The organism is Streptomyces sp. NPDC099050 (genome assembly GCF_044759865.1).
GTDB lineage: Bacteria > Actinomycetota > Actinomycetes > Streptomycetales > Streptomycetaceae > Streptomyces.
Genome location: NZ_JBIWAE010000007.1, coordinates 181,178 through 295,382, shown reverse-complemented (window position 1 = coordinate 295,382; position 114,205 = coordinate 181,178). Strand labels below are relative to the sequence as shown.

Genomic DNA, 114,205 nt, shown 5'->3' with positions numbered 1-114,205 from the left:
CCCTCGGCCTCCTGGGCGCGCTGTTCGGCGACCCGGCCCAGGTCCATCGTCTGGCGACGGGTCTGCTCGGCCTCCGCGGAGGTGGTGGAGCGCAGCCGCTCCGCGTGCTCGGTGGCCTCCTGGGCCTGCGCGGAGGCGGCGGTCAGCAGCCGCTCGGCCTCCTTGCGGGCGCGCAGCAGCGTCGATTCGGCTTCGGCGCGGGCGGATTCGTTCTCCGAGGCGAGCCGGCGGCTGGCCTCCGAGGCGACCCGGGCGGCTTCGGCGCGGGCGGTGTTCAGGGTCTGTTCGGCCTCGACGCGGGACTCGTCCATGAGCCGGCGGGCCTGGGCCTCGGTGCGGGCGCGCAACTGCTCGGCCCAAGCCACGTTCTCGTTGACGTGGGCTTCCACCGTCTGGCGGCGCTCGCTCAGCTCCTGGTCCAGGCGCTGGCGGCGGTTGACGGCCTCGGCGTGCAGCTCGGCCTGGAGCCGCGCCTGGTGCTCGGCGTGCTCCTGGAGGATGCGCTGGGTCTGCGCCCGTACGTCGCGCAGTTCGCGCTCGGCGTCGGAACGCATCTGGTCGGCCTGGATCTGGGCATTGCGGAGCAGCTGCTCCGCCTGGTACCCCATGTCCGCGCCGTCGTAGGCGGGGCGGGACGCCAGGTTGCGGCGTACCTCGTGGAGCTTGGCGCGCAGCACCTCGACCTGGTACCCCAGGTCATCGGCGTGCTGGACGGCCTTCCCGCGTTCCTTCTTCAGCCGCTCCATCTCGGCTTCGAAGCGCGAGAGATGGTCGGCCTCGGCCTGATGGCTCTCCTGGCTTTCGTAGCCCCGCACAGCGCGGTCCCATCCGTCCCCTGGTCGCAAGCCCGATCCCAAACGAGCGCCGTCCGCCCGCTGAACGACGCCCCCGGGGAATGGTGTCAGATCCCGGGTCGGGCGATACAGGCCCCGACCCCGTCCCCGCACCGAACCCCGGCCGAGCCAAAGCCACTCTACCGGCCGGGGAAACGGGACATCAGTGCTCGGGGCCGCTCGTGACCAGTTCGGTGAGGACGCCGTGGCAGTCCTTGGGGTGCAGGAAGGTGATCGAGGAGCCCATCGAGCCGGTGCGGGGCTGGTCGTAGAGGACGCGGACGCCCTTGCCGCGGATGGCCTCCGAGTCGCCCTGGACGTCCTCGGTGCCGAAGGCGATGTGGTGGACGCCCTCGCCGTTCTTGGCCAGCCACTTGCCGACCGCGGAATCCTCGCGGGTGGGCTCCAGGAGCTGGATGTACGAGGCTCCGCCGTCGGAGGTCTCGTTGATCTTGAGCATGGCCTCGCGGACGCCCTGCTCCTCATTGACCTCGGAGTGGAACACCTCGAAGCCGTACGTGGCACGGTAGAACTCAACCGTCTTGTCCAGGTCGAAGCAGGCGATCCCGATGTGGTCGATTCTTGTCAGCATGGACACAGTGCAGCGCCAGCGGAGCGGTTACGCAACGTGCGCGCGATCACACTGACGTGCCGGTGACGGCACGGGTACCGCTCAGTACATTCGGGTAAACCCTCGTTCACTCCTCATCTTCAAGGGGCTGTGCTCCATGTCCGGAACGAACAACACCACGTCAGTGATCGTCGCCGGGGCCCGCACGCCCATGGGGCGACTGCTCGGCTCGCTGAAGTCCTTCTCGGGTGCCGACCTCGGCGGCTTCGCCATCAAGTCCGCTCTGGAACGGGCCGGTATCACCGGCGACCAGGTCCAGTACGTGATCATGGGCCAGGTGCTGCAGGCCGGAGCGGGCCAGATCCCCGCCCGCCAGGCCGCCGTCAAGGGCGGGATCCCGATGAACGTGCCCGCGCTCACCATCAACAAGGTGTGCCTGTCGGGCCTCGACGCCATCGCCCTGGCCGACCAGCTCATCCGCGCCGGGGAGTTCGACATCGTGGTCGCGGGCGGTCAGGAGTCCATGACCAACGCCCCGCACCTGCTGCCGAAGTCCCGCGAGGGCTTCAAGTACGGCGCCATCGAAATGCTCGACGCGATGGCCTACGACGGTCTCACCGACGCCTTCGAGAACATCCCGATGGGCCTGTCCACCGAGACGCACAACACCCGTCTGGGCATCGAGCGAGCCCCCCAGGACGCCTTCGCGGCCACCTCCCACCAGCGCGCCGCCGCCGCGCAGAAGAACGGCATCTTCGAGGCCGAGATCGCCCCGGTCAAGATCCCGCAGCGCAAGGGCGAGCCGGTGGTGTTCTCGCAGGACGAGGGCATCCGGGCCGAGACCACGGTCGAATCCCTCGGCAAGCTGCGTCCCGCCTTCGCCAAGGACGGCACCATCACGGCCGGCACCTCCTCGCAGATCTCCGACGGCGCCGCCGCCGTGGTCGTGATGAGCAAGGCCAAGGCCGAGGAGCTGGGCCTGGAGTGGCTCGCCGAGATCGGCGCCCACGGCAATGTGGCGGGCCCGGACAACTCGCTCCAGTCGCAGCCCTCCAACGCGATCCTGCACGCCCTGAAGAAGGAGGGCCTCGGCGTCGAGGACCTCGACCTCATCGAGATCAACGAGGCCTTCGCGGCGGTCGCCGTGCAGTCGATGAAGGACCTCGGAGTGACCCCGGAAAAGGTGAACGTCAACGGCGGCGCCATCGCCCTGGGTCACCCGATCGGCATGTCCGGCGCCCGTGTGGTGCTGCACCTGGCGCTGGAGCTCAAGCGCCGCGGCGGCGGGATCGGCGCGGCCGCCCTGTGCGGTGGCGGCGGCCAGGGCGACGCCCTGATCGTCCGCGTCCCGTAGGGGGACGGGCGGCCGGCGGGCCGCCCGCACCCTTGCCCGTATTCCGTACGAGACCCGCGAGAATGAAGGAGCGCAGCACGTATGACGGCGGTGGACGTCCCCCAGCTGGTGGCCCAGGCCCGTGAGGGCAGGCCGCGAGCGGTCGCCCGGCTGATCTCGCTGGTCGAGGGGGCGTCCCCGCAGCTGCGCGAGGTGATGGCGGCGCTGGCGCCGCTCACCGGCACCGCGTACGTGGTGGGCCTCACCGGCTCCCCGGGCGTAGGCAAGTCCACGACCACTTCGGCGCTGGTCTCCGCGTACCGGCAGGCCGGCAAGCGGGTCGGCGTCCTGGCCGTCGACCCGTCCTCGCCGTTCAGCGGGGGCGCGCTGCTGGGCGACCGGGTGCGGATGTCGGACCACGCCTCCGACCCGGGGGTCTACATCCGCTCCATGGCCACCCGCGGCCACCTGGGCGGACTCGCCTGGGCCGCCCCGCAAGCGATCCGGGTGCTGGACGCGGCCGGCTGCGAGGTGATCCTGGTCGAGACCGTCGGGGTCGGGCAGTCGGAGGTGGAGATCGCTGCGCAGGCGGACACCTCGGTGGTGCTGCTGGCCCCCGGGATGGGCGACGGGATCCAGGCCGCGAAGGCCGGCATCCTGGAGATCGGCGACGTCTACGTGGTGAACAAGGCCGACCGGGACGGCGCGGACGCCACCGCCCGGGAGCTGAACCACATGCTGAGCCTGGGGGAGTCCCGGGGCAAGGGCGACTGGCGGCCGCCGATCGTGAAGACGGTCGCGGCGCGCGGTACGGGCATCGACGAGCTGGTCGAGGCGCTGGAGAAGCACCGGGCGTGGATGGACGAGCGCGGGGTGCTGGCGCAGCGGCGTACGGCACGGGCCGCGCGCGAGGTGGAGACCATCGCGATCACCGCGCTGCGGGCCCGGCTGGCCGACGTGCACGGCGACGCCCGCCTGGACGCGCTGGCCGGGCGGGTGGCGGCGGGCGAGCTGGATCCGTACGCGGCCTCGGACGCGCTGCTGGCGACGCTGACGGAAGCGGCGGATCCGGCGGAACCGGCGCAATAGGCGGATCCGGTGGAACCGGTGGAACCGGCGGAACCGGATGCGGAGCCCGCGGGCCGGTCATAGACTGGCGAACGCCCGGAATGCCCCAACGCAGGGAGGTTTCATGGCGAAGCGCGGCAACAAGAAGCGAGCCCGCAAGAAGAAGAAGGCCAACCACGGAAAGCGTCCCAACGCCTGACCGTGAGCACAGACCACACACGGAAGCCGCACCCGGTCCACGGGGTGCGGCTTCCGTGCGCGGGGGCCCGGGCGGGCCCTAGCCGTTGCCGTTGTTGTCGTTCTCGTTCTCGTTGGTGTCGTTGTCCGAGTGGGAGACGGTGGCCTTGCCGGACGTGGGGTCCACGTGGACGTTCGTCGTGGTGCCCCCGGACTTGACCTCCACGTCCCAGTAGGTCTTGTTGTTGTCGTCATCGTCGTCCCACTGCACCGACCAGACCTGACCGGGATGGGCCGCGACCGCGGCCTTCATGGCCTGCTGCGCGGTGACCTTCGCGGCGACCAGGGCGGCGTCCTCGTCCCCGTCGTCGTCGTTCTGGTCCGCGTTCTCGACGGTGACCGCTCCCGTGGCCGCGGTGACGAGCAGCTCCGCGTCGCTGCCGTCCTTGCCGATCACGTTCACATGCCAGACCGAGCCGTCCTTGTCGAGGGACTCGATGACTCCGGGGTGGCTCTTGAGGGCCGCCGCGGCGGCCCCCTCGGCATCGGCCGCGCCGCGCAGGGGCGCGGAGACGCTGCCGGCGGCCGCTTCGGCCGTGGCCGCGGCGGCGACCGCCACCGGCCCGGTGACCAGCAGGACCGCGGCGGCCGCGGCCGACGAGACGTACAGGGTGCGCTTCATGGCGTGACCTCCTCAGGCCGGCCATGGCGCTTACGGTTGCTCGGCGGCGGCCGGCGAGCGAGCGTTACCGCCCATTGTCCGGCCTGCGGCCGAGGTCCGCCGCTCGGGGGCTCAGGCCTTGCCGCGGCCCGCGCGCAGGTGCTCGGCTACGGGGTTCAGCGCGGCGCGCAGCGCGGCGAGGGCCTCCGGGGGGAGCAGGTCGATGAAGTGCCGGCGGACGGACGCCACGTGGTGCGGGGCGACCTTGCGCATCGTCTCCATGCCCTCGGGCGTGAGTACGGCGTAGAGGCCGCGGCGGTCGGACTCGCAGTTCACGCGGCGGACCAGGTTCGCCGCTTCCATGCGGGTGATCTGGTGGGAGAGCCGGCTCTTGGACTGCAGCGTCGACGTCGCGAGATCGCTCATCCGCATCCGGTGTTCCTCGGATTCGGAGAGGTTCACGAGGATCTCGTAGTCGTTGTTGGTGAGCCCGAACGGCTGGAGGTCCTTTTCCAGCTGGTGCGACAGCAGTCTGCTGACGTCCAGGTGGGTGCGCCAGGCGCACTGCTCGGCGTCGGTCAGCCAGCGGGTGGCCGTCTCGGTCTCGGTGGTCTCCATGAAAGAACTCTACCTAAGAAGTTGAATTACGTACAAAAATACGGCGAGGTGAGAGGTTTCCTACAGTCACAGCGTCACAGCGTCTCGGCGTCACAGCGGCACTGCCGCACTGCGTCACAGCCCGAAGCGCCTCTGGAGATCACCCAGCTGCCCCGGCATCCGCGGTGCGCCGCTCTGACCCACCGGACCCTGTCCGGGCACGCCCTGCGCGTGGCCCGTGGCCGCTCCGGGACCCACCGCCCCGATCGCCTGCTCCGGCATCAGCATCTCCGATGACTGGAGCAGTACCGTACCCGCGCCCACGAACTCGAACTGGTGCTCCTCGCCGGAGGAACCCCCGATGCCCGTCAGCGAGCGCAGGCCGCCGATCACGCCCGACATGTACCCGTGGTCGTAGTGGTGGCAAGGGGAGGGGCAGTCGGCCCATCCCACCAGCGCCTGCGGGTCCACGCGCAGCGGCGGCTCCATGAACACCACCGGACCGCTGGAGGCGGCCACGAACTTCCCGGTCCCGATCAGGGTGAGGAAGCCCGGGACGATCGACTGCTTCAGCGCAAGCGAGGGCTGGTAGGCGAGCAGATTGCCCGACCGGATGGTCAGGTTGCCGTTGTCCAGGTCGTACGAGTTCACGTCGAAGGCCCGGTCGGCCAGCAGCATCTTGCCCTGGCCCTCGGCCACCACCCAGTCGCTCGCGTGCAGCGGCGAATGGAAGCTGGTGCGCAGCAGCCGGTCGAACCGGCCGTGGCCGATGCCGTTGAACTCGATGCGCCCGTAGTAGGCGATCATCTTGCCCTTCTGCAGGAACCACTGGCTCCCTTTGAGCTCCACGCAGAAGGTGTAGGCGTTGACGTTGTCGTCGGACGGCAGGGTGTACGGGTCGAAGACGGTCGGGCCGCCGGGTCCGCCGGTCACGGGACCAAAGTTCACCGGATCTCTCCCAGGATGCCCCGGGCTTCAGCCCGGGGAGGAATGGGCCCTTGGGGCGGAGCCGCGTAGCGGCGGAGTTCGTTGCACATCTGCTCTGACCTGCACTCTCTTTCGTTGTCAGTGGGGGCGGTTAGGTTGGGGGCATGCCGACTGCAGCGATGGAGGATGGGGATTCCGGGCATGCCCGGTACACCTTCCGGCTTCGCGTGTCGTCTACCGCGCTTGCCCGTCTTGAGGCGGAGTGGGCGCGGTGCCGGTGGGTGTGGAACGAGTGCGTGGCGATGTCCCGAAAGGTCCACGCCCACAACAAGACGGCCGGCGAGAAGGTGACGTGTGGTCCGGCGCAGCTCGACAGGCTGCTGACCGGGGCACGATGCTCGATGGCGTGGCTGCGTGAGGGCAGCAGCGTTGCGCAGCAGCAGATCATCCGCGGCTTCGCCACGTCCCGGGCGAAGGCGCTCAAGGACGTCAAGGCCGGGCTGCCGATGCGGCAGCGCGCCGGGTTGCCGAAGTACAAGAAGAAGCACGTGACGGACCCGACGCTCAACTACACGCAGCGTGGTTTTCGGTTGAAGGACGGGCGTCTCTGCCTCGCCGGTGGCGTCGCGGTGACTGTGGTGTGGTCGCGGGACCTGCCCGGGCCGCCGTCGTCGGTGCGTGTGTACCGCGACGGCCTCGGGCACTGGTACGCAAGCTTCGTCGTTGCCACGACCACTGAGCCACTGCCCACCACCGGCTCGGTGATCGGTATCGACTGGGGGGTGAGGGAGATCGCGACCACCACGTCCGACGACCACGACCTGCCCCACGCCGAACATGGCCAGAAAGCAGCCGGCCGCCTCGCGCGCTACCAGCGCATGATGGCCCGCCGCCGCGCACCCAGGGGCAAGGCCCAGTCGAAGGGCTACCGTCAGGTGCGGCGGCAGGCCGCGATGGTGCACAAGAAGATCGCCCGGCAGCGTCAGGACACCGCCCGCAAGTGGGCGAAGAAGGTGGTCCACGACCATGATGCGCTCGCCGTCGAGGACTTCAAGGCGAAGTTTCTCGCCCAGTCCACCATGGCCCGCACAGCGGCGGACGCCGCGATCGGCGGCATGAAGACGGCCGTGATCGAGATGGGCCGCAAGCACGGCCGTGCCGTGCACCTTGTCCACCCCGCGCACACCACCATGGACTGCGCGCAGTGCGGAGCGAGAACCAAGCACGCACTACCCCTCTCGGAACGAACCTACTCGTGCACCGCGTGCGGAGCCGTGTCCCCCAGGGACAAGAACTCCGCACACGTGATGCTCGTCCGGGCCGGTCTCAACCCGGCTGGTGCCGATCGTGTAAGAGCTGACGGACCGCAGGTCCACAGCCGACGTGAGCCAGGAATCCCCTCCCCTTAGGGAGGAGAGGATTCAAAGCTTCTCCTCGGAGGCCTGTACGTACACCGCGCCCTGACCGGACAGCTCCAGCTGGAACGCCTCGCCCGAGCCGCGTCCGACCATGTCCCGCCAGCCCAGCGCCGTGGACAGCTTGTTGCGGACCTCGCCGTGGTGGGCGACGTAGGCCTGCGGGTCCACGTGGATCGGGCGGTTCGGGGTGATCGGCAGCTCGATGACCCCGCCGTGGGCCATCACGGCCACGGAGCCGTGGCCCTTGAGGGTGGTGGTGAACAGGCCCTGGCCGGTGACCTGTCCGCGCACCATGCCCATGACCCCGCCCTGCGCGCCCATGAACATCGTGCCCTGCTGGAGGGTGCCGTCGAAGGCGAGCAGCCGGTCGGCCTCCACGTAGAGGGTCTCGCCGGTGAGGCTGATGACCTGGATGTGGTGGCCGCCGTGGCCGAACATCACGGTGCCGCTGCCCTCGACCTCCATCAGCGGGGTCTGCTCGTTCGCCACGCGGCGCCCGATCATGCCCATCACGCCGCCCTGGCCGCCGGTCAGGCTCGGGGTGAAGGAGACCTCGCCGCGGTACGCGAGCATCGCGCCGCGCTGGCTGTACATCTTCTGCCCCGGTACGACCTGGGCCTCGACCATCTTCGAGTTGATCTCGCGGAACGGCATCAGACGTCGCCCCCGATGGTGTTGCGCTCGCTGGGCTGCACGTACACCAGGCCCTCGCCCTCGAAGCGGATCTGGAACGCCTCGCCCGAGCCCTCGCCGATCAGCGTGCGGAAGGTCACGCCGGACTGGAAGGATTGCTGGAGGTTCCCGGTGTGCGCGATGTACGCGCCCGGGTCGACGGAGAGCGGGTACTGGGAGCTGACGCGCAGCACCACCGCCGGGCCGTCGGAGGTGATCGCCGCCTGTCCGTTGCCCTCGACGGTGGTGGTGAACAGGCCGTTGCCCGTGCTCGCGCCCCGCAGGCCGGTGAAGGTGGTGCCGGTGCGCAGGCCCGCATCGGTGCACAGCAGGTTGCTGGACTCGACGTACAGCTTCTCGCCGCGCAGATTGACCAGATTGATCTCACTCGCCCGGTCGGCGAAGAAGCAGGTGCCGTGACCCTGCACTTCCATCACGGTCATCTGCTCGCCGGTGAGCCGCCGGGTCACCATTCCGCGGAGGCCTTCGCCGCCGCCGGACATCTTCTTGAAGGCCATCTGGCCGTCGTACGCGACCATGGCGCCGTTCTTCGCTTTCACGGCGTCCCCGGTCAGGTCGACGGCGAGCACCTTGCTGCCTTGGAGTCGGAACTGAGCCACGGGAAGACGTTATCCGCAGCGAGCGGCACCGAACAGGGCCCGTTGGCCGATATGTGTCACGGTTCGGCACGGTCCGCCCCGGTCCGCGGGGACCACGGGCCCCGCGCCAAGATCGCCCGGGGCGGCTGAGACACTGGGACCGACCCCCGGCATCCACCCCGAAGGTTCCACGTGGACATCAAGACCGCTTCCGCCCTGCACAGGCTGCGCCTCATCTCCGTACCGGAGGCGCTCTCGTTCCCGGCGCTGCTGCTCTTCGGCTCGGTGCTGAGCCGGATCTCGGACATCGACTACCTGATGATGCCGCTCGGCGTCATCCACGGGATCCTGTTCGTCATCTACGGCGTCTTCCTGCTGGACGTCTGGTTCAAGGCGAAGTGGCCCCTGAAGAAGGTCGCGCTGTTCTTCCTGCTGTCGCTGGTCCCCTTCGGCGGGCTCTACGGCGACCGCCTGCTCAAGCGCGACGAGACGGCCGGCGTGCTCGCCGCCCGTGCCCGCGAGGCGGCCCGCGCATGATGATCGCGTTCTCGGTGACCCCGCTGGGCGTCGGCGAAGAGGTCGGCGAGTACGTGGCGGACGCCGTCCGCGTCGTCCGCGCTTCGGGCCTGCCGAACCACACCGACGCCATGTTCACCACCATCGAAGGTGAGTGGGACGAGGTGATGGACGTGGTCAAGCGCGCGGTGGCCGCCGTGGAGGCGCGTGCCCCGCGGGTCTCCTTCATCCTCAAGGCCGACATCCGCCCCGGCGTCACGGACGGCATGACGTCCAAGATGGAAACGGTGGAACGCCACCTCGCCGGGGGCTGAGCCACCCGCGAGTCCGCCCCCGGTCCTCCGGGGCCGCCCGGGGCGGGGGGCCTCCCGTAGAGCAGACTTCGCAGGCATGACCGCCTCCATGATCAAGCACGCCGTCCCGTACTACTCCCAGTGGGAGTCCGCCGCGCTGGTGCCCGAGTTCGTCGCGGGCGCCGACGCGGCCCGGGACCCGCTGTGGGCCGGGTCCGGGGCCGACTCCCCCGAGGAGTACGCCTTCTGGGCGCCCCGCATGTGCGGAGTGGCCTGTCTGCGGATGGTGCTGGGCCGGCTGGGGCTCCCCGTACCGCCCTCGGTGGAGCTCGTGAAGGAACTCTGCGGGGCCGGGGCTTACGTGCGGGACGGGGACGCCGTGCAGGGGCTGATCTATCAGCCGTTCGCCGAGTACGTGAACGCCCGCTGGGGCCTGGACGCCCGCTCGGAGCCCCGGCTGGATCACGGGAGCATCCGGGACGCGCTCGCCGGGGGCGGGGTGGCGATGCTGTCGGTGCATTGGTCGATCCGTTCCCCGGCCGCCGCGCCGGGGCCCAGGGGCGGCCACCTGGTGCTCGCCGTCGGGGCCACCGAGGACGCCGTCCTGGTGCACAATCCCTCCGGCTTCCCCGACGGTTCGCAAGCGTACGCGCCCGTCCCCTGGGCCGACCTGGACCTCTTCTACGCCGGCCGCGGCATCCTGCTCGGCGGCCGGGCCGGCTGAGGGGCGCGGCCGGGGCGCCGGCGCCCGCGCTTCCCGCCGCGGTGACCCGTTCGGCCCAGTCCGCCAGGGCACGGAACGGAACCGCCCGGTCGGGTGCATCCCGTTCGACAGCCTGAGGTATCTCCCCTTTCGTTGGGATACGTACCCCGGTTTCGAGCGCTGGAGGAAACCGTGCGGCAGGAAGCCTTCGACTACGAGACCCACAGCAGGCTGGCCGGCCCTCGCGAGGAGCCGGATCCCGCCGTCGCCTACCGCGTGAGGTACCGCTCCCTGCTCGCGCGCGAGGACCTCCGGACCCGAATACGGGCCGTCGCGCTCATGACCCTCGCCCCCGTCGCCGCCACCGGGCTGCTGCTCTACCTGCTCTGGCCCACGCACCGGACCGTCCGGGAGGGCGGCGAGGGCTGGCTCGTGCGGCTCGACACCGTGATGCTCGGCTCCGTCGCCCTGATCATGCTCTTCATGGTGGTCAACGTGGTCTCCATCGCCCACGCCACGATGGTCGCCCGGGACCCCGTCCCGGTCCCCGCCGAGCCCGGCACCCGCGTCGCCTTCCTCACCACCTACGTCCCCGGCAAGGAACCGCTCTCCATGGCGGCCGCCACCCTGCGCGGGGCCGTGGCCGTCCGCCACGACGGACCGCTCGACGTCTGGCTCCTCGACGAGGGCGACGACCCCGGGGCCAGGGAACTGTGCGCGGCGCTCGGCGTGCGCCACTTCACCCGCAAGGGCGTCCCCGAGTGGAACACGGCCAAGGGGGCGCACCGGGCGAAGACCAAGCACGGCAACTACAACTCCTGGCTGGCCCGGCACGGCGGGGACTACGACTACTTCGCCTCCGTGGACACCGACCACGTGCCGCTCCCGCAGTACCTGGAGCGGATGCTCGGCTTCTTCCGCGACCCCGACATCGCCTTCGTCGTCGGCCCGCAGGTCTACGGCAACTACACCGCCTCGGTCACCAAGGCCGCCGAGTCCCAGCAGTACCTCTTCCACGCGCTGATCCAGCGCGCGGGCAACCGCTACGGCGCCCCCATGTTCGTCGGCACCAACAACGCCGTCCGGATCAGCGCGCTGCGCCAGATCGGCGGGCTCTACGACTCCCTCACCGAGGACATGGCCACCGGCTTCGAGCTGCACCGCAGCCGCAACCCCGCGACCGGCCGGTTCTGGCGCTCCGTCTACACCCCCGACGTGCTCGCCGTGGGGGAGGGGCCGAGCACCTGGACCGACTTCTTCACGCAGCAGCTGCGCTGGTCGAGAGGGACGTACGAGACCCTCCTGCGGCAGTACTGGCGCGGCTGCTTCCGGATGCCCCCGGGCCGCTGGCTCAACTACACCCTGATGCTCGTCTACTACCCGATGACCGCCGTCAACTGGCTCCTCGGCGTCCTCAGCTGCGTGCTGTTCCTGTGGTTCGGCGCCTCCGGCACCCAGGTCTCCTCCGAGGTCTGGCTGATGCTCTACACCGACGCCGCCGCCCTCCAGATCGGCCTGTACCTGTGGAACCGCCGCCACAACGTCTCGCCCCACGAGCCGGAGGGCTCCGGCGGGCTCGCCGGCATGGCGATGTCGGCCGTCTGCGCGCCGGTCTACCTGATGTCGCTCGGCTCGGCGGTGCTGCGCACCCGGGGCGGTTTCATCGTCACCCCCAAGGGCGGCACCGCCAGCCCCGACCGGCCCGCGACCTTCCGCGTCCACCTCTTCTGGGCCGCCGTCCTCCTCGTCTCCCTCGCGGCCTCCGTGCGCTACGAGCACACCCACGCGGCCATGCGGATCTGGGCGGTGCTCGCCCTGGCCGTCACCCTCGCCCCGCCGGCCGTATGGGCCGTGACGGAGCTGCGCGCCCGGACGGCCCGGGCCGCGCCCGGCGCGGGCCCCGAACCGGGCGAGGAGCCGGAGCAGGCGTTCGCGACCACCGCGGGAGGGAACTGAGCCATGGACTACCGGCCTTCGAAGCAGTTCAAGAAGACGGCCCTGGGTGCCTCGGCCGCCGCCCTGCTGCTCGCGCTCAACGCGCCCGCCGCGCTCTCCTTCGCCGGGGACCGCTACCACTCGTACAAGATCGGCCAGGCCGGCTACCGCGCGCAGTACGGCTCGTGGGGGCTGACCGCCCTCCCCGAGGAGTACCGGATCAACGCCATGCACGCGGCGCTGCTGCGCACCGGCAAGGTGCTGCTGATCGCCGGCTCCGGCAACGACCAGCGCAACTTCGACAAGGGCAGCTTCTCCACCGTCCTGTGGGACCCCGAGGACGACAGCTTCAAGAGGATCCCGACCCCGGAGGACTTCTTCTGCTCGGGCCACAGCCAACTGCCCGACGGACAGCTGCTGGTGGCCGGCGGAACCGCGCGCTACGAGGTGCTCGGCGGGAAGGTCACCCGGGCCGGCGGCGGCATGCGGGTCAAGAACGAGAGCCCCGACAAGGCGGTCACTCTGCCGAAGGGCACCGTCTTCCGCTCCCCCTCCGGCGTCGAGTACGTGTCGAAGTTCGCCGTCACCGTCCCCAGGGCCACCCGGCGCTTCGAGATCGCCTACGGGAGCGGCGGGCGGATGATGCCGTGGAAGACCGAGGTGGTCGCGGCGGAGGCGCGCGTCTTCGTGGAGGCGGTCCGGGAGGGCGCCGCGGGACTGACGACCCAGGCCGCCCAGTACGCGGTCGCCGGGCTCACCGGCAAGGACGCGGCCGACGTCTACGGGCTCGCGGAGCGGCTCAGCGCCGGCAAGCAGGACTTCCAGGGCATCAAGTCCGCCTACGAGTTCGACCCGGTGGCGGAGAAGTACGTACCGGTCGACCCGATGAGGGACGCCCGCTGGTACCCGACCCTGGTGGGCCTCCAGGACGGCCGGGTCCTCGCCGTGTCCGGGCTCAACGACGTGGGCGACGTGGTCCCCGGCGACAACGAGTACTACGACCCGAAGACGAAGAAGTGGTCCGAGGGCCCCTTCCGCTACTTCCCCACCTACCCCGCGCTCTTCCTCACCCAGGGCGGCAAACTGCTCTACACCGGCTCCAACGCGGGCTACGGGCCCAAGGACAAGGGGCGCGAGCCGGGCGTGTGGGACCTGGCGACGAACCAGTACCGCAAGGTCGGCGGACTGGCCGACCCCGACCAGCTGGAGACCTCCTCGTCCGTCCTGCTCCCCCCGGCCCAGGACCAGAAGGTGATGGTGCTCGGCGGCGGCGGAGTCGGCGAATCCCGGCTGTCCACGGCCCGGACCGCGGTCGTGGACCTCAAGGCGGAGGTGCCGGTCTTCCGGTCGACGGCCCGGCTGCCGCAGGGGGTGCGCTACCTCAGCAGCGTGCTGCTGCCCGACGACTCCCTCTTCACCACGGGCGGCTCCGCCGACTACCGGGGCCGGGGCGCCAGCGACATCCGCAAGGCCCAGTTCTACTACCCGCGCACGGACACCTTCGTGGCCGCAGCGTCCCCGAAGGTCGGGCGCAACTACCACTCCGAGGCGCTGCTGCTGCCCGACGGCCGGGTGGCGACCTTCGGCTCCGACCCGCTCTTCGCGGACAAGGACAACACCAGGCTGGGCCGGTTCGAACACCGGCTGGAGGTCTACAGCCCGCCGTACCTGTACCGGGACCCGGCGCTGCGGCCGGTCCTGGGGGAGGGGCCCGAGGAGGTCGGTCCCGGCGGCCGCGCCACCTTCCGGGCACCGAAGGCGGAACGGATCCAGCGGGCCCGGCTGATGCGGCCGAGCGCGGTCACGCACACCACCGACGTGGAGCAGCGCTCGATCGAGCTCGGGCTGGAGAAGACGGCGGACACGGTGACGGTGGCCGTGCCGGCCGACCCGACGCTGGTGCCGCCCGGCTGGTACATGCTGTTCGTGACGGACGCGACCGGGACCCCGTCGGTGGCGAAGTGGATCCGGGTGCGGCCGGCTCCGGAGCCGCCGGCGCCGAAGCCGCCGGAGACGCCGCCGCCACCGGCGTCGCTGGACGGGTGGCTGAGCTAGACCGTCCCTCCCGGATCTCTGCCGATCGGGCCGGGGCCGGCGCCGGCCTCAGTCGGTGGCGCGGCGGGCCAGGCCCAGGGCGTAGTCCGGCCACCACGTCCCGGCCGGGGGGCCGCCGCGGCAGGTGCCGTCCGATTCGCCGGGGCGCTTGACCCAGAGGTACGCGTCCACGAGCGGATCACCCGTACCGTCGGTCGGGGGCGTGCCCAGCGCCCGGCCGGGCGGGTTGCACCAGGCCTGATCGCGGTCGCCCCGGAGCGGGCCGTCGCCGTTGCGGCTGGTGTCGATGACGAAGTGCTTGCCCTTGGTGGCCTTGGAGAGGGCCGCGCCGTACTCCCGGCCGGCCGCGCTGGGCTGGAAGTTGGAGACGTTGAGGGCGAAGCCGTCGGCGCGGTCGAGTCCGGCCTTGTAGAGGGGATCGACCAGCTTCCTCGGGTCCGGGATCCAGGCCGGGTTGCCGGCGTCCAGGTAGACCTTGGTGTTCTTGTTGCGCTTGAGCCGGTCGACGGCCTCGGAGAGCAGCCGCAGCCGCTCGTCGCGGTGGCCGCCCCGGGTGCAGCCGTCCACGAGGTGCGGGATCGCGTCCGGCTCCAGGACCACCAGGGCCTTGGTGTCGGCGATGTTGTCGGCGAAGGCGCCGATCCAGCTCCGGTACGCGGCGGCGTCCCGGGCGCCGCCCGCCGAGTGCTGCCCGCAGTCCCGGTACGGGATGTTGTACGCGACGAGGACCAGGGTGCGGCCCGCTGCGCGGGCGCTCGCCCCGGCCCTGCGGATCTCCGGGCCGGGGTCGCCGGCCGGGCCCCACAGGGCCATCGGCCGGTCGGCGATGCGGCGCAGCACTTGGGCGTCGCTGTTGCGGCCCTGCGCCTCCCAGGCGGCGACCTGGCGGGCGGCGTCGCTCCGCGGGTCCACCCAGAACGGGGAGCCGTCGACGAGGCCTACCCCTGCCGGGCGGTGGGGCGGGGCGGATTCCGGCTGGGCGGTGGGGGTGGCGGAGCATCCCGCTGTGACCGCTGTCGCGGCCAGGGCCAGGGCTGCTGCGAGGAGGGTGGCGGGGCGGCTGCGGGGGGCTGGCATCCGGCTTCCTCGGGGCGAAGGGGCGAAGGGGCGGCGGCGGGCGGTGCGCGGTGGGCGCGGCCGGGGACTCGGCTGAGGGCCGGGCCATCGTGGCATGCGGGCAGGTGGGGAGGGGTGCGACAGCGCCGCGTGCGTACGGGTGCAGCTGCGGGGAGCCGGGGGGCTTGGTCCCCTACCCGCCCTTCCACCGTTCCCCGGCGCTGCCCGGACCCCGCCAGGCCCCGGGCCCCGCCAGGCCCCGGGCTGCGCCCGAGCCCCGGGGCTCCGCCCCGGACCCCGCGCCTCAAGCGCCGGCGGGGCTGGGTTTGCCTCCGGCGCCGGACCCCCGCGCCTCAAACGCCGGCGGGCTGGATTTGCCTCCGCCCCGGACCCCGCGCCTCAAGTGCCGGCGGGGCTGGGTTTGCCTCCGGCGCCGGCCTCCGCGCCTCAAGCGCCGGCGGAGCCGCCCGTCAGGGCGATCGCCAAGGGGGTGCGTTCGTACAGGATTTGGTGGCCGTGGCGGGAGGGGAGGAGGAGGCCGGCCTGGTGGAGGGTCTTCAGGTGTGCGGAGACCGTGGAGGGGGCCAGGGACAGGCGGTGGGCCAGGGCGGTGGTCGAGGCCGGCTCGGTGAGGGCGCACAGGACGTCCGCGCGGGCGCGGCCCAGGAGCCGGGCCAGGGCCTGGGGGGCCGGGCCCGCGGGGGCCGTCCACAGGGCGCCGATGCCGCGGGCCGGGTACACCAGGGTCGGCTGCCACGGCGGGTCGTAGCCGCCCACCACCTCCGGCCAGACGAAGGCGCTCGGCATGAGGAGCAGCCCCTGGCCGTCGAGGGAGCGGTCGTGGTGGCCCGGGCGGGCGATGGTGAGGGTGTTCCCCGACCAGCGCAGATCCGGGTGGAGCCCGTCGAAGAGGGCCTCCAGCCCGCCCGCGGCCAGCCGCCGGGAGTGGAACAGGACGTCCGCCTCCAGCAGGGCGCGCAGCCGGGGCCAGTGCGGGGCGACCAGCGCCCGCCAGGCCTGCTCGTAGAGGTCGGCCAGCTCCTGGACCGCCCGCTGCGGATCGGCGAGCATCCGCTGCCCGGCCGCGCTCTCCAGGGCGCCCGGGGTGCAGACCAGGGAGCGCCGCAGGTCCTCCCGGGCCGCCTGCGGATCGGCGGCCCGGACCCGCGCGAGTTCCTCCTCGAAGGTGACCGACGGGCCCGTCGGCGGCGGGCTGAGAAAGTCCGGATTGTGCCCCGTGCGCGGCATCAGCAGCCACAGCGGCCGCAGGTCCAGCCCGGCGGCCGCCGTCCGGATCCCGCGGAGCCAGGGCAGGTGGTAGGCGTGGCGGCGCTGGTCCAGGAGGACCCGTACCGCCTCCTGGGTCTCCCAGCGGGGCGAGATCGAGAACCGGCAGCGCAGCAGGTCGGCGGGGCCGAAGCGGAAGTGGAAGGGCACGGGTCCCTCCGGGGGCGGGACGGGCGGGTGGGTGAGCGGAGGGGCTGCGTGCCGGCGGGGTGAGGCGGCGGGGTGTGGCGGCCGGCGGGCTGCCGGGCCGCCGGGCCGGAGGCGGGTGATTCGGGTGGGGGCGAATCTCTGGTGCACCCAGCCTAGGCGCCGCCAGGGTGCACCGTATGACCACAGCAGACCCGTCGGCGTCCCCCGCGACCACCGGTCCGGGTCCGGGTCCGGGTTCAGGTCCGGGCCCTGGCTCCGGTCCCGGACCCGGTTCAGGTCCCGGACCCGGTTCAGGTCCCGGACCCGGTTCAGGTCCCGGACCCGGTTCAGGTCCCGGACCCGGTTCAGGACCCGGTCCCGGACCCACCCCCGGCCAGGGCTCCGCGCAGCCCCCCGCCGGATACCGGGCCGTGTTCCGGGTCGGGGAGTTCCGGCCGGTCTTCGCGGCGCACCTGCTGTCCGTGCTCGGCGTCGTCATCGCCGAGATCTCCCTCACCGTCCTCGTCTACCGGGCCACCGGCTCCCCCCTGATGAGCGCGCTCACCTTCGCCCTCGGCTTCCTGCCCTACGCCCTCGGCGGCACGCTCCTCGCGCCGCTCGCCGACCGGCTCCCCGCCCGCCGGGTGCTCGTCGGCTGCGACCTCGTCTGCGCGGCCTGCGCGGCGGCCATGGCCGCGCCCGGCACCCCGGTCGCGCTGCTCCTCGTACTGCGCTGCGCGATGGCCTTCGTCGCGCCGCTGTTCCAGGGCACCCGCAGCGCCTCCCTCGCCGACGTCCTCGGCGCCGGAGACGCGTACGTACTGGGCCGCTCGCTGCTGCGCATGGTGGCCCAGAGCGCGCAGCTCATCGGCTTCGGGCTCGGCGGGCTGCTGCTCACCGTGCTGGCCCCGCGCGGGGCCATCCTCCTCACCGCCGCCGGTTTCCTCGGCTCCGCGGCCCTGCTGCGCCTGGGCACCCGGGCCCGCCCGGCCCGGTCCGCGGGCGCCGGTGCGCGGGTCTCCCCGATCGCGGGACTGCGCGCCGTCCTGGGCCACCGCCGGCTGCGGGCCCTCACCCTGCTGTCCTGGCTGCCGCCGCTCTTCGTGGTCGTGCCCGAGGCCCTGCTGACCCCGTACGCCACCGGCCTCGGCATCTCCACCGCCGGGCTGGGGCTGCTGATGTGCGCGATGCCCGCCGGCGCCATCGCCGGGGAGGTGTGGGCGGGTTCGGCGCTCACCGCCCGAACGCGTTCGCGGATCACGGCCCCGCTCGCGGCGCTCTCGCTGCTGCCCCTGCTCGCCTACGCCGTCCGGCCCGGCCTCCCGCTCCTGCTGGGCACGCTCGTCCTGGCCGGACTGGCCCACGCGTACACGCTGGGGCTCGACCAGTGGTACGTCGAGGCCGTGCCCGAGGAGCTGCGCGGCCGGGCGATGACCCTGCTCAGCACCGGTCTGATGACCCTTCAGGGCGTCGGCATGGCGCTCGCCGGGGTCGCGGCGGAGTTCCTGCCCGTGCACGTGGTCGTCGCCTCGGCCGCGGTACTGGGGACCGGGGTCGTCCTGCTGCTGCTCGCCGAGGTGCGCCGGACGGACGGGCCGAGGCGTGAGACGGATCCCGCCGCCAAATGACCGCCCGGTAGGGTCTGGTGCGTGCCCAAGCCGCTCAGCCTTCCCTTCGACCCCATCGCCCGCGCCGACGAACTCTGGCAGCAACGCTGGGGTCCCGTGCCCTCGATGGCCGCGATCACCTCGATCATGAGGGCGCACCAGATCCTGCTCGGCGAGGTCGACGCGGTCGTCAAGCCGTACGGCCTGACCTTCGCGCGCTACGAGGCGCTCGTGCTGCTGACCTTCTCCAAAGCCGGGGAACTGCCGATGTCGAAGATCGGCGAGCGGCTGATGGTGCACCCGACGTCGGTGACGAACACCGTGGACCGGCTGGTGAAGTCCGGCCTCGTCGCCCGCCGCCCGAACCCGAACGACGGGCGCGGCACGCTCGCGTCGATCACGGACAAGGGCCGCGAGGTGGTCGAGGCGGCCACGAAGGCGCTGATGGAGGTCGACTTCGGGCTGGGCGCCTACGACGCCGAGGAGTGCGGGGAGATCTTCGCGCTCCTGCGCCCGCTCCGGGTGGCCGCGGCCGACTTCGAGGAGAACTAGACCGCCCACCCCGCACGCCCCTGACGCGGGCGGCGCCCGGTGACCTGATCGAGATCCGCGCCCGGAGTCCGGCGCCGTCGGCGCGCCCTGGTCCCGGCCCCTGCTGCGGCACCCGGAGCCGGACGTTCCGCCGACCGCCCGACCCGGCCCGCGTCAAGATCGTGCGAACCGGACGGCTAGGCTCGACGGCATGAAACGAAGCGTGCTGACCCGCTACCGCGTCATGGCCTACGTGACCGCGGTCATGCTCCTGATCCTCTGTGCCTGCATGGTGGCGAAGTACGGCTTCGACACCGGCGCCGACCTGACCTTCGCGGTCTCGCAGACGCACGGTGTGCTGTTCATGATCTACCTGGTGTTCGCCTTCGATCTGGGCTCCAAGGCCAAGTGGCCGTTCGGCAAGCTCCTGTGGGTCCTGGTCTCCGGCACCATCCCGCTCGCCGCGTTCTTCGTCGAGCGCAGGATCCGCGCCGAGGTCGAGCCCCTCGTCGTCGGCGATCCGGCCACCGCCCGCGCCTGACCTCAGGGCCCCCGGCGATCCGCCCGGGGTGATCCACCTGGAGTGATCCACCCACCCCCGGGGCGACTCCCCGGGGGTTGCCCATCGACATTTACTAGGACGTCCTAGTAAATTCAGAGGCATGGACGCTGACGCCATTGAGGAAGGCCGCCGTCGCTGGCAGGCCCGGTACGACAAGGCCCGCAAGCGCGAGGCCGATTTCACCACGCTCTCCGGCGACCCCGTCGATCCCGTCTACGGACCCCGGCCCGGCGACTCGTACGAGGGCTTCGAGCGCATCGGCTGGCCCGGGGAGTACCCGTACACCCGTGGCCTGCACGCCACCGGATACCGGGGGCGGACCTGGACCATCCGGCAGTTCGCCGGCTTCGGCAACGCCGAGCAGACCAACGAGCGCTACAAGATGATCCTGGCCGCCGGCGGCGGCGGGCTCTCCGTCGCCTTCGACATGCCCACCCTGATGGGGCGCGACTCCGACGACCCCCGCGCGCTCGGCGAGGTCGGCCACTGCGGGGTGGCCATCGACTCCGCCGCCGACATGGAGATCCTCTTCAAGGACATCCCGCTCGGCGACGTGACCACCTCCATGACGATCAGCGGGCCCGCCGTTCCCGCCTTCTGCATGTACCTGGTGGCCGCCGAGCGGCAGGGCGTCGACCCGGCCGTCCTGAACGGGACGCTCCAGACCGACATCTTCAAGGAGTACATCGCCCAGAAGGAGTGGCTCTTCGAACCCGAGCCGCACCTGCGCCTCATCGGCGACCTCATGGAGTACTGCGCGAACGGCATCCCCGCCTACAAGCCGCTCTCCGTTTCCGGCTACCACATCCGCGAGGCCGGGGCCACGGCCGCGCAGGAGCTCGCCTACACCCTCGCCGACGGGTTCGGGTACGTGGAGCTGGGCCTCTCGCGCGGGCTGGACGTGGACCACTTCGCGTCCGGGCTCTCCTTCTTCTTCGACGCGCACCTCGACTTCTTCGAGGAGATCGCCAAGTTCCGCGCCGCCCGCCGCATCTGGGCCCGCTGGATGAAGGAGGTGTACGGGGCGAAGTCCGAGAAGACGATGTGGCTGCGCTTCCACACCCAGACGGCCGGGGTCTCCCTCACCGCCCAGCAGCCCTACAACAACGTCGTGCGCACCGCCGTGGAGGCCCTCGCGGCCGTCCTCGGCGGTACGAACTCCCTCCACACCAACGCCCTCGACGAGACGCTCGCGCTGCCGAGCGAGCAGGCCGCCGAGATCGCCCTGCGCACGCAGCAGGTGCTGATGGAGGAGACGGGCGTGGCCAACGTGGCCGACCCGCTGGGCGGCTCCTGGTTCGTCGAGCAGCTCACCGACCGCATCGAGGCCGACGCCGAGAAGATCTTCGAGCAGATCAAGGAGCGCGGGCTGCGCGCCCACCCGAACGGGCAGCACCCGATCGGGCCGATCACCTCGGGCATCCTGCGGGGCATCGAGGACGGCTGGTTCACCGGGGAGATCGCCGAGTCGGCCTTCCAGTACCAGCGTTCGGTCGAGAAGGGCGACAAGCGCGTCGTGGGCGTCAACGTCCACCACGGCTCGGTCACCGGGGACCTGGAGATCCTGCGGGTCAGCCACGAGGTGGAGAAGGTGCAGGTCCGCGAGCTCGCGGAGCGCAAGGCCGGCCGGGACGACGCCAAGGTGACGGCGGCGCTGGACGCCATGCTGGCCGCCGCCCGCGACGGGTCGAACATGATCCCGGCGATGCTCGACGCGGTGCGCGCCGAGGCCACGATGGGCGAGATCTGCAACCTGCTGCGGGACGAGTGGGGCACGTACACGGAGCCTCCAGGCTTCTGACGGCCCGTCGGCCCGTCGCCCGTGACGCGGAGGGACACGCCCTAAGGTGGCGGCCATGACCGGCCGCCACCTTCCCGTCCCCGTGCCCGGGGTGACCGCCCGCGTGCTCATGCAGACCAACTGCGGGCCGTACGCGTACATCGCCGCCGATTTCGAGCCGCCCGGCCCGGGCGGGCTGACGGAGGTCCTGAACGCCGTGCCGGCCGAGCGCCGGCTGCCCGAGGTGTACGCCGCCTGCGTGCGGGCGGGCATCGTCCGCGGCCTCGACGGGGTGGCGGCCTCGGTGCTGCTCACCGACGCCCACTTCCACGACGTGGACTCCTCGGAGTACGGCTACCGGCTCGCCGGGCTCGAAGCCGGGCGGGCCGCCCTGGTGGCCTGCGGGCTGCTGCCGCCGGAGGAGGCCGACAGCCTGCGCTGGGCCGACTGGCCGGGACGGCCGAGGCCCTGGCCGGGCCACAACCCGCGCTCGGAGGCGCTGATCGCCTCGGCGCCGGCCTGGTGCGAGGACTTCACGCCCCTGTCGGACGGCGGCCGGCCGGCGGTGGTCACACCGCCGGAGCGGGGCCGGAAGGGTCGACGGCGGAGCCCCGGAGGCCGTACATGAGCAGCGCCGTGAAGGTGGCCACCCACAGCTCGTCCACCGGCTCGGAGCTCACCAGCGCCCGGTGCACCACCGTGCCCGCGATCACGTCGAAGATCAGGTCCGTGGTGTGGGAGGTGAGGGACTCGTCCTCCTCGTAGGGGAGTTCGCCCCGGGCCTGCGCGCGTTCGCGCCCCAGTACGACGAGACGTTTCTGCCGGTCCACGATCGCCGACCGGATCCGGTCCCTCAGGGCCTCGTCCCGGGTGGACTCGGCGACGACCGCCATCAGCGCGGTACGGGCCTCCGGGCGCCGCAGCAGCGCCGCGAACTGGAGCACCACGTACTCGATGTCGCCCTCGAGCGAGCCCCGGTCGGGGAGTTCGAGGGAGTCGAAGAGCTCCGCGACGGCGTCCACGACCAGTTCGTTCTTGCCCGACCAGCGCCGGTAGAGGGTGGTCTTCGCGACCCCGGCCCGCGCCGAGACGTCCCCCATCGTCAGCTTCGACCAGCCCAGCTCCACCAGCGCGTCCCGGGTCGCGGCGAGGATCGCGGCGTCCGCCGTGGCGCTGCGCGGGCGTCCCGTGCGGCCGGGCGGGCAGGAGGTGTCCGAGCTGGGGTTGCGCATGGCCGAGACCATACCCGCCGGTAGCAGAACGGATCGGCCCCCCGGGCGTGTGGTTCAGATCACGGCCCGCGGACGGGCGCGGCGAGTTACGCTACGACTCGTAGCGTAAGAGCGACAACCACGCGAAGAGCTACCGGCGCCAGGTGGGGACCCGGCGCCACAGCAGTAGGGAACGGCACGGCACGTACCGCGATCGGTTCGTTTCGGCCGATCTTTTTCGTCGGCGCGCGCACTCGGGGGAGGATGTACGCATGCAGCCCAGAAACATGTCCATGAGCGGCGTCGTCGACCTCGCCGCGGTGAAGGCGGCCGGTGAGGCCAAGGCCAAGGCCGAACAGGCCCGCGCCGAGGCGGCCCGGAAGGCCGCTCAGGGCGGTGCGCCCGCGCCCGCCGGGGCCGTCCCGCCGTCCGCGCTCGTCTTCGACACCGACGAGACCCGCTTCGAGAGCCACGTCGTCCCGCTCTCGGGCGAGGTTCCGGTCATCCTCGACTTCCGCGCCGAGGGCTTCGAGCAGGGCCGGGAGCTGAGCCTGCTGCTGGAGCGGCTCACCATCGAGGCGAACGGCCGCCTCGCGCTGGCCGCGCTCGACGTCGCGGCCAACCAGAACCTGATCCGCGAGTTCCGCATCCAGGCCCTCCCGGCCGTCTTCGCCGTGGTCGCGGGCCAGGCGATGCCGCTGTTCCAGGACTTCGTGTCCGAGGGCGAGGTCCGCGGGGTCCTGGCCCAGCTGGTCCAGATCGCCGAGGAGCGCTTCGGGGTCATCGGCGTAGAGGTGGACCCCGGCGCCGAGGGCGCCGCCGCCCCGGGGGCGGGCGCGGAGGAGGCCGAGGACCCGGCCGGTCCGTACGACGCGCTGCTCGACGAGGCGATCGAGGCGCTGGACGCCGACGACCTGGACGGGGCGGTGCGCGCCTACAAGAACGTACTGGCGGCCGATCCGTCCAACAGTGACGCCAAGCTGGGCCTCGCCCAGGCCGAGCTGTTCGTCCGGGTCAAGGACATGAACCCGCAGGCGGTGCGTGCCGCGGCGGCCGAGAACCCGAAGGACCCGGCGGCGCAGATCGCCGCGGCCGACCTGGATCTGGCCGGCGGTCACGTCGCGGACGCCTTCGGGCGGCTGGTCGACACCGTGAAGGTGACGTTCGGTGAGGACCGGGACGCGGTGCGCGTGCGGCTGCTGGAGATGTTCGAAGTGGTCGGTTCGGACGACCCGCTCGTGACCTCGGCCCGTACCGCGCTCGCCAGGGTGCTGTTCTAGACCGGCACAGGACCGACACAGCACCGGCACACGCCGGTGATTTGTTGACACGGAGATAAACAGCGGCCGCGCTTTGCCAAAACTTGGTAATCGCGGCCGCTGTTACTCGCAGTAAATCGAACCCCGTGAACTATCCGGTGCGTTCACTTTTCCCCCCTTCTGTCGTGGCCCTTGGTGACACCCTGTGTTGCGGCCCGACAGGGGCAGGACTCCCTCAGGTTATCTGGCCGTTACCCGCCAGTAACGAACCCCCTTGTGCCCCGCTCGTGAATGGACCACGATCGGCGACGCCCGGTCCTTCCCGCAGAGCCGCTCACCCGGAGCGCGGTGGAGGGTCCCCACCGGGCCGGCCTGTGGCAGTGGCATCGGCCGTGGGACAGGGGGGTCTCCGTCACACGGTGGAGCCTGTCCCCCCAGGTTGCGCGAACGCGTGGCCAAGTGGTTGTCGCTCGGGGGTGAACGCCGGTGTACGGACGCGGTATTGCCGCGGCTCGGCCGCTCGCGCTCCTTCCCGAGGACGTAGCACTTCTCCCATCCCAGGACGGGCACCGCCCGGACCGGAGATGTACGTCCGAGAAGGAGGAACGAACATGATTTCCCAGATTCGTGGCGGGACCAGATGGAAGCGCTTCGCGCTCGTCATGGTGCCGAGCATCGCCGCCACCGCGGCGGTCGGTGTGGGCCTGGCGCAGGGTGCCCTCGCGGCGTCCTTCAGCGTCTCGGGCCAGGACTTCAAGGTCAGTGCCGACTCGCTCGTCGGTACCGACATGATCCAGTACGGCAGCGTGGCCCAGGGCGCGACCCTGGATTCGGACAAGAAGTCCTACCACCCGGTGATCATCTCTGGCTTCAAGGAAGCCAAGATCACCAACATGTGCCAGTCGCTGGTGACGAAGACCCCGCTCGGCAACATCACCATGCAGCTGAGGACGGGTCACAAGGGCTCGCCCGCCGTCGCGAAGAACATCTATCTCGACGTCGCCGAGCTCGACGCGGACGCCGTCCTGGGCGACCTCGACATCGGTGTCGCGGCTGGTGACGGCTCGCACGCCACCAAGCCGAAGGAGGGCACGCTGGCGGACGGCGCCCTGTTCTCGCAGCGTGCCAAGACGGCCACGCTGACGAAGGTGCGCCAGAAGGCGTGGGCGACGACGGCGGGTACCTTCACGCTGCCCGACCTCAACCTGCGTCTGTACGGCGGCGACAAGCCGTGCTACCCGGACGAGAAGTAGTCCGTCCGGATTCCTGACCGGGCGGGCCGGGGGCGACGGTCACCGTCGCCGCCGGCCCGTCCGGGCTCCACATCGTTCTCCGTACCACCCGTTTTCAGGGAGCTGTTGTCCATGAACCCCCAGGCCCCGGTTTACGTGCGCGCCGAAGACGACGCCTGGCTCACGGTGGCGTACTACCACTTCCACGCCTGGAGCGGTGGCCGCCCCTTCTGGGCCGGTCTGGTCACCCTCCTCGGTGGACTTCCGATCGGCTACATCCCGTACGCGGACGTCCGCCTCGGCAACGTCACCTTCGCGATGGCGACGACGGCCGGCGCCGGCTCACTGATCATCGGCGTCCTGCTGGTCACCCTGGGCCTTGCGCTCTGGTTCCAGCAGGGCATCCGGATCTTCGCCGGAGTGGCCGCGATCCTGCTGGCGCTGGTGTCCCTGCCGGTGTCGAACCTCGGTGGCTTCGGCGTCGGGTTCATCCTCGCGCTGGTCGGCGGCGGCCTCGCGCTGGCCTGGGTGCCAGGCGGGCCGGCCGAGACCGTGCAGGCACAGGCCGTGCAGGCACAGGCCGTGGACCTCGGCAAGGACGCGGGGGGTTCGCTGCCGCAGGAGACGCAGCAGACGGTCCCCCAGGTTTTCCCGGGACAGCACGGGACGGAAACGACGGCATACGCGAGCGAGACGACTGCCCACGCCGATGGCGGGAGGAACAGTGCGGGGTGACGAAACGCAACGGGGCGAGGCTCCGGGTGCGGAGTCCCGTGAAAGGAAGGGCCCGCGCCACGCGGCGCCCAGGAAGTCGCTGCTGACCAAGATCCAGATACCCGTCGGCAAGACGATGGCGCTGGCCGCCATGCCGACCGCGGTGTTCGTGGGCATGAGCATGGCGCCGAAGCTGGCCGTGGCCGACGACAAGGAGATCCCCTTCGCGCCCGGACCGTGCGTGACGCGGTCCGACGAGCCCGCGGAATCGGCCTCCCCGTCGGCGAAGACGCCTTCCAAGACTCCTTCGAAGACTCCACGGACGACGCCCGCACCGGGCAAGTCGCCCACCGCGGTGCCTTCGCCGGGCGCCAGCCCCTCGGCCACCAAGCCGGTGGCGAGAACCGCGGAGAAGCCCGCCGAGAAGCCGGGCCTCATGCCGGTGGCGGGCTCCGCGGCCCAGCCGGCGAACCCGCTGGACCCGCTCGGCGTCGGCGACGCCGTCAAGGGGCTGGTCGACGCGCTCGGCAGGCCGCTCACGGGCACCCCGGCCGCGCCGGCCCCGTCCGCGACCGAGACCGCCGCGCCCAAGACGGCCGCACCCGCGCCGGACCCGGCCGCGGACGCGATCCGCGACGCCGCCAAGCAGGCCGGCGTCACCGTCTCGGAGCTCTCCGAGGAGGTCAAGGGCACCAAGGCCACCCCGAAGGACGAGACGGGCAGGACGGCCAAGCCGAAGCCGAAGCCGGAGCCGGAAACGGCGACGGAGGGCCCGAAGGACAAGGGCAAGGGCAAGAACGGGAAGGAACCCTTCCCCTGCCCGACCTACGACGCCGAGGCCCTGGCCGCGGCCGAACTGGAGCAGGGCATCCCGCTGCTCCCGGACGAGCCCTGGTACCTGGACAGCTCGCTGCTGACCCTCTACGGCCTCGACTACGAGGGCATCGTCGAGGTGAAGACGGCGAGCGGCAAGATCAAGACCGTCCTGAAGTTCACCGCGAACTCCCTGGACATCAAGGACCTCTACCAGACGGTCGGCACCGGCAAGAACGTCGCCCACCTGAAGTCCCGTCCCGGGTCCACCTCGAAGATCCGCGGGGCCAAGGTGACCATGTACACCGAGAGCCTCAAGGGCAACCTCTTCGGTCTGATCCCGATCGAGTTCACCCCGAAGAGCCCGCCGCCCCTGAACGTCCCCTTCGCGTTCTTCACGAACGTGAAGGTCGTCCAGGCCGGCCAGTTCGGCGGCACCCTGACCGTCCCGGGCCTCAAGAACTACATCGGCCCGGCGGAGTAGACCCGGCGGAGCAGACCCCGCGGAGTAGACCCGGCGGAGCAGACCCGCAAGTGGAGCAGACCCGTACGTACGGCCTCGCGCGGCCGGACGCACCGAGGGCGGCACCCCGGATCCTCATCGGATCGGGGTGCCGCCCTCGGTCTCTGTGCGGCAGAGTTCGAGCACGGTACGGCGGTGCGAGATCAGTCGCGGGCGCCGCTGCCCAGGTGGTGGACCCGGACCATGTTGGTGGTGCCGGGGACGCCGGGGGGCGAGCCGGCGGTGATGATCATGGTGTCGCCCTTGTTGTACCGCTTGAGCTTGAGCATCTCCACGTCCACCAGGTCGACCATGGAGTCGGTGTTGTCCACGTGCGGGACGACGTAGGACTCGACGCCCCAGCTCAGCGTGAGCTGGTTGCGGGTGCCCTCGTCCGTGGTGAAGGCCAGGATCGGCTGGTTCGCGCGGTAGCGCGACAGGCGGCGGGCGGTGTCACCGGAGTGGGTGAAGGCGACCAGGGCCTTGCCGTCCAGGAAGTCCGCGATCTCGCAGGCCGCGCGGGCGACGGAGCCGCCCTGGGTGCGGGGCTTCTTGCCCGGGACCAGCGGCTGCAGGCCCTTGGACAGGAGCTCCTCCTCGGCCGCCTCGACGATCTTCGACATCGTCTTGACGGTCTCGATCGGGTAGGCGCCGACCGAGGACTCGGCGGACAGCATGACCGCGTCCGCGCCGTCGAGGATCGCGTTGGCGACGTCGGAGGCCTCCGCGCGCGTCGGGCGCGAGTTGGTGATCATCGACTCCATCATCTGGGTCGCGACGATCACCGGCTTGGCGTTGCGGCGGCACATCTCCACGAGGCGCTTCTGCACCATCGGGACCTTCTCGAGCGGGTACTCGACGGCCAGGTCGCCACGGGCGACCATGACCGCGTCGAAGGCCGCGACGACGCCCTCCATGTTGGCGACGGCCTGCGGCTTCTCGACCTTGGCGATGACGGGGACCCGGCGGCCCTCCTCGTCCATGACCTTGTGGACGTCCTTGACGTCCTCGGCGTCACGCACGAAGGAGAGGGCGACCATGTCGCAGCCCATCCGCAGGGCGAAGCGGAGGTCGTCGACGTCCTTCTCCGACAGGGCGGGGACGTTGACGGCGGCACCCGGCAGGTTGATGCCCTTGTGGTCCGAGATGACACCGCCCTCGATGACGATGGTCTTGACCCGGGGGCCCTCGACCCCGGTCACCCGGAGCTCGACGTTGCCGTCGTTGATCAGGACCTGGTCGCCCTTGGAGACGTCGCCCGGCAGACCCTTGTAGGTCGTGCCGCAGATCGACTTGTCACCCGGGACGTCTTCGGTGGTGATGGTGAACTCGTCACCGCGGACGAGCTCGACGGGACCCTCGGCGAAGGTCTCCAGGCGGATCTTCGGGCCCTGGAGGTCGGCGAGGACGCCGACGGCGCGCCCGGTGTCCTCGGAGACCTTCCGGACGCGGTCGTACCGCTCCTGGTGTTCTGCCTGGGAGCCGTGGCTGAAGTTGAATCGGGCCACGTTCATACCGGCCTCTACGAGAGCTTTCAGCTGCTCGTAAGAGTCGACGGCGGGGCCCAGCGTGCAGACGATTTTGGAACGGCGCATGGAGCGGATCCTATCGGTTTGTTTCGTAGCGGAATATTCCACCTGGCGGAAAGTCCAAAGTGACTACCGGGTAACCAGCGCGTACGTCTGGCTGGCGATCTCCAGTTCCTCGTCCGTCGGGACCACGGCCACGGCCACCCGCGCGTACTCCGCGGACACCAGGCGCGGCTCGGGGGACCGTACCGAGTTCGCTTCCAGGTCGAGCGCCAGGCCCAGTTCGGCCAGACCGGCCAGGGCCATCTCCCGGATTTCGGAGGAGTTCTCGCCCACGCCCGCCGTGAAGGCGACCGCGTCCACCCGTCCGAGTACCGCCGAGTAGGCGCCGATGTACTTCTTCAGACGGTGGATGTACGAGGCCAGCGCGAGGCGCGCGGAGGCGTCGCCCTCCGCCGCCCGCCGCTGCACCTCGCGCATGTCGTTGTCGCCGCACAGACCCAGCAGACCGCTCTTCTTGTTGAGCAGCGAGTCGATCTCGTCGACGGACATGCCCCCGACCCGCGCCAGGTGGAAGACGACCGCGGGGTCCAGATCGCCCGAACGGGTGCCCATGACCAGGCCCTCCAGCGGGGTCAGCCCCATGGAGGTCTCCACGCAGACCCCGCCGTGCACGGCCGAGGCCGAGGCGCCGTTGCCCAGGTGGAGCACGATCACGTTCACGTCCTCCTCGGCCTTGCCGAGGAGCCGCGCGGTGGCGCGGGCGACGTAGGCGTGCGAGGTGCCGTGGAACCCGTACCGCCGGATGGAGTACTTGTCGGCCGTCGCGGTGTCGATCGCGTACCGCGCCACGTGCTCCGGCATGGTCGAGTGGAAGGCCGTGTCGAAGACGGCTACCTGCGGCAGGTCGGGGCGCAGCTCGCGCGCCACCTCGATGCCGGTCACGTTCGCCGGGTTGTGCAGCGGGGCGAGCGGGATCAGGGCGCGGATCTCGGCCAGGACGGCGTCGTCGATCAGCGTCGGGTGCGTGAACTTGGTCCCGCCGTGCACCACCCGGTGGCCCACGGCGGCCAGCTCGGGCGAGTCCAGACCCAGCCCGTCGGCGGCGAGCTCCGCCGAGACGGCCCGCAGCGCGGCCGCGTGGTCCGGGATCGGGCCGGTCCGCACGCGCTTGCCGCCCGCGGCACCGGGGCCGGTCAGCGGCTCGTGCGTGAGCCTGGAGGTCTCCTCGCCGATGCGCTCCACCAGGCCGACCGCCAGGCGGGAGGAGTCCGCCATGTCGAGCAGCTGGTACTTGACCGACGAGGAGCCGGAGTTCAGGACGAGTACGCGCGATGCGGTCACGATGGGGGTCTTTCCTTCGGGATGGGGAACTCGGCGGGGGGCGGGGCGGGGTCAGCCGGCCGCGGGCCGGGACTGCGCCTGGATCGCGGTGATGGCCACGGTGGTGACGATGTCCTGCACCAGGGCGCCGCGGGAGAGGTCGTTCACGGGCTTGCGCAGACCCTGCAGGACCGGGCCGACCGCCACGGCGCCGGCCGAGCGCTGCACGGCCTTGTACGTGTTGTTGCCGGTGTTCAGGTCGGGGAAGATCAGCACCGTCGCGCGGCCGGCCACCTCGGACTCGGGCAGCTTGGTCGCGGCGACCGAGGGCTCCACGGCGGCGTCGTACTGGATCGGACCCTCGATCAGCAGGTCGGGACGCTGCTCGCGGACGATCTCGGTGGCCTTGCGGACCTTGTCCACGTCCGCGCCCGAGCCGGAGGTGCCGGTCGAGTACGAGAGCATCGCGATCCGCGGCTCCAGGCCGAACGCGGCGGCGGTGGTGGCCGACTGGACGGCGATGTCGGCGAGCTGCTCGGCGTTGGGGTCCGGGTTCACGGCGCAGTCGCCGTACGCGAGGACCCTGTCGGCCAGGCACATGAAGAAGACCGAGGAGACGATGGACGCGTCGGGCTTGGTCTTGATGATCTCGAAGGCCGGGCGGATGGTGGCGGCGGTGGAGTGCACCGAGCCGGAGACCATGCCGTCGGCGAGGCCCTCCTGGACCATCAGGGTGCCGAAGTAGTTGACGTCGGTGACCACGTCGTGGGCCAGCTCGACCGTCATGCCCTTGTGGGCGCGGGCCTTGGCGTAGTACTCGGCGAACCGTTCCCGCAGCGGGGAGGTCGCCGGGTCGATGAGCTGGGCGGCCGAGATGTCGATGCCCAGGTCGGCGGCCTTCTTCAGGATCGCCTGCTCCTCGCCCAGCAGGGTGAGGTCGCAGACCCCGCGGCGCAGCACCACGTCCGCGGCGCGCAGCACGCGCTCCTCGGTGCCCTCGGGGAGGACCACGCGGCGGCGCTCGGCACGGGCCTGCTCCAGGAGCTGGTTCTCGAACATCATCGGCGTGACCCGCTCCGAGCGGGCCACCGAGAGCACCTCGCGCAGCTCGGCGGTGTCCACGTGGCGTTCGAACAGGCCGAGCGCGGTTTCCAGCTTGCGCGGGGTCGCGGAGTTCAGCCGGCTCTGCAGCGAGAAGAGTTCGGCGGCCGTCGGGAAGCTGTTGCCCGCCACCGATACGACCGGGGTGCCCGGAGCCAGCTTGGAGGCCAGCGTCAGGATGTCCTTGCCCGGGCGCTCGTTCAGCGTCAGCAGCACGCCGGCGATCGGCGGGGTGCCGGAGGTGTGCGCGGCGAGCGCGCCGATGACCAGGTCGGAGCGGTCCCCGGGGGTGACGACCAGGCAGCCGGGGGTCAGGGCGTTGAGGAAGTTGGGCAGCATGGCCCCGCCGAAGACGAAGTCCAGGGCGTCGCGGGCCAGTCCGGCCTCGTCGCCGAGGAGCACCTCGCCGCCGAGCGCCCGGGTGATCTGGGCGACCGTCGGGGCGGACAGGTGCTTGTCGTCCGGCAGGACGTAGCAGGGCACGGGGAGCCGGGCGGCGAGGCGCTCGGCTATCACCTCGCGGTCCTCGGCGGCCACCCGGTTGACGACCATCGCGCCCACGTGACAGCCCAGGGCCTCGTACGCGCGGTAGGCGTTGCGGGTCTCGGCGCGCACGGCCTCGGCCGGGTGCTTGGTGCCGCCCACGACGGGGATGACCAGGGCGCCCAGCTCGTTGGCGAGGCGGGCGTTGAGCGCCAGCTCGTCGGGGAGGTTGGTGTCGGCGTAGTCGGTGCCGAGGACCAGCATGACCTCGTAGTCGCGCGCCACCTTGTGGTAGCGGCCGACGAGCTGGGAGACCAGTTCGTCGGTGCCCTTCTCGGCCAGGAGGGCGGAGGCCTCGTGGTACTCCATGCCGTAGGCCGTCGAGGCGTCCTGCTCGATCCGGTACCGGCCCTTGAGCAGGTCGAAGAGCCGGTCGGGCCCGTCGTGCAGCAGGGGGCGGTACACGCCCACCCGGCCAGTCTGGCGGGTCAGGAGCTCCATGATGCCCAGCTCGACGACCTGGCGGCCGTCCCCCCGCTCGATACCCGTCACGTACACGCTGCGCGTCACGCGTGCTCTCCGTCCCAATTCGAGTCGGTTGTCCCAGTTAATATGGGCTTGACCTCTTGACAATACCCCTGCGATTCCGTAGGTCGCCCGCCGGAAGAAGGACCTGCCCGAGGGGGCCGAAAGGCCCTGCCGGCGCCCCGCGGGCGGAGTGCCACGGAGCGCGCTCCACCCGGGGCCCGTGGAACAATCGGACAGGCTTCATCAATACGCCCTTCATATGTACGACTGTGCGCCCGCACGCGAACAGTCATGTACGACCAGGAGCAGGAGACACAGCACGATGCGTATCGGAGTTCTCACCGCAGGCGGCGACTGCCCGGGCCTGAACGCTGTCATCCGGTCGGTCGTACACCGTGCCGTGGTCGGGCACGGGGACGAGGTCATCGGCTTCGAGGACGGCTTCAAGGGCCTGCTCGACGGCAATTACCGCCCCCTCGACATCAACGCGGTCAGCGGCATCCTCGCCCGCGGCGGCACGATCCTCGGATCGGCCCGCATGGAGCGCGCACGCCTCCACGAAGCGGCCGAGAACGCCGTCGAACTGGCCAAGCGCTACGGCATCGACGCCCTGATCCCGATCGGCGGCGAGGGCACCCTGACCGCCGCCCGGATGCTGTCGGACGCCGGCATGCCGGTCGTCGGCGTGCCCAAGACCATCGACAACGACATCTCCTCCACCGACCGCACCTTCGGCTTCGACACCGCCGTCATGGTCGCAACGGAGGCCATCGACCGCCTCAAGACCACCGCCGAGTCGCACCAGCGCGTCATGGTCGTCGAGGTCATGGGCCGGCACGCGGGCTGGATCGCCCTGGAGTCCGGCATGGCCGGCGGCGCCCACGGCATCTGCCTGCCGGAGCGCCCCTTCGAGGTGGACGCCCTGGTCAAGATGGTGGAGGAACGGTTCGCCCGCGGCAAGAAGTTCGCCGTCATCTGCGTGGCCGAAGGCGCGCACCCCGGCGAGGGCTCCATGCCGTACGAGAAGGGCGCGATCGACCAGTACGGCCACGAGCGCTTCGCCGGCATCGGCAACCGCCTCGCCGTCGAGCTGGAGCGGCGCCTGGGCAAGGAAGCCCGCCCGGTCATCCTCGGCCACGTCCAGCGCGGCGGCACCCCCACCGCCTACGACCGCGTCCTCGCGACCCGCTTCGGCTGGCACGCCGTCGAGGGAGTCCACCGCGGCGACTTCGGCAACATGACCGCCCTGCGCGGCACCGACATCGTCATGGCCCCGCTGGCCGAAGCCGTCACCGAGCTGAAGACGGTCCCCGAGGACCGCATGTACGAGGCCGAGTCCGTCTTCTGACGGTCCCGGCCGGGACTTCCGTCCCGAATCCGCCGCCGGACGGCCCTCTCCGCACCACTCCTCCGGGGGCCCCGGGGGGCGGCCGGCCGGCCCGCGGGGCGGGACCACCGCCCCGACTTCGGGCGCCGAAAGGCCCCGATCGCGTCCTCGTCCGGACGCGGTCGGGGCCTTTCCCGCAGGGAGATCGCGGGCGAAATGTGTCCTACGCCGCACCCCCGGCGAGGCTCCAGAACCGCTCCACGATGTCGGTGAGGTACTCACGCCCCGCGTCGCCGCTGCCGGCCTCGCCCCCGCCGCCGCCCCAGCTCAGGGTCGCCACCATCCGCGACTGGTACTCGCCGTGCAGCTGCTCCAGCACCCGCTCCAGGTGCGGCTTGGGCACCGGAAGCAGTTTGGCCAGCGGCTTCCCGTACGCCTGCCAGCGCGTGGTCACCGCGCTGCGCAGCAGCTCGGCCAGCTCCTCGTGCTTGCCGGTCGCCGTCACGAACTGGGCCAGGGTCAGCCCCAGCGCCGTCGCCAGCGCGGCGGACTGGCGCTCGTTGCCCTTCCAGCGGCCGGAGTCCTCCATCTTCTGGTACGCGCCCGCCTCCACACCGACCCGGCGGGCGAGGTCCTCGGCGGCCAGGCCCCGGGCGATGCGGTGCTCCCGCAGGGTGACGGGCTCGGCGAGCAGCTCGCCGGGGGAACACCAGAGCACGCCCGCCAGGGCGGTGAGCTCGGTGGAGGTGGGCGAAATCTCGCCACGCTCCCACGCCATCACGGTCTCGGGAGTGACGATCAGTCCGTACTGGGCGCGCAGGCCATAGGCGACATGACCGGGAGCCATGCCCAGGGCCGCGCGGAGACGACGCGCGGCGGGGGCATTGAAGGGGGGGCTGGAGTGCACATGGCACACCGTAGGAGTGGCCGAGGCGTGGCGACTACAGACCAAACAAACAAGCCCATACCTCGTAGGAACGTCCTATGAACTTAAGGCCTTTGGACGGTTTTCCCTGAGACTGTCCGGTAATCGGAGTGAGCGGTGATCCACTTCCTAGCGTACGTTTCCGGCCGCCCGCAGCGATAGCCCCGTGCGCGATCCCTCCTTGCCTTGACGCCGAGGTCAAGGATTACGGTCGGGGCCATGCGAATCGGCGAACTGGCCGAGCGTGCGGGCACCAGCACCCGGACGCTCCGGTACTACGAGTCGCGGGGACTGCTGCCCGCCCGGCGCGACGGCAACGGCTACCGCACCTACGACGAGGAAGACCTGCGGCTGCTCCGCCAGATCCGCACGCTCCAGGACTTCGGCTTCGACCTGGAGGAGACCCGCCCGTTCGTGGAATGCCTGCGCGCCGGGCACCCGTCGGGCGACTCCTGTCCGGCCTCGCTGGCCGTCTACCGGCGCAAGCTCACCGAACTGGACGGCCTCATCGGCCGCCTCGGCGAGGTGCGCGACCAGGTCGCGAGCCAGCTCGCCGAAGCCGAAGCCGGAGCCGGAGCCGGAGCCGGAGCCGGAGCCGAAGAAGCACAGCCCAGATGCGAGATGACCGGCTGATCCGGCCGGTCGCGACGAGAGGGGAAGCACATGACCAAGGCCCACGGCGTGGCCGAAGTGACCGACGCCGACTTCGGGGCGCAGGTGCTCGCCGAGCGCGGCCGGCCCGTCCTGGTGGAGTTCACCGCCGACTGGTGCGGCCCGTGCCGCCAGCTCGCACCCGTCCTGTCCGCCGTCGCCGCGGAAGAGGCCGACCGCCTCAAGGTCGTGCGGATCGACGCGGACACCAACCCGGAGACGACCCTGCGCCACGGGGTGCTGTCCATGCCGACCCTGCTCGTCTTCCGCGACGGCGAGCCCGTCCTGCGGCTGGTCGGAGCCCGCGCCAAGCGCAGGCTCCTCCAGGAGCTGGACGGGGTCCTCGCGGCTACCGCGGGGGCATCGGCCTGAACCAGACCGTGGACAGGGGCGGGAGGGTCAGGCGCAGGCTCGCCGGCCGGCCCTGAGCGGGCACCGGTTCGGGGCGCAGCGGCTGGGTGTGGTGGACGCCGCTGCCGCCGTAGGGCTCCAGGTCGGTGTTGAGCACCTCCCGCCACAGCGGAACCTCCTCCGGGACCCCGATCCGGTACCCGTGCCGGACCACCGGCGAGAAGTTCGAGACGCACAGCAGCTGCGAGCCGTCCTGCGCGAAGCGCAGGAAGGCGAAGACGTTGTCCTCGGCCGCGTCCGCCTCCACCCACGCGAAGCCCTCCGGCACGCTGTCCCGCTCCCACAGGGCGGGCGCCGCCCGGTAGGTGCGGTTCAGGTCGCCCACGAGGCTGCGTACGCCCCGGTGGTCACCGGCCGCCGCGTACGAGGAGTCCAGCAGCCACCAGTCCGGGCCGTACGACTCGGACCACTCCGAGCCCTGGGCGAACTCCTGCCCCATGAAGAGCAGTTGCTTGCCCGGGTGGGCCCACATGAAGCCCAGGTACGCACGGTGTATGGCCCGCTGCTGCCACCAGTCGCCGGGCATCTTCGACACCAGCGAGGCCTTGCCGTGCACCACCTCGTCGTGGGAGATCGGCAGCACGTAGTTCTCGCTGAACGCGTAGACCATCCCGAAGGTCATGTCGTGGTGGTGGTACTTGCGGTGCACCGGGTCCTTCGACGCGTAGCGCAGGGTGTCGTGCATCCAGCCCATGTTCCACTTCAGGCCGAAGCCGAGCCCGCCCCCGTCCGTGGGCTGCGTGACGCCCGGCCACGCCGTGGACTCCTCGGCGATCGTCACCACGCCCGGGCAGCGCCGGTAGACGGTCGCGTTCATCTCCTGGAGCATCGCGACCGCGTCCAGGTTCTCCCGGCCGCCGTGCTCGTTCGGGGTCCACTCGCCGTCCTTGCGGGAGTAGTCCAGGTAGAGCATCGAGGCCACCGCGTCCACGCGCAGCCCGTCCACGTGGAACTCCTGGCACCAGTACACGGCGTTGGCCACGAGGAAGTTGCGCACCTCCCGGCGCCCGTAGTCGAACTCCAGCGTCCCCCAGTCCGGGTGCGCGGCCCGCTGCGGGTCGTGGTGCTCGTAGAGCGGCCGTCCGTCGAACTCGGCGAGCGCCCAGTCGTCGCGCGGGAAGTGCGCCGGCACCCAGTCGGCGATCACTCCGATCCCGGCCCGGTGCAGCGCGTCGACCAGGAAGCGGAAGTCGTCCGGGGTGCCCATCCGGGAGGTCGGCGCGTAGAAGCCGGTGACCTGGTAGCCCCAGGAGCCGCCGAAGGGGTGCTCGGCGACCGGCATCAGCTCCACGTGGGTGAAGCCGAGCTCCGTCACGTACGCGGGCAGCTGCTCGGCCAGCTGCCGGTAGGAGAGACCGGGCCGCCAGGACGCCAGGTGCAGCTCGTACACGGAGAAGGGGGCCTGGTGCGGGGCCGGCTCCCCGCGCCGCGCCATCCAGTCCGCGTCCTGCCAGACGTAGGAGGAGGCGGTCACCACCGAGGCGTTGGCCGGCGGGACCTCGGTGTGCTGGGCCATCGGGTCGGCGCGCAGGGTGTGCGAGCCGTCCGGGCGGGTGATGTCGTACTTGTACAGGGCGCCCTCGCCGACGCCGGGCAGGAACAGCTCCCACACGCCGGTCGCCCCGAGCGAGCGCATCGGGTAGGCGACCGAGTCCCAGTACGAGAAGTCCCCGCTGACCCGCACGCCCTGCGCGTTCGGCGCCCACACCGTGAACCGGGTGCCCGCCACGCCCTGGTGGACCATCGGCTCCGCGCCGAGCGCCGTCCACAGCTCCTCGTGCCGGCCCTCGCCGATCAGGTGCAGATCGAGCTCGCCGAGCGCGGGCAGGAACCGATAGGGGTCGTGGACCTCCAGCTCGTCGCTGTCGTACGTCACCAGCAGCCGGTAGTCCGGCACCCCGGCCAGCGGCAGCAGCCCGGAGAACAGCCCGTCTCCCTCGTCGAGGAGTTCGGCCCGCAGTCCCTTGGCGACGACGGTGACCGCCTTCGCGTACGGACGCAGCACCCGGAAGGACACCCCGCCCCGCTGGGTGCGGGCTCCGAGCACCCCGTGCGGATCGTGGTGGCGGCCCTCCAGCAGCCGGGCCCGCTCCTCCGCGCCCAGCGCCGGCACCGGCCGGACCCCGCGCGGCGGGGCCGTCCGCCGGGCCCTGGGGGCCCGGGGCTTCTTCACGGGCTCGGGGCTTTCGACGGCGGGCTGGGCTTCGTCGCGGACGGTCGGTGACGGCTGTCGTGCGGCGCTCACGCGAGCGGCCTCCTCGGGGGCTTCGGGTGGAGGGTGGGGGATCCTGGGGCGGGGAGCTGCGTGCGGTGCGAGGGCGGACGCAGCGGCTCCGAGAGCCGCCGGATCGCCGCCATCGGCACGTGCAGCCAGTCGGGCCGGTGCCGGGACTCGTAGCGGGCCTCGTACACGGCCTTGTCGGTCTCGTAGGCCCGCAGGAGCACGGGGTCCTCGCGGGGGTCGCGGCCGGTGGTGCGGGCGTAGCCCTCGCAGAAGGCGGCCCGGCAGTCGTCCGCCCAGGCGGGGGCGAACGGCCGGTGGGAGCGGGCCGCGTAGTCGAAGGAGCGCAGTATCCCGGCGATGTCCCGCACCGCCGGTTCGGGGCGGCGCCGGTCGGCCAGCGGGCGGGCCGGCTCGCCCTCGAAGTCGATCAGCGCCCAGCTGCCGTCCACCGTGCGCAGGGTCTGGCCCAGGTGCAGGTCCCCGTGGATCCGCTGGGCGGACACCCCGGCCCCGCGGGAGGCGGCCAGCGCGTCGAAGGCCCCGCGCAGCCCCGCCTCGTAGGGCCGCAGGGCCGGTACCTCGCGGGCGGTCGCGGCGAGCCGGGCCGTCATCCCGGCGGCGAGGCGGGCCGTCTGCTCCGGGCCCAGCGCGACGGTGGGCAGGGCTCCGGCCAGCGCGCTGTGCACCTCGGCGGTGGCCCGGCCCAGCGCGTGCGCCTCGGCGGTGAAGTCGGCGCCGGTGCGCAGCCGGTGCAGCGCGAGCTGCCAGCCGTCGTCGGAGCCGCGCAGGTACGGCTGGAGCACGCCCAGGGTCAGCGGTTCGGAGCCGGGCAGCTCGGCCTCGTACCAGGCGACCGGCGCGGGCACCCGGGCGCAGCCGGCGGCGGCCAGGGCGCGGGGCAGCTCAAGGTCGGGATTGACCCCGGGGCCGACCCGTCTGAAGATCTTCAGGATGTACGAATCCCCGTAGATCAGCGAGGAGTTGGTCTGCTCCCCGGACAGCGGCCGGGGGGTGGGCGCCTCGGGGATGACCACGGCCGGGTCCCGGTCGAAGCGCAGCGGGCCCAGGGTGCCGGGGGAGCGCAGCCGCTCCAGCAGCAGCGAGGCGAGCCGCGGATCGCCGAGTCCCTCGTAGACCGACTGGCCGGCGTACGGGCCCTGCTCGGCGCGGCCGATCAGCGCGGGCGCGAGGGCCGGCGGCAGCGGGCTCGGGCGGATCCCGAGCAGGAGCTGGTAGCAGTCCCCGTCCACGTCCAGCAGCAGGTGCAGCAGCCCGGGGGCGGACCCGGGGGGCAGCAGTTCGGCCGCCGAGACGGTCCTGAGCCGTCCGATGGCGCGGCCCTTGCCCGCGAACCAGCGCTGCGCGGGCAGCCAGGCCCGCAGCATGGGCTCCAGTGGACCGAGTCCGATCCCGGGCCCGATCCCGAGTCCGATCCCGGGCCCGAGCCCGGTGGCCCGGTCGGCGGTGAGCCGATCCCGGGCGGATGCAGCCTCCGACATGGCGTCGCGTCCTTTCCCCGGGCCGTCAAAGAATGCGCATTGTGTCCCGGATTGAGCTGGTTGCTTCTCCGGTGCGTGCGAGTGTCGGGTCAGGATGATCCGTACAGGGGCGGGCGGTTGACCCATTCGCCGCGCCCGCCCCGGGCCGGCCGCTACTCCGAGCGCAGGCGGAACCAGTAGAAGCCGTGGCCCGCCAGGGTCAGCAGGTACGGCCATTCGCCGATCGGCGGGAAGCGGACGTCGCCGGTGAGTTCCACCGGGACCCGCCCGTTGAACGACCGCAGGTCCAGCTCGGTGGGCTGCGCGAAGCGCGAGAAGTTGTGCACGCACAGCACCAGGTCGTCCCCGTACTCACGGAGGAAGGCCAGCACCGCCGGGTTCGTCGACGGCAGTTCGGTGTACGAGCCGAGTCCGAAGGCCGGGTTGGCCTTGCGGACCTCGATCATCCTGCGGGTCCAGTGCAGCAGCGAAGACGGTGAGGCCATCGCCGCTTCGACATTGGTCACCTGGTACCCGTGGACCGGGTCCATGATGACCGGCAGGTTGAGCCTGCCCGGATCGCACGAGGAGAAACCGGCGTTGCGGTCCGGGGTCCACTGCATCGGCGTGCGCACGCCGTCGCGGTCGCCGAGCCAGATGTTGTCGCCCATGCCGATCTCGTCGCCGTAGTACAGCACCGGCGAACCGGGCAGCGACAGCAGCAGGGCGGTGAACAGCTCCATCTGGTTGCGGTCGTTGTCCAGCAGCGGGGCGAGGCGGCGCCGGATGCCGATGTTGGCCCGCATCCGCGGGTCCTTGGCGTACTCGGCGTACATGTAGTCGCGCTCTTCGTCCGTGACCATTTCGAGGGTGAGCTCGTCGTGGTTGCGCAGGAAGATGCCCCACTGGCAGCGGTCCGGGATCGCCGGGGTCTTGGCCAGGATTTCGGAGACCGGGTAGCGGGACTCTCTTCGTACCGCCATGAAGATGCGCGGCATGACGGGGAAGTGGAAGGCCATGTGGCACTCGTCCCCGCCCTTCTCGAAGTCCCCGAAGTAGTCGACGACGTCCTCGGGCCACTGGTTGGCCTCGGCGAGCAGCACCGTGTCCGGGTAGTGCGCGTCGATCTCGGCGCGCACCGCCTTGAGGAGGGTGTGCGTGCGCGGCAGGTTCTCGCAGTTGGTGCCCTCCTCGGCGTACAGGTAGGGCACGGCGTCGAGGCGGAAGCCGTCGATGCCGAGGTCGAGCCAGAAGCGCAGCGCGGAGACGATCTCCTCGACCACGGCCGGGTTCTCGTAGTTGAGGTCCGGCTGGTGGGAAAAGAACCGGTGCCAGTAGTACTGCTTGCGGACCGGGTCGTACGTCCAGTTCGAGGTCTCGGTGTCGACGAAGATGATGCGGGCGTCCTGGAACTGCTTGTCGTTGTCGGCCCACATGTAGTAGTCGCCGTAGGGCCCGTCCGGGTCCTTGCGGGACTGCTGGAACCACTCGTGCTGATCGCTCGTGTGGTTCATGACGAAGTCGATGATCACCCGCATGCCGCGGGTGTGCGCCGCGTCCACGAACTCCACGAAGTCGGCGAGGTCGCCGAATTCGGGCAGCACTGAGGTGTAGTCGGCGACGTCGTAGCCCCCGTCGCGCAGGGGTGAGGCGAAGAACGGCGGCAGCCACAGGCAGTCGACGCCGAGCCACTGGAGGTAGTCCAGCTTCGCGGTGAGCCCCTTGAGGTCACCCACGCCGTCGCCGTTGCTGTCGTGGAAGGACCGTACGAGGACTTCGTAGAAGACCGCCCGCTTGAACCAGTCGGGATCGCGGTCCTTGGCGGGGGTGTCCTCGAAGGTGTCGGGGACGGGATCGTTGATCATCATGAGATGGGTGACCCTCCGGTGGGCGGGGACGGTCGCAGAGCGGCAAGTACGTGCGCGGGCGTTCGGCCCGGCTCTAGGCGCACGTAATTCGCCCTGCCCCAGTGATAGGTCTCGCCGGTGAGCTCGTCGCGCACCGCGAGGGACCCGTGCCAGTCGAGGCCGAGTACCGGCATGTCCAACGAGACCGTCGCCTCCTGGGTGTGGTGCGGATCGAGGTTGACGACCACCAGTACGGAATTGCTCCCCGCGTGCTTCGAATAGGCGATCACCTGTTCGTTGTCGGTCGGGTGGAAATGGATGTCGCGCAGCTGCTGGAGGGCCGGGTTGCGCCGGCGCAGCCGGTTCAGGGAGGTGATCAGCGGGGCGATGGAGCGGCCCTCGCGGTCGGCGGCGGCCCAGTCGCGCGGGCGCAGCTCGTACTTCTCGGAGTTCAGGTACTCCTCGCTGCCCTCCTTGGCCGGGGTGTTCTCGCAGAGCTCGTAACCGGCGTAGACCCCCCACGTGGGCGAGAGGGTGGCGGCGAGGACCGCGCGGACCTCGAAGGCGGGGCGGCCGCCGTGCTGAAGGTATGCGTGCAGGATGTCCGGGGTGTTGACGAAGAAATTCGGCCGCATGACGGAGGCGGAGCGGGTGTCCGCGAGCTCGGTCAGGTACTCGGTCAGCTCGGCCTTGGTGTTGCGCCAGGTGAAGTACGTGTAGGACTGCTGGAAGCCGACGGCGGCGAGCGCGCGCATCATCGCGGGGCGGGTGAAGGCCTCGGCGAGGAAGATCACGTCGGGATCGGACTTGTTGATGTCCGCGATCACCTTCTGCCAGAACACCACCGGCTTGGTGTGCGGGTTGTCGACCCGGAAGATGCGGACGCCGTGTTCCATCCAGTGCCGCAGGATCCGCACCGTCTCCCCGACGATGCCGGCCATGTCGGCGTCGAAGTGGATCGGGACGATGTCCTGGTACTTCTTCGGCGGGTTCTCCGCGTACGCGATCGTCCCGTCGGCGCGGTGGCGGAACCACTCCGGGTGCTTCTCCACCCAGGGGTGGTCCGGGGAGCACTGCAGGGCGAAGTCCAGCGCCACCTCCATGCGCAGCTCGCGGGCCCGGGCGACGAAGGCGTCGAAGTCCTCCAGGGTGCCGAGCTCGGGGTGGACCGCGTCGTGGCCACCCTCGGTGGAGCCGATGGCCCAGGGCACACCCGGGTCCCAACTCCCCGCGGACAGCGTGTTGTTCGGGCCCTTGCGGTACGTGCTGCCGATCGGGTGGATCGGCGGCAGGTACACCACGTCGAAGCCCATCGCGGCGACGGCGGGAAGCCGCTCGGCGGCGGTCCTGAACGTCCCGCTGACCGGAGCCTCGCCGGGCTCCAGCACCGCCCCCTCCGACCGGGGGAACATCTCGTACCAGGAGCCGAAGAGGGCCCGCTTGCGCTCGACCAGCAGCGGCAGCGGCTTGGAGGCCGTCACCAGCTCCCGGAGCGGGCGCTTGGCGAGCAGCGCGCCGATCCGGGGGGCGAGGGCGGCCGCGTACCGCTCCGCGACCGGCCGGTCCTCGTTGCGCATCACGTCCGCGGCGGCCAGCACGTGCTCGCGGCCGTCCCGCTTGGGAATCCTCGCGGCGGCCCGCTCGTAGAGCTCGGCGCCTTCCAGGAGGGTGAGGCCGGTGTCGATCCCGGCCGGGATCTTCACCGCCGCGTGGGCCCGCCAGGTGCCCACCGGATCGCTCCACGCCTCGACGGTGTACGTCCACCTCCCCTCGACCTCGGCGGACACCCGCGCCCCCCACCGGTCGGTGCCGGGGGCGAGCTCGGACAGGGGCACGGGAGGCCGCAGCCGCCCGCTCGGATCTCGCATGACGACATGGGCCGCCACGGCGTCGTGTCCCTCGCGGAACACGGTGGCGGAAATCTCGAAGACCTCGTCCACGACCGCCTTGGCGGGTCTGACGCCGCAGTCGACGGCGGGGCGGACGTCCAGCACGGGAATGCGACCGATCATGATGGGATCACCTGGGGGCAGTTCGCAGGGCTCGGTGACAACAGGCCAGCCGCCGGGGCAGCTGGTAGTGCACGCTCTGTTCGCTCTGTTTCTAGCCGCTCGGAAGACGGCTGGGCTGCGGGCATGGCCGCTCCTGTCCGCGTTCACTCGGGTGGCGGGGAGGCGGTTCCGGGGTGCGCCGTGCGCTGTACCCGAGGAGGCCTTCCCACTCCAGGGCGGCCCAACCCGGGTGTTCGGTTAACTACTCGTACGTACTGGAACGCGTGCCCGGCCTCGGCGGCCCCACACCCACCGATGCTCCGTCAACTCGGATGGGACTAACGGATGTCCACACCTCCGCTGTTCCGTTACGCGGGCCCGCCCGACGGGAACGAGCGCACAGGCCCTGGGGCCCTTGGGCGCCGCTGGAGGCGCCATGGCCGGGTGGGGCGGGCGACGCTAGCCTTCCGAGGGTGACGCTCGCGGTGCACAGCGTGGTGCGGCCGCTTCGATCCGTAATCCCCTGCGAAGGTGGAACGCGTGAAGGCTATCCGTCGATTCACCGTGCGCCCCGTCCTCCCCGAGACCCTCTCGCCGCTCGCCGACCTCGCGCGCAACCTGCGCTGGTCCTGGCACGCCGAGACCCGCGAACTGTTCCAATCCGTCGATCCCGAGGGCTGGCAAGCCGCCTGCGGGGATCCCGTCCGGCTGCTCGGCGCCGTGTCCGCCGCGCGCATCACCGAGCTCGCCGGGGACCGGCGGTTCCTGAGGCGGCTCGCCGTCGCCGCCGCCGACCTCGATGACTACGTCCACGGCGGGAGGTGGTACCAGAGCCACGAGGCGGCCGCGGAGCTGCCCGCCGGCATCGCCTACTTCTCGCCCGAGTTCGGGATCACCGCCGCCCTGCCCCAGTACTCCGGCGGGCTCGGGATCCTCGCCGGGGACCACCTCAAGGCCGCCAGCGACCTCGGCGTCCCCCTGATCGGTGTCGGACTCCTCTACCGGCACGGCTACTTCCGCCAGTCCCTCTCCCGGGACGGCTGGCAGCAGGAGCACTATCCGGTGCTCGACCCCAACGAACTGCCCCTCGCGCTCGTGCGCGAGGAGGACGGCACCCCCGCGCGGGTGTCCCTGAGCCTCCCCGGCGGCCGGGCCCTGCACGCGCACGTCTGGCAGGCCCGCGTCGGCCGGGTGCCGCTGCTGCTCCTCGACTCCGACGTCGAGGAGAACGACGCCGTCGCCCGCGAGGTGACCGACCGGCTGTACGGGGGAGGGAGCGACCACCGGCTGCTCCAGGAGATGCTCCTCGGCATCGGCGGGGTGCGGGCCGTCAGGGCCTACTGCCGGATCACCGGGCATCCCGACCCCGAGGTGTTCCACACCAACGAGGGCCACGCCGGCTTCCTGGGGCTGGAGCGCATAAGAGAACTGGAGGGGCAGCAGGGACTCGGCTTCGACGCCGCCGTCGAAGCCGTCCGGGCCGGCACCGTGTTCACCACGCACACCCCCGTCCCCGCCGGCATCGACCGCTTCGACCGGGCCCTGGTCGCCCGCCACTTCGGCGACGGCGGCGAACTGGCCGGCGTACCCGTCGACCGGATCCTGGCCCTCGGCGCCGAGACGTACCCCGGCGGCGACCCCGGGGTGTTCAACATGGCGGTGATGGGCCTGCGCCTCGCGCAGCGGGCCAACGGGGTCTCCACCCTGCACGGCGCCGTCAGCCGCGGGATGTTCGCCGGGCTGTGGCCGGGCTTCGACGCCGCCGACGTGCCCATCACCTCGGTGACCAACGGCGTGCACGCCCCGACCTGGGTGGCGCCCGAGGTCGTCAGGCTCGGCGCCAAGCAGATCGGCGCGGGCCGCACCGAGGACGCGCTCTCCGTCGGCGGCTCCCAGCGCTGGGACGCCGTCGCGGACATCCCCGACCAGGACGTCTGGGACCTGCGCCGGGTGCTCCGGGAGCAGCTCGTCCAAGAGGTACGGGACCGCCTGCGCGCCTCCTGGCGCCAGCGCGGGGCCGCCGACGCCGAGCTCGGCTGGGTGGACTCGGTCCTCGACCCGGACGTGCTGACCATCGGCTTCGCCCGCCGGGTGCCGTCCTACAAGCGGCTCACGCTGATGCTGCGCGACCCCGACCGGCTGCGCCGCCTGCTGCTGGACCCGGACCGGCCCGTGCAGATCGTGGTGGCGGGCAAGGCGCACCCCGCCGACGACGGCGGGAAGCGGCTCGTCCAGGAGCTGGTGCGCTTCGCGGACGACCCCCGCGTGCGCCACCGGATCGTGTTCCTGCCCGACTACGGCATGGCCATGGCCCAGAAGCTCTATCCGGGCTGCGACGTCTGGCTGAACAACCCGCTGCGCCCGCTGGAGGCCTGCGGCACCAGCGGGATGAAGGCGGCCCTCAACGGCTGCCTCAACCTCTCCGTCCTGGACGGCTGGTGGGACGAATGGTTCGAGCCGGACTTCGGCTGGGCCATCCCGACCGCCGACGGGCTCGGCGCGGACGAGGACCGTCGCGACGACCTGGAGGCGAACGCCCTCTACGACCTGATCGAGGGCCGGGTCGCCCCCCGGTTCTACGACCGGGCCGGACAGGCCGGACTCCCGGTGCGGTGGATCGAGATGGTCCGGCGCACCCTGGTCTCCCTGGGGCCCAAGGTGCTCGCGGGACGCATGGTGCGGGAGTACGTGGAGCGGCTCTACGCTCCGGCCGCGCTCTCCCACCGCGCCCTGACCGCGGACGCGGCCCGGGACCTCGCCTGGTGGAAGGGCCGGGTCCGCGCGGCCTGGCCGCAGCTCACCGTCGAGCACGTGGAGGCCCTGACCGCGGGCCCGGTCGGCGGCACCGCCGAACTCGGGGCCACCCTCACCCTGCGCGTGCAGGTCTCCCTCGACGCCCTCGCCCCCGAGGACGTGGAGGTCCAGGCCGTCGCGGGCCGGGTCGACGCGCAGGACGTGATCCAGGGCGGGCGGGCCTTCCCGCTCAAGCCCGCCGGCGGACCCGACCTGGAGGGCCGCTGGCTGTACGAGGGCCCGCTCGCCCTCGACCGTACGGGGCCCTTCGGCTACACCGTGCGGATCCTGCCGGCGCACCCGCTGCTGGCGACCCCGGCCGAACTGGGCCTGGTGGCCGGCCCCGCCACGGGCGCGGACACGGACGCGGCGGGAGGCGGTGTGGTGCTGCGGTAGCCGCCCCGGAGGCTCGTGGGGCCTCCTCGTACGCCCCGGATCCGCGCGGATCCGGGGCGTACGGACGGTCGGTGCCGGAAGGGACACGGGAGGGACCGGGAGGGTGAACCTTCGAACGCGCTGCCGTGCCGAACCGTCTCATCGAGCCGTTCCGCTCCTACGCTGCCCGCGGATGCCCACCGGACCTGGCATCCGAGGAACCCGAGGAACCCCAGGAACCCCAGGAACGGACTTCCCATGCGTCTTCGTACCACCGCCATCGCGCTCACGGGCGCCCTCGCGCTCGTCCTGCCGGCCGCCGGACTGTCGTACGCCAACGACCACGACGACCGCGAGAACCTCGGCACGCTGCATTACCGGTACAGCGACGACGGTGACACGCGGCACGGCCGGATCGAGCCCGCCGACAACGACACCTGCTACCAGCTGACGCACGCTTCCCGGAACCACCCGGCCTTCCAGGTGCGCAACGACACGGAATCGCTGGCGCTGCTGTTCGAGGACCGCTCCTGCGGCGGCCGGGCCGTGGAGACGCTGGAGCCGGGCGAGCGGGCGGATGACCTGGAGGTCCGCTCGGTCTACTTCAAGCCGACCGACGACTGGGACGACCACGGCCGCCACGACGGCCGGCACGACGACGACCGCCGTGACGACTGGCGCGACGACGAGGACCGCGGCATCGGCGGCCGCGCCGCCGCCGCGCCGGCCGACAAGACCTCGGCCATCCTCGACTCGGTCTTCCGGTCCATCGGCTGATCCGCGACCGGTGAGCGTGAAGGGCCCGGCTCCCTGGAAACCACAGGGGGAGCCGGGCCCTTCACCTGTTTCGGGGTCTCAGCGGCCGGCGGGCCGGTCCGCGCCCGCCGCGAGCCAGTGCACCACGTCCGCGGCCGTGTACGGCTCGGCGTTCGGGGCGAGCCGCGGGAGGAACGACAGGTCCTTGCCGATCGTCACCAGCGGGGGCTCCACCCGGCCGTGCGGCCGCCGCTGGGCCAGCCCGATCGTGGCCAGCAGCCCGTTGCACAGGCACTGGCGGCCCTTGGTGTCGGAGGCCTGGCCGCCCTTGCGGACGAACGCGGCCACCGGCTCGGCCGCGCACCGGTAGACCAGACCGCGCGGACCCCGTACGGGGGTGCGCAGGAACCCGAGGTCGCAGACCCGGCGCCGGGCCTCGGACACCTCCGGCTCGGAGACCGTCCCCGGCAGGTCCGCCACCTTGAACGGGAACGAGGTGGGGGAGGCCTCGGGGTCGTTGCGGACCGAGAGGGTCCCGGTGTGGGCCCGGTCCAGCAGCTCCTCGCGCAGGTGACGGGCCATGCCCGACTCCTCGCACAGGGCGAAGGCGCTGCCGACCTGCACCCCGGCCGCGCCCTCGGCGAGCGCCCGGGCCACGGCCTCGGGGCCGGCCTGGCCGCCGGCGAGCCAGAAGGGCAGCCCGAGCGCCGCCATCTTGGCGAGGTCGGGGCTGTCGCGCGGGCCGTAGACCGGCTCGCCGTCCGCGTCGAGCCTCATCGGCCCGCGCGGCGGGGCGCTGTGGCCGCCGGCCTGGCTGGTCTCGATCACGAACCCGTCGGGCCGGGTGATCTCGTCCCGGGCCAGGTAGGTGGCCAGGACCGGGAGCGAGACGATGGCCAGCACGTGGGGGCGGCGCAGCGGGCCGGGCAGGTGCCCGGCCAGCAGGGCCGCGGGGTCGAAGAGGTGCTCGAGCTCCTCCTCGTCGCCCTCGACGCGGATCTTGCTCACGCAGCGTTCGTAGCGCGCCAGCCTCGAGGCGAGGGCAGGGATCTGACCGGGGACTCCCGCGCCCACGAGCACGTAGTCGACGCCTGCCAGGATCGCGCCGAACATTGCGGGGGCCGTGGCGAGCTGGATCTTCTCCAGGTAGTTGATGCCGATGACACCGTCATGTCCCTCCTTGGCGAGCCAGACCTCGGCGAAGTTGCCGAGGACGGTGAGGATCTCGGCCTGCGATCCGCCCATCGCCCGCAGTCGCGGGGTGGTGCGCATCGCCACGCCGTCCGCGAGGCCTTCCTCGCGGAAGTAGAGGTCGAGGGCGGTCTGGGCCAGCTCCGGCAGCGGGAAGGCCGCCAGGGCGCGGCGGGCGTGGCCGCCGGGGTCGCCGGTCTGCAGCACGCGGGCCAGTACGACGTCCAGGGCCGTGCCGGAGACCACGCCCAGCTGTCCCTCGCCGGAGACGGCCCGGGCCAGTCGCCAGCCGGAGACGCCGACGCCCATGCCGCCCTGGATGAGCCAGGGGTGCTGTGCGGCGGGGGCGTTCGTGGGGGTCTGCGGCATGGGTCACGTCCTCGGAATCACCCGAACCTACGGTTCCGTAGGTTCGCTGAATTCCACTATGACCCCGCGGCCGCCCACCGGATGGCGCCGAAGGTCCCGGCCCTCAGGGGCGCTGGGCCCTGTCCGGCCGGGGCCAATGGAACAGGGCCGCCCGGGGAGGTCTTCTCCCGGGCGGCCCCGTGGTCTAGCGGATCAGCTCTGGTTCACCCGCGGCCCCGGTGGGGGTCAGAAGGTGAGCTTCCAGCTGTCGATCTTGCCGGTGTCGAGGTTCGCGTTGTCGTTGACACGCAGCTTCCACACACCCTGGGCGACCTCCGAGGAGGCGTTGACCGTGACGGACTTGATGATGTTGTCCGCGCTGCCGCCGGTGCGGTTGTGCAGGTTGTACAGGGTGCCGTCGGGGGCGACGAGGTCGACCTTCAGGTCACCGATGTACGTGTGCAGGATGTTCACGTCCACCTTGAGCGTGCTCGGGGCGTTGCCCGTGCGGTTCACGGTGATCGGGGAGTCGACCGTCGCGTTGTCGGCGATCGCGAAGTCGGTCGTGTTCTCGAAGACGCTCGGCTGCGAGGTGCCGACCGTCCAGGTGAACGCCGCCGTCCCGGTCTGGTTCGCCGAGTCGGTCACCGTGACGGTCACGTTGGACGTGCCCGCCGTGGAAGCCGTACCCGAGATCAGGCCGTTGGAGGAGTTGATCGACAGCCCGGCCGGCAGACCGGTGGCCGCGTAGCTCAGGGCACCCGCGTTGGTGCTGGTGGCCTGGACCTGGAGGCTGACGGCGCTGCCCGTGACGGTGGTCTGGTTGCCCGGGTTGGTGACCGTGACGCCGTTCACGATGCGCGGACCGACGTTGATGGCGGCCCAGGCGTTCGCGGCGTTGTTGTACGTGGTCGAGCCGGCGCCGTACAGGTCGGCGGCGGCCTGCAGGGTGGCGGTACGGGCGGCCGCGTAGTTGGTGTTCGACCTGAACAGACCGGTGGTCAGGGCGCGGAACCAGATCTTGGACGCGGCGTCACGGCCGATCGCGGTGACCGGGAGGCCGTCGGAGGTCGGCGAGTCGTAGCTCACGCCGTTGACGACCTTGGCGCCCGAGCCCTCGGAGGCCAGGTAGTACCAGTGGTTGGCCGGGCCCGAGGAGTAGTGGACGTCGATCGAGCCGATGCCCGAGTACCAGGCGTCCTTCGACGAGCCGTCCTTGCTCGGCTTGTCCATGTAGCGCAGCGGGGTGCCGTTGCCGCGGATGTCGATCTTCTCGCCGACCAGGTAGTCGCCGACGTCCTGCGGGTTGGCGGCGTAGAACTCGACCGCCGCCGCGAAGATGTCGGAGGTGGCCTCGTTCAGGCCTCCCGGCTCACCGCTGTACGTCATGTTGCCGGTGACCGAGGTCAGGCCGTGCGTCATCTCGTGCGCGGCCACGTCGGTGGAGGTGAGCGGCTTGGCGTTGCCGTCACCGTCGCCGTACGTCATGCAGAAGCAGGAGTCGTCCCAGAAGGCGTTCACGTAGTTGTTGCCGTAGTGGACCCGGCTGTACGGGGAGACCCCGTCGTTGCGCAGGCCGTTGCGGCCGTGGACGTTCTTGTAGTAGTCCCACGTCACCTGCGCGCCGTAGTGGGCGTCGGCGGCGGCCGTCTCCAGGTTGGCCGGCAGGCCGTTGCCCCAGACGTCGTCCGTTCCGGAGAAGAGCGTGCCGGTGCCGGAGGTGGCGCGGTTGAGGTTGTTGGTCTTGTGACCGCCGCGCGTGGCGTCGCTCAGCGTGTAGTTGCTGCCCGACTGCGTGGTCCCGATCGTCACCTGGCCGCTGTACATGGTGTTGCCGGTGCCGGTCTCGATGCCCTGCCACTCGGTGATCTTCGCGCCGGTCCTGGCGTTGGTCACCACGTGCAGCTCGCTGGGCGTGCCGTCGTGCTGGAGGCCGCCGACGACGGTCTCGAAGGCGAGGACCGGAGCGCCCTCGGCCGCCCAGATCACCTTGCGGGCGCCCTTGGTGGCCTTGGCGTCCTTGGCACCCTCGGCCTTGGCGGCGGAGAGGGCCTGGCCCTCCGCGGCGGACGGCGCGACGGTGGCGGTGGTGTCCACCTTCAGGTCGTGGTGGGTGGCCTTGGTGACGCTCTTGGTGACGCCGCCCTTGGCGTGGACGGTCAGGTCACCGCCGAGCACCGGTATGCCGTCGTAGGTGCGCTCGTACGTGGTGTGGGTGGTGCCGTCCGCGTCCTTGACCACGTCGCGGACGATGAGCTTCTCGCCGCTGCCGAGGCTGAGCGCCTTGGCGGCCTGCGCGGTGGTGGAGTTGGCCTCGGCCAGGAGCGTCGCACGCTCCGAAGCGCTGAGTTTGAGATTGGCCGCGCCAGGGTTGGCCTGGACGACCGATCCGGCCTGCGACGCGGTGGCGTCGGCGGTGGCGGATCCGGTCTGGATGCCTACGGCGAGGAGAGCGGCCGCGGCAACAAGCGCGCCGGCCGTGGTGGCACGCCGCTGGGGGGTGGGACTCAACGCAGACTCCTTCTGCAAGGGGGGTTCCGGATGGCTGGGTGGGCCTCCGGGCAGATCGGGCTGGTGCGAAGAACGGTCGAAGAGTGCCACTTGAGCGCCGTGATGTCAGGGCCGCGTCAAAAGGTTGGCCGGAAATCGTTCGTTGTCCGAAGAGACGTATCCGGTATGCGGAGCATTCACTTTGGAATGAGAGAGGGGCCGTCCGGAGATCCCCGGAGATCCCCGGAGATCTCCAGGGGCATACGGGGGCGTCCGGGGGTGGAAAGCGGACCGCCGGCCGCTAACGCTTGGGCAACAAGATGTCCGGTTCCCGGAAACGGCATTTAACGTACGGGCGTTTGTCGTACTGTTTCCCGGTGCGTCTGATGTCCGCTGCCTGGGGAAGCCGGGGACTCGCGCCACCGTCTGAAAGACCACGTGCCAGGGGGGCCCATGAGGCATGTCCATATACCTGTGCAAAGAGTGGCCGGTTCGGCCCGGTTGTCGGCCATGCCGGCCCGGGGCCTCGGCGACAAGGCCCGTTGGTACCTGCCCGCCGCGGTCGCCGCGGACCTGATCGGCGCGGGAGTCCCCGTCGGCCTGGTCTTCGGGGCCGCCCAGCAGGCCCGGCCGCTGTTCTGCGCCCTCGGCGCCGCCCTGGCCTGGACCGGCGTGCAGCTGGTGCGCCGGCGCTACGCGGGCCGCGCGCTCGGCGAATCCCGGGGAGTTCTGCCGGTCGTACACGACTGGCTGATTCTGATCGGTGTGCTCGCCGTGGTCCGGGTGGTCACGGGTGAGAACACCCCCCGGCTGTCCGCCCTCGGCGCCCTCGTACCCGCTCTGCTCCTCACCGTCGCCTGCCACAAGCTGACCTACCGCCATCTCTCCGCGGCCCGGCGCGAGGCCCAGGCGGTGAGCCGGGTGCTGGTCGTCGGCGAACCCGCCGCCGCCGAGTCCGTCATCGGACACCTCGCCGCGCGCACCGACCACCCGTACGTGGTGGTCGGCGTGGTCCCGGTGGGTCCCGGCCCACTGGACCACGGGGTCCCCGTGGCCGCGCGGCTCGGCTCCGCGACGGCGCAGACCCCGAACGGGGACTCCGCCGCCGTGCTCGGCGCCGTCGCCACCCACCGCGCCGACCTGGTGCTCGTCGCACCGGGAGCGCAGCTGGCGGGGGAGCGGCTGCGGCGGATCTCCTGGGCCCTGCACGACGCCGGGCTCGAACTGGCGGTCTTCCCCGGCCTGGTGGAGGTCTCCGTCAAGCGGCTGGAGACCCTGTCCGCGGGCGGCCTGGCCATACTGCGGGTGGCGCCGCCGGTGAGCCGCGGCGTACAGCCCCTGCTGAAGTCGGTACTGGACCGGGCGGGCGCGGCGCTCGGACTGGTCCTGCTGTCGCCGGCCTTCCTCGCGATGGTCCTGGCGATCCGCTTCGGCTCGCGCGGACCGGCCTTCTACCGGCAGCGGCGCATAGGCCGCGACGGGGTCCCCTTCGTCATGTGGAAGTTCCGCACGATGGTCGTGGACGCGGATGCGCAGAAGGCCGAGCTGTCCGGGGCCAATGAGAACGACGGCCTGATGTTCAAGATGCGCCGCGACCCCCGGGTCACGCGCGTGGGCCGGCTGCTGCGCCGCACGTCCATGGACGAACTGCCCCAGCTGATCAATGTGGTGGCGGGCAACATGTCCCTGGTCGGCCCGCGCCCGCCGCTTCCGGAGGAGGTGGCCGAGTACGACGAGGTCGAACTGCGCCGGCTCGCGGTGCGGCCGGGGATGACCGGGCTGTGGCAGATCAGCGGGCGGTCCGACCTCTCGTGGGACGAAACGATCCAGCTCGACCTGCAGTACGTGGACAACTGGTCGTTCACCAGTGACGTCGACGTCATGGGCCGCACGCTCCGCGCCGTCGTCGACGGTCGCGGAGCGTACTGAGGCACCGGGGCACCTCGCTTGGGATCAGCTCCGCGTGCCCGTCCGCACGTCGCTCTGCTCGCGCCACCAGGCGTAGGTGGAGGCGATGCCCTCGCGCAGCGGGACCGCGGGCTTCCAGCCGAGCCCGCGCAGCCGGGTCACGTCCAGCAGCTTGCGGGGCGTCCCGTCGGGCTTGGAGGTGTCCCAGGCGAGCCTGCCCCGGAAGCCGGTCACCTCGGCGACGGTCTCCGCGAGGGACTTGATGGTCAGGTCCTCGCCGCAGCCGATGTTCACCGGCTCGGCGCCGTCGTACTCGCGCAGCAGCACGGCGCAGGCGGCGGCCAGGTCGTCCACGTGCAGGAACTCCCGGCGGGGCGTGCCCGAACCCCACAGCGTGACCTCCTCGCGGCCCTCGGCGGCGGCCTCGTGGAAGCGGCGGATGAGGGCGGGCAGGACGTGCGAGGACTCCAGGTCGAAGTTGTCGCCCGGGCCGTAGAGGTTCGTGGGCATGGCCGAGATGTACGAGGCCCCGTACTGCTTGCGGTACGACTGGACCTGGACGATGCCGGCGATCTTCGCCAGGGCGTACGCCTCGTTCGTCGGCTCCAGCGGGCCGGTCAGCAGGGCGTCCTCGCTGATGGGCTGCGGGGCCAGCTTGGGGTAGATGCAGGAGGAGCCGAGGAACAGCAGCCGGCCCACCTCCGCGGCGTGCGCCCCGGCGACGACGCTCAGCTGGATCTTGAGGTTGTCCTCCAGGAACTGCACCGGGAACGTGCTGTTGGCCATGATCCCGCCGACCTTGGCGGCGGCCAGCACGACGGCGTCGGGCCGGACGTCCCGCAGGTACGCCGCGGTCGCGGCGGCATCGCGCAGGTCGAGGTCGGCGCGGCCGCGGGTGAGCACCTCGTACCCGTCGGCGGTGAGCCGGCGGACGACCGCGGACCCCACGAGGCCGCGGTGTCCGGCGACGAAGACGCGGGCGTTCGGGGGCAGGAACGGCGAACTTGTCATACCGCCGATGATGCCAGTCCGCTGTCCGCGGCTTTACGGGGGAGCCCCGGCCCGGGTCGGCCGCCGCACGCCCCGGGGTGCCACCCCGGGGTGCCCCCGGGCCCCGCTGCGGGTCGGCTCGGCGCCGACCTTGGGCCGTGCTCCGGGGCCGACCCCGGGATCCGCTGCGGGGGCAACCCTGGCGCCCACTCCGGGGCTGGCTCCGGGCCGCCCTGCCGGGGTCAGCCGGTGGCGGGACGGGGGTGGAAGCCTTGGCGGGCGGGCCGATTTCGGGTGGCAGGGGCCAGTCCGGTACATACCGCCCCGCAAGGGGGCGAGGGGGCCCGATCCGGCGGGAGGGGCTCCGGACGGAGCGTGTACGGTACCCATCCGGTACCCGTCTCCAGCCCCCTGGCGGCGGACCGCAACAGCATCCCGGGCCCGGCCCCACTCCACATCCGGCGGCCGGCCCGAACACCGGGGGCACGGCCCCGAGCCGCAGACCCGGCGCCTGGTCCCGACCCGGACCCGGTGTCCGACCCCGACCCGGGGCTTGGTCCCGACCCGGACCCCGTGTCCGACGCGGACCCGGCGCCTGGTCCCGACCCGGACCCGGTGTCTGACGCGGACCCGGCGCCTGGTCCCGACCCGGACCCGGTGTCCGACCCCGACCCGGGGCTTGGTCCCGACCCGGACCCCGTGTCTGACGCGGACCCGGCGCCTGGTCCCGACCCGGACCCGGCGTCTGACCCCGACCCGGGGCTTGGTCCCGACCCGGACCCGGTGTCCGATCCCGACCCGGGGCTCGGTTCCGGCCCGGGACTCGGTCCCGAGCCGCGCCGGGGCCCCGTACGACGAGGCGTGACCCCGAGCCGCATCCGGGGCCGCGCCCCGAGCGACACCCGGGGCGCCCGCCCCGAACCGAACGGCTCCGGCCCGCACCCCGGGGCGCAGCCACGACCGCACCGCACCGCAACGATCCCCAGGGGGACCCAATGGGCAAGACCGCGCTGATCACCGGCGTCACCGGGCAGGACGGCTCGTACCTCGCAGAGCTCCTGCTCTCCAAGGGCTACACGGTGCACGGGCTCGTGCGGCGGTCCTCCAGCTTCAACACGGAGCGGATCGACCACATCTACCAGGACCCGCAGACGGCGAACCGTTCCCTGGTCCTGCACCACGCCGACCTCTCCGACGGCGTCGCCCTGGTGAACCTGCTCCGCGAGATACGCCCCGACGAGGTCTACAACCTCGGCGCCCAGTCCCACGTCCGCGTCTCCTTCGACGCCCCGCTCTACACCGGTGACGTGACCGGCCTCGGCGCCCTGCGCCTGCTGGAGGCGATCCGGGCCAGCGGCGTGGACACCCGCATCTACCAGGCCTCCTCCTCGGAGATGTTCGGCGCCACCCCGCCCCCGCAGAACGAGGCCACCCCGTTCCACCCGCGCAGCCCGTACGGCGCCGCGAAGGTGTTCGCGTACTGGACGACGGTGAACTACCGCGAGGCGTACGGAATGTTCGCCGTCAACGGGATCCTCTTCAACCACGAGTCCCCGCGCCGGGGCGAGACCTTCGTGACCCGCAAGATCACCCGCGCGGTCGCCCGGATCAAGGCCGGTCTCCAGGAGAAGCTCTACCTCGGCAACCTCGACGCCGTCCGCGACTGGGGCTACGCCCCGGAGTACGTGGACGCCATGTGGCGGATGCTCCAGCAGGACGAGGCCACCGACTACGTCGTGGCCACCGGCGTCGCCGCCACCGTGCGCGAGTTCGTCGAGGCCTCCTTCGCGCACGCCGGTCTCGACTGGAACGAGCACGTTCGCTACGACCCCAAGTACGAGCGCCCCAGCGAGGTCGACGCCCTGATCGGCGACGCGTCCAAGGCCCACGATCTGCTCGGCTGGAAGCCGACGGTCCTGGTGGCGGAACTGGCCCGCATCATGGTGGATTCCGATATCCGGCAGGTCGAGGACCAACTGGCGGGCGCCAGCGTCCGCATCGACCGCTGAGGCCATATATTTCGCCTACGATTTGCCCTGTCCCGGTCATTCGCGCACCTTGTGGCGGGTGTGACCGGGGCAAATCTGCCGTATGTCCGTAGTGCTCCATCCGCACCGGACCCGTTGATTCCAAGTTGGTATGCAATGGGTCAAGCGTGGTGACCAGGCCCTCGCGTGAGCCCTAGTCTGCGCCAGTACATATGGCTGTTCCGAAAGATGCCGAACCAGCCATTCAAGCCGGGCAATTGCCCTGGGGGGCTCATGCGTAGATCCAGAGGGCTGACTGCTGCCCTCGCCCTGTCACTGGCCGGCGCCGGCACCGCGGTAGGCCTGGTGCTGATACCCGAGGCGTCGGCCATCACGCAGCCGGTGGCCTTCACCGCCGACAACCTGCCGACGTGGCAGCCCAACGGGATCGTCTGGGCGATGGCGGAGGCCAACGGCACCGTCTTCGCCGGCGGTACCTTCTCGGCCGTCCGCCCGCCCACCGGCGGCGCCGGCGCGGAGCAGGAAGCCGTGAACTTCGTCGCGCTCGACGCGGCGACCGGCGCCCCCACCTCCTGCAAGCTCTCCTTCACCATCGGCGAGGGCACCGCGACCGTGCGCGCGCTCACCGTCTCGCCGGACAAGAAGACCCTCTATGCGGGCGGCTACTTCGGAGCCGTCAACGGAACCCGGGTCTCCAGCGTCGCCGCCATCGACATCGCGACCTGCGCCCCCAAGGCCTCGTTCGACCCGAAGTTCCCGGCCACCGTGCGCGCGCTCACCGCCACCGACACCACCCTGTACGCGGGAGGGGACTTCAGCACCGTCGAGGGCTCGACCCGCGAGCGGTTCGCCGCGGTCGACGCCACCTCCGGTGCGCTCAAGCCCTTCACCGCCAACGCCGACGAGCCCGGCCGTGCGCTCCAGCTCAGCAACGACGGCAAGAACATCCTGCTGGGCGGTGACTTCTTCACCGTCAACGGCGCCCAGAGCCACGCGCTCGCCGTCGTGAACGCCACCACCGGAGCCGTCACCAAGACGTACGGCACCATCCCCTCGATGTCGGTGATCAAGTCCATCACGGCCGACTCCACGGGCTACTACACCGGCGCCGAGGGCACGGGCGGCTTCGACGGCCGCGTCGCCCTCGCCACCGACTTCAGCGAGAAGTGGCGCGACCAGTGCCTGGGGGCCACCCAGGCCGTGCTGCCGTACGACGGAGTCCTCTACAGCTCCTCGCACGCGCACAACTGCAGCTCCGAGGGCGAGTTCCCCGACGGCAAGCGCCACTTCCTGCTGGCGCAGCTGACCGACTGGGGCAACGGCGGCCTCGACGCCCCGTCCGCCGTGAACGGCTTCGTGCGCAGCCCGGGCAAGCTCGGCTGGCACCCCACCACCAACGACGGCCTGGAGGAAAGCGAGGGCATCGGCCCGCGCGTGATGGCCATCGCGGAGAAGGACTCCACCAAGTACATGTGGGTCGGCGGTGAGTTCACCCTCATCAACGGCAAGGCCCAGCAGGCCCTGACCCGCTTCGCCTCCACCGGCGACGTCGGCGCCCCGACCACCCCGGTCTCCAGCGTCTCCAGCGTCAAGCCCGGCGAGGTCCAGGTCCGCTGGCGCGCCAGCTACGACGCGGACGACAGCAAGCTGACCTACCGCGTCTACCGCAACGGCTCCGCGACCCCGATCGCCACCGTCAGCGCGAGCTCCCTGGAGTGGCTGCGCCGGCAGGCCTCCTGGACGGACACCACGGTCAAGGCCGGCGCGTCCTACAGCTACCGGGTCACCGCCACCGACGCGGCGGGCAACACCAGCGCCCTGTCGGCCACCACCTCGGTCTCGGTCCCGACCGCGGTCAGCGCGTACCCGAACCAGGTCCGCGAGGACGGCGCCAACCTGTACTGGCGCTACGACGACGTCGTCAGCCCGTACGTGGCCGACTCCTCGGTCTCGGGCAACACGAGCGGCATCCAGCTCAACGCCCCGGCGCTGCGCCAGACCCCGGGCGCGGTCACCGGCGCCAGCACGGCCATGGGCTTCAACGGCACCAGCCAGCAGGTGTACAGCGACCACCGCCAGACGGTCGGCAGCAGCTACACGCTGGAGACCTGGTTCAAGACGAACACCACGCGCGGCGGCAAGCTGATCGGTTTCGGCAACAACCAGCACCGCAACAGCAACCAGTACGACAAGAACATCTACATGACCAACACCGGCCGGATCTTCTTCGGGGTCAACCCGGGCTCGACGAAGACCATCTCCACCGGTCTGTTCGACACGTTCAACGACAACAAGTGGCACCACGTCGTCGCCACCCAGGGCCCCTCCGGCATGACGCTGTACGTGGACGGCAAGGCCAAGGACAGCTCCAGCACCAGCGGCTCCCAGGCGATCGAGGGTTACTGGCACGTCGGCGGCGACAACCTCGCCGGCTGGTCCTCCCGCCCCACCAGCAACTTCTTCGCCGGCCAGATCGACGAGACGGCCGTCTACCCGAAGGTGCTGACCGAGGCCCAGGTCAAGAACCACTACGACCTCGCGAAGGCCGCCACCGACACGGTCTCCAAGGTCACCGCGACCGAGGACACCTACATCAACCAGGGCGCCCCCAGCACCGCCTACGGCACGTCCACCTCGCTGGCCGTCCGCGGGACCCAGGCCTACGAGACGTACCTGCGCTTCGACATCCCGGCCGCTCCGGCCGGCACGGTGCTGAAGTCCGCGTCCCTCCAGGTCAAGACCACGACCGCGGCGAGTGCCGGCACCACCGACACCGTCTCCGTGGTTCCGGTCACCGGCACCTGGAGCGGTGCGGGAACGACCTTCAAGAGCAAGCCCACCCTGGGCACCACTCCGATCGGCTCCTTCGCGGGCCTGCCGGACGGATCGGCGGTCCAGAGCACGCCGCTCGACACCGCCGCGCTCTCCGCGGTGCTGGGCGGCAGCTACAGCCTGGGCCTGACGAGCACGGGTACCAACCCGCTGTGGATCTGGTCCTCGGAGTCCACGGCCGTGGACGCCAAGCCGCAGCTGACCCTCACCTTCGGCGTGAAGTAACCGCTTGACGGAGTGCGGGGCCCGGCCGTTTCGACGGCCGGGCCCCGCACGCCCATCTCATACGTACGGGAGCCACCTCATGTACCGACGCTCCGCAGCGGCCGCCGTCCTGCTGGCGGCCGCCCTGACGCTGACGTCCTGCAGTTCGGGCGGCGACGGCAAGGCCGAAGCCTCGGCCGCCTCGCCCAAGCCGCCGGCCGCCTCCTCGGCGCCCGACCCGGCCGACGCCCCGGTCACCCCGTCGCAGCCCCCGGCGGACGCGAAGCCGACGGGTCCCGTCCTGCCGGACACGAAGCTCGTCCCGAAGACGGGCAGCTTCACCGCGCCGCAGAAGCAGTACCTGAGCGGCCGGGTCCCGGAGAAGACGGACCCGGCGGCCGTCCTGCAGAGCGGCCAGGAGGCCTGCCAGCGGGTGGAGCGCACGGCGAAGCGGGACAAGGACGCGGCGGTCGGCGCCCTCGTGGCCGGGGAGATCCCGGGCGCGAAGGACGCGATCACCTACCTCTGCCCCGAGCAGAAGCCGGTCCTCGACGCCGCGGCGAAGGGCTTCCCGGACGGTACGAAGCAGTCCCCGGCGGCGGGCACCTACCGCGCGCTGACCCAGAGCACCACGTGCGTCTGGGAGACCAAGGGCAAGGACGGCGCCGCCCTCGCCTCGGGCCCGCAGACCCCGCCGAAGCCGGGCGAGAAGATCACCGCCAAGATCCCGGCGGGCACGGCCCAGTTCGTCTCGAACGGCTGCTACGCCTGGATCCCCGCGTAAGGCCCCCCCCAGGCGCCTCGGCGCGCTGCGCCGGACTCCGTCCCCCGATGGTCCGCGCGACCCGGGCGCCACGCCCCCGCTGCCCGAACACCCGGGCAGCGGGGGCGTTTCCGTTCCCGCATCGGGGGCATCCGCGCCTCCACAGGGCGGGGCTGCACCCCGTCCCCGAAGCTGGAGGCGAATCCCATGAGAGGCATCAGCGGTTGCATAGGCCTGATCGTGGTGGGGGCCATCCTCACCTTCGCGAGTGACTGGCAGCTGCAGAGCGTCAACCTCGACCTGGTCGGGGTCATCATGATGGTCGCGGGCGCCATCGGCCTCGCGGTCTACGCGAGCGTGGCCAAGCGCCGCCGCGTCGGCGCCCTCCCGGTGGTCGACGAAACCCGCCGCGGCCTCTGAGGCCGAAGCGGGCCACCCCAGGAGCGGGCCACCCAGAAGCGGGCCACCCCGAAGCCCGGGTCCCCGCACCTCAACTCCGGCGCAGGGCGCCCTCGTACACCGGCATGAGGGCGTCCAGGACCGCGTCCATCGAGAAGGCGGACGACGCCAGTTCGCGGGCGGCCTTCGAGGTCGTGGAGTTCTCGGCCGGTTCCAGGAGGGACAGGATCGCTTCCGCGACTCCGGCCGGGCCCGGGTCGACCGCGCGGCCCGCGCCCGCGCGGGCGATGTCGCGGGCCAGACCGTTGGAGTGGGTCACCACCGACGGGACGCCCACCGACAGGGCTTCCAGGACCGACATCGGGAACGGCTCGTCCACGGAGGGCAGTACGTAGACGTGGGCGCGGCGCAGCTCCGTCAGGACCTCCGCGCCGGACAGGGCGCCCGGGACCGTGAAGCGGGCGGAGAGGCCCAGCTCCGTGATCCGGGCGCGGACCGCCGCGAGCTCGCCCTCGTCCGGGCCGGCCACCACGAACTCCGCGTCCGGGTGCGCCGCCAGGACGGCCGGGGCGGCGTCCACGAAGTCCACCGGGCGCTTGCGGGCCTGCAGGCGGGCCGAGTAGAGGATCCGCGGGGGCCCGGACGGGGCGGGGCGCTCCTCCTGGGCCGGGGTGCCGTTGACGAGCCGGACGGTGTTCGGGAGCGGCGCCCCGGCCACGGCGTCGAGGCCCTCGCGCTCGTGCGGGGTGAGGTACAGCAGTGCGTCGGCGGCGCGCAGGAGGCGGCGCACCGCCAGCGCGTCCAGCACCTTGGCCAGCAGTTTCCCGCTCGGGTCGACCATGCCGTGGGTCTGTAGGACCAGGGGTTTGCCCGCCCGCAGCGCCGCCAGGGCGACGGGCAGGGTCACCAGGTCCCGCGCCAGGTGCACGTGGACCACGTCCGCGCCCCGCACCAGGCGGCCCGCGGAGGCGAGCAGGGCCGGCGAGGTCATCCCGCTGAAGCCGAGGGGGAGCAGGCGCCGGGCGGGGAAGAGCTTCGCCGGGACCCCTTCCACCGAGGTCGGCCAGGGCTCCGGGAACCCCTCGCCCAGCGCCAGCAGGCTCGCCTCGTGCCCACGGGCCCGCAGCCCCTTGGCCAGGTTCAGCGCGACCCGCACCGGCCCGCCGAAGGCGTGCGTGGGGGAGTGCAGGGTGACGGCGTGCAGAACTCTCAAGGGGGTGCTCACTTCGGCTCCTCGACCGGGCGGCGGTGCCCGTCCTGGGTCTGCAGGGTCAGCGCGGGGAGGTCCTTGTGGACCACGGACCCGGCGCCCGCGACCGCGCAGCGGCCGATGGTCACGCCGGCCAGCACGGTGGCCCGTACGGCCACCCACGCGCCGTCCCCGACGGTGATGGGCGCGTTGCGGTAGCGGAAGTCGGCGGCCCGGTGGTCGTGCGAGCCGGTGCACAGCAGCGCCTCCTGCGAGAGGCAGGCGTGCGCGCCGATCGTCACCGGCTCCAGGTTGAGTATCCAGGCGCCCTCGCCGATCCACGCGTGGTCGCCCACGGTCAGCTTCCAGGGCCACAGCACCCGCACTTTGTGGCGGATCAGCACCCCTTCGCCGATCCGTGCCCCGAAGGCGCGCAGCAGCGCCACCCGCAGCCGGGCGGGGCACAGCCAGCTCATGAAGAGCGTGTTCATCACGGCGAACCAGAGCGCCTGCGTCAGCCGCCCGCGCCCCTTGTCGTATCCGGCCAGCGTGAAGGCAGGAAGATCACGCACAGGCACCCCCTCACAGTCCGGCCCCCGACGGCGCCTCCCGAGGCGCCTCCCCGGGCGCCGACCGCGTCAGACTAGACTGCGGCCGGATCAGGCACAGGGGGTGGGGGCAAGCGTGGCGACCGACATACGCGGGACCGTCGCCCGGCCGGTACCCCCGCGCCCGGATGACGAGAAGACCTGGGGCAGGGTCACCACCCCGCGGACCCTGCTCTCGCGGGCGCTCTCCGTCCCGCTGGCCCTCGGGTTCACCGTCTTCCTGCCGCTGTTCGTCGCCGTGCAGCCCGGCGCCGGCCAGCACGACGCGGCCTTCTGGCTCCAGCTCCTGCTCACCATGTACGCGGGTGCCCGGCTCTCGGCGATGGTCCTGACCAGCCGCCGCAAGCTGCTCCAGGGCTCCTTCTGGCTCTTCGTCTACATGGCCATGGGCGTGGCCCCGCTCGCCCAGGCCGTCCTCGGCCAGGTCCCGACCCCCGTCGTCGGGCCGCGCTCCGACCTCACCGCCGCCATCGGCCTGGTCCTGCTGGGCTGCGCCGCCTTCGACGTGGGCGTGCTGCTGGCCCGGCACCGGCCGGCGGGCCGCGCGGGCGGTTCGCTGAAGGAGCCGCGCCCGGTCATGGCGCACCGTCGGCGCCTGCACCTGCTCGTGGCCGTGGCGTTCCTGGGCAGCGCGGCCCTGATCGTGAAGCTCGGCGGCCCGGCGGTGTTCTTCTCCAGCCGCCAGGAGATCATCGCGGGCATCGAGGAGGCGGGCGTCTCCCAGGACGGCCAGGCGGGGCAGGCGCTGCTGCGCGGCTTCGGTACGGTCCCGGCCCTGCTGGCCCTGCTGCTGTACACGCGCTGGCTGATCACCTCGAAGTTCGCCCGCCGCAAGGTGTCGATCATCGTCACCTGGTCGGCGCTCATGGTCCTCAACCTGATCGTCAACAATCCGATCTCGAACCCGCGCTATTGGTTCCTGACGGTCATGTTCGCGATGCTCTTCACCGTCTTCCCGGTGAGCGCCGCGATGTACCGGGTGGCGCTGTCCATGGCCGTGGTGGTCGCCCTCCTGATCTTCCCGTTCGCGGACCGCTTCCGCTACGACGAGAAGAACTACAAGCCGGTCGAGACGACCTCGTTCCTGGAGCCGATGGCGCTCAAGGACTACGACCAGATCGGCATGTTCGCCAACACCATCACCTTCGCGGAGTCCGGCCCCGGGCACTCCTACGGGCGCCAGCTCGCGGGATCGGTCTTCTTCGCGGTGCCGCGCTCGGTGTGGTCGAGCAAGGCGCGGGACACCGGCGTGATGGTCGGCCAGTGGATGGGCACGGTCAACACCAACCTGTCCTCCCCGATCTGGGCCGAGCTGTGGATCGACTTCGGGCCGCTGGGCATGGGGGCGGGGCTCCTGGGGATGGGGTACGCCGCCGCCCGCGTCGACCGGCGCTACGCGAAGCGCGCCCGGCGCAGCTCGCCGCCGGGGAGTCTGATCTCGACGGTGGTCCCGCTGGTCGCGGGGTACTCCTTCATCCTGCTGCGCGGGCCGCTGCTCCAGGCCTCGGGCCGGATCGCCATCGCGGGGATGTGCCTGGCGCTCGTGGCCACGTACCGGCAGGACAGGGCCACCTCCCTGCGCTGACCGCGGGTCGGGCTGCAACTGTTCCACAAGTGCAGTCGGTCAACTTGTGCACCGAATACGTGCCGTCGGTAGGTCCCATGACCGAGACAGTCGGGCGCCGCGAGCGCAAGAAGGCCCAGACCCGCAAGGCCCTCGCCGATGCCGCGCTGCGCCTGTTCCTGGAGCGCGGGTACGACAAGGTCGGCGTCCGTGACGTGGCCGAGGAGGCCGACGTCTCGGTGACCACGCTGTTCAAGCACTTCCCGAGCAAGGAAGCGCTGGTCTTCGACGAGGACGGGGATGTCGAGGCCGCGCTCGTCTCGGCGGTACGGGACCGTGCGCCCGGACAGTCGGTCCTGCACTCCCTGCGCGAGCACTTCGTGGAGACCCGGGCGACCCGCCGGAGCGGCGATCCGGCGGTGATCGCCCACCGCACCCTGGTCCGCGAGACGCCGGAACTGGTGGAGTACTGGGACCGGATGTGGCGGCGCCACGAGTTCGCGCTCGCCGCCGCCATCGCCGCCGAGGCCGGAGCCCCCGAGGGCGACCTCAGGTCCGCGGCGCTGGCCCGGTTCGTGATGGACACCGCGAGCCTGATCCGCGGCCAGGAGGACCAGCGCCGCGCCATGCTGGACCTGTTCGCCCTGATCGAGGCGGGCTTCGGCGACACGCAGGCCTGACCGGGTCACGCAGGCGTGACCGAAACATCCCGGCCCGACCGGGACTCCGGTCTCAGGCCGCCCGGACCTGGTCGGCGGTGGTGGCCGCCGCGGCTTCGGGGGCCGGCAGCCGGGCCACGCGCAGCCAGCCGGCCGCGGCCTTCGAGGCGGAGCCGAGGGCGAGGCCCCACGCGGCCCCGGCCACGCCCCAGACGGCGTACCCGCCCAGCAGCAGCCCGACCGACAGCAGCGAGAAGACCACCTGGAGCGAGAGGGTGGCCTTCGGGTTCAGCACCCGCAGGGTCAGCAGCGCACAGGTGCCGAGCCCCATGACGGCGTACTGGGCGCCCGTCGCGGGCAGCAGTGCGGCCGCCGCCTGCCAGGTGTCGCCGAGCAGTTCGCGCCCGGCCCGCTCCGGCAGGGCGTACAGCACGGCCCCCCACGCGGCGCCGGTCACCGCGAGCGCGCCGCCCATCAGGGCGGTCAGCCGCACCACGCCCCGCTTCCCGGACGCCCGGCCGACGACGGGCGGGCCGAAGGAGTTCGCGGAGTTGAACAGCACGTTCAGCGGCCCGAACAGGGTGGTGGCGCCGCGCAGCGCGCCCACGGCCAGCGGGGTCGCGAAGACGCCGAGCCCGAGGACGGCGAGCTGGCTGGAACCGTTGCCCACGGCGAACTCGACCACGAACCGCTGCCCCAGGTACCCGCGCCGCAGGTACGGCCTCAGGTCGGTGGCGCCGCCGGCGGCGCCCCGCACCGAGGGCCGCAGCAGCCACAGGCCGAGCGCCAGCGCGGGCAGCGCGGAGACCCCCCACACCAGCACCAGCCGTCCGGCCGGAGCCCCCTCGGGCTGGAGCAGCAGCGCGCTCACCACGCAGGCGAGGCGCAGCGCGTCGGCGGCCAGCGCCCGCCCGGGAGCCCGCAGGGCGGAGAAGCAGTAGCGCAGCCCGTCCTGCAGCAGCACCAGGGGCAGTACGAGTCCCAGCGCGAGGAAGGCCCACCCGGTCGCGCCGGGCAGCAGCAGCCCCAGCAGGGCCAGTACGGCTCCCACCGCGGCCGAGGCGGCGCCGGTGAAGGCGAGGCCCGAGCGGCAGGCCGCGGCGAGGCGGCTCGGATCCTTCTCGAGCACCAGGGTCTGGCCGACGTAGGCCATGTTGAGGCCGAGCAGCACGGTGAAGGTCACGTAGACCATCGAGAAGTCGGCGAAGCCGGCCGCCGAGGAGAGCCGGGCGGCCAGCACCAGGACCAGGATGTTCGTGGCGCTGGACGCGGCCTGGTCCAGTACCGAGGCGACCGCCGCGAGGCGGCCTGGGCCGCGCCGGCTCACCGCCGGCCCGTGCGGACCGTACGCAGGGCGACCGTGTCGGTGCCGTCGCCCGGGATGTGCTGCGCGGCGTCGGCGGCGGCCACCTCGTAGGGGATCGGCTGCGGCTCGCTCCGGCGGGGCGAGGGCGCGGACGGGGGCGCGGGCCGGGGGTCCTCGGCGGCGGGGCCGCCGCCCTTGGGGGCCCGGCCGAGGCCGCGCTTCTTCTCGCCCGGCAGCGGTGCGTGCAGGACGGCGCCCAGCACCGTGCCGCCGGCCCCGCTGATCAGCTCGCGGATGCGGGAGAGGTCGGTGCGGCGCACCGCACCGGGGTTGCAGACCACCAGGACCCCGTCGACGCGGTCGACGAGCGCGAGGGCGTCGGCGTACGAGAGCACGGGCGGGGCGAGCACCACGACGGTGGAGTTGGGGGAGTCGGCTTCGGAGATCAGCCGGGTGGCCCGCTGCGAGGTCAGTGCGCGGGGCACGTTGCGCACCCGCTCGCCCGGGATCAGGTCGAAGCTGCCCGATTCCCCGGCGTCCACCAGGAGCTGGCGGCCGTCGGGCCATTCGGCCTCGGCGTGCTGCGCGCCCGCGCTCCCCTTGGACTTGCTCCAGTTGGGCCGGCCGGAGGCGTCGGTGGGCAGCTGGCTGGCCAGCACCGGGGTGCGCAGGTCGGCCTCGATGAGCAGCACGTCCTTGCCGGTCTCCGCGAAGGAGGCGGCCAGGTTCACCGCCACGGCGGCGGCGATCTCGCTGCTGCCGCGCGGGGCGACCACCAGGAGGCGGCGCCGGTCCGCGAAGCGGGCGTCGTAGGCGAGCCGGAAGGCCACCGAGCGGAACTCCTCGGCCAGCCGGGGGTCCTCCTCGCCCGCGGCGAGCAGCGGCCCGCCGTCGGCCTTGCCCCGGGGCAGGGAGCCCAGGACGGGCGCGCGCAGGGCGCGGGCGACATCGCCCTCGGAGCGCGGAGCCGGGTCGAAGACCAGGCGCACCCAGGCGCCGAGCAGGCCGAGGGCCAGGCCCACGGCCGCGCCGAGCGCGAGCGACATGGGCAGGCCGGGGCCGTCGGCCCCGTGCGGCGGGACGGCGGTGCTGGTGACCCGGCCCGGGGTCATGTCCAGGGCCTTGAGCTTGGCGATGTTGCCGTTGAGCGTGTTGATCTTGCTCTGCTGGTCGGTCTTGGCGGCGTACGCGGCGTCGCGCGCCGGACCGGCCGGCATGCCGGTGGTCTGCTTGGTCAGCTCTTCGAGCTGCTTGGCCACCGGATCGCGCTGCTCCTGATAGCCCTTGACCATCTTGTCGCGGGTGACGTCGAGGGCCTCCTGCCGCTTGAGCAGGTAGGCCTCGCTCATCGCGTTGGCGCGCGTGGCGGCCTCGGCGGGCGAGCCGGCGGTGTAGGTGAAGCGCAGCACCATCGTCTGCGGGGGGTTGGTCACCTGCAGACCGGCGCGCAGGGCCGAGAAGTCGGTGGCCGAGACCCCGAGCTTCTTCGCGGCCTCGTTGGCTATGGAGCTGGAGAGCGCGACCTGCCGCTCCGAGCCGATGTTGATCGCCTTGTCGGGGGCGAGGCTCGGGTTGAAGGGGTCGTCGGTGGGCGCGCGCAGCACGATGTCGGCGGTGGCCACGTAGGTGTCCGCCGTGGAGACGCCGAGGTAGACCCCGCCGAGCAGGCCGGTGCCCACGCCCAGGGCGATGAGCCGGCGGTAGCGCAGGAGCTGGCGGAACTGGTCCCGGAGCAGGTCCGGTTCGTCCTCGGCCGGAGCCGCTGCCGGGCGGTTGGTCTCGATCACGGCCGGGGACCCCCAAGTGCTTCGTCCATCAGTGCGTCGATGCGGGCCAGGCCCGCCTCACGGCTCAGGTGCGCCGCCACGTGGCGCGGTCCGGCCGCTCCCAGCGCGTCCGCGCCCGCGGGGTCCTCGGCCAGCGCCCGTACGGCCTTGAGCAGGGCCTCCGGGTTCTCCGGCGGTACGAGCACCCCCGCGCCGGAGCGCTCCACTTCCTGGGCGGTCCCGCCCAGCGCCGCGACGGAGGCGACGACGGGACGGCCGGCCTGGAAGTACGAGGTGAGCTTGGACGGCACGCTCATGTCCATCACGGCGGCGTGCTGCGTCACCGCGAGCACGTCCGCCGCGGCGAGGATATCGGGGAACTCGCCGTCGGCGGCAGGGGGGATGATGTCGAGATTGGGGACGTCGGCCGCCAGGTCGGCGAGGGCGGAGCGCTGGCTGCCGTCACCCATCAGCACGAACCGGACGCTCGGGTCCAGCCGGGCGGCGCCGACGAGGACCTCCAGCCCCTGCTTGAGCCCCATGTTCCCGGAGTGCAGGACGACGGTCTGGTCGGGAGCCCATCCGAGGTGGTGGCGGGTCCGGCCGCGCGGCTTGCTGGGCAGTGCCACGTGGGACCAGTTCGGGACGAGCCGGATCCGCCGGGGGTCCACGCCCATGCCCACGACCCGGTCGACGAACGTCTCGTGGATCACACCGACGAGGGCGGCCCGCTTCAGGGCGTGGGCCTCGGCCCGCCCGGCGAACGCGGCCGCCTTGTCCCCGCCGCTGATCCCGCTCTGCGCGGCGGCGGCGCCCATCAGGTCCTGGACGACCGGGACGAAGGGGACCTTCCAGCGCGCCGCGAGGCGCGCGGCCAGCAGGCCGCCGGCCAGGCTCGGCATCTGGGCGAGGACGGCGTCCGGCTTCCCCATCCGCGGCGGGGCCACGGAGCCGTGCAGCAGAATCGATCCTTCGAAAAGGGCCCGGCGGACGGCGGTCTGGCGCGGGGGGACGGTGTGCGCGCGCCGGTGCACGGTCACGCCCGCGCGCTGTTCGGTGCGCCGGAGCGCCCCCTTGTACTCCGGCTCGACGGACCACGCCGGGTAGTGGGGCATGCCCGCCAGGACGTGCGTCTCGTGTCCGAGATCGGCCCAGTGCTCCGCGATCTGGGTGGCGTACGGGCCGATGCCCGTGTGCTCGGGGGCGTAATTCGTGGAAACCAGCAGTAGGCGCCGCTGACCTGATTTCGACACTGGACGTCCCCCTCTCACCAGGATGATGCGCACGTCACCCTATTCGTTCACCGGCAACGCAGGGAACGTGCACGCTATTGTCTGCTAATCCGCCACACCGAGGTGTGCGGCTTCTGGGGGATATCACGTGACGGAGAAGGATTTGTCCGAATTTGCTGAACCTGGGCGTAGACCTCACCGCGTCGGCTACGCACCGGGTGCCTACGACCTCTTTCACATCGGACACCTCAACATCCTTCGCCATGCCCGGAGTCAGTGCGACTACCTGGTGGCGGGGGTCGTGTCCGACGAAATGGCGGAACTCGCCAAGGGGCGCCGCCCGGTGATACCGCTCGTCGAGCGGCTGGAGATCGTCCGCAGCGTCCAGTACGTGGATGCGGCTTTTGTGGAGACCGTTCCGGACAAGGTCGAAACGTGGAAGCAAGTCCGTTTCGACGTCATATTCAAGGGCGACGACTGGCGCGGCACCCCCAAGGGGGACCAGCTGGAAAGGGACTTCGCCGTCCACGGCGTCGAGGTCGTCTACTTCCCGTACACGGTCCACACCTCCAGCACCCAGCTGCGCCGGGCCCTGGACGTGCTCTCGGAGCCGCTCGCCACCGAACAGCGGGGCTGACCGGACCGACGGCGGGTTCCGGCCGCGACACGACGGCGGACGCCGGCCCGGCCGCCTGCACCGGTCCCGGTCACCTCGGTACGGCGCTGAGCTCCCGGAACCACTTCGCGAGGAACGCCACCAGGAACAGTGCGGCCAGCACGCCCGCCCCGGCGTACGCCCAGCGGAACACCCCGCTCCCGCCGAGGAGCAGGAACACCAGGCAGAACACCCCGTAGTCCACGGGGAGCAGCGCCACCGCGCGCAGGGCCGACGGTGCGGCGGCCGCGCTTCCCGGCGCCGGCTTCGGCTTGAGCTTCTCGGTCAGCAGCCCGCCGAAGAAGGTCACGACCGCGGCCAGCTGGAAGCCGAGCGGCACCAGCAGCCAGCCGGCCGAGGCGGCTCCGTGCGTCCCGCCGCCGACCCCGTAGGCCTCGGGGAAGCGGTAGAAGGCGATCAGGACGCAGGTGTGCAGCGAGGTGAGCTTCGCGCAGTCCACGACGTGGTCCAGCCACTCGCCCGCCGCGCTGCCGCCCCCGCGCAGCCGCGCGAGCTGCCCGTCGGCGGAGTCGAAGGCGAAGCCGACCGCGAGCAGGGCCCACACCGCGATCCCCAGCCCCCACGAGGGCGAGGCCAGGGCGACGGCGGCCGCACCCGCGAAGCTCAGCGCGGCGCTGATCAGCGTCACCTGGTTCGGGGTGAGCCCGAGCGCGTACGACCCGGCGGCCAGGTACCGCCCGACGGGCCGGTTGACGAACCGGGAGTAGAGCGAAACCCCCTTCGCCGACTTCTGCGCCCCGCGCAGCTCCCGCAGCGCGGTCCCGACACTCGCCATCGACACAACCCCTCGAACATCCGTATATGCGTGCGTGCGTACGATCCGCGTGAAGGGCACATCATCGCAGGGCGTCCGGCGGCTCCCGCCCCGGGTCCGCCCGGGACCCGGACCCGTGAACGCCTACGCGCCCCCGCCCACCACCTTCAGCAGCAGCACCGCGCGGGCCGGGACGGTCACGCTCCCGCCCCCGCGGTGCACGGTGGCGGGCGCCGCCGCCTGGTCCTCCCGGGAGGTGTCCAGGACCAGTTCGTACGCCCGGCCCCAGGGCGGACCCGGCAGGGTCCAGGCCACCGGCCGGTCCCCGGCGTGCAGCAGGGCCAGGAAGCTGTCGTCCGTGACCTGGCGCCCGCGCTCGTCACGGCCCGGGATGTCCTGCCCCGACAGGTACAGGCCCACCGACCCGGCCGGGGCGTACCAGTCGCGCTCGGTCATCTCCACCCCCGCCGGGGTGAACCAGGCCAGGTCCCGCAGCCCGTCCGCCCCCTGGGAGCTCCCCGAGAAGAACGCCCGGCGCCGCAGCACCGGATGGGCCCGGCGCAGCGCCAGCAGCCGCCGGGTCAGCGCGAGCAGCGCCTGCCAGGACGGGTCCTCCAGCAGCGACCAGTCCACCCAGCTGGTCTCGTTGTCCTGGCAGTACGCGTTGTTGTTGCCGCCCTGCGTCCGGCCGAACTCGTCGCCCGCCACCAGCATCGGCACCCCGGTCGACAGCAGCAGCGTGGTCAGGAGGTTCCGCAACTGCCGCCTGCGCAGCGCCGCGATCCGCGGATCCGTGCCCTCCGCGGGCTCGCCCTCCACCCCGCAGTTCCAGGACCGGTTGTCGTTGGTCCCGTCCCGGCCCGCCTCGCCGTTCTCCTCGTTGTGCTTGGACTCGTACGAGACCAGGTCGCGCAGGGTGAAACCGTCGTGCGCGGTGATGAAGTTGACCGAGGCGTACGGCCGCCGCCCGCCCCACGCGTACAGGTCGCTCGACCCCGACAGCCGGTACCCGAGGTCCCGCACGTCGGGCAGCGCCCCGCGCCAGAAGTCCCGTACGGCGTCACGGTAGCGGTCGTTCCACTCCGTCCACAGCGGCGGGAACGCCCCCACCTGGTACCCGCCCGAGCCCACGTCCCACGGCTCGGCGATCAGCTTCACCCGCCGCAGCACCGGATCCTGGGCGATCACCGCGAGGAACGGCGAGAGCATGTCCACGTCGTGCATCGAGCGGGCCAGCGCCGCCGCCAGGTCGAAGCGGAAGCCGTCCACCCCCATCTCCGTCACCCAGTACCGCAGGGAGTCGGTGATCAGGCGCAGCACGTGCGGCCGCCCGGCGTGCAGGGTGTTGCCGCAGCCCGTGTAGTCGGCGTACCGCCGCTGGTCCGACTGGAGCCGGTAGTACGCCCGGTTGTCGATCCCGCGCAGCGACAGCGTCGGGCCGAGCTCGCCGGCCTCCGCCGTGTGGTTGTAGACCACGTCGAGGATGACCTCGATCCCGGCGGCGTGCAGCGCCTTGACCATCCGCTTGAACTCGCCGACCTGCTGGCCGGCCGTCCCGCTGGAGGAGTACGCCGCGTGCGGGGCGAAGTAGCCGACCGAGTTGTAGCCCCAGTAGTTGCGCAGGCCCCGGCGCAGCAGGTGGTCCTCGTGCGCGAACTGATGGACCGGCAGCAGCTCCACCGCCGTCACCCCGAGCCCGGTCAGGTGCTCGATCGCCGCCGGGTGCGCGAGGCCCGCGTACGTGCCGCGCAGGTGCTCGGGGATGCCCGGATGGCGCATCGTGAAGCCGCGCACGTGCAGTTCGTAGATGACCGAATCGGCCCACGGGGTCTTCGGCCGGACGTCGTCCGCCCAGTCGTCGTCATCGTGGACCACGACCCCCTTCGGGACGTGCGGCGCCGAGTCCCGGTCGTCGCGCACGGTGTCCGCGATGTACTGCTGGGGCCAGTCGCGGACGTGCCCGTACACCTCGGGCGGCAGCAGGAAGTCCCCGTCCACGGCCCGGGCGTACGGATCCAGGAGCAGCTTCGCCGGGTTGTGGCGGGCCCCCGTCCACGGGTCCCAGCGCCCGTGCACCCGAAATCCGTACCGCTGTCCGGGCCGCACGCCCGGCAGGAAGCCGTGCCAGATCTCGTGGGTCAGCTCCGTCAGCGCGCAGCGGCTCTCGGAGCCGTCCTCCGCGAAGAGGCAGACCTCCACCGCCTCCGCGCCCTGGGCCCACAGTGCGAAGTTGGTCCCGGCCGTCCCGTCCGGCCCCTGGTGGAACCGGGCCCCCAGCGGATGCGAGGACCCGGGCCACACGGGCGGTCCGGGCACCCCCCGGCTCACCACGGCGTGGCCCCTGACCTGCGGTTCCATCAGCCCCAGGGTCTGGCCGGCCGGATGTCCGCTCCCGTTCCCGTTGCCGGCTCCCGGCCCGTTCCCGGTTCCGCTCCCGTTTCCGTTCCCCGTCCCGTGGCCGGCCGTGGCCCCGGTCCCGCCCTGAACACTGACCCGGGTCCCGGGTCCGGCTTCGGCCCTGGGCTCGGTCCCGGCCCCGGATCCGGTCTCGACCCCGGCCAGGGGCTCCGCCTCTTGCTCGGCTGCGCTCGACACTGCCCGCCTCCACGGCTCTCGGTACCTGCGGGGGTGGGGGAGATGCGGCCCCGGCGTCCCGGCCGGGGCCCGCCCCCGTCTGGTCCTTCCCACTGTTCTGCCCGGACTGTCCTGCCTGGAACGTGAGCCGCGCCCACGTTTCCCCCGGAGGGGCCCGGTCGTTGGAGGAACGTGACTCTTCTGACGAGGCGGGCAGGGGCGGGCTTGGCCGCCGTGGCGGTATGGGCGGGCCTCCTCGGAGGCCTGACCGGATGCACCGGGAACGGCGGCTCCCCGATCGAGATCCAGCTGCCCGGCAAACCCCGGTCACCGGACGAGGCGATCAGGATCAGCCCCGAGGACAACGCCAAGGGGGTGCCGGCCGAGGGCCCGCTGAGGGTCAGCGTGCCCGAGGGCCGCCTGGAGCGGGTCGTGGTCACCAAGGTGGAGGACGCCCAGGAGGAGAAGGTGCCCGGGGCCATCGCCGTCGACGGGCTCAGCTGGAGCCCGGACCCGGCGCAGGGCCGGCTCGCGCTCGCGGCCAAGTACACCGTGGACGCGGTCGCGCTCGACGGGCACAACCGCCGCCAGGCCCGGCACACCACCTTCACCACCTACGTTCCCGAGGAGCGGTTCATCGGCTACTTCAAGCCCGAGAACCGCTCGACCGTCGGCACCGGCATGATCATCTCCTTCGGGTTCAGCCGGTCCATCGAACACCGCGCCGACGTCGAGCGGGCCATCACGATCACCTCGGACCCGGCCGTGGAGGTGGTGGGCCACTGGTTCGGCGACGAACGCCTGGACTTCCGGCCCAAGACCTACTGGAAGCCCGGCACCGAGGTCACCGTCAAGCTCGGCCTGCGGGACGTCGAGGGAGCGCCCGGCTCCTACGGAATCCAGGACAAGACCCTGCGCTTCACCGTCGGCCGCTCCCAGATCTCCACCGTCGACGCGGCCGCGCACACCATGGAGGTCCGGCGCGACGGCGAACTGCTGTCCACCGTGCCGATCACCGCCGGGGCTCCGAAGAACATGACCTACAACGGGAAGATGGTGGTGATGGAGCTCTTCGACGTCACCCGGATGAACGGGCAGACGGTGGGCTTCGGCGGTGAGTACGACATCCCCGACGTCCCGCACGCCATCCGCCTCACCCGCTCCGGGACCTTCCTGCACGGCAACTACTGGGCCAGCCCCGACACCTTCGGCTCCACCAACGTCAGTCACGGCTGCATCGGCCTGCGCGACAACAAGGGCGGCGGCTCGGACACCCCGGCCGGCTGGTTCTTCGACCGGACCCTGGTCGGCGACGTGGTGGAGGTCGTGAACTCGCAGGACAAGACGGTCGCCCCGGACAACGGGCTGGGCGGCTGGAACATGTCCTGGCCCGCCTGGGTCGCGGGCTCCGCGATCGGCTGACGCACGCCGGCTGACGCACGCCGGCTGACGCACGCCGGCTGACGCACGCCGGCCGACGCACGCCGGCTGACGCACGCCGGTCCGAGGCCCGACGCTCCAGTCGAGTGATTGTCGTACCGGAATGCCGTAGTGGGGGAGTGTCGGTCCGCCCGGCTCGCCGGAGCCCGGAGCCAGCCTGTACGGGCCCGCCCGCACGCGGCGGCGGGCAACGGACGGAGCGTCATGTCAGCAAGGAAGTGGACCCTCGGGCCCCTGGGGCTCGCCCTCGGGGCCGTACTGGCCGCAGGCGCCCCGGCGGCCCTGGCGGCGCCGACCGCGCCGGGCCCCGGCGGACAGCAGCCGGCACCGGCCCGGCACGCCGCAGCCCTGCGGGCCCCGCTGCCGGGCGGGCTGGGTCCCTTCCTGGGGTCCCGGTGCCCCGACCCGTTCCCGCAGGTCGAGACCGGCACCGTGCCCACGGGCTACGACGAGGGCATCAACATCTTCGTTGGCGCCGACTTCCTGGTCCGCGAGCGCGCCGCCGAGGCCGAGGGCAAGGTCGTCGTCCTCGGCAACTTCGACCAGAACAAGGACGTGGCGGCGGGCGGTGCCTACAACATCGGCGTCGTCGGCGCGGGTTCGCTCGTGCGGCCCCCGTCGGGATCCGACTTCCTCACCACCGGCGGCAACGTCAACATCGCCGTCGACCAGCGGCTGATCTCGGACGACGGAGTCGTCCGCCACGCGGGCACCGCCCCCGGCCCCGGCACCGTCACCGGCCCGCTCGTGGCCGACCCTGCCGCGGTCACCCCGTACGCCGGCCTGCGCGACCAGCTCACCTCGGCCAGCCGGTGCTACGCCCGGGTCGACGGCAGCCCCCGCCCGACCACGGGCACGGCCGTCAACCAGGACGGCACCATCGTCTTCACCGGGGACGACTCCTCCCCGCTCCAGGTCTTCACCGTGGACTTCGACCTGGTCAGCGCGAGCAACGGCGCCGTCGGCTTCCGCTTCGACCGGATCCCGGCCACCGCCACCGTCCTGGTCAACGTCACGGGCGCCAGCCGTACGATCAACACCTACGCCGGCAGCATCAACGACACCGGACCCGGCGCGGACCCCTGGAACGGCTACCGCACCCGGCTCCTGTGGAACTTCCCCGACGCCACCACCGTCCAGCTGATCGGCTCCGGACAGTTCCAGGGCAGCGTGCTCGTCGGCGAGCAGGCCTCGACCACCACCGTCACCCTGCCCGGGACCAACGGCCGCTTCTTCACCACCGGCGGGCTCGTCCACACCAGCACCGCGGGCGGCGGCCAGGAGTTCCACGCGTACCCGTTCAACGGGGACCTGCCCGACTGCGGGAACACGGTCCCGGTCACGGGCAAGGTCTCGGTCCTCAAGCAGGACACCGGCGGCCTGCCGCTGGCCGGAGCCACGTACGAGCTGTGGCGGGAGACCAACGGCACTCCCGGAGCCCAGTTCACCAGCCCCGGCGGGGACACCAAGGTCACCGACTGCGTCACCCCGGCGGACGGCATCTGCTCCAGCACCGTGGCGCCCGGCACGTACTACTGGCGCGAGACCCAGGCGCCGGACGGCTACGAGCTCGCCGCGAACCCCGTCGTGGAACTGACGCTGACCGCGCAGAACGCGGCCACGGGCGTGAGCGGCACCATGAGCAACACCAAGCTTCCCGGCAGCGCCGAAGTGGTGCTGCGCAAGTCCGACGCCGACGGCGGGGCGCTGCTGCCCGGCGCCCGCTTCGAGCTGTGGCGCGAGACCAACGGCGTTACGGGCCTGCAGACCGGCGGAGCGGACCCCGACGTGCAGCTCGCCGGGTCCTGCACCACCGACGCGCAGGGAAGCTGCACGGTCCAGCTCCCGGTCGGTGAGCGGTACTACTGGCGGGAGACGCAGGCACCGGCCGGCTACGACCTGCCGGCGGACCCGGTCACGCCCTTCGACCTCGATGAGGGCCACGTGACGACGGGCCTCGTCGTCGCCGTCATGGACGAGCGGACCGAGGAGCCCGACCACGAGGGCTCGATCGAGGTCCTGAAGAAGGACGCGAAGACGAAGCGCCCGCTGCGCGGGGCGGTCTTCGAGGTGTGGAAGGAGACCAACAGCACCCTTGGCCTCCAGACGCGCGGCATCAACCCAGACCGCAAGGTGACGGAGGGCTGCGCGACCGACCGGGACGGGGTGTGCGCGTTCCCGGGCCTGGACGACGGCTGGTACTACGTGGTCGAGACGGCCGTCCCGGAGGGATACGTCCTGCCGCGGAACCGGGTCACGGGTCCGCTCCACCTGGACGAGAGCACCCCGGACCACCGGGTGATGGTCACCCTGGAGAACGAGCGGGACGACCACGGCAAGGGCGGGAATGGGAAGGACAAGGGCAAGGGGAAGGGCAAGGGCAAGGGCCCGAAGCGGCCCGCCTAGGAGGCCGCCCGAGTAGGCCGCCCGGGTGGGCCGGTGACCCTGCCGGCCCACCCGGCGCGCCGGGGCCGGGCGGTTCCGGTTGGCTCGGAGCCGACGGCCCGGCCGGCGGGCGCGAGGAGGTCCGCATGCGCACACTGGACGCGACCGGAGCCGCGGGCGCGATCGGCAGGGCGGCCGCGACGGCCGCGATCCTCGCCGTGGCCGCCCTCGCCCCTGCGCCGGCAGCTGTGGCGGCTCCCTCCCCGCCCCCGTCGGCCCCCGCCGGGGAGGCGTGCACCGCGGGGACCGGCCCCTACCAGCGCGAGTTGGAGGGCCACCTGCGCCGGACGGCCGACGGGACACAGGACGCCAGGGACTGCGAGGCGATCCGCACCTTCCAGCGCGCCAACGGCATCCGGCCCGCCAACGGCTATGCCGGGCTGGTCACCTTCCGCACCATGGTCGCGGTCGCCGCCCGTACGAACCCCAACGCCGCCGGCGGCTGTCCGGTCCGCTCCCACCGGGTGACCTGCGTGGACCTGGAGCGCCAGCTCCTGTGGGTGCAGCGAGGCCGCACGGTGGTCTTCCCGCCCGTGCCCGTCCGCACCGGACGCGACGAGGACGAGACCCGCTCCGGATGGCACGAGGTCTACTGGCGCAGCGAGGACCACGTGTCCACGCTCTACGAGAACTCGCCCATGCCCTACGCCCAGTTCTTCGACGGGGGCCAGGCCCTGCACGGCCGCCCCGGCAACCTGTACGCGCACGGCGGCTCGGCCGGCTGCGTCAACCTCACCGTCCCCGACGCGCGGCGCCTGTGGGACCTGCTCGTCGAGGGCGACGCCGTCTACGTCTGGGGCACCAAGCCCGGCACGGAGGACTGACTCCCCGCGCCCGCACCACTCTTGGGACGGAACGGTGACACGACCGTACTGTCTCGTGATCCCCCATGTGATTTCCTGGCGATTAAGCGCGCGACTGTCCGCGCGCGGGGGACATGGGGAGAACGAGAGTGAACCTGCAGCCGATACGCGGCCGCGCCCGCACCGGCCTGCCGGCCCTCCTGCTGGGCGCGGCCCTGCTGTTCACCAGCGCGTGCAGCGGTGGCGGAAACGCGGGTGGCGACGGCGGGAGCGGTGGCGGAGACGGGGTGACCGGCACGACCGGTACCGAGGCGTCGAAGGCCGTCGTGAGCGTCAAGCCGGACGACGGGGCCAAGGAGGTCGCGACCAGCGGCATCCTCAAGATAACCAGCACCGGCGGCAAGCTCACCACGGTGACGGTCGCCGACACCAAGGGCAACGCGGTGGAGGGCAAGATCGCCGCGGACGGCGCGAGCTGGGAGCCCGCCCGCAACCTCGCCTCCGCCACCGAGTACAAGGTGCACGCGGTGGCCAAGGACGAGGCCGGCCGCGAGTCCGCGAAGGACACCACCTTCACGACCCTGACTCCCGCCAACACCTTCATCGGCCAGTACACCCCCGAAGACGGATCGACGGTCGGCGTGGGCATGCCGGTCTCGATCAACTTCTCCCGCGGCATCACCAACCCCGAGGCCGTCGAGAAGGCCATCACGGTGACCGCCGATCCGGCCGTCCCGGTCGAGGGCCACTGGTTCGGCAACGACCGCCTGGACTTCCGTCCCGAGAAGTACTGGGCCGCGGGCACCAAGGTCACCCTGAGGATGTCGCTCGACGGAGTCGAAGGCCGCCCGGGGGTCTACGGCAAGCAGACCCGTACGGTCACCTTCAAGGTCGGCCGCTCCCAGGTCACCACCGTCGACGCCGCGGCGCACCAGATGAGCGTGGTCCGCGACGGCGCGGCGATCAAGAACATCCCGATCACCGCCGGCGCCCCCGCGAACACCACGTACAACGGGCAGATGGTCATCAGCGAGAAGTACAAGGTGACCCGGATGAACGGCGCCACCGTCGGATTCGGCGGGGAGTACGACATCTCCGACGTCCCGCACGCGATGCGGCTGACCACCTCCGGCACCTTCGTCCACGGCAACTACTGGGCCTCGTCGGGCACGTTCGGCTCCGAGAACGTCAGCCACGGCTGCGTGGGCCTGAAGGACGTCCGCGGCGCGGGCGACGGCAGCCAGCCCGCCGCCTGGTTCTTCAACGAGTCGATCATCGGCGACGTGGTCATCGTGAAGAACTCCAAGGACAAGACCGTCGCTCCCGACAACGGCCTCAACGGCTGGAACATGGACTGGGCGGAGTGGATCAAGTAACGCCGGTCGGTACGTAGTTCACAGGGCCCGGTGTCGGGTGGCCCGGTGCTGTGACCCACAGCACCGGGCCAGTCGCGGTTAACGGGGGCTAACCTTCCCGTATGACCATCTCTCTCGAAGTCTCCGAAGGCGTCGGCGTCATCCGGCTGGACCGGCCGCCCATGAACGCCCTGGACATCGCCACCCAGGACCGGCTGCGCGAGCTCGCCGTGGAGGCGACCGACCGGGCCGACGTCCGTACGGTCGTCATCTACGGCGGCGAGAAGGTGTTCGCGGCCGGCGCGGACATCAAGGAGATGCAGACGATGGACCACGCGGCCATGGTCGCCCGGTCCCGCGGACTGCAGGACGCCTTCACCGCCGTGGCCCGGATCCCCAAGCCCGTGGTCGCGGCCGTCACCGGCTACGCGCTGGGCGGCGGCTGCGAGCTGGCCCTGTGCGCGGACTACCGGATCGCCGGCGACAACGCGAAGCTCGGCCAGCCCGAGATCCTGCTCGGCCTGATCCCCGGCGCGGGCGGCACCCAGCGGCTGTCCCGGCTGATCGGCCCCTCCAAGGCCAAGGACCTCATCTTCACCGGCCGCATGGTCAAGGCGGACGAGGCGCTGGCCCTCGGCCTCGTGGACCGCGTCGTACCGGCCGCCGAGGTCTACGAGCAGGCGCACGCGTGGGCCGCGCAGCTCGCGCAGGGCCCGGCCCTCGCGCTGCGCGCCGCCAAGGAGTGCGTGGACGCGGGGCTGGAGACCGACATCGACACCGGGCTGACCATCGAACGGGGCTGGTTCGCGGGCCTGTTCGCCACCGAGGACCGCGAGCGCGGGATGCGCAGCTTTGTCGAGGAGGGCCCGGGGAAGGCGAAGTTCTCGTAGCTCTCGCCGGGCTCGCCGGGCTCGCGGATCGTGCGGATCGGTCCTCCCTGCGGGTGGATTAGCCAGGCCTTAAGGCAGTCTTAAGGGGAGTTGGTGATCCACTCTGGGTGATCGCCGCGGTGCGGTGCGTCACCACAGGTCAGGGGCGTGCGGCGACCTCCGGGTTGCCGATCGCATATGCCAGGACGACCCCCCGGGATCTACGATTCCGGGGGGTCTTTTCCCGCGGAACGGCCCGAACGGCCTTAGTGGCACTCCATGATGGGTGCATGGCGGGTCTGGAGGGTGTGGAACAGCCGCGGCAGCGCAGTAGCGCTTCCGCCGTACGGCTCACGGCGGCCCTGGAGGACGAACTGGGCCTCAAAGCACTGGAGTTGTACGGGAGTCCGGCCGAGGCGGAGGTGACGCTGCCCTCGATGCCCGAGTCTGCGAGCACCGCCCGCCGGCTCACGCAGTGCGTGGTCGTGCGCCTGTGGGGGCTCTCGCCGCAGATCGCCGAGCACACGGTCCTGCTGGTCTCGGAGCTCGTGGGCAACGCCGTCCGGCACACGGGGGCCCGTTCCTTCGGTTTACGCATGCTCAGGCGGCGCGGCTGGATCCGCGTGGAGGTGCGCGATCCCTCGCGCGGGCTGCCCTGCCTGATGCCGGTGCACGAGATGGACACCACCGGGCGGGGTCTGTTCCTCGTCGACAAGCTCTCGGACCGCTGGGGCGCGGACCTGCTGCCGCGCGGAAAGATCACCTGGTTCGAGATGCGGGTGGCGGACCGCTAGGAGCCCCCGGAAAGCCAGAAACCCCCTGTCGCCGTTGTGGGGCGCTGCGGGGGTTTCATGGGTGTGCCGAGGATCGAAGGGGGTGTGATCCTCGGCAGGGACTTCGCTCGGGTCAACGGGAAGCCGTGATTCCGACTATGGCAGACGAGGGACCAAATGCCAAAAGTCCCAAGTTGGACATAAGTGTGCATATCCTAAGACTTTCTACCTAAATCTTAGGTGAGATGGGCCACTGGCCTCGTAATTAGTGAATAAGTATCGACCGCTCTGAGTGAATCGTTGATCACATAGCGGACGGACACCCGGTGGCACCGGTTCGGCCGAAGGTCCCGAATGGGGTCAATCAATACCTAGGCGGGCATCCACCCCTTAAATGGGCGGGTGCTCTGCTACCCGGACCGCCGATCCGCTCTCCGTGCCGGCGCGGCGGTCGCCGCCGGCGCCCTCGCCGCCGCCTGTGGTGCCCCCGCCGGCCCCGCGGCCCCGGACAAGGCCGCCCCGGACAGGCCGCCGGCCCCGGACAAGGCGGCTCCGGACAAGGCTGCCCCGGACAGGGCTGCCCCGGACAAGGCCGCTCCCGGGAAGGCCGCTCCGGCGAAGGCGGCCCCCGCCCCGCGCCGGTTCCCCGGGCAGCCCGCGGAGATCGGGCACGGTCCCCGGGGCGGGTCCGGCGTCGCGCTCACCTTCCACGGCAACGGCGACCCCGCCATCGCCAAGGCGGTGCTCGCCGAGGCGGAGCGGGCGGGCGCGCGGGTCACCGTCCTGGCCATCGGGGCCTGGCTCGACGCCCACCCGGAGATGGCCCGCCGGATCCTGGACGGCGGGCACGAGCTCGGCAACCACACCCAGCGCCACCTCGCGATCAACACCCTGCCCGAGGAGCAGGCGTACGCCGAGATCACCGGCTGCGCCGACCGGCTCAAACGGCTGACCGGATCCATCGGCACCTGGTTCCGCCCGTCCCAGACCCAGTACGCCACCCCCCTGGTGCGAAAACTGGCCCAGCGGGCGGGCTACCCGCACGTCCTCTCGTACGACGTGGACTCCCTCGACTTCACCTCGCCCGGTGCCGCGACCGTCGTCCGCACCGTCATCGGCCCGATCCAAGGCGGATCGGTGGTGAGCCTGCACTTCGGCTACGCGGACACGGTCGACGCGATGCCGCCCCTCCTCGAAGAACTCGCACGCCGCGAACTGCGCGCGGTGACCACCACGGAGCTGCTGACCCCATGACGACCACCCGCCTTCCCCGGAAGGCCACCGCGCTGCTGGCCGGCCTGGTCCTCGCCGCCCTCGCCGGCTGCGGAGCGGCCGACAAGGGACCCGCCGAGGCCCTCGGCACGAAGGGGCCCGCCGCGCCCGCCAAGGCCGTGCCCGCCGCGCCGCCGGGCCTCGCCGGCATGCCGCCGCTCCTCGATCCGAACGACGTCTACGCGGCCGACCGGCCCAACAAGCTCTCCCCGGTGGTCAAGGACTTCCCGTCCCGCGTCTACGTGCCGAACACCAGCTCCAACACGGTGTCCGTCATCGACCCGGTCACGTACAAGGTCATCGACACCATTCCCGTCGGCATCCAGCCCCAGCACGTGGTCCCCTCCTGGGACATGAAGACCCTCTGGGTCAACAACAACCGGGGCCACACGCTCACCCCGATCAACCCCGCCACCGGCGAGGCCGGCAAGCCCGTGGAGGTGCACGACCCGTACAACCTGTACTTCACGCCCAACGGCAAGTACGCGATCGTCATGGCCTCGATGGACAAGGAACTGGTCTTCCGCGATCCGCACACGATGGACCGCGTGAAGACCGTCCCCGTGACCTGTTTCGGCGTCAATCACGCGGACTTCTCGGCGGACGGCCGCTACTTCATCGTGAGCTGCGAGTTCTCCGGCGAACTGCTCAAGGTCGACACCGAGAAGATGGAGGTCGTCGGCCAGCAGAAACTCCCCTTCGAGGGCGCGATGCCGCAGGACGTCAAGGTCTCGCCGGACGGAAAGACCTTCTACGTCGCCGACATGATGGCCCACGGCATGTGGGTGCTCGGCGGCGACAAGTTCGAGACCCCCAAGCTGCTGCCCACCGGAAAGGGCTGCCACGGCCTGTACGTCAGCCGCGACTCCAAAGAGATGTACGTCTCCAACCGGGGCGAAGGGTCCGTCTCCGTCTTCGACTTCACGCAGAACAAGCTGACCAAGAAGTGGGAGCTGCCCGACGGCGGCAGCCCCGACATGGGCGGCGTCTCCGCCGACGGCAAGGTGCTGTGGCTCTCGGGCCGTTACAACTCCGAGGTCTACGCCATCGACACCACCACCGGCAAGCAGCTCGCCAAGATCCCGGTGGGCGGCGGCCCGCACGGCCTCGCCGTCTACCCGCAGCCCGGCCGCTACTCCCTCGGCCACACCGGCATCTTCCGGTAGGCCGCGGCGCGCGGGCGCGCGAGTACGCAGGAGACGGCCGTGCCCCGGGAGCTCGCACAGCTCCCGGGGCACTCTCAATCGCTCACCGCCGCCTCCTCACCAGGCGACGGGGAGCCGCTCGGGAAGGCGCTTGATGAAGCCGGTCCGCCACACGAGGTTCTCCGCCGGCACCGCGAGACGCAGCTCGGGCAGCCGCTCGACCAGCACCTCCAGCGCGATCTCGGCATGCGCCCGGCCCAGCGCGGAAGCCGGGCAGAAGTGCCGGCCAGCGCCGAAGGCGAGGTTGGCGTTGGAGCTCTCGCGCTCCAGGTCCAGCTCGTCGGGGTTCTCGAAGGCCTCGGGGTCGAAGTTGGCCCCCTCCAGCAGGACGAGGACCAGCTCCCCCTCCTTGACCAGCACGTCCCCGACCCGGATGTCCGCCATCGCGATGCGCGGCAGGCCGTCACCGACGGACAGGTTCCAGCGGAGCAGCTCGTCCACGGCCTTGCCCATGCGCTCCGGGTGGGCGCGCAGGTAGCCGATGAGATCGGGCTTCTGGAGTAGTGCCAGGACGGCCAGGGTCAGGAACGCGGAGGTCGAGACGGCGCCGGCCCCGAAGAGCGAGACGGCGACGGTGGCGAACATGTCGTCGGTCAGGTGCGCCGACTCCGGGTCCGCCTCCTTCAGCTCGGCGAACTTGCCGAGGAGCCCCGTACGCTCCTCGGCGGGAAGCGCCAGCTGCGCCTTCAGCTGCTGCTCGAAGTAGCCGACGTCCTTGTACCAGTTGAGCGCCGAGTCGGCGAACGGCTCGCGCGCGGTCATGAACGCGACGTCCAGCCCCGACATCAGCCGGCGCCAGTCCTCGAACGGCACGCCCAGCACCTGGCAGTGCATGGCCGCCGAGAAGGGGTCGGCGAAGCCGGCCCGCAGGTCGGCGGGCCCTCCTTCGGCGACGAGCTGGTCGATGAGCTCGCCGGCCTTCGCGCGCAGCCGGTCCTGCAGACCCTTCTGGCGCGGGTTGAGCGCCTTCATGACCGCGTTGCGCAGTCCGGCGCTGTTGATGTTGCCCATGTTGTTGACGACCTCGGGCGGGATCGTCAGCGCGTACTGGCGCGGGACACCGGCATTGGCCGTGTCCTTGAGGCTGAAGCGCTCGTCCTCGAGCACCTGCTTGGCGAACGCGTAGCTGCTCACCAGCCAGGCCGGGTCCCCGGTGAGGGTACGGACCTTCGCGACCGGCGCCTTCTCGCGCAGCCAGGTGCACTCCTCGGGGAGCACGTCACCGCGCCGCGAGAGGGGGAAGTCGACGAGGGGCCCGGTGGTCCGTCCGGTGCCCTCAAGCTGCTCGACGCTCATCGACGGTCCCTTCGGTTGGTGCGGTGTGCGCGTTCGTGTGCGTGCTCGTGTGCGTGCTCGTGCTCGCGTGGTTCGGATCGCTCTGTGCCTTTTCGCCCGCCTCGGGGCGTACCACGGCATATGCCTGATTCCTTGTCGCGCGCAGTCCCCCACCGCGCGCGAACAGGACATCGGTCATCGGCATCTTGACGTGGTAGGCCGCCACGGAGGACGGCACGTCGAGAATGCTCGGGGTGTCGATGAAGAACGGCAGCTCGGCTGCCATGTAATCGAAACACACCTGCAACTGTGCGTCGGTGATGGATTCACCTTCCGGCAACTTTGAACCGACAAAGTGCAGGGCCATTTCCTCGCAGCCCTTGCGGAATTCGTCGTCGGTCTCCAGGAAATGGAGCACGCGCCGGTGCAGAAGTTGATAGACGGGGTTCGTCTGGAACTCCGACAGTGCCCTCACTCGGATCTCGGCGTGCGGAGGCCCTGATTCCTCCACACCCTTCAGAATCCTTCGCCGGACTGCCTTGATTTCCTTCGTCGCACGCTTCTCCGCGTGCTCCCGGGTGTAGCCGAAGGCGGCGAACATCCCGTCCACGTGGAGGTCTGCGTACACGAAGTCGACCTGTGCGAAGCGGGTCGTGGCCCATCGGGTGAGGCTGGATATGCGCTCGGAGCTGAAGTAGCTGTTTCCGGGACTCACTCCGATGAGCACATGGTCGCCGTCTTCCCAGATGTGGTGGCAAGTGCGGGTGAAGGGCAGAACTTCGAATGATGCGTCAGCTGTGATCGTCACCTGTGTGATCGCCCTTGTTGCCGCTTGTCCCTGGGAGCCCTGCGCTCCCGGTGTGGCGGCAATGTCGCTACGTTATGCGGTGGTCCCGGAGCGTGACAAGTGGGGGCTTGAATTGTTGGCTGGAATTATCGCTTCCGCGCTACGGAAGGGTAATTGAATTTCTATCTGCCGCTCGAACGGGACCCGGGGCGTGAGGGGGGCGGACATGCCGCTACCCTGAGCCGGTCAACAAGCACCAAGAAGGGGTGGACCCAGTGGCGGACATCGATAGCGCACGGACGACGTTCGGCAAGTTCGACGTGAACGGTGACGGCTTCGTGACGGCCGACGAGTTCCGTTCGGCGATGGCGGAGATGGGCGACCCGTTCGTCACCGGCCCGGTCGCGGAGGCCGTGATCGCCGCCAAGGACTCGAACGACGACGGCCTGCTGAGCTTCGACGAGTTCTGGGCCTCCCTGAACAAGTAAGCCCCCGCGCCACCCCCTGGCCGTCTCCTGCCGGGCCGGGGGTGCGCGTCAGGCCGGCCGCGGCCCGCCGGCCATGCCCTCCACCTCGGCGAGGGCCTCCTCCAGCCAGCGCAGCCAGAAGGTCTCCAACCCGGTTCCCGCGTGCAGCACGACACGCCGCAGCCGGTCCTCGTCGGAGTCCCGGCCGGCCGGGAAATCCTTCTCCTCGATCCCCTCGTACACGGCCAACTGGGCCCGGTGCAGCTCCAGGTGCCGCCGCAGCTCCGCGGCCAGCCCCTGCGGCCCCACGACCGCGGCCGCCCGGATCCGCAGCAGCAGGGGATCCCGCACCGGCTTGGGATCCTGACGCTCCCCGACCCACCGCGCCAGCTCCCCGCTCCCGGCGGGCAGCACCTCGTACTCCTTCTTCTGCCCCCGTACGGGCCCCTCGCTGGGCAGCGCCCGGATCAGCCCGGCCTCCTCCAGCCGGCCGAGCTCCCGGTAGATCTGCTGGTGCGTCGCGGACCAGAAGTACCCGATCGACTTGTCGAACCGCCGGGTCAGCTCCAGCCCCGACGAGGGCTTCTCGAGCAGGGCGGTGAGGATGGCGTGCGGGAGCGACATGCGGCCATCCTAGGTTTGCGGGAGGCGGGGCACCGCGATCCCGTGCTCCGTGGCCACGGCCGGACACCGGGTCTGCGCCGCACGGGATCAGGGTTCGTCGGCCAGGTCCTCGGGGACTGCGGCTCGGAGGGTGCCTTCAGTGTCCGCACGGACGGGGAACCCACCTACTGCCAGGCGGCCAGCGCCTCCGGATCCCGGGGCCCGGGGGCGTCCGCCGCCAGCAGTCCGTGGGCCCGCAACAGTGCGGCCACGGCCGGGGACCAGGCCGGGCGCAGGCCCGCCGAGGTGAGGAGGGCCGGGTCCGAGAGGAGGGCTTCGGCCGGGCCGAAGCGGATGCCCGTCGGGGTCAGGACCGCCGCGTCGTCGGCCCAGCGGACCGCCAGGTCCACGTCGTGGGTGGCCATCACCACCGTGGTGCCGGACGCCCGCAGGCCCGCGAGGACGTCGAGGAGCCGCTCCTGGCCGTCCGGGTCGAGCCCGGCCGTCGGCTCGTCCAGGATCAGCACCCGCGGAGCCATCGCCACCGCCCCGGCGATCGCCGCGCGCTTGCGCTGGCCGTAGGAGAGCAGGTGGGTGGGGCGGTCCCGGAGCGGGGTGATGTCCAGGGCGGCCAGGGCCGAGTCCACGCGGGCGCGGACCTCCGGAGCGGGGAGCCCCAGGTTCATCGGGCCGAAGGACACGTCCTGTTCGACCGAGGCCGCGAACAGCTGGTCGTCGGGGTCCTGCACCACGAGCTGGACGGACGTGCGCAGCCGGGTCAGGCCGGCCCGGTCGTACGGGACCTCCGTGCCGTCCAGCCGCAGCGTTCCCGCGCCGGGCCGCAGGCCGCCGCTCAGCAGCCGCATCAGCGTGGTCTTGCCGCTGCCGTTGCGGCCCAGCAGGGCCAGCGCCCGGCCCGCCGAAATGGCGAAGTCGACGCCGGTCAGGACCGCCGGGCCGTCCTCGTAGGCGTAGCCCGCGCCGGACAGCTCGATCAGGGGGGTGGCCACCGGGTTCAAGAGGAGAGCCCCTTCAGGGTGAGAGTCAGGGTGATCAGGGCCGCCAGCAGCCCCGCGGTGGCCGTCAGGAAGCGCCACGACAGGGCCGCCTCCGGTACGAGGACCCGCAGGGCGCCGTCGTAGCCGCGTCCGGCCAGCCCCGCCTGGAGCTTGGCCGCGCGGTCGAAGGCCCGTACGAAGGAGGTGGCGGCGAGCCCCGCCAGGGAACGCCACGCCGCCGCCCGCCCGGTGTGCCCGAGCCGGGCCGCCTGGGCCCGGCGGACCTGGGCCATGGAGTCGAGCAGCAGGAAGCCGATCCGGTACATGACCAGGGCCACGTCCACCACCGGGGCCGGCACGCCGGCCCGGACCAGCCGGGGCAGGACGTCGGAGACCGGGGTGGTGAACGCGAACAGCAGCAGTCCGAGCGAGGCCGCCGAGGTGCGCAGCAGGAGTTCGGCGGCGGTCCGGGGGCCGTCGGGGGCCAGCGAGACCGGCCCCGCCGGGCCGCCGACCGCGAACAGCAGGGGCAGCGCCCCGGTGAAGCAGAAGCCGAGCGGGATCCGGAAGGCCCGCCAGAGCTGCCGGCCGGCCACTCCGGCCGGGCCGAGCAGCACGGCGAGGGTGGCGGCGGCCACCAGCGGTCCGCCGGGCCAGGGCGGCAGGCACACGGCGGTGACCGTCAGCCCGATCCCGAGCAGGGCCTTCTCCAGGGGGTGCCGGCCGCGCCAGCGACTGCTGTGCGCGGCCACGTCGATCGGCAGCACCGCCTAGGCCTCCGGGGCGGTGCCGTCGGCAGCGGCGGCGGCCGCCCCCTGGCGGCGGCCCTTGCGGACGCCGAAGTAGTAGGCGAGCACGCCCGCGCCCAGTGCCGCCTGCAAGGCGAACAGTGCGGACTCGACCTCGCCGGAGGGGGGCTCGTAGAGAGGGGAGAACCAGGGCTCGTAATCCGGCTTCAGCTCGGTGATCGCGGCCTCCGCCTGCGCGTCGGCGCCCGCGAAGGGCTCCTCCTTGCCCTCGCCCAGCCCCAGGGCGATCGGCAGCACGGCCAGCGCCGCCACCAGGAGCAGCAGCAGGCCGTTGATCTTCGTGTTCTTGGACATTCCGCTCATCAGGCCGCCGCCTTCTCTCCGGAACGGGTGGCCGTCAGCTTCGCGACGCCCAGTCTGACCAGGTCCGACTTGCTCGACGCCATCAGCAGCCGCATCACCAGGACGGTCAGCAGCCCCTCGCTCACGGCCAGCGGGATCTGCGTGACCGCGAAGATCCCCCCGAACTTCGCGAGCGAGCCCGCGAACCCGGAGGCCGGGTCCGGGAAGGCCACGGCGAGCTGCGCGCTGGTGACGCAGTAGGTGATCAGGTCGGCGAAGAAGGCGCCGAAGAACACGGTCACCATCAGCGGGAGCCCGGACCTGCGCAGCAGGCGGTAGACGGCGTAGCCCGCCCACGGGCCGGCGATGGCCATCGAGAAGACGTTGGCGCCGAGGGTGGTGAGCCCGCCGTGCGCCAGCAGAAGGGCCTGGAACAGCAGGGTGATCGTGCCGAGCACCGCCATGATCGGCGGCCGGAACAGGATCGCCCCGAGTCCGGTGCCCGTGGGATGTGAGCAACTGCCGGTCACCGAAGGGATCTTCAGGGCGGACAGGACGAAGGTGAAGGCCCCGGAGGCCCCGAGCAGCAGCGTGCTCTCCGGGTTGGCCTTCACCTCGCGGGTGAGCGCGCGGACGCCGTGGACGACGAAGGGGGCGGACACGGCGCCCCAGGCGACCGCGTGCAAAGGGGGCAGGAACCCCTCGGCTATATGCATGAGTAGGGAGACCTCTCCAGCACCTCGTGGATGGACAACGCGCCCCGGCCGGTCTCCTGGCTCACGGGTTGACGTCCATGCCCCGCCTTCCCGGGCAGCGCGGAACCTCCCGCGCAGCCCAGTGGCTTTCCCGCAGGAGTGGAGCCGGACTTCCCGATCACAGTGGCGAGGGCCGCACCGGTTTCTCACCGGTTTCCCGAACACCAAGGCCCGCTGACCCTAGTCGGCCGCACGGACCGCTCACAAACCCGCCCCCGTCGTACCGGGCCGCGACGGCCCCGGACGGGTGCGGCCCGGTGGCGGCTCCGACGGGCCCCGGCGAGGCTGGGCGGGTGGCTACCGACCCCGCGAAGGACCTCGACTACTCCGATCTCACCGCCGTGTACGTCAACTGCACGCTCAAGCGGTCGCCCGAGCCCAGCAACACCGAGGGCCTGATCGGCAAGAGCCGCGCGGTGATGGAGGCGGCCGGGGTCCGGACCTCGCTCATCCGGGCCGTCGACCACGACATCGCCACCGGTGTCTGGCCCGATATGACCGAACACGGCTGGGAGGGCGATCAGTGGCCGGTGCTCTACAGCCAGATCATGGACGCCGACATCCTGGTGCTGTGCGGCCCGATCTGGCTCGGGGACAACAGCTCGGTGATGAAGCAGGTCATCGAGCGGCTCTACGCCTGCTCCTCGATCCTGAACGACCAGGGCCAGTACGCCTACTACGGGCGCGTGGGCGGGGCGTTGATCACCGGCAACGAGGACGGCGTCAAGCACTGCGCCATGAACATCCTCTACAGCCTCCAGCACCTCGGCTACGCGATCCCCCCGCAGGCCGACGCCGGATGGATCGGCGAGGCCGGACCCGGACCCTCGTACCTGGACCCCGGATCCGGCGGCCCCGAGAACGATTTCACCAACCGGAACACGACCTTCATGAGCTGGAACCTCATGCATCTGGCCGCCCTGCTCAAGCGGTCCGGCGGGATGCCGGCGCACGGCAACCAGCGCTCCCTGTGGGACGCGGGCTGCCGCTTCGACTTCCCTAATCCCGAGCACCGGTAGCGGCCGGGCCCCGTATCCCGCCGGCGGTGCGCGCTCAGCAGACGTTCGGGTGCGCGATGTCCAGGACGAAGCGCTCGGGGGCGTGCAGCTTGAACGAGGTGTAGGCGGGCTTGGTGTCGAAGGCGGCGCCGAAGGTGACGTACCCCTCGTAGTCGCCGGTCAGGGCGATGCCCTTCAGCTTGGGCAGGTAGATCTTGAGGAGCTTGGGCCCGCGGTAGACGCTGTTGCCCGCGTCGTCGTGTCCGGCGGCGGGGTTCAGGCGGATCTCCAGGAAGTACCGCCCGGCCAGCGGAACGGGCTTGCCGGACCCGTCGTAGATCAGCTTCGGGACGGGGGTGACGGTGACCTCGGGTACGTATCCCTGCAGGTCGATGACCACCCGGTCGTACGTGCAGTGACCGCCCCAGCGGGCATTGACGACGAGCGGAGTGACGGTGGCGGTGGTGGCCGGCGTGGTGGGGGTTGCGGTCGTGGCTGCGGCGGAGGCCGGTGCGGCGAAGGCCAGAGTGGCGGCGAGCAGTGCGCCCAACCCCAGTGCGGTGGCCTGCCGGCGGCGTGGACGGTTCATGGCGTCCCCTCGATTCCGAGAGACGGGGAACGGTGTCATCCGTGAAGACGCGCCTGGTACGGCTGCGGTTGCACCGGGTTCACCGGGTTCACCGGGTTCATCCGGTCTGCCGGCTCCCGTCGGTGGCGCCGGTCCCGGCCGCTCCCGCCCGCTTCGCCCGCTTGCCGGTTCAGCTGGGCAGGAGGGAGCTCAGCTCGGCGTCGAGGTCGTAGTACAGGTGCTCCCGGCCGCGCGGCACCAGCTCGGTCATCCGGCGGCACAGCGCCTGTACGTCCTTGGCCCGGGCGGACATCACGCAGGACTGCGCGCCGTTGCTGAAGGCGAGGAACACCCGCGGCTCGGTGCCCTTCCAGCGCGGCCACACCTGGATGTCGCCCTCGCCTGTGGCGCAGACCTGGCCGTCGAGCAGCAGCTCCCGGGAGAAGACCCAGTGGGCGAGGTGCATGCCGGCCCCCTCGAAGTCGAGGGAGATCTCGTAGGGCCGATCGCTGCGGTACACGAAGACGCCCCGCACCGGGGCGGGCGCGGGAGCGGCCTCCAGGCGGAGCGGGAGGACGCGGTGTTCGGTGCCGGTCATGCGGGGCGCCTCTCTCTCGGGGTGGGGTCCCGCCGGCGCACGTGCGTCGGGCCCACTTGGGCAAGCTAGCCCACCTTCCGGCCGCCCGTCCGTGGCCGAAGGTCCCCTTCGGCCGGGCCGCTCGGCCCGACTTCGCCCGGGTCCGCCCGACGCGCCGAGCCCCGCCCTCCGGGGGGAGGGCGGGGCTCGGTGGAAGGGCGTGCGCGGCCGGGGCGGGGCCCCGGCCGGAACTACGGGAGCGGGTTGTAGATGAAGGACTCGTGCGCGTTGGACTGGCCGATCGCGGTGAAGCCCGAACCGTTGGCCTGGGCGCCGTTGTTCTGGTTGGAGGCACCGAAGCCCGAGGCGACCTGCTGGGCGGTGGAGGAGTTGCCGGCGTTGCTGCCGCCGACCCCGCTGCCGAGGACGCCGGCGAGGGCCGCGTTCGACGCGGTCCCGGCCGCACCGGCCCCGTTGTCGGCCTGGGCGACTCCCGAGAGGAGCGCGAAGGCGAGGGGGAGCGATGCGGCGGCCGCCATCACGCGGATGCTGCGGGTGCTTGCCATGATTCAAGTCCTCCAGTTGAGCAAAACGGCTGTGGTCCAAGACGGTTGGCCGACCGTCGGGGGTGTGGACGCGACGTCGTGTGCCCACCCTGGCGCACTTGATCATCAAGAAACCAGCTCAGACCGTCTTGTTCCCCCTCAAGCGTGATCAGCCTTCCGTCAAACCTCACATCCCACCCAATCCCGAACGAAGTTACTGGCGTAACCCACCTATGGATGGCGAGCAGATGGCGAGTTGCGGAAGGGGCCCGGCGCGCAGTGCGCGCCGGGCCCCTTCTCGTGTGCTCGCCTCAGGCGGGCAGTCGCTTCGGTGTCAGCATTCGATGACGTTGACCGCGAGGCCGCCGCGGGCCGTCTCCTTGTACTTGACCTTCATGTCGGCGCCCGTCTCCTTCATGGTCTTGATGACCTTGTCGAGGGAGACCTTGTGGCTGCCGTCGCCGCGCATCGCCATCTTGGCCGCGGTGACGGCCTTGACCGCCGCCATGCCGTTGCGCTCGATGCACGGGATCTGCACGAGGCCGCCGACCGGGTCGCAGGTCAGGCCGAGGTTGTGCTCCATGCCGATCTCGGCCGCGTTCTCGACCTGCTCCGGGGTGCCGCCCAGGACCTCGGCCAGCGCGCCGGCCGCCATCGAGCAGGCCGAGCCGACCTCGCCCTGGCAGCCGACCTCGGCGCCGGAGATCGAGGCGTTCTCCTTGAAGAGCATGCCGATCGCGCCCGCCGCGAGGAGGAAGCGGACCACGCCGTCCTCGTCCGCGCCCGGCACGAAGTTCATGTAGTAGTGCAGGACCGCCGGCAGGACGCCCGCCGCGCCGTTCGTCGGGGCGGTGACGACCCGGCCGCCCGCCGCGTTCTCCTCGTTGACCGCCATCGCGTAGATGGTCGCCCACTCGCTGCGGTGCATCATCGGGTCGCCCTCGGTGCGCAGCTGGCGCGCCGTGGAGGCGGCCCGGCGCTTGACCCGCAGGCCACCGGGGAGGATGCCCTCGCGGGACATGCCGCGCGAGACACAGGCCTGCATGACGCGCCAGATCTCCAGCAGGCCCTCGCGGATCTCGTCCTCGGTGCGCCAGGCCTTCTCGTTCTCCAGCATCATCGAGGAGATCGACAGGCCGGTCTCGTTCGCGAGGCGCAGCATCTCGTCACCGCTGCGGAAGGGGTACTTCAGCGGGGTGTCGTCGAGCTTGATCCGGTCCTCGCCGACCGCGTCCTCGTCCACGACGAAGCCGCCGCCGACCGAGTAGTACGTCTTCTCCAGCAGCGGGGTGCCCGCCTCGTCGTACGCGAAGAGCGTCATGCCGTTCGCGTGGTACGGGAGCGAGCGCCGGCGGTGCAGGATCAGCTGGTTCGGCTCGTCGAAGTCGATCTCGTGGCCGTCACCTATTTCCGTGCCCAGCAGGCGCAGGCGGCCGCTCTGGCGGATGCGCTCGACCTCGGCGTCGGCGGTCTCCACGTTCACGGTGCGGGGGGAGTGGCCCTCCAGGCCCAGCAGCACCGCCTTGGGGGTGCCGTGGCCGTGCCCGGTGGCGCCGAGCGAGCCGAAGAGCTCGGCGCGGACCGAGGCGGTCTGGGCGAGGACGCCGTCCTTCTTGAGCCGGGCGACGAACATGCGCGCGGCGCGCATCGGTCCGACGGTGTGGGAGGAGGAAGGACCGATGCCGATCGAGAAGAGATCGAAGACGGAGATGGCCACGGTTGCGGACTCCTATGTCTGCTCGTGGGTGGGAAGCGTGGGCAGGAGGGGTGGAGAGGGGTGATCTGCGGATTTTGTCCGGCAGCCGAGCTTAACTCGGTGAGGTGAACGGCTCGGCCGCCGGACGGGTCGGGAGGGGGGCGCTCAGGCGTGGGTCAGTTCGCGCTCCGGTGCGGCTGCCGTGCCGGCCTCGCCCGCGGGGGCGTCCAGGACCGGGTCCGGGCCCGGCAGGCCCGCGTGGTGGGCCTTGACCCCGGACCGTACGGCCCAGAAGTAGAAGCCCAGGGCCGAGACGCCCACGAGGGCGATGTCCACGCCGCCGGGGATGAATCCGTGGCCGCCGAACTCCTTGCTGCCGAGCGCGGAGAGCGTGCCCAGCCACAGCAGGAAGGCGATCATCCACCAGGCCGGGGCGAACTGCCTGGCCAGGTTCTTCTCACCCTTGCGCTTGAGCACGATCGCCGCGATGGGGGCGGCGACCAGGGTGAGCAGCACCACCTTGCCGGTGTCCGGCCACTTGGACCAGTACAGGGCGCAGGCGGCGAAGGCGAAGGTGATCGGGCAGAGGATGCTCGCCGCCGGGAGGCGGAAGGGGCGCGGCAGCTCGGGCTTGGTCTTGCGGAAGACGCCGACCGCGATCGGGCCGATCAGGTACGAGACCACCATCGCGGCGGAGACCACGCTGGCCAGGGCCTCCCAGCTGTGGCCGACGGTGACCAGCAGCAGGACCGAGAAGCCGAGGTTGAGCCACATCGCGGGACGCGCGGTGCCGTACTTCGGGTGGACCTCGCGGATCTTCTTCGGGAAGAAGCCGGTGTCCGCGAGGTTCTGCGCCATGTACGAGGCCGAGGCGACGTTGCCGATGTTGGCACCGGACGGGGAGATGAAGGCACCGAACTGGAGCATCGTGACGACCCAGTGCAGCATCAGCATCTTGGCGAGGTCGGCGAACGGCGAGGAGAAGTTGATGCCGCTCCAGCCGCCGGCCTCGGCGAGCTTCTCCGGCGGGACGCCGCCGATGAAGGCGATCTGCAGGGCCAGGTAGATGACCAGGCCGAGGGAGAGCGCGCCCACCAGGGCCAGCGGAATGGCGCGGCCGGGGTTCTTGGCGGCGCCGCCGAGGTTGACGACGGCCTGGAAGCCGTTGAAGGCGAAGACCACGCCGGAGGTGGTGACGGCGGTCATGACCGCGGACCAGCCGTTGGGGGCGAAGCCGCCGTGGTCGGTGAAGTTGCCGGTGTGGAAGCCGGAGGCGATCAGGGCGATCACGGCGAGCACCGGGATGGCGAACTTGACCAGGGTGAGGAGGTTGTTCGCCTTGGCGAGCAGTGCGACCGACCAGTAGCAGGCCAGCCACAGGGCCACGGTCAGGAACAGTGCCATCGCCATGCCGGAGGTGGTCAGGCCGCCGTTCTCGACCAGGCCCTTGGCCCAGCCGAAGTTCCAGGAGGACATGTACTGCGTACCGGCGATGGACTCGATCGGGATCAGCGCTGCGATGGCGATCCAGACCGCCCAGCCGGTGATGAAGCCGAGCACCGGCCCGTGCGAGATGGTGCCGAAGCGGGCCATCGAGCCGGGCAGCGGGTAGGCGGCGCCCACCTCCGCGTAGGACATGGCGATCATGCCGATGAAGACGGCACCGATGACCCAGGCGATGATCGCCGCGGGTCCTGCGACGGCAGCCGCCTGACCCGCCCCGAAGAGCCAGCCCGATCCGAAGATCGAGCCGAGCCCGATCATGATCAGGGCGAAGAGACTGAGTCCCTTCTTGTTCGCTGCGCTCATGTCCATGGGGTGTGCTGTCCGTCCTGCCAGGGGGTGCGGTCTTTCCTTTATCCGGAGCCTATTTGCCATTAATTGGAAGATTCAGTGGCACTAGGTCGCCTCCACCTGGGGCTTTGGTCATGAAAGAGGCCCGGCCCTGTGCAAAACAAGGCCGGGCCCTCTCAGGCCGGCGCCTAGAGCGTCGGGTACAGCGGGAACTTCGCGGCGAGCGCCGAGACGCGCGCCTTGAGGTCATCGGCGTCGTAGGCGGGCTTCAGCGCCTGGGCGATGATCTCGGCGACCTCGGTGAAGGCCTCGGCGTCGAAACCGCGGGTGGCCAGCGCCGGCGTACCGATCCGCAGACCCGAGGTGACCATCGGCGGCCGCGGGTCGTTCGGGATGGCGTTGCGGTTGACCGTGATGCCGACCTCGTGGAGGCGGTCCTCGGCCTGCTGGCCGTCCAGCTCGGAGTTGCGCAGGTCGACCAGGACCAGGTGCACGTCGGTGCCGCCGGTGAGGACGTCCACACCCACGGCCTTGACGTCGTCCTGGACCAGGCGGGCGGCGAGGATCTTCGCGCCCTCCAGGGTCCGCTCCTGGCGCTCCTTGAACTCGGGCGAGGCCGCCACGAGGAAGGAGACGGCCTTGGCCGCGATCACGTGCTCCAGCGGGCCGCCCTGCTGACCGGGGAAGACCGCGGAGTTGATCTTCTTGGCCAGCTCCTGCGTCGACAGGATGACACCGCCGCGCGGACCGCCGAGGGTCTTGTGCGTGGTGGTGGTGACGACGTGGGCGTGCGGCACCGGGTTCGGGTGCAGACCCGCGGCGACCAGGCCGGCGAAGTGCGCCATGTCGACCATCAGGTACGCGCCGACCTCGTCCGCGATGCGGCGGAAGGCGGCGAAGTCCAGCTGGCGCGGGTAGGCGGACCAGCCCGCGACGATCAGCTGCGGCTTGGACTCCTTGGCGAGGCGCTCGACCTCGGCCATGTCGACCTCGCCGGTCTCGTCGACGTGGTACGGGACCACGTTGTAGAGCTTGCCGGAGAAGTTGATCTTCATGCCGTGGGTCAGGTGACCGCCGTGGGCCAGGTTCAGGCCCATGATCGTGTCGCCCGGCTTGATCAGCGCGAACATCGCGGCCGCGTTGGCCTGCGCGCCCGAGTGGGGCTGCACGTTCGCGGCCTCGGCGCCGAAGAGCGCCTTGATGCGGTCGATCGCGATCTGCTCGACCACGTCGACGTGCTCACAACCGCCGTAGTAGCGGCGGCCGGGGTAACCCTCGGCGTACTTGTTGGTCAGGACCGAGCCCTGGGCCTCCATGACGGCGACCGGAGCGAAGTTCTCCGACGCGATCATTTCCAGGGTGGACTGCTGGCGCACGAGTTCGGCGTCGACGGCGGCGGCGACGTCCGGGTCGAGCTCGTGGAGGGGAGTGTTCAGTACAGACATCAGGGTTCCCTGGGTCAGTTGCCGGCGGTGAGCTTGGCGTACTCGTCGACGGAGAGCAGGTCGGCCGGCTCCTCCGTGACGCGCACCTTGAAGAGCCAGCCGCCCTCGAACGGAGCCGAGTTCACCAGGGCCGGGTCGTCGATGACGTCCTGGTTGGACTCGACGATCTCGCCGGTGACGGGGGAGTACAGGTCGCTGACCGACTTGGTCGACTCCAGCTCGCCGCAGGTCTCGCCCGCGGTCACCGTGGCGCCTACCTCGGGGAGATCGGCGTAGACGACGTCACCGAGCGCGTTGGCCGCGAACTCCGTGATGCCGACCGTCGAGACGCCGTCGACGGCGTCCGACAGCCACTCGTGCTCCTTGCTGAAACGCAGCTGCTGGGGGTTGCTCATGACCTGATTCTCCTGGATGCGGGGGAGTGGATACGAACGGTGGTCCTGCGGACCGGCGCGACGCGCCGTCCTGCGGTGCGACGCGGTGCGGTGGGGTGCGGGGCTACTTCTGCCGCTTGTAGAACGGCAGGGCCACGACCTCGTACGCCTCATGCGTACCGCGAATGTCCACGCCGACGCCGGAGGTGCCGGGCGCGGCGTGCGCCGCGTCGACGTACGCCATCGCGATCGGCTTGCCCAGCGTCGGGGACGGGGCGCCCGAGGTGACCTCGCCGACGACCTGGCCGTCGAAGGTCACGGAGAAGCCCGCGCGCGGTACGCGGCGGCCCTCGGCGATCAGGCCGACCAGCTTGCGGGGCGCCTTGGAGGCGGCGCGCTCGGCGGCGGCCTCCAGGGCGGCGCGGCCGACGAAGTCGCCCTCCTTCTCGAACTTCACGACCCGGCCCAGACCCGCGTCGAACGGGGTCAGGGAGGTGGTCAGCTCGTGCCCGTACAGCGGCATGCCCGCTTCCAGGCGCAGCGTGTCGCGGCAGGACAGGCCGGCCGGGACCAGGCCGACGCCCTCGCCCGCCTTGGTCAGCGCCTGCCACAGCTCCACGGCGTGCTCGGGCGAGACGAACAGCTCGAAGCCGTCCTCGCCGGTGTAGCCGGTACGGGCGATCAGCGCGGGCACCCCGGCGACCGTGCCGGGCAGACCGGCGTAGTACTTCAGCCCGTCCAGGTCGGCGTCGGTGAGGGAGGCGAGGATGCCCGGGGACTCCGGACCCTGCACCGCGAGCAGCGCGTACGCGTCGCGGTCGTCGCGGACCTCGGCGTCGAAGCCGGCGGCGCGCTCGGTGATCGCGTCCAGGACGACCTGGGCGTTGGAGGCGTTCGCGACGACCAGATACTCGGGGGCCGCGGTCTCGCCCAGGCGGTAGACGATCAGGTCGTCCAGGATCCCGCCGTCTTCCCGGCAGATGTGCGTGTAGCGGGCGCGGCCGACGCCGACGGTGGAGATGTTGCCGACCAGGGCGTAGTCCAGGACCTTGACGGCCTCGGGGCCGGTCAGGGTGATCTCGCCCATGTGGGAGAGGTCGAAGAGGCCGGCCCTGGTGCGGACGGCGTTGTGCTCGTCGCGCTCGCTCCCGTACCGCAGGGGCATGTCCCAGCCCGCGAAGTCGGTCATGGTCGCACCGAGGGAACGGTGCAGCGCATCGAGGGCGGTCAGGCGGGGGGCAGTGCTCATGGGTGTGGCTCCCGGGTCCCAGGGCATGACATGACGAGGAGGAGTTCCTCCCCATCTGTCATCGGAACCTGAGAGGTTCGCCGAGAGTTCCCCGCTTCCAGGGGAAGGCCATCGACTTGCACCTTGGGTGGAACCGTCGCCGGGGCCCTCACGGGCGGTGGCGCGGCTCGCTTTTCAGATCTGCCTCATCCACGCGGTACGGGGCCTGAGAGATTCAAGGGAGGTACTTGCTCCTTCGGCGCCCGGGCACCGCCTTGCGGCGTGCCGGGACTCTCCCGCGCGGATTCAAGCGGCCGGTATGCAGTTAGGTGTCCAGATGGCGCACATCATTGCACGGTGTGCGGCCGAATGGGGGAGGGGGGCCGCAAGCGGAGCGGAACCGGAGCGGAACGGGCGCGGAAGCGGAGCGGAACCGGACACCCCGGATTACCGTCTCTTTACACTCAGGGGGAACGGGTCCAGGTGACCCGGCGCGGGGGAGGCGAGCACTGTGCGGAGATTCGGAGTACTGGCGGCGACGAACACCGGCGCCGTCGAGGGTGCGGTCGGCGGCGTGCCGTCGCAGCGCGGCCTCGTACGGGACCCGGTGGCGGCCGGGGAGCCCGGCGCGGTACGGGACCTGCGCGGGGCCGAGGGCCCGCGGCGGCTCCGCTTCGCCGACGGCGACGTCGTGGTGGTCTCCGGGCTGCCCGGCGGAGGCAAGAGCACCCTGATCAAGCGGGCCGCCGAGGGCGGCGGCATCGACTCCCAGGACGCCCGCGAGCGGTGGGAGCGCCGGATGCCGGCCGCCCTGCCCTATGCGGTGTACCGGCCGGCGGTCCGGATCGCGCACTACTGGGGCTTGTGGCGGGTGCTCCGCTCCGGGGCCCCGGCCGTGGTCCACGACTGCGGTACGCAGAGCTGGGTCCGGGCGCTGCTGGCCTCGGCGGCCCGGCGGCGCGGCCGCGCGCTGCACATGGTGCTGCTGGACACCACCCCCGAGGAGGCCCGGGCCGGGCAGGCGGCGCGGGGCCGGGGGGTGTCGGCGTACGCCTTCGCCCGGCACCGCGGCGCGGTGGCCCGGCTGCTGCGCGAGGCCGAGGAGGGCCGCCCGCCGGCCGGCTGCGCCTCGGTGACCCTGCTGGACCGCCCGGCGGCGTCGCGGCTGACGTCGATCGGCTTCCGCTAGCGGAAGCCGGGCGGGGCGGCGCGAGGAGTCGTAGGGGCTGCGTACGGCCGGCCGCGCGGGCGGCCCCCGGCGGGGGTGCCGCGGGCGCCCGTTAATCTCGGGGATCCCGGGAATCTCGGCTCGAGAACCACGGGTGGAGACCAAGGCGAGCGAGCGGAGACGTACATGTGGCCGGGTAACGAGCTGGAGCAGGTGCTCGGGGCGGCGCTCGGACAGGCGGAGGCCGGGGGGCGGATCCTGGAGGTCCTCGGGCGGAGCGACCTGTGGATCCCGCTGCCCGGCGGCGTGAACAGCCTGAGCCTGCCCACCATGGACATCGACGGCGCCGCGTACGTGCCCGTCTACAGCTCCGAGGAGCAGTTCCGCGCCTGCGCCGGGCCCGGCATGGACTTCGCCGTCGCCCCCGCCACGGAGTTCGCCCGCGGCCTGCCCCCGCAGCTCGGCATCGCGGTCAACCCCGAGGGATCCGTCGGGGTGCCACTGCCCCCACCGGCCGTCGCGGAGCTCTGCCGCGCCGGCCGCGGCCCGCTCGACGGCCCGGCCACCGGTGGCCGGGTCCGGCTCTACGAGCCGGACTGGCAGGAGGACCCGGTCGCGTTCCTGGCCGCCGCCGCGGAGGAGTTCCGCGCCACCGGAGTCGTCGCCTCCGCGCACCGCTGCCTCGCCAGCGTCGAGGGCGGCACGCCGGAGCTCTACGTCGGCGTCCACCTGATGGGATGGGAGCCCGGGATGCGAAACGCCCCGATGGACGCGCTGGGCCGCGCCCTGACCCGCGTACCACCGCCCTGGCCGGTGCAGTTGATCCTGCTCGACGCCGCGGAAGACCCGGTCGTCGACTACATACGTGAGCGCGTACGCCCCTTCTACCTGCCGTAGTGACGCTTAAGCTGGTGGCCGACACGCGTGGACGACGGGCGGACGAACAGACGAAGAGGGGTACCGGGTGAGTGCGTCAGGCACGGCCGCGGTCGGGCAGGTCGAGCACATGCTGCGCCAGGTGACTCCCGGGCGCTACGAGAGCTACGAGTCTCTCCTGCACGCCCTGGCCGAGGGACGGCTGTGGATGCTCCTCTGGCAGGGGCAGCCCGGCTCCCCCGAAGCCCAGTACGGCGGCATGGAGGTCGATGGCCTCGGGTACGCGCCCTGCGTGACCTCCCCGCAGGAGCTGGCCGCCAGCGGCTGGAACCGCGGGTACGAGGTGGTCACCGGCCGGGACATCGCCCGGGCCCTCTACCCCGACCGCTGGGGGCTGTGGCTCAATCCGCACGCCCAGGGCGGCGGCGTCGGCCTTCCCTGGGCCGACCTGCGCCGGATCGCCACCGGGCTGGACCGGATGCCGGCCGGCCCGCTGCGGCTGTCCGAGCCCGCCATCGAGCTGCCGCAGTTCTACGGGCTGCTCACGCAGCACGCGCACCGCACGCCCGCCGTCCGCTCGCTGCGCCGCGCCTGGGTGCAGCCCGCGCTGGGGTCCCCGTACCTCGCCGTCGGGCTCGACCTGTACGACGCCTCCGCGCACGCCCTGGAATCGGTCCGGGAGATGATGCGCCAGTCGGTCGGCGCGGTCCCCGAGGGGGTGCCCGTGTGCACGGTCGCGCTCGCGGACGAGCACGATCCGGTGGCGATGTGGCTGCGGGCGCGGACCCGCCCCTTCTACGACCGCGAGGGTCAGGCGCCCGCCTACTGAGACGTCCCGCTCGTTGAGACATAGGGGCCAAGGCCGCACGGAACAGTCGTTCCGTGCGGCCTTTGCGTTGTCCTGATTTCGACGCTGATGTACGCCCAATAGGCATGCTCGTAGGCTGAGTTGGGCGCCATGTCCGATTCCGCACCGAACAGGCTGTCTTGCTCCGCTGAGATGACAGTGAAGTCCGGATAACGGGAACCCGACCCTCAGATCACGGTTGCGCATCCATTCACCTGCGGGTCTGGCGGCTGATCGAGCGCCCGATGAAGACTCCCCACCCAAGAGCGGGTCAGTCCTCCAAGGGCGAGCCCGTCGCGGGAATTTCGCTTGTTGTTTCGTACGGCACCACGCGCACCACCAGCGATGCCCGTCACGCACGGCCTGAGCAGTACCCGTTCCGCAGAACGCATTCGCACCTCGCACCTCGCACTTCGCACCTCGCACTCCGAGCGCCACTCCGCACCAACGCCGCCACAGCGGCGGGCATGGGCCGGCTCACCCGTCGGCCGAGAGGGGTCCCCACCACGATGACGGCACCACTGCATGACACGAGCGCGGAGACTCCCGCTCCCGTGTCCGTAGCCGACGTCCCAGCCAAGGCCATCGAAGGCCGCTCGCCCGGCCGCATCGCCTGGATGCGGCTCAGGCGCGACAAGGTCGCGCTGACGGGCGGCGTGGTCGTGATCCTCCTGATCCTGGTGGCGGTCTTCGCCCCGCTGATCGTGAGCCTGCTGGGTCACCCGCCCAACGAGTTCCACGAGGATCTGCTCGACCCGGAGTTCGGGACGCCGCTCGGATCCTTCGGTGGCATCAGCTCCGACTTCCTGCTGGGCGTGGAGCCGACCAACGGCCGCGACGTGTTCAGCCGGATCGTCTACGGCGCCCGCATCTCCCTGACCGTCGCCTTCCTCGCCGCCTTCGTCTCCGTCGTCCTCGGCAGCCTGCTGGGCGCCCTGGCCGGTTTCCTCGGCGGCTGGGTCGACGGCGTCATCAGCCGCACCATGGACCTGCTGCTGGCCTTCCCGCAGCTGCTGTTCACCATCTCGCTGGTCTCCGTCGTTCCCAACTCCCTGTGGGGATTCACGGGTTCGGGTGTCCGGATGGGCGTGCTGGTGGTCGTCATCGGCTTCTTCGGATGGCCCTACATCGGCCGCATCGTGCGGGGCCAGACGATCTCGCTGCGCGAGCGGGAGTACGTCGAGGCCGCGCGCAGCCTCGGAGCCGGCCGCGGCTACATCCTGATCAAGGAGCTGCTGCCGAACCTGTTCGCGCCGATCCTCGTCTACACGACGCTGATCATCCCGACGAACATCCTGACGGAGGCGGCCCTCAGCTTCCTCGGCGCCGGCGTCAAGCCGCCCACGGCCTCCTGGGGAAAGATGCTGTCCGACGCCATCCCCATCTACCAGGACGACCCCATGTACATGGTCGTTCCCGGCATGGCGATCTTCATCACCGTCCTGGCGTTCAACCTCTTCGGGGACGGGCTGCGTGACGCACTCGACCCCAAGGGCAGCTGAACCACTTCATCGTGTCACCCACCAACGGAGGTTGAACAACGTGATCCGCAGAAAGAAGGCGCTCGCGATCACCGCGATGGTCGCTGCCCTGTCGATGTCCGCCGCGGCGTGTGGCGGCGATGACGAGGCCAAGGCCCCGTCCAAGGACAAGCCGGCCGCCGGCGCCGCGGCCTTCAATGCCGCGACCACCGGTGTCGTGAACCCGTCCACCACCAAGGGCGGAGAGCTCAAGCTCTGGTCCCCCCAGGACGTCGACTACCTCGACCCGGCGCGCGCCTACTACGGCTTCGTCTGGAACCTGCAGCGCCTCTACATCCGCCAGCTGTTCGCGTACGACAGCAAGCCGGGCGAGGCGGGCACCAAGCTGGTCCCGGACCTCGCCGCGGGCGACCCGGTCCTGAGCAACGACGGCAAGACGTACACCGTCAAGATCAAGGACGGCGTCAAGTTCGAGGACGGCACGCCGATCACCTCGAAGGACTTCAAGTACGGCATCGAGCGCGTCTTCGCGCAGGACGTGCTGTCCGGCGGTCCCACGTACCTGATCGACATCCTCGACCAGGGCCAGAAGTACCCCGGCCCGTACAAGGACACCGACCCGGACAAGATGGGTCTGAAGTCCGTCCAGACGCCGGACGAGAAGACGATCGTCTTCAACCTGGCGAGCCCCAACTCGGACTTCAAGTACCTGCTGGCCATGCCGTCCTCCTCCCCGGTCCCCGCGGGCAAGGACACGGGCGCCACCTACACCAACAAGCCTGTCTCCACCGGTCCTTACAAGGTGGCGGAGTTCACGGCGAGCAAGGGCGCGAAGTTCGTCCGCAACGAGAACTGGGACCCGAAGACGGACACGATCCGTACGGGTCTGCCGGACTCGGTCAGCTTCACGGTGACCACCAACCCGGACGACATGGACTCGCGTCTGCTCTCCGGTGACATCGACCTCGCGGTCGACGGCACGGGCATGCAGGCCGCCGGCAAGAACAAGGTCCTCAAGGACGAGGCGCTCAAGGCCAACGCGGACAACCCGTTCACGGGCTACATCCGCTACTTCGCCTTCCCGACGACCGTCGCCCCGTTCGACAACATCGAGTGCCGCAAGGCCGTCATCTACGCGGCCGACCCGAAGTCCCTGCAGACGGCCCGAGGCGGCCCGACCAGCGGTGACCTCGGCGCGAACATGCTGCCGCCCGGCATCCCCGGCTCCGACAAGAAGTACGACCCGTTCGGCCTGACCAAGGGCGAGCCGCAGGTCGACAAGGCCAAGGAAGCGCTCAAGGCCTGTGGCAAGCCCGAGGGCTTCACCACGACCATCGCGGTCCGCAACAACCGTGCCCCCGAGGTCAAGTCCGCCGAGTCCCTGCAGGCGGCCCTCGACAAGGTCGGCATCAAGGCCACGATCGACCAGTACGACGGCAAGCTCTCCTCTTCCGTCATCGGTTCGCCCGAGAACGTGAAGGCCAAGGGCTACGGCATCATCGTCATGGGCTGGGGCGCCGACTACAACTCCGGCTCGGGCTTCCTGCAGCCGCTGATCGACGGCACGTTCATCCTGAAGAACGGCAACAACAACTACACGATGACGAACGACCCGGAGATCAACGGGCTGTTCAAGACCGCCGCCGCCGCTGCCACCCCGGACGCCGCCGCGCCGTTCTACACGCAGATCAACCAGAAGATCATGGAGAAGGCCCTCTACCTGCCGATCAACTTCGACAAGGCCTTCGTCTACCACAACCCGCGCCTGACCAACGTCTACTTCAACGACTCGATGGGCAAGATCGACCTTGCCACCATCGGCGTCATGAAGTAGTCGCGACCGCCGGGGAACCCAGGCCGCCCGGCCCCGCCGGGCGGCCCAGGGCCCGCGGCACGTCAGACACAGCTGGTTCGCCTTCACCGCACATGCGCTAGTCCGAAGGGCAGGTGAAGGCCGCAGGCGGCGGCTGCCGTCCCCACAAGGGGCGGCGGTCGCCGGCCCGAGCGGCCGACTGCAGTGCTCGTCTACCTCATACGGCGACTTTTCAACGTCGCCGCAACGCTGCTGGTGGTCTCCGCGGTCACCTTCGGCATCTTCTTCGCGGTCCCGAAGCTGACCGGCAGCGACCCGGCGCTCATGTACGCCGGACGCGAGACCAACGCGACCGCCCTGGCGGGCATCCGGGTGAAGATGGGCTTCGACAAGCCCGTCTCCGAGCAGTACCTGATCTTCATGAAGGGCATCTTCACGGGCCGGGACTACGACGGCGGCACCGAGATCACGCACTGTGCGGCCCCGTGCTTCGGCTACTCCTTCAAGACCGAGGTGCCCGTCTGGGACACGTTGGTCGACCGCATGCCGGTCACCCTCTCGCTCGCTCTCGGCGCTGCCGTGATCTGGGTGATCGCGGGTGTGGCCACCGGTGTGATCTCGGCGCTCAAACGCCGCACCGCGGTCGACCGCACCGTCATGATCGGCGCGCTCGCCGGTGTGTCCCTGCCGATCTTCTTCACCGGCATGGTGGCCCCCGCGATCTTCGTCTACGGCCTCGGCTGGCTGGACGTCTCCAACTACAAACCGCTCACCGAGGATCCGGTGGCCTGGCTCAACTCCCTGATCCTGCCCTGGGTGACCCTGGCCTTCCTCTTCGCCGCCACCTATGCCCGCATCACCCGCGCCACGATGCTGGAGGTCCTCGGCGAGGACTACATCCGCACCGCCCGTGCCAAGGGCCTCAAGGAGGGCGTGGTCATCCGCAAGCACGCCCTGCGCTCGACCCTCACGCCGGTCGTGACGATGTTCGGCCTCGACCTCGGAGGACTCCTCGGCGGCGCGGTGCTCACCGAGACGACCTTCAACTTCCAGGGCCTGGGAACGGCCGCCGTCTCCGCCATCAGCTCGGGAGACCTCCCGGTGATCATGGGGGTCACCCTGCTCTCAGCGCTCTTCGTGGTGCTGGCCAACCTGATCGTGGACATGCTGTACGCGGTCATCGACCCGCGCGTGAGGCTGACGTGACCGAGAACCACCCCACCGCGGCCGCGGACGCCGCTTCCGCGTCCGCCGAGGCGTCCGCCCCCGCGCCCACCCCCACCCCCGCCTTCGTGCCCGAGCAGGGCGGGACCCGGGACCGGGCCTTCCTCTCGGTGCGCGACCTCAAGGTGCACTTCCCGACCGACGACGGCCTGGTCAAGTCCGTCGACGGGCTCTCCTTCGACCTGGAGCGCGGCAAGACCCTCGGCATCGTGGGCGAGTCCGGCTCCGGCAAGTCGGTGACCTCGCTCGCCATCATGGGTCTGCACCGCACCGGCCACGTCCGCAACCGGCCGCAGATCTCCGGCGAGGTCGTGCTCGACGGCGAGGACCTCGTACAGGCCGACGCGGACCACGTCCGCACGCTGCGCGGGCGCAAGATGGCCATGGTCTTCCAGGACCCGCTGTCCGCGATGCACCCGTACTACTCGGTCGGCAAGCAGATCGTCGAGGCCTACCGGACCCACCACGACGTCGACAAGAAGACGGCGCGCAAGCGGGCCGTCGAGATGCTCGACCGCGTCGGCATCCCGGAGCCCCAGCAGCGCGTCGACTCCTACCCGCACGAGTTCTCGGGCGGCATGCGCCAGCGCGCGATGATCGCGATGTCGCTGGTCAACAACCCCGAACTGCTCATCGCCGACGAGCCGACCACCGCCCTGGACGTCACCGTCCAGGCGCAGATCCTGGACCTGATCCGGGACCTGCAGAAGGAGTTCGGCTCCGCCGTCATCATGATCACGCACGACCTCGGCGTGGTCGCCGAGATGGCCGACGACATCCTCGTGATGTACGGCGGCCGGTGCGTCGAGCGCGGCAGCGCCGAGAAGATCTTCTACGAGCCGCGCCACCCCTACACCTGGGGCCTGCTCGGCTCCATGCCCCGCATCGACCGCGACCAGACCGACCGCCTCATCCCGGTCAAGGGCTCGCCGCCCAGCCTCATCAACATCCCCAGCGGCTGTGCCTTCCACCCGCGCTGCCCGTACGCCGACCTGCCCAAGGGCGGCATCACCCGTACCCAGCGGCCCGAACTGGCCCTGGTCGACGGAGCCGGGGAGGGCGACGGCCGGCACTGGGCCGCCTGCCACCTCTCCCCGGAGCAGCGGAACCGGATCTGGACCGAAGAGATTGCGCCGAACCTGTGACCGATATGAAGAAGACGGAAACGGGCACGGTTCCCGCGCAGGCGGACTCGTCCCCCGAACCGCTGCTGAAGGTGACCGGCCTGGTCAAGCACTTCCCCATCACCAAGGGGCTGCTGCGCCGCCAGACCGGCGCCGTGAAGGCCGTCGACGGCATCGACTTCGAGGTCTACCCCGGTGAGACCCTCGGCATCGTCGGCGAGTCCGGCTGCGGCAAGTCGACCATGGGCCGGCTGATCACCCGGCTGCTCGAACCGACCGGCGGAAAGGTCGAGTTCGAGGGCAAGGACATCACGCACCTGAGCGTGTCCGCCATGCGCCCGATGCGCCGCGACGTGCAGATGATCTTCCAGGACCCCTACGGATCGCTGAACCCGCGGCACACGGTGGGCACCATCGTCAGCGCCCCGTTCAAGCTCCAGGGAGTCGAGCCGGAAGGCGGCCTCAAGGCGGAGGTCCAGCGCCTCCTCTCCCTGGTGGGCCTCAACCCGGAGCACTACAACCGCTACCCGCACGAGTTCTCCGGCGGCCAGCGCCAGCGCATCGGCATCGCCCGCGCACTGGCCCTGAAGCCGAAGCTCGTCGTGGCCGACGAGCCGGTCTCGGCCCTGGACGTCTCCATCCAGGCCCAGGTGGTCAACCTGCTGGACGACCTCCAGGAGGAGCTCGGCCTCACGTACGTGATCATCGCCCACGACCTGTCGGTCATCCGGCACGTGTCGGACCGGATCGCGGTCATGTACCTGGGCAAGATCGTCGAGCTCGCGGACAACAAGTCCCTGTACACGGCGCCCATGCACCCGTACACCACGGCCCTGATGTCGGCCGTCCCGGTGCCGGATCCGCGCCGGCGCGGAGCGAAGAGCGGCCGCATCCTGCTCAAGGGGGACGTGCCCTCCCCGATCTCCCCGCCGAGCGGCTGCCGCTTCCACACCCGGTGCTGGAAGGCCACCCAGGTCTGCACCACGCAGGAGCCCCCGCTGCTCGCGCTGAAGACCGGCCACCAGGTGGCCTGCCACCACCCGGAGAACGCCCCCGACCAGGTTCCGGGCGACCCGGCCCTGCCGGGCGCGGCGGACGCGGTGGCCGGCCCGACGGTCTGAGGCCCTGACGGCTTGACGCGGCCGCCCCCCGCCGCCCGACTCGGACTCGGGCGGCGCCGGGCGGCTCGGCCGCGCCCGCCGACCGTTCGCGGCGCCTCCGGGTGAAGTCGGCCCTGCCGGCGTTTGAGGCGCGGGGGTTCGGGGGCGGAGCCCTGACGGGGCGGAGCCCCTGACGGCGGCGCCGCACCCGGCCACGGTTCGGGGCCCCACGGGTGCGGCCCGGCCCCGGCAGGGTCCTGCCGCCCCTTCGGAGCCGGGGCCGCGCCACACACGTTCGAGCACGCCGCGGGCGACCGGCAGAATGACCCCGTGCTCCACGATCTCTTCCCGCCCGGAGTCCAGCACGGACTGGACCTCGCGGGCATCTTCGTCTTCGCCACGGCCGGCGCCCTGCTCGCCGTACGCAAGAACTTCGACGTCTTCGGCATCGTCGTCCTCGCGCTCGTCACCGCCCTCGGCGGCGGCCTGTTCCGCGACATCGTCATCGGCGCCACCCCCGCCGCCGCCTTCAGCGATCTCGGGTTCTTCGTCACACCGCTGATCGCCGCCGCGTTGGTCTTCTTCCTGCACCCCGAGGTCCAGCGCATCAACCGCGCGATCAACGTCTTCGACGCGGCCGGCCTCGGGCTCTTCTGCGTGACGGGCACGACCAAGGCCTACGAGTACGGGCTCGGCCTCACCGCCTCGGCCGCGCTCGGCCTGGCGACCGCCGTCGGCGGCGGCGTCCTGCGCGACGTCCTCGTCAACGAGGTGCCCTCGCTGCTGCGCGACCGCGAGATGTACGCCGTTCCGGCCGTCATCGGCGCCTCGATGGTGGCGCTGTTCATCAGCTTCGACAACCTCAACGCCCTCACGACGGGCCTGGCGATCGTCACCACCTTCGTGCTGCGGCTGCTCGCCATCCGCTACCACTGGCGGGCACCGCTCGCGTGGAACCGCCGCTCGTCGGTGGCGGAGGAGCCGTAGGCGTAGCCGTCGTCACCGTGGCCGTAGCCGTCGTCGCCGTCACCACATCGAACAAAGCTACCGCTTAGTAGGGTTCGGGTGTACGGTCGTTCCATGTCACACGCAGCTGCCAAGGCCTCCATCGGCGACAGCGAGTTCGACCGCGACACCACCGTCACCGCCCGTGCGGGCGAGCCCGGTGTGTACGACGCGGACCTCTCCGCCGGGTGGACGATCATCACCGCCGTCAACGGCGGATACCTGCTGGCCCTCGTCGGCCGCGCCCTGTCGTCGGCCCTGCCGCACCCGGACCCCTTCACGGTCTCCGCGCACTACCTGACCTCGTCGGTCCCCGGCCCCGCCGTGATCCGCACCGAGGTGGTACGGGTCGGCCGTACGCTCTCCACCGGGCAGGCCTCCCTCTTCCAGTTCGACGAGAGCGGCGCCGAGATCGAGCGGATCCGCGTCCTCGCCTCCTACGGGGATCTCGCCGCGCTCCCGGACTCCGTCCACACCACGGCCCTCCCGCCCGCGATCCCCGCCTACGAGGACTGCCTCGGCCCCGAGGCCGGCCCGGCCCCGATCCCCGGCAGCTCCGCCATCGTGGACCGGCTCCGGCTCCGCCTGGACCCGGCGACGGCCGGCTGGGCCGTCGGACAGCCCTCGGGCAAGGGGGAGATGCGGTCCTGGTTCGAGCTCGCGGACGGCCGCGACGCGGACCCCTTCTCCCTCCTCCTGGCGGTGGACGCGCTCCCGCCGACCTCCTTCGACCTCGGCCTGCTCGGCTGGACCCCGACGGTGGAACTCACCACCCACATCCGCCACCGTCCGGCGCCCGGCCCGCTCCGGGTGTCGATCACCACGCGGAACCTGGCGGGCGGCTTCCTGGAGGAGGACGCGGAGGTCTGGGACTCGGCGGACCGCCTGGTGGCCCAGTCCCGCCAGCTGGCGAGCGCTCCGCGGGTGGTTGCCGCCTCCTCTTGACGCGGCGCTCGCACCGCTGCGCCGGACTCCGTCCGGTGGCGGCTGGGGCGGGGTGCTCGCCACCGCCGTCCCGGCGCGGGGCCGGTGGGCGGGTGCGGGTGCGTTGACCCTGCGGGGCGAGGTCCCCTACCCGCCCTTCGCCCGTTCCCCGGGCTCCACCCGGACCCGTTGCCGGGGTCTGGGGCGGAGCCCCAGGGCCTCGGGTGCAGCCCGGGGCCCGACGGGTCAGGGCGGAGCCCTGGGAACGGTGGAAGGGAGGGTAGGGGACCTCCGCCCGCGCAGCGCCACGCAGGCGGCTGCGACCCCCGCGGCGGGCCGCCGGGAGGGGGGCGGGCCTCGTCAGGGAGCCGTAAGGCACCGGCGGGGAAGCGGGGGTGCGGGGGGCTCGTAGAATCGGGGGATCATGGCCTACCTCGACCACGCCGCCACCACCCCGATGCTGCCGGAGGCCGCTGCGGCGATGACCGCGCAGTTCGCCGTCACGGGCAACGCGTCCTCCCTGCACGCCGCCGGCCGCCGCGCCCGCCGCACCGTCGAGGAGGCCCGCGAGGCCCTCGCCGACGCACTCGGGGCCCGTCCGAGCGAGGTGGTCTTCACCGCCGGCGGCACGGAGGCCGACAACCTCGCCGTCAAGGGGCTCTACTGGGCCCGCCGCGACGCCGATCCCGCCCGGATCCGCGTCCTGGCCAGCCCCGTGGAGCACCACGCCGTCCTCGACGCCGTGCACTGGCTCGCCGAGCACGAAGGGGCGCAGGTCGAGTACCTGCCCGTGGACCGCTACGGGCGCGTGCACCCCGAGGCCTTCCGCGAGGCGGTCGAGCGCGACCCCGACGACATCGCGCTGGCCACCGTCATGTGGGCCAACAACGAGATCGGCACCGTGATGCCGGTCGCCGAACTCGCCGCCGTCGCACGCGAGTACGGCATCCCGCTGCACTCCGACGCCGTCCAGGCCTTCGGCCAGCTCGACGTCCGCTTCGGCGACAGCGGCCTCGCCGCGATGACCGTGAGCGGCCACAAGGTCGGCGGGCCGTACGGGATCGGCGCGCTGCTGCTCGGCCGCGACCAGAGCCCCGTACCCGTCCTGCACGGCGGGGGCCAGGAGCGGCACGTGCGCTCCGGCACCCTCGACGTCCCGGCCGTCGCCGCCTTCGCGGTGGCCGCCGTCCTCGCCGCCGAGCGGCGCGAGCGGTTCGCCACCGAGATCGGCGCCCTGCGCGACCGGCTCGTCGCCGCCGTGCTCCACGAGGTCCCCGACGCCGTCCTGGGCGGCGACCCGGCCGGCCGGCTCCCCGCCAACGCCCACTTCAGCTTCCCGGGCTGCGAGGGGGACTCCCTGCTGCTCCTGCTCGACGCCCAGGGCATCGAGTGCTCCACCGGCTCCGCCTGCACGGCCGGCGTGGCGCAGCCCAGCCACGTGCTGCTGGCCACCGGCACCGACCCGCGCCTGGCCCGGGGGACCCTGCGCTTCTCCCTCGGCCACACCTCCACGCAGGCCGACGTGGACGCGGTCGCCGCCGCCATCGGGCCGGCCGTCGCCCGCGCCCGTACGGCGGGCCTCAGCTAGGCGGGCCTCAGCTAGGGCGCCCGGCAGGCCTACGCCTGCCGGGCGCTCGAGGCGCCGGCCTCGTTGACCATGCGGAGGTAGCGGTCCCAGTCCCAGTGGCGGCCGGGGTCCGTGTGGTCGGCTCCCGGCACCTCGGAGTGGCCGAGGAAGTGCTTGCGGTCGGCGGGTATGCCGTAGCGCCTGCACACGTCGGCGGCGAGCCGCGCCGAAGCCGCGTACATCGCGTCCGTGAAGTCCTGTCGCCGGTCCACGAAGCCGACGTGCTCGATGCCGACGCTGCGCTCGTTCATGGAGCGGTTGCCCGAGTGGAAGGCGACGTCGAGCTCGCGCACCATCTGCTCGATGTGGCCGTCCTGGCCGACTATGTAGTGCGCCGACGCCCGGTGGAACGGATTCTTGAAGGCGTCCACCGAGGACTTGAAGCCGCCCTGGGTGACATGCACCACGATCCGGTCCACCCGGTAGTCCGCCGGCCGGTCCGCCAGCCGCCAGTTCGCCGGAGAGGCCGCCGTCCAGGAGGCCCCCGCGTGGTCCAGGTCGCCGTCCTGCCGCGGCTTGGACACCCCGGGCACCAGCCACCAGGCCCGCCCGATCTCATCGCGCCCGGCGATCGCCGCGGCCGCCACCACCCCGAGCCCGCCGAACAGCACCACCCGGCGGGTCCGCCCGGGCCGTCCCTTGTTGCCCGTACCGCCCTTGTCGCTCGTGCTCCCCATGTGATCCACCCCCTGCCACCGAGAACGCGCTGTGAGCCCGCGCGGTTCCCCCGTACCCTGGACGGTGCTATGACTGAGAACCTGCCGAGCGTCCCCCGCCCCCTCCGCGTCCTGGCCGCCATGTCCGGCGGTGTGGACTCCGCCGTCGCCGCCGCCCGCGCCGTCGAAGCCGGGCACGACGTGACCGGTGTCCACCTCGCCCTCTCCGCGAACCCGCAGTCCTTCCGGACCGGGGCCCGCGGCTGCTGCACGATCGAGGATTCCCGCGACGCCCGCCGCGCCGCCGACGTCATCGGCATCCCCTTCTACGTCTGGGACCTCGCCGAGCGGTTCCGCGAGGACGTAGTCGAGGACTTCATCTCCGAGTACGAGGCCGGGCGCACCCCGAACCCCTGCCTTCGCTGCAACGAGAAGATCAAGTTCGCGGCGCTGCTCGACAAGGCCCTCGCCCTCGGCTTCGACGCCGTCTGTACCGGCCACTACGCCACGGTCGTCCTGAACGAGGACGGCACGCGCGAGCTGCACCGCGCCTCCGACATGGCCAAGGACCAGTCGTACGTCCTCGGCGTGCTCGACGAGAAGCAGCTCGCCCACGCGCTGTTCCCGCTCGGCGACACCCTCACCACCAAGGAAGAGATCCGCGCCGAGGCCGAGGAGCGGGGCCTGGCCGTCGCGAAGAAGCCCGACAGTCACGACATCTGCTTCATCGCCGACGGAGACACCCAGGGCTTCCTGGCGAACCGCCTCGGCAAGGCCGAGGGCGACATCGTCGACGAGGCCACCGGCGAGAAGGTCGGCACCCACGAGGGCGCCTTCGGGTTCACCATCGGCCAGCGCAAGGGCCTGCGGATCGGCCACCCGGCCCCCGACGGCAAGCCGCGCTACGTCCTCGACATCTCCCCGGTGAACAACACCGTCACCGTCGGCCCCGTCGAGGCCCTGGACGTCACCGCCCTCACCGCGATCCGCCCCCGCTGGTGCGGATCCACCGCCGCCGCCCCGGGCACGTACACCGCGCAGCTGCGCGCCCACGGCGGCGAGACCGAGGTCTTCGCGGAGCTGGTGGAGGGCGAACTGCGCGTCCGCTTCGGCGAGCCGGTCCGGGGCGTGGCCCCCGGCCAGGCGATCGTCCTCTACGACGGCACCCGCGTGGTGGGCTCGGCCACGATCTCCGCGACCACCCGGGCGACCGCGGCCTCCGTCTGAGCGGTCGGGCCGGCGTCAGGCCTCCGTCGGGCCGCTCGGTCGGACCACCGTCAGGACGATCTTGCCGGTGGTCCGGCCCTGCTCGCCGATCTCGTGGGCCTTCGCCGCCTCCGACAGGGGCAGGACCGTGTCGATCACCGGGCGGAGCCTGCCTTCCGCGACCAGGGCGGCGATCGCCTTAAGGCCCGCGTAGTCCGGCTCGACGAGCGTCCAGCCGGTGCGGAAGCCCTCCGCGTCGGCCGGTACGTCGTCCGGGCCGTTCAATGTGATCAGGTGTCCGCCGGGCCGCAGCACCTTCAGGGAGCGCGCCCCGTAGTCGCCGCCGATGGCGTCGATCACCACGTCGACCTCAGACACCGCGTCCTCGAAGTCGGTGGTCCGGTAGTCGATCAGGTCGTCCGCCCCGAGCGAGCGGAGCATCTCGTGCTTGGCGGCACTGGCGGTGCCGATCACGTACGCGCCGAGCGCCTTGGCGATCTGGACGGCGAAGTGTCCGACGCCCCCGGCCGCAGCGTGTACGAGCACCCGCTGCCCCGGCCGCACGCCGGCGGTGTCGGTCAGCGCCTGCCACGCGGTGAGCGCGGCCAGCGGCAGGGCCGCCGCCTGGACGTGGTCGAGCGTCTCCGGCTTGCGGGCGAAGTGCCGGGCCGTGGCCGTCACGTACTCGGCGTAGCCGCCCGCCTGGACAGGGAACCGCGGCATGCCGAAGACCTCGTCGCCGGGCTGGAACACCGTCACGCCCGGGCCGACGGCCTCGACCGTGCCGGACACGTCCCAGCCGACGGCCGGGACCCGGCCCCAGGGGATGAGGGCGCCGCTGGCCCGGGTCTTCCAGTCCACCGGGTTCACCCCGGCCGCGTGGACCCTCACCAGGATCTCGCCCATGCCCGGCTCCGGCCGGTCCAGCTCGGTCTCGGTGAGTACCTCGGGTCCGCCCCACTGGCTGACGACGATGGCGCGCATGTGTTTCTCCTCGGGTGTTTCACCTGTGTCAGGTGTGTCCGGTGCTGCTGCCGGACCAGCTTCGGCTCCGGAGCGATGCCATGGTGTTGGCCGTACGGCCACCCTGTGACAGGATCTGGCCATGCACCGCATCGCCGTACTCGCCCTCGAAGGCGTCCCCCCGTTCGAGCTCGGGATGCCGTCCCGGGTGTTCGGCAACGCCGTCGACGACTCGGGAAAGCCGCTCTACGAGGTGACCGTCTGCACCGTCGACGGGCAGCCCGTGGCCAGCGACGCGGGCTTCACGGTCGGGGTTTCGGCGGGGCCCGAGGCCCTCGCGGTCGCCGACACGGTGATCATCCCGCCGGCCAACGTCATGATGGCCCTGGAGCAGGGCGTACCCCTGCCCCGGCCGCTCGCCGACGCCCTCGCCGTGATCCGCCCCGGCACCCGGCTGGTGTCGATCTGCACCGGCACCTACGTGCTCGCCGCCGCCGGCCTGCTCGACGGCCGGCCCGCCACCACGCACTGGATCAAGGCGCCCGCCTTCCAGCGGGCCTTCCCGCGCGTCAAGCTCGACGAGGACGTGCTCTTCGTCGACGAC

At 71.6% G+C, this 114,205-nt stretch carries 100 protein-coding genes and 2 riboswitches (2 of these 102 cut by a window edge); of the genes, 54 read left to right on the top strand and 46 right to left on the bottom strand.

What is annotated here, in order from left to right:
• Window positions 1–815, bottom strand: the beginning of a protein-coding gene (gene scy / locus ACIQV3_RS15145; RefSeq protein ID WP_403712831.1) for a polarized growth protein Scy. 3,775 nt of this gene lie to the left of the window's left edge; only the first 815 of its 4,590 coding nucleotides appear in the window; the start codon lies at window positions 813–815; the stop codon falls past the left edge of the window.
• Between the two features lie 181 nt (window positions 816–996).
• On the bottom strand, window positions 997–1,425 hold the full coding sequence (gene mce, locus ACIQV3_RS15140) for a methylmalonyl-CoA epimerase (protein ID WP_403712830.1): 429 nt from the start codon (window positions 1,423–1,425) through the stop codon (window positions 997–999).
• A 136-nt stretch (window positions 1,426–1,561) separates the two neighbouring features.
• On the opposite strand from mce, the gene ACIQV3_RS15135 reads away from it, so the two are divergent.
• From ACIQV3_RS15135 to ACIQV3_RS15125, 3 genes are all read left to right on the top strand, one after another.
• Window positions 1,562–2,758, top strand: a complete 1,197-nt coding sequence (locus tag ACIQV3_RS15135; RefSeq protein WP_403712829.1) for an acetyl-CoA C-acetyltransferase — start codon at window positions 1,562–1,564, stop codon at window positions 2,756–2,758.
• Between the two features lie 81 nt (window positions 2,759–2,839).
• The gene (meaB, locus tag ACIQV3_RS15130) at window positions 2,840–3,826 is read left to right on the top strand and encodes a methylmalonyl Co-A mutase-associated GTPase MeaB (RefSeq protein ID WP_403712828.1); all 987 of its coding nucleotides are present in this window, start codon (window positions 2,840–2,842) and stop codon (window positions 3,824–3,826) included.
• A gap of 103 nt (window positions 3,827–3,929) precedes the next feature.
• Entirely contained in the window at window positions 3,930–4,004 is a 75-nt protein-coding gene (locus ACIQV3_RS15125; protein WP_099895366.1) for a 50S ribosomal protein bL37, read from the top strand.
• Window positions 4,005–4,082: 78 nt separating this feature from the next.
• Here the strand turns inward: ACIQV3_RS15125 and ACIQV3_RS15120 are convergent, their stop codons facing one another.
• The 3 genes from ACIQV3_RS15120 to ACIQV3_RS15110 all read right to left on the bottom strand — a co-directional run bounded on the left by ACIQV3_RS15120 (window position 4,083) and on the right by ACIQV3_RS15110 (window position 6,173).
• Window positions 4,083–4,664, bottom strand: coding sequence for a PepSY domain-containing protein (locus ACIQV3_RS15120; RefSeq protein ID WP_403712827.1), 582 nt, complete (start codon window positions 4,662–4,664; stop codon window positions 4,083–4,085).
• A 111-nt stretch (window positions 4,665–4,775) separates the two neighbouring features.
• Window positions 4,776–5,261 carry a MarR family winged helix-turn-helix transcriptional regulator gene (locus tag ACIQV3_RS15115; protein WP_403712826.1) on the bottom strand — a complete coding sequence of 162 codons (486 nt, stop codon included), beginning with the start codon at window positions 5,259–5,261 and terminating at the stop codon, window positions 4,776–4,778.
• Between the two features lie 114 nt (window positions 5,262–5,375).
• Window positions 5,376–6,173, bottom strand: a complete 798-nt coding sequence (locus ACIQV3_RS15110) for an AIM24 family protein (RefSeq protein ID WP_403712892.1) — start codon at window positions 6,171–6,173, stop codon at window positions 5,376–5,378.
• Between the two features lie 158 nt (window positions 6,174–6,331).
• Between ACIQV3_RS15110 and ACIQV3_RS15105 the strand changes: the two genes are divergently transcribed.
• Window positions 6,332–7,576: an RNA-guided endonuclease InsQ/TnpB family protein gene (locus ACIQV3_RS15105; RefSeq protein WP_403712825.1), complete on the top strand. Its 1,245-nt coding sequence runs from the start codon at window positions 6,332–6,334 to the stop codon at window positions 7,574–7,576.
• Window positions 7,577–7,588: 12 nt separating this feature from the next.
• Here ACIQV3_RS15105 and ACIQV3_RS15100 read toward each other — a convergent pair whose 3' ends face one another.
• Together ACIQV3_RS15100 and ACIQV3_RS15095 are read right to left on the bottom strand one after the other, a co-directional pair.
• Window positions 7,589–8,239, bottom strand: coding sequence for an AIM24 family protein (locus tag ACIQV3_RS15100; protein ID WP_403712824.1), 651 nt, complete (start codon window positions 8,237–8,239; stop codon window positions 7,589–7,591).
• Complete coding sequence (locus tag ACIQV3_RS15095) at window positions 8,239–8,877, bottom strand: AIM24 family protein (protein ID WP_403712823.1); 639 nt, start codon at window positions 8,875–8,877, stop codon at window positions 8,239–8,241. The genes ACIQV3_RS15100 and ACIQV3_RS15095 overlap by 1 nt, the downstream gene beginning before the upstream one ends.
• 171 nt (window positions 8,878–9,048) lie before the next feature.
• Here ACIQV3_RS15095 and ACIQV3_RS15090 point away from each other — a divergent pair, with 171 nt between their 5' ends.
• The 5 genes from ACIQV3_RS15090 to ACIQV3_RS15070 all read left to right on the top strand — a co-directional run bounded on the left by ACIQV3_RS15090 (window position 9,049) and on the right by ACIQV3_RS15070 (window position 14,358).
• Window positions 9,049–9,393, top strand: coding sequence for a DUF3817 domain-containing protein (locus ACIQV3_RS15090; RefSeq protein WP_403712822.1), 345 nt, complete (start codon window positions 9,049–9,051; stop codon window positions 9,391–9,393).
• The gene (locus ACIQV3_RS15085; RefSeq protein ID WP_383952579.1) at window positions 9,390–9,686 is read left to right on the top strand and encodes an MTH1187 family thiamine-binding protein; all 297 of its coding nucleotides are present in this window, start codon (window positions 9,390–9,392) and stop codon (window positions 9,684–9,686) included. The genes ACIQV3_RS15090 and ACIQV3_RS15085 overlap by 4 nt, the downstream gene beginning before the upstream one ends.
• 76 nt (window positions 9,687–9,762) lie before the next feature.
• Window positions 9,763–10,389 carry a C39 family peptidase gene (locus ACIQV3_RS15080; protein ID WP_403712821.1) on the top strand — a complete coding sequence of 209 codons (627 nt, stop codon included), beginning with the start codon at window positions 9,763–9,765 and terminating at the stop codon, window positions 10,387–10,389.
• 171 nt (window positions 10,390–10,560) lie between these two features.
• Window positions 10,561–12,324 (top strand): glycosyltransferase family 2 protein, encoded by a 1,764-nt coding sequence (locus ACIQV3_RS15075; protein ID WP_403712820.1) that lies wholly within the window; start codon window positions 10,561–10,563, stop codon window positions 12,322–12,324.
• Between the two features lie 3 nt (window positions 12,325–12,327).
• Window positions 12,328–14,358, top strand: coding sequence for a galactose oxidase-like domain-containing protein (locus tag ACIQV3_RS15070; RefSeq protein ID WP_403712819.1), 2,031 nt, complete (start codon window positions 12,328–12,330; stop codon window positions 14,356–14,358).
• 48 nt (window positions 14,359–14,406) lie between these two features.
• On the opposite strand, the gene ACIQV3_RS15065 is transcribed toward ACIQV3_RS15070, so the two are convergent.
• Window positions 14,407–15,435: a glycoside hydrolase family 6 protein gene (locus ACIQV3_RS15065; protein ID WP_403712818.1), complete on the bottom strand. Its 1,029-nt coding sequence runs from the start codon at window positions 15,433–15,435 to the stop codon at window positions 14,407–14,409.
• 426 nt (window positions 15,436–15,861) lie between these two features.
• Window positions 15,862–16,851 (bottom strand): DUF5937 family protein, encoded by a 990-nt coding sequence (locus ACIQV3_RS15060; protein ID WP_403712817.1) that lies wholly within the window; start codon window positions 16,849–16,851, stop codon window positions 15,862–15,864.
• 176 nt (window positions 16,852–17,027) lie between these two features.
• Here ACIQV3_RS15060 and ACIQV3_RS15055 point away from each other — a divergent pair, with 176 nt between their 5' ends.
• The 5 genes from ACIQV3_RS15055 (at window position 17,028) to ACIQV3_RS15035 (ending at window position 21,938) form a co-directional block, all read left to right on the top strand.
• Window positions 17,028–18,458, top strand: coding sequence for an MFS transporter (locus tag ACIQV3_RS15055; protein WP_403712816.1), 1,431 nt, complete (start codon window positions 17,028–17,030; stop codon window positions 18,456–18,458).
• A gap of 21 nt (window positions 18,459–18,479) precedes the next feature.
• On the top strand, window positions 18,480–18,989 hold the full coding sequence (locus tag ACIQV3_RS15050) for a MarR family winged helix-turn-helix transcriptional regulator (protein WP_214955039.1): 510 nt from the start codon (window positions 18,480–18,482) through the stop codon (window positions 18,987–18,989).
• A gap of 190 nt (window positions 18,990–19,179) precedes the next feature.
• On the top strand, window positions 19,180–19,509 hold the full coding sequence (locus tag ACIQV3_RS15045) for a DUF3817 domain-containing protein (RefSeq protein WP_403712815.1): 330 nt from the start codon (window positions 19,180–19,182) through the stop codon (window positions 19,507–19,509).
• A 121-nt stretch (window positions 19,510–19,630) separates the two neighbouring features.
• The gene (locus ACIQV3_RS15040; RefSeq protein WP_403712814.1) at window positions 19,631–21,331 is read left to right on the top strand and encodes a methylmalonyl-CoA mutase; all 1,701 of its coding nucleotides are present in this window, start codon (window positions 19,631–19,633) and stop codon (window positions 21,329–21,331) included.
• A gap of 55 nt (window positions 21,332–21,386) precedes the next feature.
• Window positions 21,387–21,938 (top strand): hypothetical protein, encoded by a 552-nt coding sequence (locus ACIQV3_RS15035; RefSeq protein WP_403712813.1) that lies wholly within the window; start codon window positions 21,387–21,389, stop codon window positions 21,936–21,938.
• On the opposite strand, the gene ACIQV3_RS15030 is transcribed toward ACIQV3_RS15035, so the two are convergent.
• Window positions 21,880–22,542, bottom strand: a complete 663-nt coding sequence (locus tag ACIQV3_RS15030; RefSeq protein ID WP_403712812.1) for a TetR/AcrR family transcriptional regulator — start codon at window positions 22,540–22,542, stop codon at window positions 21,880–21,882. The two genes, ACIQV3_RS15035 and ACIQV3_RS15030, sit on opposite strands and share 59 nt — an antisense overlap.
• 251 nt (window positions 22,543–22,793) lie before the next feature.
• Between ACIQV3_RS15030 and ACIQV3_RS15025 the strand changes: the two genes are divergently transcribed.
• The 4 genes from ACIQV3_RS15025 to ACIQV3_RS15010 all read left to right on the top strand — a co-directional run bounded on the left by ACIQV3_RS15025 (window position 22,794) and on the right by ACIQV3_RS15010 (window position 27,023).
• Window positions 22,794–23,801: a tetratricopeptide repeat protein gene (locus ACIQV3_RS15025; protein ID WP_403712811.1), complete on the top strand. Its 1,008-nt coding sequence runs from the start codon at window positions 22,794–22,796 to the stop codon at window positions 23,799–23,801.
• Between the two features lie 590 nt (window positions 23,802–24,391).
• Window positions 24,392–25,033: a DUF6230 family protein gene (locus tag ACIQV3_RS15020; protein WP_403712809.1), complete on the top strand. Its 642-nt coding sequence runs from the start codon at window positions 24,392–24,394 to the stop codon at window positions 25,031–25,033.
• A 111-nt stretch (window positions 25,034–25,144) separates the two neighbouring features.
• The gene (locus ACIQV3_RS15015; RefSeq protein ID WP_403712808.1) at window positions 25,145–25,747 is read left to right on the top strand and encodes a DUF6114 domain-containing protein; all 603 of its coding nucleotides are present in this window, start codon (window positions 25,145–25,147) and stop codon (window positions 25,745–25,747) included.
• Window positions 25,737–27,023: a hypothetical protein gene (locus ACIQV3_RS15010; protein WP_403712807.1), complete on the top strand. Its 1,287-nt coding sequence runs from the start codon at window positions 25,737–25,739 to the stop codon at window positions 27,021–27,023. The genes ACIQV3_RS15015 and ACIQV3_RS15010 overlap by 11 nt, the downstream gene beginning before the upstream one ends.
• A 182-nt stretch (window positions 27,024–27,205) precedes the next feature.
• Here the strand turns inward: ACIQV3_RS15010 and pyk are convergent, their stop codons facing one another.
• The 3 genes from pyk to pta form a co-directional block, all read right to left on the bottom strand.
• Window positions 27,206–28,636, bottom strand: a complete 1,431-nt coding sequence (pyk, locus tag ACIQV3_RS15005) for a pyruvate kinase (RefSeq protein WP_403712806.1) — start codon at window positions 28,634–28,636, stop codon at window positions 27,206–27,208.
• A gap of 63 nt (window positions 28,637–28,699) precedes the next feature.
• Window positions 28,700–29,914, bottom strand: a complete 1,215-nt coding sequence (locus tag ACIQV3_RS15000) for an acetate kinase (protein ID WP_403712805.1) — start codon at window positions 29,912–29,914, stop codon at window positions 28,700–28,702.
• Window positions 29,915–29,965: 51 nt separating this feature from the next.
• Window positions 29,966–32,047 carry a phosphate acetyltransferase gene (gene pta, locus ACIQV3_RS14995; RefSeq protein WP_403712804.1) on the bottom strand — a complete coding sequence of 694 codons (2,082 nt, stop codon included), beginning with the start codon at window positions 32,045–32,047 and terminating at the stop codon, window positions 29,966–29,968.
• A gap of 280 nt (window positions 32,048–32,327) precedes the next feature.
• Between pta and ACIQV3_RS14990 the strand changes: the two genes are divergently transcribed.
• Window positions 32,328–33,353, top strand: coding sequence for an ATP-dependent 6-phosphofructokinase (locus ACIQV3_RS14990; RefSeq protein WP_266881196.1), 1,026 nt, complete (start codon window positions 32,328–32,330; stop codon window positions 33,351–33,353).
• Window positions 33,354–33,555: 202 nt separating this feature from the next.
• Here the strand turns inward: ACIQV3_RS14990 and ACIQV3_RS14985 are convergent, their stop codons facing one another.
• On the bottom strand, window positions 33,556–34,179 hold the full coding sequence (locus ACIQV3_RS14985) for a helix-turn-helix domain-containing protein (RefSeq protein ID WP_403712891.1): 624 nt from the start codon (window positions 34,177–34,179) through the stop codon (window positions 33,556–33,558).
• Between the two features lie 297 nt (window positions 34,180–34,476).
• Between ACIQV3_RS14985 and ACIQV3_RS14980 the strand changes: the two genes are divergently transcribed.
• Window positions 34,477–34,890 carry a MerR family transcriptional regulator gene (locus ACIQV3_RS14980; RefSeq protein WP_403712803.1) on the top strand — a complete coding sequence of 138 codons (414 nt, stop codon included), beginning with the start codon at window positions 34,477–34,479 and terminating at the stop codon, window positions 34,888–34,890.
• Window positions 34,891–34,920: 30 nt separating this feature from the next.
• Window positions 34,921–35,280 carry a thioredoxin family protein gene (locus ACIQV3_RS14975; protein ID WP_403712802.1) on the top strand — a complete coding sequence of 120 codons (360 nt, stop codon included), beginning with the start codon at window positions 34,921–34,923 and terminating at the stop codon, window positions 35,278–35,280.
• Here ACIQV3_RS14975 and glgB read toward each other — a convergent pair.
• The 4 genes from glgB to ACIQV3_RS14955 all read right to left on the bottom strand — a co-directional run bounded on the left by glgB (window position 35,258) and on the right by ACIQV3_RS14955 (window position 42,880).
• Window positions 35,258–37,564, bottom strand: coding sequence for a 1,4-alpha-glucan branching enzyme (glgB, locus tag ACIQV3_RS14970; protein ID WP_403712801.1), 2,307 nt, complete (start codon window positions 37,562–37,564; stop codon window positions 35,258–35,260). The two genes, ACIQV3_RS14975 and glgB, sit on opposite strands and share 23 nt — an antisense overlap.
• Window positions 37,561–39,042: a maltokinase gene (locus tag ACIQV3_RS14965; RefSeq protein ID WP_403712800.1), complete on the bottom strand. Its 1,482-nt coding sequence runs from the start codon at window positions 39,040–39,042 to the stop codon at window positions 37,561–37,563. The genes glgB and ACIQV3_RS14965 overlap by 4 nt, the downstream gene beginning before the upstream one ends.
• A gap of 152 nt (window positions 39,043–39,194) precedes the next feature.
• The gene (treS, locus tag ACIQV3_RS14960; RefSeq protein WP_266881200.1) at window positions 39,195–40,889 is read right to left on the bottom strand and encodes a maltose alpha-D-glucosyltransferase; all 1,695 of its coding nucleotides are present in this window, start codon (window positions 40,887–40,889) and stop codon (window positions 39,195–39,197) included.
• The gene (locus ACIQV3_RS14955; RefSeq protein WP_403712799.1) at window positions 40,886–42,880 is read right to left on the bottom strand and encodes a maltotransferase domain-containing protein; all 1,995 of its coding nucleotides are present in this window, start codon (window positions 42,878–42,880) and stop codon (window positions 40,886–40,888) included. Before ACIQV3_RS14955 ends, treS begins: the two co-directional genes overlap by 4 nt.
• Window positions 42,881–43,399: 519 nt before the next feature.
• Here ACIQV3_RS14955 and glgP point away from each other — a divergent pair.
• A complete protein-coding gene (gene glgP / locus ACIQV3_RS14950) occupies window positions 43,400–46,048 on the top strand; it encodes an alpha-glucan family phosphorylase (RefSeq protein ID WP_403712798.1) in 2,649 nt (882 codons plus the stop codon).
• Between the two features lie 237 nt (window positions 46,049–46,285).
• Window positions 46,286–46,804 (top strand): hypothetical protein, encoded by a 519-nt coding sequence (locus tag ACIQV3_RS14945; RefSeq protein ID WP_403712797.1) that lies wholly within the window; start codon window positions 46,286–46,288, stop codon window positions 46,802–46,804.
• A 78-nt stretch (window positions 46,805–46,882) separates the two neighbouring features.
• Here the strand turns inward: ACIQV3_RS14945 and ACIQV3_RS14940 are convergent, their stop codons facing one another.
• A complete protein-coding gene (locus tag ACIQV3_RS14940) occupies window positions 46,883–48,343 on the bottom strand; it encodes a nitronate monooxygenase (RefSeq protein WP_403712796.1) in 1,461 nt (486 codons plus the stop codon).
• Window positions 48,344–48,568: 225 nt separating this feature from the next.
• The gene (locus tag ACIQV3_RS14935) at window positions 48,569–50,833 is read right to left on the bottom strand and encodes a M4 family metallopeptidase (protein ID WP_403712795.1); all 2,265 of its coding nucleotides are present in this window, start codon (window positions 50,831–50,833) and stop codon (window positions 48,569–48,571) included.
• A 432-nt stretch (window positions 50,834–51,265) separates the two neighbouring features.
• Here ACIQV3_RS14935 and ACIQV3_RS14930 point away from each other — a divergent pair, with 432 nt between their 5' ends.
• Window positions 51,266–52,741 carry a sugar transferase gene (locus tag ACIQV3_RS14930; protein ID WP_403712794.1) on the top strand — a complete coding sequence of 492 codons (1,476 nt, stop codon included), beginning with the start codon at window positions 51,266–51,268 and terminating at the stop codon, window positions 52,739–52,741.
• Window positions 52,742–52,765: 24 nt separating this feature from the next.
• Here the strand turns inward: ACIQV3_RS14930 and ACIQV3_RS14925 are convergent, their stop codons facing one another.
• Window positions 52,766–53,731: a GDP-L-fucose synthase family protein gene (locus ACIQV3_RS14925; RefSeq protein ID WP_403712793.1), complete on the bottom strand. Its 966-nt coding sequence runs from the start codon at window positions 53,729–53,731 to the stop codon at window positions 52,766–52,768.
• A 974-nt stretch (window positions 53,732–54,705) separates the two neighbouring features.
• Here ACIQV3_RS14925 and gmd point away from each other — a divergent pair.
• The 4 genes from gmd (at window position 54,706) to ACIQV3_RS14905 (ending at window position 59,917) form a co-directional block, all read left to right on the top strand.
• Window positions 54,706–55,719: a GDP-mannose 4,6-dehydratase gene (gene gmd, locus ACIQV3_RS14920; protein ID WP_327304460.1), complete on the top strand. Its 1,014-nt coding sequence runs from the start codon at window positions 54,706–54,708 to the stop codon at window positions 55,717–55,719.
• Window positions 55,720–55,971: 252 nt separating this feature from the next.
• A complete protein-coding gene (locus ACIQV3_RS14915) occupies window positions 55,972–58,755 on the top strand; it encodes a LamG-like jellyroll fold domain-containing protein (RefSeq protein ID WP_403712792.1) in 2,784 nt (927 codons plus the stop codon).
• Window positions 58,756–58,834: 79 nt separating this feature from the next.
• On the top strand, window positions 58,835–59,518 hold the full coding sequence (locus ACIQV3_RS14910; RefSeq protein WP_403712791.1) for a hypothetical protein: 684 nt from the start codon (window positions 58,835–58,837) through the stop codon (window positions 59,516–59,518).
• A gap of 186 nt (window positions 59,519–59,704) precedes the next feature.
• Window positions 59,705–59,917, top strand: coding sequence for a hypothetical protein (locus tag ACIQV3_RS14905; protein ID WP_403712790.1), 213 nt, complete (start codon window positions 59,705–59,707; stop codon window positions 59,915–59,917).
• 70 nt (window positions 59,918–59,987) lie between these two features.
• Here the strand turns inward: ACIQV3_RS14905 and ACIQV3_RS14900 are convergent, their stop codons facing one another.
• Both ACIQV3_RS14900 and ACIQV3_RS14895 read right to left on the bottom strand, forming a co-directional pair.
• On the bottom strand, window positions 59,988–61,109 hold the full coding sequence (locus ACIQV3_RS14900) for a glycosyltransferase (RefSeq protein WP_403712890.1): 1,122 nt from the start codon (window positions 61,107–61,109) through the stop codon (window positions 59,988–59,990).
• Between the two features lie 8 nt (window positions 61,110–61,117).
• The gene (locus ACIQV3_RS14895; protein ID WP_403712789.1) at window positions 61,118–61,657 is read right to left on the bottom strand and encodes a WcaF family extracellular polysaccharide biosynthesis acetyltransferase; all 540 of its coding nucleotides are present in this window, start codon (window positions 61,655–61,657) and stop codon (window positions 61,118–61,120) included.
• 112 nt (window positions 61,658–61,769) lie between these two features.
• On the opposite strand from ACIQV3_RS14895, the gene ACIQV3_RS14890 reads away from it, so the two are divergent.
• Entirely contained in the window at window positions 61,770–63,278 is a 1,509-nt protein-coding gene (locus ACIQV3_RS14890) for a hypothetical protein (RefSeq protein WP_403712788.1), read from the top strand.
• A gap of 77 nt (window positions 63,279–63,355) precedes the next feature.
• A complete protein-coding gene (locus ACIQV3_RS14885; protein ID WP_403712787.1) occupies window positions 63,356–63,937 on the top strand; it encodes a TetR/AcrR family transcriptional regulator in 582 nt (193 codons plus the stop codon).
• Between the two features lie 52 nt (window positions 63,938–63,989).
• Here the strand turns inward: ACIQV3_RS14885 and ACIQV3_RS14880 are convergent, their stop codons facing one another.
• The 3 genes from ACIQV3_RS14880 to ACIQV3_RS14870 are packed head-to-tail and all read right to left on the bottom strand — an operon-like array spanning window position 63,990 to window position 68,211.
• Window positions 63,990–65,243, bottom strand: coding sequence for a hypothetical protein (locus tag ACIQV3_RS14880; protein WP_403712786.1), 1,254 nt, complete (start codon window positions 65,241–65,243; stop codon window positions 63,990–63,992).
• Window positions 65,240–67,009 carry a lipopolysaccharide biosynthesis protein gene (locus tag ACIQV3_RS14875; RefSeq protein ID WP_403712785.1) on the bottom strand — a complete coding sequence of 590 codons (1,770 nt, stop codon included), beginning with the start codon at window positions 67,007–67,009 and terminating at the stop codon, window positions 65,240–65,242. Before ACIQV3_RS14875 ends, ACIQV3_RS14880 begins: the two co-directional genes overlap by 4 nt.
• On the bottom strand, window positions 67,006–68,211 hold the full coding sequence (locus ACIQV3_RS14870) for a glycosyltransferase family 4 protein (protein WP_403712889.1): 1,206 nt from the start codon (window positions 68,209–68,211) through the stop codon (window positions 67,006–67,008). Before ACIQV3_RS14870 ends, ACIQV3_RS14875 begins: the two co-directional genes overlap by 4 nt.
• A gap of 172 nt (window positions 68,212–68,383) precedes the next feature.
• On the opposite strand from ACIQV3_RS14870, the gene ACIQV3_RS14865 reads away from it, so the two are divergent.
• Window positions 68,384–68,857, top strand: a complete 474-nt coding sequence (locus tag ACIQV3_RS14865) for an adenylyltransferase/cytidyltransferase family protein (protein WP_403712888.1) — start codon at window positions 68,384–68,386, stop codon at window positions 68,855–68,857.
• Between the two features lie 70 nt (window positions 68,858–68,927).
• Here ACIQV3_RS14865 and ACIQV3_RS14860 read toward each other — a convergent pair whose 3' ends face one another.
• Together ACIQV3_RS14860 and glgX are read right to left on the bottom strand one after the other, a co-directional pair.
• Window positions 68,928–69,671 (bottom strand): CDP-alcohol phosphatidyltransferase family protein, encoded by a 744-nt coding sequence (locus tag ACIQV3_RS14860; RefSeq protein ID WP_403712784.1) that lies wholly within the window; start codon window positions 69,669–69,671, stop codon window positions 68,928–68,930.
• 123 nt (window positions 69,672–69,794) lie between these two features.
• On the bottom strand, window positions 69,795–72,008 hold the full coding sequence (glgX, locus tag ACIQV3_RS14855; RefSeq protein WP_403712783.1) for a glycogen debranching protein GlgX: 2,214 nt from the start codon (window positions 72,006–72,008) through the stop codon (window positions 69,795–69,797).
• Between the two features lie 441 nt (window positions 72,009–72,449).
• Between glgX and ACIQV3_RS14850 the strand changes: the two genes are divergently transcribed.
• From ACIQV3_RS14850 to ACIQV3_RS14825, 6 genes are all read left to right on the top strand, one after another.
• The gene (locus ACIQV3_RS14850) at window positions 72,450–73,646 is read left to right on the top strand and encodes an Ig-like domain-containing protein (protein WP_403712781.1); all 1,197 of its coding nucleotides are present in this window, start codon (window positions 72,450–72,452) and stop codon (window positions 73,644–73,646) included.
• Between the two features lie 222 nt (window positions 73,647–73,868).
• Window positions 73,869–76,070: a choice-of-anchor A family protein gene (locus tag ACIQV3_RS14845; protein WP_403712779.1), complete on the top strand. Its 2,202-nt coding sequence runs from the start codon at window positions 73,869–73,871 to the stop codon at window positions 76,068–76,070.
• 125 nt (window positions 76,071–76,195) lie between these two features.
• Window positions 76,196–76,933, top strand: a complete 738-nt coding sequence (locus tag ACIQV3_RS14840) for a L,D-transpeptidase family protein (RefSeq protein WP_403712777.1) — start codon at window positions 76,196–76,198, stop codon at window positions 76,931–76,933.
• Window positions 76,934–77,046: 113 nt separating this feature from the next.
• Entirely contained in the window at window positions 77,047–78,288 is a 1,242-nt protein-coding gene (locus ACIQV3_RS14835; protein ID WP_403712776.1) for an Ig-like domain-containing protein, read from the top strand.
• A 101-nt stretch (window positions 78,289–78,389) separates the two neighbouring features.
• The gene (locus ACIQV3_RS14830) at window positions 78,390–79,157 is read left to right on the top strand and encodes an enoyl-CoA hydratase/isomerase family protein (protein WP_403712775.1); all 768 of its coding nucleotides are present in this window, start codon (window positions 78,390–78,392) and stop codon (window positions 79,155–79,157) included.
• 269 nt (window positions 79,158–79,426) lie between these two features.
• Window positions 79,427–79,930, top strand: coding sequence for an ATP-binding protein (locus ACIQV3_RS14825; protein WP_403712774.1), 504 nt, complete (start codon window positions 79,427–79,429; stop codon window positions 79,928–79,930).
• A 389-nt stretch (window positions 79,931–80,319) separates the two neighbouring features.
• On the opposite strand, the gene ACIQV3_RS14820 is transcribed toward ACIQV3_RS14825, so the two are convergent.
• Complete coding sequence (locus ACIQV3_RS14820) at window positions 80,320–80,640, bottom strand: pentapeptide repeat-containing protein (RefSeq protein WP_403712887.1); 321 nt, start codon at window positions 80,638–80,640, stop codon at window positions 80,320–80,322.
• Here ACIQV3_RS14820 and ACIQV3_RS14815 point away from each other — a divergent pair.
• Both ACIQV3_RS14815 and ACIQV3_RS14810 read left to right on the top strand, forming a co-directional pair.
• Window positions 80,573–81,163, top strand: a complete 591-nt coding sequence (locus ACIQV3_RS14815; RefSeq protein ID WP_403712886.1) for a polysaccharide deacetylase family protein — start codon at window positions 80,573–80,575, stop codon at window positions 81,161–81,163. The two genes, ACIQV3_RS14820 and ACIQV3_RS14815, sit on opposite strands and share 68 nt — an antisense overlap.
• Complete coding sequence (locus ACIQV3_RS14810; RefSeq protein ID WP_403712773.1) at window positions 81,160–82,347, top strand: YncE family protein; 1,188 nt, start codon at window positions 81,160–81,162, stop codon at window positions 82,345–82,347. The genes ACIQV3_RS14815 and ACIQV3_RS14810 overlap by 4 nt, the downstream gene beginning before the upstream one ends.
• Window positions 82,348–82,443: 96 nt before the next feature.
• Here ACIQV3_RS14810 and ACIQV3_RS14805 read toward each other — a convergent pair whose 3' ends face one another.
• Together ACIQV3_RS14805 and ACIQV3_RS14800 are read right to left on the bottom strand one after the other, a co-directional pair.
• Complete coding sequence (locus tag ACIQV3_RS14805) at window positions 82,444–83,682, bottom strand: cytochrome P450 (RefSeq protein ID WP_403712772.1); 1,239 nt, start codon at window positions 83,680–83,682, stop codon at window positions 82,444–82,446.
• Entirely contained in the window at window positions 83,663–84,469 is an 807-nt protein-coding gene (locus ACIQV3_RS14800; protein WP_403712771.1) for a tRNA-dependent cyclodipeptide synthase, read from the bottom strand. The genes ACIQV3_RS14805 and ACIQV3_RS14800 overlap by 20 nt, the downstream gene beginning before the upstream one ends.
• A 254-nt stretch (window positions 84,470–84,723) precedes the next feature.
• Here ACIQV3_RS14800 and ACIQV3_RS14795 point away from each other — a divergent pair, with 254 nt between their 5' ends.
• Window positions 84,724–84,936 (top strand): EF-hand domain-containing protein, encoded by a 213-nt coding sequence (locus ACIQV3_RS14795; RefSeq protein ID WP_403712770.1) that lies wholly within the window; start codon window positions 84,724–84,726, stop codon window positions 84,934–84,936.
• 48 nt (window positions 84,937–84,984) lie between these two features.
• Here the strand turns inward: ACIQV3_RS14795 and ACIQV3_RS14790 are convergent, their stop codons facing one another.
• The 5 genes from ACIQV3_RS14790 to ACIQV3_RS14770 all read right to left on the bottom strand — a co-directional run bounded on the left by ACIQV3_RS14790 (window position 84,985) and on the right by ACIQV3_RS14770 (window position 88,323).
• Entirely contained in the window at window positions 84,985–85,539 is a 555-nt protein-coding gene (locus ACIQV3_RS14790) for a PadR family transcriptional regulator (RefSeq protein WP_403712769.1), read from the bottom strand.
• A 164-nt stretch (window positions 85,540–85,703) separates the two neighbouring features.
• Complete coding sequence (locus tag ACIQV3_RS14785) at window positions 85,704–86,537, bottom strand: energy-coupling factor ABC transporter ATP-binding protein (RefSeq protein WP_403712768.1); 834 nt, start codon at window positions 86,535–86,537, stop codon at window positions 85,704–85,706.
• Complete coding sequence (gene cbiQ / locus ACIQV3_RS14780; RefSeq protein WP_403712767.1) at window positions 86,534–87,283, bottom strand: cobalt ECF transporter T component CbiQ; 750 nt, start codon at window positions 87,281–87,283, stop codon at window positions 86,534–86,536. The genes ACIQV3_RS14785 and cbiQ overlap by 4 nt, the downstream gene beginning before the upstream one ends.
• 3 nt (window positions 87,284–87,286) lie before the next feature.
• A complete protein-coding gene (locus tag ACIQV3_RS14775) occupies window positions 87,287–87,619 on the bottom strand; it encodes an energy-coupling factor ABC transporter substrate-binding protein (RefSeq protein WP_403712885.1) in 333 nt (110 codons plus the stop codon).
• 8 nt (window positions 87,620–87,627) lie between these two features.
• Window positions 87,628–88,323: an energy-coupling factor ABC transporter permease gene (locus ACIQV3_RS14770; protein WP_403712766.1), complete on the bottom strand. Its 696-nt coding sequence runs from the start codon at window positions 88,321–88,323 to the stop codon at window positions 87,628–87,630.
• Window positions 88,324–88,351: 28 nt separating this feature from the next.
• Window positions 88,352–88,546: riboswitch (cobalamin riboswitch) on the bottom strand.
• Between the two features lie 109 nt (window positions 88,547–88,655).
• Between ACIQV3_RS14770 and ACIQV3_RS14765 the strand changes: the two genes are divergently transcribed.
• Window positions 88,656–89,381: a flavodoxin family protein gene (locus ACIQV3_RS14765; protein WP_403712765.1), complete on the top strand. Its 726-nt coding sequence runs from the start codon at window positions 88,656–88,658 to the stop codon at window positions 89,379–89,381.
• 34 nt (window positions 89,382–89,415) lie between these two features.
• Here ACIQV3_RS14765 and ACIQV3_RS14760 read toward each other — a convergent pair whose 3' ends face one another.
• From ACIQV3_RS14760 to gcvT, 8 genes are all read right to left on the bottom strand, one after another.
• The gene (locus ACIQV3_RS14760; protein WP_403712764.1) at window positions 89,416–89,949 is read right to left on the bottom strand and encodes a hypothetical protein; all 534 of its coding nucleotides are present in this window, start codon (window positions 89,947–89,949) and stop codon (window positions 89,416–89,418) included.
• Between the two features lie 169 nt (window positions 89,950–90,118).
• Window positions 90,119–90,526, bottom strand: a complete 408-nt coding sequence (locus ACIQV3_RS14755; RefSeq protein WP_403712763.1) for an SsgA family sporulation/cell division regulator — start codon at window positions 90,524–90,526, stop codon at window positions 90,119–90,121.
• A 230-nt stretch (window positions 90,527–90,756) separates the two neighbouring features.
• Window positions 90,757–91,071, bottom strand: coding sequence for a hypothetical protein (locus tag ACIQV3_RS14750; protein ID WP_403712762.1), 315 nt, complete (start codon window positions 91,069–91,071; stop codon window positions 90,757–90,759).
• 313 nt (window positions 91,072–91,384) lie between these two features.
• Complete coding sequence (locus ACIQV3_RS14745; protein ID WP_403712761.1) at window positions 91,385–92,767, bottom strand: L-serine ammonia-lyase; 1,383 nt, start codon at window positions 92,765–92,767, stop codon at window positions 91,385–91,387.
• A gap of 144 nt (window positions 92,768–92,911) precedes the next feature.
• Window positions 92,912–94,561, bottom strand: a complete 1,650-nt coding sequence (locus ACIQV3_RS14740; RefSeq protein ID WP_403712760.1) for an APC family permease — start codon at window positions 94,559–94,561, stop codon at window positions 92,912–92,914.
• Between the two features lie 167 nt (window positions 94,562–94,728).
• Entirely contained in the window at window positions 94,729–95,985 is a 1,257-nt protein-coding gene (glyA, locus tag ACIQV3_RS14735; protein WP_266881241.1) for a serine hydroxymethyltransferase, read from the bottom strand.
• Between the two features lie 14 nt (window positions 95,986–95,999).
• A complete protein-coding gene (gene gcvH / locus ACIQV3_RS14730; RefSeq protein WP_403712759.1) occupies window positions 96,000–96,380 on the bottom strand; it encodes a glycine cleavage system protein GcvH in 381 nt (126 codons plus the stop codon).
• A gap of 103 nt (window positions 96,381–96,483) precedes the next feature.
• A complete protein-coding gene (gcvT, locus tag ACIQV3_RS14725) occupies window positions 96,484–97,608 on the bottom strand; it encodes a glycine cleavage system aminomethyltransferase GcvT (RefSeq protein WP_403712758.1) in 1,125 nt (374 codons plus the stop codon).
• A 184-nt stretch (window positions 97,609–97,792) separates the two neighbouring features.
• A riboswitch (glycine riboswitch) is annotated at window positions 97,793–97,896 on the bottom strand.
• A gap of 202 nt (window positions 97,897–98,098) precedes the next feature.
• On the opposite strand from gcvT, the gene ACIQV3_RS14720 reads away from it, so the two are divergent.
• From ACIQV3_RS14720 to ACIQV3_RS14670, 11 genes are all read left to right on the top strand, one after another.
• A complete protein-coding gene (locus tag ACIQV3_RS14720; protein WP_403712757.1) occupies window positions 98,099–98,776 on the top strand; it encodes an AAA family ATPase in 678 nt (225 codons plus the stop codon).
• 165 nt (window positions 98,777–98,941) lie between these two features.
• Window positions 98,942–99,652, top strand: a complete 711-nt coding sequence (locus ACIQV3_RS14715) for an enhanced serine sensitivity protein SseB C-terminal domain-containing protein (RefSeq protein ID WP_403712756.1) — start codon at window positions 98,942–98,944, stop codon at window positions 99,650–99,652.
• A 67-nt stretch (window positions 99,653–99,719) separates the two neighbouring features.
• Entirely contained in the window at window positions 99,720–100,460 is a 741-nt protein-coding gene (locus ACIQV3_RS14710) for an enhanced serine sensitivity protein SseB C-terminal domain-containing protein (RefSeq protein ID WP_403712755.1), read from the top strand.
• 527 nt (window positions 100,461–100,987) lie between these two features.
• Complete coding sequence (locus ACIQV3_RS14705; protein ID WP_403712754.1) at window positions 100,988–101,980, top strand: ABC transporter permease; 993 nt, start codon at window positions 100,988–100,990, stop codon at window positions 101,978–101,980.
• A gap of 76 nt (window positions 101,981–102,056) precedes the next feature.
• Window positions 102,057–103,793, top strand: coding sequence for an ABC transporter substrate-binding protein (locus tag ACIQV3_RS14700; RefSeq protein ID WP_403712884.1), 1,737 nt, complete (start codon window positions 102,057–102,059; stop codon window positions 103,791–103,793).
• 183 nt (window positions 103,794–103,976) lie between these two features.
• Entirely contained in the window at window positions 103,977–104,978 is a 1,002-nt protein-coding gene (locus ACIQV3_RS14695) for an ABC transporter permease (RefSeq protein WP_403712753.1), read from the top strand.
• An 86-nt stretch (window positions 104,979–105,064) separates the two neighbouring features.
• Window positions 105,065–106,141 carry an ABC transporter ATP-binding protein gene (locus ACIQV3_RS14690; RefSeq protein WP_403712883.1) on the top strand — a complete coding sequence of 359 codons (1,077 nt, stop codon included), beginning with the start codon at window positions 105,065–105,067 and terminating at the stop codon, window positions 106,139–106,141.
• A 5-nt stretch (window positions 106,142–106,146) separates the two neighbouring features.
• A complete protein-coding gene (locus tag ACIQV3_RS14685; RefSeq protein ID WP_403712752.1) occupies window positions 106,147–107,241 on the top strand; it encodes an ABC transporter ATP-binding protein in 1,095 nt (364 codons plus the stop codon).
• Window positions 107,242–107,550: 309 nt separating this feature from the next.
• Complete coding sequence (locus tag ACIQV3_RS14680) at window positions 107,551–108,207, top strand: trimeric intracellular cation channel family protein (RefSeq protein WP_403712751.1); 657 nt, start codon at window positions 107,551–107,553, stop codon at window positions 108,205–108,207.
• A 93-nt stretch (window positions 108,208–108,300) separates the two neighbouring features.
• Entirely contained in the window at window positions 108,301–109,170 is an 870-nt protein-coding gene (locus tag ACIQV3_RS14675) for a thioesterase family protein (RefSeq protein WP_403712750.1), read from the top strand.
• 403 nt (window positions 109,171–109,573) lie between these two features.
• On the top strand, window positions 109,574–110,737 hold the full coding sequence (locus ACIQV3_RS14670; RefSeq protein WP_403712749.1) for a cysteine desulfurase family protein: 1,164 nt from the start codon (window positions 109,574–109,576) through the stop codon (window positions 110,735–110,737).
• A 29-nt stretch (window positions 110,738–110,766) separates the two neighbouring features.
• Here ACIQV3_RS14670 and ACIQV3_RS14665 read toward each other — a convergent pair whose 3' ends face one another.
• Window positions 110,767–111,453: an N-acetylmuramoyl-L-alanine amidase gene (locus tag ACIQV3_RS14665; RefSeq protein ID WP_403712748.1), complete on the bottom strand. Its 687-nt coding sequence runs from the start codon at window positions 111,451–111,453 to the stop codon at window positions 110,767–110,769.
• A gap of 69 nt (window positions 111,454–111,522) precedes the next feature.
• Here ACIQV3_RS14665 and mnmA point away from each other — a divergent pair, with 69 nt between their 5' ends.
• Window positions 111,523–112,659, top strand: coding sequence for a tRNA 2-thiouridine(34) synthase MnmA (mnmA, locus tag ACIQV3_RS14660; protein WP_403712747.1), 1,137 nt, complete (start codon window positions 111,523–111,525; stop codon window positions 112,657–112,659).
• A gap of 15 nt (window positions 112,660–112,674) precedes the next feature.
• Here mnmA and ACIQV3_RS14655 read toward each other — a convergent pair whose 3' ends face one another.
• On the bottom strand, window positions 112,675–113,622 hold the full coding sequence (locus tag ACIQV3_RS14655; RefSeq protein WP_403712746.1) for an NADP-dependent oxidoreductase: 948 nt from the start codon (window positions 113,620–113,622) through the stop codon (window positions 112,675–112,677).
• A 121-nt stretch (window positions 113,623–113,743) separates the two neighbouring features.
• Here ACIQV3_RS14655 and ACIQV3_RS14650 point away from each other — a divergent pair, with 121 nt between their 5' ends.
• Window positions 113,744–114,205 carry the 5' end (the start) of a GlxA family transcriptional regulator gene (locus tag ACIQV3_RS14650; protein ID WP_403712745.1) on the top strand. 519 nt of this gene lie beyond the right edge of the window, so only the first 462 of its 981 coding nucleotides appear in the window; it begins with the start codon at window positions 113,744–113,746; its stop codon lies off the right edge, out of view.

Coding starts and splice junctions, on each gene's coding strand:
- mce (WP_403712830.1), bottom strand. CDS start 1,425: ATGCTGACAAGAATCGACCACATCGGGATCGCCTGCTTCGACCTGGAC.
- ACIQV3_RS15135 (WP_403712829.1), top strand. CDS start 1,562: ATGTCCGGAACGAACAACACCACGTCAGTGATCGTCGCCGGGGCCCGC.
- meaB (WP_403712828.1), top strand. CDS start 2,840: ATGACGGCGGTGGACGTCCCCCAGCTGGTGGCCCAGGCCCGTGAGGGC.
- ACIQV3_RS15120 (WP_403712827.1), bottom strand. CDS start 4,664: ATGAAGCGCACCCTGTACGTCTCGTCGGCCGCGGCCGCCGCGGTCCTG.
- ACIQV3_RS15115 (WP_403712826.1), bottom strand. CDS start 5,261: ATGGAGACCACCGAGACCGAGACGGCCACCCGCTGGCTGACCGACGCC.
- ACIQV3_RS15105 (WP_403712825.1), top strand. CDS start 6,332: ATGCCGACTGCAGCGATGGAGGATGGGGATTCCGGGCATGCCCGGTAC.
- ACIQV3_RS15100 (WP_403712824.1), bottom strand. CDS start 8,239: ATGCCGTTCCGCGAGATCAACTCGAAGATGGTCGAGGCCCAGGTCGTA.
- ACIQV3_RS15085 (WP_383952579.1), top strand. CDS start 9,390: ATGATGATCGCGTTCTCGGTGACCCCGCTGGGCGTCGGCGAAGAGGTC.
- ACIQV3_RS15080 (WP_403712821.1), top strand. CDS start 9,763: ATGACCGCCTCCATGATCAAGCACGCCGTCCCGTACTACTCCCAGTGG.
- ACIQV3_RS15070 (WP_403712819.1), top strand. CDS start 12,328: ATGGACTACCGGCCTTCGAAGCAGTTCAAGAAGACGGCCCTGGGTGCC.
- ACIQV3_RS15065 (WP_403712818.1), bottom strand. CDS start 15,435: ATGCCAGCCCCCCGCAGCCGCCCCGCCACCCTCCTCGCAGCAGCCCTG.
- ACIQV3_RS15055 (WP_403712816.1), top strand. CDS start 17,028: ATGACCACAGCAGACCCGTCGGCGTCCCCCGCGACCACCGGTCCGGGT.
- ACIQV3_RS15045 (WP_403712815.1), top strand. CDS start 19,180: ATGAAACGAAGCGTGCTGACCCGCTACCGCGTCATGGCCTACGTGACC.
- ACIQV3_RS15040 (WP_403712814.1), top strand. CDS start 19,631: ATGGACGCTGACGCCATTGAGGAAGGCCGCCGTCGCTGGCAGGCCCGG.
- ACIQV3_RS15035 (WP_403712813.1), top strand. CDS start 21,387: ATGACCGGCCGCCACCTTCCCGTCCCCGTGCCCGGGGTGACCGCCCGC.
- ACIQV3_RS15030 (WP_403712812.1), bottom strand. CDS start 22,542: ATGCGCAACCCCAGCTCGGACACCTCCTGCCCGCCCGGCCGCACGGGA.
- ACIQV3_RS15025 (WP_403712811.1), top strand. CDS start 22,794: ATGCAGCCCAGAAACATGTCCATGAGCGGCGTCGTCGACCTCGCCGCG.
- ACIQV3_RS15020 (WP_403712809.1), top strand. CDS start 24,392: ATGATTTCCCAGATTCGTGGCGGGACCAGATGGAAGCGCTTCGCGCTC.
- ACIQV3_RS15015 (WP_403712808.1), top strand. CDS start 25,145: ATGAACCCCCAGGCCCCGGTTTACGTGCGCGCCGAAGACGACGCCTGG.
- pyk (WP_403712806.1), bottom strand. CDS start 28,636: ATGCGCCGTTCCAAAATCGTCTGCACGCTGGGCCCCGCCGTCGACTCT.
- ACIQV3_RS14990 (WP_266881196.1), top strand. CDS start 32,328: ATGCGTATCGGAGTTCTCACCGCAGGCGGCGACTGCCCGGGCCTGAAC.
- ACIQV3_RS14985 (WP_403712891.1), bottom strand. CDS start 34,179: ATGGCTCCCGGTCATGTCGCCTATGGCCTGCGCGCCCAGTACGGACTG.
- ACIQV3_RS14980 (WP_403712803.1), top strand. CDS start 34,477: ATGCGAATCGGCGAACTGGCCGAGCGTGCGGGCACCAGCACCCGGACG.
- ACIQV3_RS14975 (WP_403712802.1), top strand. CDS start 34,921: ATGACCAAGGCCCACGGCGTGGCCGAAGTGACCGACGCCGACTTCGGG.
- ACIQV3_RS14965 (WP_403712800.1), bottom strand. CDS start 39,042: ATGTCGGAGGCTGCATCCGCCCGGGATCGGCTCACCGCCGACCGGGCC.
- treS (WP_266881200.1), bottom strand. CDS start 40,889: ATGATGATCAACGATCCCGTCCCCGACACCTTCGAGGACACCCCCGCC.
- ACIQV3_RS14955 (WP_403712799.1), bottom strand. CDS start 42,880: ATGATCGGTCGCATTCCCGTGCTGGACGTCCGCCCCGCCGTCGACTGC.
- ACIQV3_RS14945 (WP_403712797.1), top strand. CDS start 46,286: ATGCGTCTTCGTACCACCGCCATCGCGCTCACGGGCGCCCTCGCGCTC.
- ACIQV3_RS14940 (WP_403712796.1), bottom strand. CDS start 48,343: ATGCCGCAGACCCCCACGAACGCCCCCGCCGCACAGCACCCCTGGCTC.
- ACIQV3_RS14930 (WP_403712794.1), top strand. CDS start 51,266: ATGAGGCATGTCCATATACCTGTGCAAAGAGTGGCCGGTTCGGCCCGG.
- ACIQV3_RS14925 (WP_403712793.1), bottom strand. CDS start 53,731: ATGACAAGTTCGCCGTTCCTGCCCCCGAACGCCCGCGTCTTCGTCGCC.
- gmd (WP_327304460.1), top strand. CDS start 54,706: ATGGGCAAGACCGCGCTGATCACCGGCGTCACCGGGCAGGACGGCTCG.
- ACIQV3_RS14915 (WP_403712792.1), top strand. CDS start 55,972: ATGCGTAGATCCAGAGGGCTGACTGCTGCCCTCGCCCTGTCACTGGCC.
- ACIQV3_RS14910 (WP_403712791.1), top strand. CDS start 58,835: ATGTACCGACGCTCCGCAGCGGCCGCCGTCCTGCTGGCGGCCGCCCTG.
- ACIQV3_RS14905 (WP_403712790.1), top strand. CDS start 59,705: ATGAGAGGCATCAGCGGTTGCATAGGCCTGATCGTGGTGGGGGCCATC.
- ACIQV3_RS14885 (WP_403712787.1), top strand. CDS start 63,356: ATGACCGAGACAGTCGGGCGCCGCGAGCGCAAGAAGGCCCAGACCCGC.
- ACIQV3_RS14860 (WP_403712784.1), bottom strand. CDS start 69,671: ATGGCGAGTGTCGGGACCGCGCTGCGGGAGCTGCGCGGGGCGCAGAAG.
- glgX (WP_403712783.1), bottom strand. CDS start 72,008: ATGGAACCGCAGGTCAGGGGCCACGCCGTGGTGAGCCGGGGGGTGCCC.
- ACIQV3_RS14845 (WP_403712779.1), top strand. CDS start 73,869: ATGTCAGCAAGGAAGTGGACCCTCGGGCCCCTGGGGCTCGCCCTCGGG.
- ACIQV3_RS14840 (WP_403712777.1), top strand. CDS start 76,196: ATGCGCACACTGGACGCGACCGGAGCCGCGGGCGCGATCGGCAGGGCG.
- ACIQV3_RS14835 (WP_403712776.1), top strand. CDS start 77,047: ATGGGGAGAACGAGAGTGAACCTGCAGCCGATACGCGGCCGCGCCCGC.
- ACIQV3_RS14830 (WP_403712775.1), top strand. CDS start 78,390: ATGACCATCTCTCTCGAAGTCTCCGAAGGCGTCGGCGTCATCCGGCTG.
- ACIQV3_RS14825 (WP_403712774.1), top strand. CDS start 79,427: ATGGCGGGTCTGGAGGGTGTGGAACAGCCGCGGCAGCGCAGTAGCGCT.
- ACIQV3_RS14820 (WP_403712887.1), bottom strand. CDS start 80,640: ATGGCGGGGTCGCCGTTGCCGTGGAAGGTGAGCGCGACGCCGGACCCG.
- ACIQV3_RS14810 (WP_403712773.1), top strand. CDS start 81,160: ATGACGACCACCCGCCTTCCCCGGAAGGCCACCGCGCTGCTGGCCGGC.
- ACIQV3_RS14805 (WP_403712772.1), bottom strand. CDS start 83,682: ATGAGCGTCGAGCAGCTTGAGGGCACCGGACGGACCACCGGGCCCCTC.
- ACIQV3_RS14790 (WP_403712769.1), bottom strand. CDS start 85,539: ATGTCGCTCCCGCACGCCATCCTCACCGCCCTGCTCGAGAAGCCCTCG.
- ACIQV3_RS14775 (WP_403712885.1), bottom strand. CDS start 87,619: ATGTCCAAGAACACGAAGATCAACGGCCTGCTGCTGCTCCTGGTGGCG.
- ACIQV3_RS14770 (WP_403712766.1), bottom strand. CDS start 88,323: ATGCATATAGCCGAGGGGTTCCTGCCCCCTTTGCACGCGGTCGCCTGG.
- ACIQV3_RS14760 (WP_403712764.1), bottom strand. CDS start 89,949: ATGAACCGTCCACGCCGCCGGCAGGCCACCGCACTGGGGTTGGGCGCA.
- ACIQV3_RS14755 (WP_403712763.1), bottom strand. CDS start 90,526: ATGACCGGCACCGAACACCGCGTCCTCCCGCTCCGCCTGGAGGCCGCT.
- ACIQV3_RS14750 (WP_403712762.1), bottom strand. CDS start 91,071: ATGGCAAGCACCCGCAGCATCCGCGTGATGGCGGCCGCCGCATCGCTC.
- ACIQV3_RS14740 (WP_403712760.1), bottom strand. CDS start 94,561: ATGGACATGAGCGCAGCGAACAAGAAGGGACTCAGTCTCTTCGCCCTG.
- glyA (WP_266881241.1), bottom strand. CDS start 95,985: ATGTCTGTACTGAACACTCCCCTCCACGAGCTCGACCCGGACGTCGCC.
- gcvH (WP_403712759.1), bottom strand. CDS start 96,380: ATGAGCAACCCCCAGCAGCTGCGTTTCAGCAAGGAGCACGAGTGGCTG.
- gcvT (WP_403712758.1), bottom strand. CDS start 97,608: ATGAGCACTGCCCCCCGCCTGACCGCCCTCGATGCGCTGCACCGTTCC.
- ACIQV3_RS14715 (WP_403712756.1), top strand. CDS start 98,942: ATGTGGCCGGGTAACGAGCTGGAGCAGGTGCTCGGGGCGGCGCTCGGA.
- ACIQV3_RS14705 (WP_403712754.1), top strand. CDS start 100,988: ATGACGGCACCACTGCATGACACGAGCGCGGAGACTCCCGCTCCCGTG.
- ACIQV3_RS14700 (WP_403712884.1), top strand. CDS start 102,057: ATGGTCGCTGCCCTGTCGATGTCCGCCGCGGCGTGTGGCGGCGATGAC.
- ACIQV3_RS14685 (WP_403712752.1), top strand. CDS start 106,147: ATGAAGAAGACGGAAACGGGCACGGTTCCCGCGCAGGCGGACTCGTCC.
- ACIQV3_RS14675 (WP_403712750.1), top strand. CDS start 108,301: ATGTCACACGCAGCTGCCAAGGCCTCCATCGGCGACAGCGAGTTCGAC.
- ACIQV3_RS14670 (WP_403712749.1), top strand. CDS start 109,574: ATGGCCTACCTCGACCACGCCGCCACCACCCCGATGCTGCCGGAGGCC.
- ACIQV3_RS14665 (WP_403712748.1), bottom strand. CDS start 111,453: ATGGGGAGCACGAGCGACAAGGGCGGTACGGGCAACAAGGGACGGCCC.
- mnmA (WP_403712747.1), top strand. CDS start 111,523: ATGACTGAGAACCTGCCGAGCGTCCCCCGCCCCCTCCGCGTCCTGGCC.
- ACIQV3_RS14655 (WP_403712746.1), bottom strand. CDS start 113,622: ATGCGCGCCATCGTCGTCAGCCAGTGGGGCGGACCCGAGGTACTCACC.